This is a genomic window from Streptomyces doebereineriae (genome assembly GCF_031845645.1).
Lineage (GTDB): Bacteria > Actinomycetota > Actinomycetes > Streptomycetales > Streptomycetaceae > Streptomyces > Streptomyces canus.
Genome location: NZ_JAVREZ010000002.1, coordinates 340883 through 455440, shown reverse-complemented (window position 1 = coordinate 455440; position 114558 = coordinate 340883). Strand labels below are relative to the sequence as shown.

98 protein-coding genes, 1 tRNA gene and 3 pseudogenes (1 of these 102 running past the window's edge) are annotated in these 114558 nt (G+C 69.9%); 53 read left to right on the top strand and 49 right to left on the bottom strand.

Going from position 1 to position 114558, the window contains the following annotated elements; genetic code table 11:
• Positions 1-1461, bottom strand: partial view of a carbohydrate-binding protein gene (locus RNB18_RS07620; protein ID WP_311713361.1) — the 5' portion only. 111 nt of this gene lie to the left of the window's left edge; 1461 of the gene's 1572 nt are visible here — the first part of the coding sequence; its start codon is at positions 1459-1461; its stop codon lies beyond the left edge, outside the window.
• 126 nt (positions 1462-1587) lie between these two features.
• On the opposite strand from RNB18_RS07620, the gene RNB18_RS07615 reads away from it, so the two are divergent.
• A complete protein-coding gene (locus RNB18_RS07615) occupies positions 1588-2205 on the top strand; it encodes a phosphoribosylanthranilate isomerase (protein WP_311713360.1) in 618 nt (205 codons plus the stop codon).
• Between the two features lie 337 nt (positions 2206-2542).
• Here RNB18_RS07615 and RNB18_RS07610 read toward each other — a convergent pair whose 3' ends face one another.
• Positions 2543-5419: a golvesin C-terminal-like domain-containing protein gene (locus tag RNB18_RS07610; RefSeq protein WP_311713359.1), complete on the bottom strand. Its 2877-nt coding sequence runs from the start codon at positions 5417-5419 to the stop codon at positions 2543-2545.
• Between the two features lie 319 nt (positions 5420-5738).
• Between RNB18_RS07610 and RNB18_RS07605 the strand changes: the two genes are divergently transcribed.
• Entirely contained in the window at positions 5739-6236 is a 498-nt protein-coding gene (locus tag RNB18_RS07605) for a signal peptide protein (protein WP_311713358.1), read from the top strand.
• Between the two features lie 60 nt (positions 6237-6296).
• Here RNB18_RS07605 and RNB18_RS07600 read toward each other — a convergent pair whose 3' ends face one another.
• Complete coding sequence (locus RNB18_RS07600; RefSeq protein WP_311713357.1) at positions 6297-7898, bottom strand: alpha/beta hydrolase; 1602 nt, start codon at positions 7896-7898, stop codon at positions 6297-6299.
• 257 nt (positions 7899-8155) lie between these two features.
• Between RNB18_RS07600 and RNB18_RS07595 the strand changes: the two genes are divergently transcribed.
• The 4 genes from RNB18_RS07595 (at position 8156) to RNB18_RS07580 (ending at position 13205) form a co-directional block, all read left to right on the top strand.
• Complete coding sequence (locus tag RNB18_RS07595; RefSeq protein ID WP_311713356.1) at positions 8156-10360, top strand: MMPL family transporter; 2205 nt, start codon at positions 8156-8158, stop codon at positions 10358-10360.
• Positions 10361-10454: 94 nt separating this feature from the next.
• Positions 10455-11684, top strand: coding sequence for a sensor histidine kinase (locus RNB18_RS07590; RefSeq protein WP_311713355.1), 1230 nt, complete (start codon positions 10455-10457; stop codon positions 11682-11684).
• A gap of 75 nt (positions 11685-11759) precedes the next feature.
• On the top strand, positions 11760-12554 hold the full coding sequence (locus tag RNB18_RS07585; protein ID WP_311713354.1) for an inositol monophosphatase family protein: 795 nt from the start codon (positions 11760-11762) through the stop codon (positions 12552-12554).
• Positions 12555-12674: 120 nt separating this feature from the next.
• Positions 12675-13205, top strand: a complete 531-nt coding sequence (locus RNB18_RS07580; protein ID WP_311713353.1) for a TerD family protein — start codon at positions 12675-12677, stop codon at positions 13203-13205.
• Between the two features lie 37 nt (positions 13206-13242).
• On the opposite strand, the gene RNB18_RS07575 is transcribed toward RNB18_RS07580, so the two are convergent.
• Positions 13243-13665 carry a hypothetical protein gene (locus RNB18_RS07575; protein ID WP_311713352.1) on the bottom strand — a complete coding sequence of 141 codons (423 nt, stop codon included), beginning with the start codon at positions 13663-13665 and terminating at the stop codon, positions 13243-13245.
• A gap of 196 nt (positions 13666-13861) precedes the next feature.
• Here RNB18_RS07575 and RNB18_RS07570 point away from each other — a divergent pair, with 196 nt between their 5' ends.
• Both RNB18_RS07570 and RNB18_RS07565 read left to right on the top strand, forming a co-directional pair.
• Positions 13862-14083 (top strand): hypothetical protein, encoded by a 222-nt coding sequence (locus RNB18_RS07570; RefSeq protein ID WP_037706913.1) that lies wholly within the window; start codon positions 13862-13864, stop codon positions 14081-14083.
• Between the two features lie 410 nt (positions 14084-14493).
• On the top strand, positions 14494-15729 hold the full coding sequence (locus tag RNB18_RS07565; RefSeq protein ID WP_311713351.1) for an acyltransferase family protein: 1236 nt from the start codon (positions 14494-14496) through the stop codon (positions 15727-15729).
• 117 nt (positions 15730-15846) lie between these two features.
• Here the strand turns inward: RNB18_RS07565 and tnpA are convergent, their stop codons facing one another.
• A complete protein-coding gene (gene tnpA / locus RNB18_RS07560; protein WP_266562112.1) occupies positions 15847-16278 on the bottom strand; it encodes an IS200/IS605 family transposase in 432 nt (143 codons plus the stop codon).
• Positions 16279-16301: 23 nt separating this feature from the next.
• Between tnpA and RNB18_RS07555 the strand changes: the two genes are divergently transcribed.
• Both RNB18_RS07555 and RNB18_RS07550 read left to right on the top strand, forming a co-directional pair.
• On the top strand, positions 16302-17624 hold the full coding sequence (locus tag RNB18_RS07555; RefSeq protein ID WP_311713350.1) for an RNA-guided endonuclease InsQ/TnpB family protein: 1323 nt from the start codon (positions 16302-16304) through the stop codon (positions 17622-17624).
• A 56-nt stretch (positions 17625-17680) separates the two neighbouring features.
• Positions 17681-17905: a hypothetical protein gene (locus RNB18_RS07550; protein WP_311713349.1), complete on the top strand. Its 225-nt coding sequence runs from the start codon at positions 17681-17683 to the stop codon at positions 17903-17905.
• A gap of 91 nt (positions 17906-17996) precedes the next feature.
• On the opposite strand, the pseudogene RNB18_RS07545 reads toward RNB18_RS07550, so the two are convergent.
• Positions 17997-18116: pseudogene (locus RNB18_RS07545) on the bottom strand (Uma2 family endonuclease); the annotation flags it as partial.
• Positions 18117-18269: 153 nt separating this feature from the next.
• On the opposite strand from RNB18_RS07545, the pseudogene RNB18_RS07540 reads away from it, so the two are divergent.
• A pseudogene (locus tag RNB18_RS07540) lies at positions 18270-18647 on the top strand (nuclear transport factor 2 family protein); the annotation flags it as partial.
• 17 nt (positions 18648-18664) lie between these two features.
• Here the strand turns inward: RNB18_RS07540 and RNB18_RS07535 are convergent.
• The 7 genes from RNB18_RS07535 to RNB18_RS07505 form a co-directional block, all read right to left on the bottom strand.
• The gene (locus RNB18_RS07535; protein ID WP_311713347.1) at positions 18665-19750 is read right to left on the bottom strand and encodes an ABC transporter permease; all 1086 of its coding nucleotides are present in this window, start codon (positions 19748-19750) and stop codon (positions 18665-18667) included.
• A gap of 75 nt (positions 19751-19825) precedes the next feature.
• Complete coding sequence (locus RNB18_RS07530; protein WP_311713346.1) at positions 19826-22261, bottom strand: SpoIIE family protein phosphatase; 2436 nt, start codon at positions 22259-22261, stop codon at positions 19826-19828.
• A 270-nt stretch (positions 22262-22531) separates the two neighbouring features.
• Positions 22532-22834 carry an SCO5918 family protein gene (locus RNB18_RS07525; RefSeq protein WP_069759392.1) on the bottom strand — a complete coding sequence of 101 codons (303 nt, stop codon included), beginning with the start codon at positions 22832-22834 and terminating at the stop codon, positions 22532-22534.
• Positions 22835-22958: 124 nt separating this feature from the next.
• Entirely contained in the window at positions 22959-24392 is a 1434-nt protein-coding gene (locus tag RNB18_RS07520; protein WP_311713344.1) for a DEAD/DEAH box helicase, read from the bottom strand.
• A 184-nt stretch (positions 24393-24576) separates the two neighbouring features.
• Complete coding sequence (locus RNB18_RS07515; RefSeq protein ID WP_007383480.1) at positions 24577-24780, bottom strand: cold-shock protein; 204 nt, start codon at positions 24778-24780, stop codon at positions 24577-24579.
• A 249-nt stretch (positions 24781-25029) separates the two neighbouring features.
• Positions 25030-25350, bottom strand: coding sequence for a MerR family transcriptional regulator (locus RNB18_RS07510; RefSeq protein ID WP_311713343.1), 321 nt, complete (start codon positions 25348-25350; stop codon positions 25030-25032).
• A gap of 622 nt (positions 25351-25972) precedes the next feature.
• Entirely contained in the window at positions 25973-26569 is a 597-nt protein-coding gene (locus tag RNB18_RS07505; RefSeq protein ID WP_311713342.1) for an NADPH-dependent FMN reductase, read from the bottom strand.
• A 112-nt stretch (positions 26570-26681) separates the two neighbouring features.
• On the opposite strand from RNB18_RS07505, the gene RNB18_RS07500 reads away from it, so the two are divergent.
• Entirely contained in the window at positions 26682-27518 is an 837-nt protein-coding gene (locus tag RNB18_RS07500; protein WP_311713341.1) for a helix-turn-helix domain-containing protein, read from the top strand.
• A 305-nt stretch (positions 27519-27823) separates the two neighbouring features.
• Positions 27824-29146: a phosphatase PAP2 family protein gene (locus RNB18_RS07495; RefSeq protein WP_311713340.1), complete on the top strand. Its 1323-nt coding sequence runs from the start codon at positions 27824-27826 to the stop codon at positions 29144-29146.
• A gap of 19 nt (positions 29147-29165) precedes the next feature.
• Here RNB18_RS07495 and RNB18_RS07490 read toward each other — a convergent pair whose 3' ends face one another.
• Complete coding sequence (locus RNB18_RS07490) at positions 29166-30482, bottom strand: helix-turn-helix domain-containing protein (protein WP_311713339.1); 1317 nt, start codon at positions 30480-30482, stop codon at positions 29166-29168.
• A gap of 188 nt (positions 30483-30670) precedes the next feature.
• Between RNB18_RS07490 and RNB18_RS07485 the strand changes: the two genes are divergently transcribed.
• Positions 30671-31423, top strand: a complete 753-nt coding sequence (locus RNB18_RS07485; protein WP_311713338.1) for a DUF4232 domain-containing protein — start codon at positions 30671-30673, stop codon at positions 31421-31423.
• Positions 31424-31461: 38 nt separating this feature from the next.
• Here RNB18_RS07485 and RNB18_RS07480 read toward each other — a convergent pair whose 3' ends face one another.
• From RNB18_RS07480 to RNB18_RS07470, 3 genes are all read right to left on the bottom strand, one after another.
• The gene (locus RNB18_RS07480; protein ID WP_311713337.1) at positions 31462-31812 is read right to left on the bottom strand and encodes a MerR family transcriptional regulator; all 351 of its coding nucleotides are present in this window, start codon (positions 31810-31812) and stop codon (positions 31462-31464) included.
• A 486-nt stretch (positions 31813-32298) separates the two neighbouring features.
• Positions 32299-33762: a DEAD/DEAH box helicase gene (locus RNB18_RS07475; RefSeq protein WP_311713336.1), complete on the bottom strand. Its 1464-nt coding sequence runs from the start codon at positions 33760-33762 to the stop codon at positions 32299-32301.
• A 175-nt stretch (positions 33763-33937) separates the two neighbouring features.
• Positions 33938-34141, bottom strand: coding sequence for a cold-shock protein (locus RNB18_RS07470; RefSeq protein WP_030210008.1), 204 nt, complete (start codon positions 34139-34141; stop codon positions 33938-33940).
• Positions 34142-34603: 462 nt separating this feature from the next.
• Between RNB18_RS07470 and RNB18_RS07465 the strand changes: the two genes are divergently transcribed.
• The gene (locus RNB18_RS07465) at positions 34604-35662 is read left to right on the top strand and encodes a right-handed parallel beta-helix repeat-containing protein (RefSeq protein ID WP_311713335.1); all 1059 of its coding nucleotides are present in this window, start codon (positions 34604-34606) and stop codon (positions 35660-35662) included.
• A gap of 42 nt (positions 35663-35704) precedes the next feature.
• Positions 35705-36733, top strand: coding sequence for a methyltransferase (locus RNB18_RS07460; protein WP_311713334.1), 1029 nt, complete (start codon positions 35705-35707; stop codon positions 36731-36733).
• Between the two features lie 57 nt (positions 36734-36790).
• On the opposite strand, the gene RNB18_RS07455 is transcribed toward RNB18_RS07460, so the two are convergent.
• The 10 genes from RNB18_RS07455 to RNB18_RS07410 all read right to left on the bottom strand — a co-directional run bounded on the left by RNB18_RS07455 (position 36791) and on the right by RNB18_RS07410 (position 45261).
• The gene (locus RNB18_RS07455) at positions 36791-37123 is read right to left on the bottom strand and encodes a TcmI family type II polyketide cyclase (RefSeq protein WP_311713679.1); all 333 of its coding nucleotides are present in this window, start codon (positions 37121-37123) and stop codon (positions 36791-36793) included.
• Positions 37124-37143: 20 nt separating this feature from the next.
• Positions 37144-37623: an SRPBCC family protein gene (locus tag RNB18_RS07450; protein ID WP_059208344.1), complete on the bottom strand. Its 480-nt coding sequence runs from the start codon at positions 37621-37623 to the stop codon at positions 37144-37146.
• Position 37624: 1 nt separating this feature from the next.
• A complete protein-coding gene (locus tag RNB18_RS07445) occupies positions 37625-37882 on the bottom strand; it encodes an acyl carrier protein (RefSeq protein WP_266516312.1) in 258 nt (85 codons plus the stop codon).
• A 41-nt stretch (positions 37883-37923) separates the two neighbouring features.
• The gene (locus RNB18_RS07440) at positions 37924-39174 is read right to left on the bottom strand and encodes a ketosynthase chain-length factor (protein WP_311713333.1); all 1251 of its coding nucleotides are present in this window, start codon (positions 39172-39174) and stop codon (positions 37924-37926) included.
• Positions 39171-40439 carry a beta-ketoacyl-[acyl-carrier-protein] synthase family protein gene (locus RNB18_RS07435; protein ID WP_311713332.1) on the bottom strand — a complete coding sequence of 423 codons (1269 nt, stop codon included), beginning with the start codon at positions 40437-40439 and terminating at the stop codon, positions 39171-39173. The genes RNB18_RS07440 and RNB18_RS07435 overlap by 4 nt, the downstream gene beginning before the upstream one ends.
• Entirely contained in the window at positions 40436-40897 is a 462-nt protein-coding gene (locus tag RNB18_RS07430) for a cupin domain-containing protein (protein ID WP_311713331.1), read from the bottom strand. The genes RNB18_RS07435 and RNB18_RS07430 overlap by 4 nt, the downstream gene beginning before the upstream one ends.
• Positions 40898-40965: 68 nt before the next feature.
• The gene (locus RNB18_RS07425) at positions 40966-42123 is read right to left on the bottom strand and encodes a SchA/CurD-like domain-containing protein (protein WP_311713330.1); all 1158 of its coding nucleotides are present in this window, start codon (positions 42121-42123) and stop codon (positions 40966-40968) included.
• A gap of 151 nt (positions 42124-42274) precedes the next feature.
• Positions 42275-42967 (bottom strand): class F sortase, encoded by a 693-nt coding sequence (locus RNB18_RS07420; RefSeq protein WP_311713329.1) that lies wholly within the window; start codon positions 42965-42967, stop codon positions 42275-42277.
• A gap of 119 nt (positions 42968-43086) precedes the next feature.
• Entirely contained in the window at positions 43087-43452 is a 366-nt protein-coding gene (locus RNB18_RS07415) for a hypothetical protein (RefSeq protein ID WP_266562070.1), read from the bottom strand.
• A gap of 147 nt (positions 43453-43599) precedes the next feature.
• The gene (locus RNB18_RS07410) at positions 43600-45261 is read right to left on the bottom strand and encodes an FAD-dependent oxidoreductase (protein WP_311713328.1); all 1662 of its coding nucleotides are present in this window, start codon (positions 45259-45261) and stop codon (positions 43600-43602) included.
• 279 nt (positions 45262-45540) lie between these two features.
• Between RNB18_RS07410 and RNB18_RS07405 the strand changes: the two genes are divergently transcribed.
• The 17 genes from RNB18_RS07405 to RNB18_RS07325 all read left to right on the top strand — a co-directional run bounded on the left by RNB18_RS07405 (position 45541) and on the right by RNB18_RS07325 (position 62949).
• A complete protein-coding gene (locus RNB18_RS07405; RefSeq protein WP_311713327.1) occupies positions 45541-46785 on the top strand; it encodes an alpha/beta hydrolase in 1245 nt (414 codons plus the stop codon).
• Positions 46786-46864: 79 nt separating this feature from the next.
• Complete coding sequence (locus RNB18_RS07400; RefSeq protein ID WP_311713326.1) at positions 46865-48646, top strand: fatty acyl-AMP ligase; 1782 nt, start codon at positions 46865-46867, stop codon at positions 48644-48646.
• Between the two features lie 79 nt (positions 48647-48725).
• Positions 48726-50450 carry an acyl-CoA dehydrogenase family protein gene (locus RNB18_RS07395; protein WP_311713325.1) on the top strand — a complete coding sequence of 575 codons (1725 nt, stop codon included), beginning with the start codon at positions 48726-48728 and terminating at the stop codon, positions 50448-50450.
• Positions 50447-52171 carry an acyl-CoA dehydrogenase gene (locus RNB18_RS07390; protein ID WP_311713324.1) on the top strand — a complete coding sequence of 575 codons (1725 nt, stop codon included), beginning with the start codon at positions 50447-50449 and terminating at the stop codon, positions 52169-52171. Before RNB18_RS07395 ends, RNB18_RS07390 begins: the two co-directional genes overlap by 4 nt.
• A gap of 47 nt (positions 52172-52218) precedes the next feature.
• Positions 52219-52524: an acyl carrier protein gene (locus RNB18_RS07385; protein ID WP_311713323.1), complete on the top strand. Its 306-nt coding sequence runs from the start codon at positions 52219-52221 to the stop codon at positions 52522-52524.
• Positions 52521-53453 carry a 3-oxoacyl-[acyl-carrier-protein] synthase III C-terminal domain-containing protein gene (locus RNB18_RS07380; RefSeq protein ID WP_311713322.1) on the top strand — a complete coding sequence of 311 codons (933 nt, stop codon included), beginning with the start codon at positions 52521-52523 and terminating at the stop codon, positions 53451-53453. Before RNB18_RS07385 ends, RNB18_RS07380 begins: the two co-directional genes overlap by 4 nt.
• A 16-nt stretch (positions 53454-53469) precedes the next feature.
• The gene (locus tag RNB18_RS07375; RefSeq protein WP_311713321.1) at positions 53470-54867 is read left to right on the top strand and encodes a preATP grasp domain-containing protein; all 1398 of its coding nucleotides are present in this window, start codon (positions 53470-53472) and stop codon (positions 54865-54867) included.
• Positions 54864-56159 carry a type III PLP-dependent enzyme gene (locus RNB18_RS07370; RefSeq protein ID WP_311713320.1) on the top strand — a complete coding sequence of 432 codons (1296 nt, stop codon included), beginning with the start codon at positions 54864-54866 and terminating at the stop codon, positions 56157-56159. Before RNB18_RS07375 ends, RNB18_RS07370 begins: the two co-directional genes overlap by 4 nt.
• A gap of 3 nt (positions 56160-56162) precedes the next feature.
• Positions 56163-56471: an acyl carrier protein gene (locus RNB18_RS07365; RefSeq protein WP_311713319.1), complete on the top strand. Its 309-nt coding sequence runs from the start codon at positions 56163-56165 to the stop codon at positions 56469-56471.
• Between the two features lie 6 nt (positions 56472-56477).
• Positions 56478-57374 carry a beta-ketoacyl-[acyl-carrier-protein] synthase family protein gene (locus RNB18_RS07360; RefSeq protein ID WP_311713318.1) on the top strand — a complete coding sequence of 299 codons (897 nt, stop codon included), beginning with the start codon at positions 56478-56480 and terminating at the stop codon, positions 57372-57374.
• The gene (locus RNB18_RS07355; protein WP_311713317.1) at positions 57371-58024 is read left to right on the top strand and encodes a hypothetical protein; all 654 of its coding nucleotides are present in this window, start codon (positions 57371-57373) and stop codon (positions 58022-58024) included. Before RNB18_RS07360 ends, RNB18_RS07355 begins: the two co-directional genes overlap by 4 nt.
• Positions 58021-59181: an acyl-CoA dehydrogenase family protein gene (locus RNB18_RS07350; protein ID WP_311713316.1), complete on the top strand. Its 1161-nt coding sequence runs from the start codon at positions 58021-58023 to the stop codon at positions 59179-59181. Before RNB18_RS07355 ends, RNB18_RS07350 begins: the two co-directional genes overlap by 4 nt.
• Positions 59174-59884, top strand: a complete 711-nt coding sequence (locus RNB18_RS07345) for a 4'-phosphopantetheinyl transferase family protein (RefSeq protein WP_311713314.1) — start codon at positions 59174-59176, stop codon at positions 59882-59884. The genes RNB18_RS07350 and RNB18_RS07345 overlap by 8 nt, the downstream gene beginning before the upstream one ends.
• A 127-nt stretch (positions 59885-60011) precedes the next feature.
• On the top strand, positions 60012-60335 hold the full coding sequence (locus RNB18_RS07340; RefSeq protein ID WP_311713313.1) for a hypothetical protein: 324 nt from the start codon (positions 60012-60014) through the stop codon (positions 60333-60335).
• Positions 60336-60338: 3 nt separating this feature from the next.
• On the top strand, positions 60339-61625 hold the full coding sequence (locus RNB18_RS07335) for a WXG100 family type VII secretion target (RefSeq protein ID WP_311713312.1): 1287 nt from the start codon (positions 60339-60341) through the stop codon (positions 61623-61625).
• Positions 61622-62326: a hypothetical protein gene (locus RNB18_RS07330; RefSeq protein ID WP_311713311.1), complete on the top strand. Its 705-nt coding sequence runs from the start codon at positions 61622-61624 to the stop codon at positions 62324-62326. The genes RNB18_RS07335 and RNB18_RS07330 overlap by 4 nt, the downstream gene beginning before the upstream one ends.
• Positions 62323-62949, top strand: a complete 627-nt coding sequence (locus RNB18_RS07325; RefSeq protein ID WP_311713310.1) for a hypothetical protein — start codon at positions 62323-62325, stop codon at positions 62947-62949. The genes RNB18_RS07330 and RNB18_RS07325 overlap by 4 nt, the downstream gene beginning before the upstream one ends.
• Before the next feature lie 29 nt (positions 62950-62978).
• Here RNB18_RS07325 and RNB18_RS07320 read toward each other — a convergent pair whose 3' ends face one another.
• Positions 62979-65768 carry a PKD domain-containing protein gene (locus RNB18_RS07320; RefSeq protein WP_311713309.1) on the bottom strand — a complete coding sequence of 930 codons (2790 nt, stop codon included), beginning with the start codon at positions 65766-65768 and terminating at the stop codon, positions 62979-62981.
• Positions 65769-66018: 250 nt separating this feature from the next.
• Between RNB18_RS07320 and RNB18_RS07315 the strand changes: the two genes are divergently transcribed.
• Positions 66019-69036 carry a hypothetical protein gene (locus RNB18_RS07315; RefSeq protein WP_311713308.1) on the top strand — a complete coding sequence of 1006 codons (3018 nt, stop codon included), beginning with the start codon at positions 66019-66021 and terminating at the stop codon, positions 69034-69036.
• A 19-nt stretch (positions 69037-69055) separates the two neighbouring features.
• Here RNB18_RS07315 and RNB18_RS07310 read toward each other — a convergent pair whose 3' ends face one another.
• Entirely contained in the window at positions 69056-69340 is a 285-nt protein-coding gene (locus tag RNB18_RS07310) for an SHOCT domain-containing protein (protein WP_266386480.1), read from the bottom strand.
• 37 nt (positions 69341-69377) lie between these two features.
• Entirely contained in the window at positions 69378-69800 is a 423-nt protein-coding gene (locus tag RNB18_RS07305) for a DUF6325 family protein (protein ID WP_311713678.1), read from the bottom strand.
• A gap of 176 nt (positions 69801-69976) precedes the next feature.
• On the opposite strand from RNB18_RS07305, the gene RNB18_RS07300 reads away from it, so the two are divergent.
• Positions 69977-71314, top strand: coding sequence for a hypothetical protein (locus tag RNB18_RS07300; protein WP_311713307.1), 1338 nt, complete (start codon positions 69977-69979; stop codon positions 71312-71314).
• Between the two features lie 11 nt (positions 71315-71325).
• On the opposite strand, the gene RNB18_RS07295 is transcribed toward RNB18_RS07300, so the two are convergent.
• From RNB18_RS07295 to RNB18_RS07285, 3 genes are all read right to left on the bottom strand, one after another.
• Positions 71326-71817 carry a DUF7144 family membrane protein gene (locus tag RNB18_RS07295; protein ID WP_311713306.1) on the bottom strand — a complete coding sequence of 164 codons (492 nt, stop codon included), beginning with the start codon at positions 71815-71817 and terminating at the stop codon, positions 71326-71328.
• A gap of 33 nt (positions 71818-71850) precedes the next feature.
• Entirely contained in the window at positions 71851-72312 is a 462-nt protein-coding gene (locus RNB18_RS07290) for an SHOCT domain-containing protein (RefSeq protein ID WP_311713305.1), read from the bottom strand.
• Between the two features lie 210 nt (positions 72313-72522).
• On the bottom strand, positions 72523-73185 hold the full coding sequence (locus RNB18_RS07285) for an HdeD family acid-resistance protein (RefSeq protein WP_311713304.1): 663 nt from the start codon (positions 73183-73185) through the stop codon (positions 72523-72525).
• 215 nt (positions 73186-73400) lie between these two features.
• Here RNB18_RS07285 and RNB18_RS07280 point away from each other — a divergent pair, with 215 nt between their 5' ends.
• The gene (locus RNB18_RS07280; RefSeq protein WP_311713303.1) at positions 73401-74003 is read left to right on the top strand and encodes a potassium channel family protein; all 603 of its coding nucleotides are present in this window, start codon (positions 73401-73403) and stop codon (positions 74001-74003) included.
• A 17-nt stretch (positions 74004-74020) separates the two neighbouring features.
• Here the strand turns inward: RNB18_RS07280 and RNB18_RS07275 are convergent, their stop codons facing one another.
• The 3 genes from RNB18_RS07275 to RNB18_RS07265 form a co-directional block, all read right to left on the bottom strand.
• Positions 74021-74218, bottom strand: a complete 198-nt coding sequence (locus RNB18_RS07275; protein ID WP_020276994.1) for a hypothetical protein — start codon at positions 74216-74218, stop codon at positions 74021-74023.
• Positions 74219-74360: 142 nt separating this feature from the next.
• Positions 74361-74888 (bottom strand): hypothetical protein, encoded by a 528-nt coding sequence (locus RNB18_RS07270; protein WP_311713302.1) that lies wholly within the window; start codon positions 74886-74888, stop codon positions 74361-74363.
• Between the two features lie 169 nt (positions 74889-75057).
• Positions 75058-77745 carry a LuxR C-terminal-related transcriptional regulator gene (locus RNB18_RS07265; protein ID WP_394817598.1) on the bottom strand — a complete coding sequence of 896 codons (2688 nt, stop codon included), beginning with the start codon at positions 77743-77745 and terminating at the stop codon, positions 75058-75060.
• A 184-nt stretch (positions 77746-77929) separates the two neighbouring features.
• Here RNB18_RS07265 and RNB18_RS07260 point away from each other — a divergent pair, with 184 nt between their 5' ends.
• A complete protein-coding gene (locus tag RNB18_RS07260) occupies positions 77930-78232 on the top strand; it encodes an amphi-Trp domain-containing protein (protein WP_311713301.1) in 303 nt (100 codons plus the stop codon).
• Positions 78233-78244: 12 nt separating this feature from the next.
• Here the strand turns inward: RNB18_RS07260 and RNB18_RS07255 are convergent, their stop codons facing one another.
• Positions 78245-79081 carry a class II glutamine amidotransferase gene (locus RNB18_RS07255; protein ID WP_311713300.1) on the bottom strand — a complete coding sequence of 279 codons (837 nt, stop codon included), beginning with the start codon at positions 79079-79081 and terminating at the stop codon, positions 78245-78247.
• An 82-nt stretch (positions 79082-79163) separates the two neighbouring features.
• Positions 79164-80540: an MFS transporter gene (locus RNB18_RS07250; RefSeq protein ID WP_311713676.1), complete on the bottom strand. Its 1377-nt coding sequence runs from the start codon at positions 80538-80540 to the stop codon at positions 79164-79166.
• Between the two features lie 332 nt (positions 80541-80872).
• On the opposite strand from RNB18_RS07250, the gene RNB18_RS07245 reads away from it, so the two are divergent.
• Positions 80873-83941, top strand: a complete 3069-nt coding sequence (locus tag RNB18_RS07245; RefSeq protein WP_311713299.1) for an FG-GAP-like repeat-containing protein — start codon at positions 80873-80875, stop codon at positions 83939-83941.
• A 52-nt stretch (positions 83942-83993) separates the two neighbouring features.
• On the opposite strand, the pseudogene RNB18_RS07240 reads toward RNB18_RS07245, so the two are convergent.
• Positions 83994-84098: pseudogene (locus RNB18_RS07240) on the bottom strand (PIN domain nuclease); the annotation flags it as partial.
• 245 nt (positions 84099-84343) lie between these two features.
• Here RNB18_RS07240 and RNB18_RS07235 point away from each other — a divergent pair.
• On the top strand, positions 84344-87205 hold the full coding sequence (locus tag RNB18_RS07235; RefSeq protein ID WP_311713298.1) for a PKD domain-containing protein: 2862 nt from the start codon (positions 84344-84346) through the stop codon (positions 87203-87205).
• 504 nt (positions 87206-87709) lie between these two features.
• On the opposite strand, the gene RNB18_RS07230 is transcribed toward RNB18_RS07235, so the two are convergent.
• Positions 87710-88366, bottom strand: coding sequence for a DUF1326 domain-containing protein (locus tag RNB18_RS07230; protein ID WP_311713297.1), 657 nt, complete (start codon positions 88364-88366; stop codon positions 87710-87712).
• A 145-nt stretch (positions 88367-88511) separates the two neighbouring features.
• A complete protein-coding gene (locus tag RNB18_RS07225) occupies positions 88512-89348 on the bottom strand; it encodes a DUF2182 domain-containing protein (RefSeq protein WP_311713296.1) in 837 nt (278 codons plus the stop codon).
• A gap of 458 nt (positions 89349-89806) precedes the next feature.
• On the opposite strand from RNB18_RS07225, the gene RNB18_RS07220 reads away from it, so the two are divergent.
• Together RNB18_RS07220 and RNB18_RS07215 are read left to right on the top strand one after the other, a co-directional pair.
• On the top strand, positions 89807-90028 hold the full coding sequence (locus RNB18_RS07220; RefSeq protein ID WP_311713295.1) for a type II toxin-antitoxin system VapB family antitoxin: 222 nt from the start codon (positions 89807-89809) through the stop codon (positions 90026-90028).
• Positions 90025-90342 (top strand): PIN domain-containing protein, encoded by a 318-nt coding sequence (locus tag RNB18_RS07215; RefSeq protein ID WP_311713294.1) that lies wholly within the window; start codon positions 90025-90027, stop codon positions 90340-90342. Before RNB18_RS07220 ends, RNB18_RS07215 begins: the two co-directional genes overlap by 4 nt.
• Positions 90343-90515: 173 nt before the next feature.
• Here RNB18_RS07215 and RNB18_RS07210 read toward each other — a convergent pair whose 3' ends face one another.
• Positions 90516-93812, bottom strand: a complete 3297-nt coding sequence (locus RNB18_RS07210; protein WP_311713293.1) for an AfsR/SARP family transcriptional regulator — start codon at positions 93810-93812, stop codon at positions 90516-90518.
• A 110-nt stretch (positions 93813-93922) separates the two neighbouring features.
• Between RNB18_RS07210 and RNB18_RS07205 the strand changes: the two genes are divergently transcribed.
• Positions 93923-94246 (top strand): hypothetical protein, encoded by a 324-nt coding sequence (locus tag RNB18_RS07205; RefSeq protein WP_311713292.1) that lies wholly within the window; start codon positions 93923-93925, stop codon positions 94244-94246.
• 510 nt (positions 94247-94756) lie between these two features.
• Here RNB18_RS07205 and RNB18_RS07200 read toward each other — a convergent pair.
• Positions 94757-95110, bottom strand: a complete 354-nt coding sequence (locus tag RNB18_RS07200; RefSeq protein ID WP_311713291.1) for a hypothetical protein — start codon at positions 95108-95110, stop codon at positions 94757-94759.
• A 434-nt stretch (positions 95111-95544) separates the two neighbouring features.
• Here RNB18_RS07200 and RNB18_RS07195 point away from each other — a divergent pair, with 434 nt between their 5' ends.
• Positions 95545-96093: a DUF4365 domain-containing protein gene (locus RNB18_RS07195; protein ID WP_311713290.1), complete on the top strand. Its 549-nt coding sequence runs from the start codon at positions 95545-95547 to the stop codon at positions 96091-96093.
• Positions 96090-97304: a hypothetical protein gene (locus tag RNB18_RS07190; protein ID WP_311713289.1), complete on the top strand. Its 1215-nt coding sequence runs from the start codon at positions 96090-96092 to the stop codon at positions 97302-97304. The genes RNB18_RS07195 and RNB18_RS07190 overlap by 4 nt, the downstream gene beginning before the upstream one ends.
• Positions 97305-98013: 709 nt before the next feature.
• Here the strand turns inward: RNB18_RS07190 and RNB18_RS07185 are convergent.
• The 3 genes from RNB18_RS07185 to RNB18_RS07170 all read right to left on the bottom strand — a co-directional run bounded on the left by RNB18_RS07185 (position 98014) and on the right by RNB18_RS07170 (position 100768).
• Positions 98014-99342, bottom strand: coding sequence for a hypothetical protein (locus RNB18_RS07185; protein ID WP_311713288.1), 1329 nt, complete (start codon positions 99340-99342; stop codon positions 98014-98016).
• 525 nt (positions 99343-99867) lie between these two features.
• Positions 99868-100287 carry a hypothetical protein gene (locus RNB18_RS07180; protein ID WP_311713287.1) on the bottom strand — a complete coding sequence of 140 codons (420 nt, stop codon included), beginning with the start codon at positions 100285-100287 and terminating at the stop codon, positions 99868-99870.
• A gap of 407 nt (positions 100288-100694) precedes the next feature.
• A tRNA-Gly gene (locus tag RNB18_RS07170) sits at positions 100695-100768 on the bottom strand.
• A 499-nt stretch (positions 100769-101267) separates the two neighbouring features.
• Here RNB18_RS07170 and dcd point away from each other — a divergent pair.
• Together dcd and RNB18_RS07160 are read left to right on the top strand one after the other, a co-directional pair.
• Entirely contained in the window at positions 101268-101843 is a 576-nt protein-coding gene (dcd, locus tag RNB18_RS07165; protein ID WP_030600337.1) for a dCTP deaminase, read from the top strand.
• Complete coding sequence (locus RNB18_RS07160; RefSeq protein WP_311713286.1) at positions 101840-102337, top strand: phosphoribosyltransferase; 498 nt, start codon at positions 101840-101842, stop codon at positions 102335-102337. The genes dcd and RNB18_RS07160 overlap by 4 nt, the downstream gene beginning before the upstream one ends.
• A 70-nt stretch (positions 102338-102407) precedes the next feature.
• Here RNB18_RS07160 and RNB18_RS07155 read toward each other — a convergent pair whose 3' ends face one another.
• Both RNB18_RS07155 and RNB18_RS07150 read right to left on the bottom strand, forming a co-directional pair.
• On the bottom strand, positions 102408-103367 hold the full coding sequence (locus RNB18_RS07155; RefSeq protein ID WP_311713285.1) for a Yip1 family protein: 960 nt from the start codon (positions 103365-103367) through the stop codon (positions 102408-102410).
• Between the two features lie 69 nt (positions 103368-103436).
• Positions 103437-104735: an FG-GAP repeat domain-containing protein gene (locus RNB18_RS07150; RefSeq protein ID WP_311713284.1), complete on the bottom strand. Its 1299-nt coding sequence runs from the start codon at positions 104733-104735 to the stop codon at positions 103437-103439.
• Between the two features lie 126 nt (positions 104736-104861).
• Between RNB18_RS07150 and RNB18_RS07145 the strand changes: the two genes are divergently transcribed.
• Positions 104862-105827 (top strand): hypothetical protein, encoded by a 966-nt coding sequence (locus RNB18_RS07145; protein WP_311713283.1) that lies wholly within the window; start codon positions 104862-104864, stop codon positions 105825-105827.
• 13 nt (positions 105828-105840) lie between these two features.
• Positions 105841-106332 carry a nucleotidyltransferase domain-containing protein gene (locus RNB18_RS07140; RefSeq protein WP_311713282.1) on the top strand — a complete coding sequence of 164 codons (492 nt, stop codon included), beginning with the start codon at positions 105841-105843 and terminating at the stop codon, positions 106330-106332.
• An 82-nt stretch (positions 106333-106414) separates the two neighbouring features.
• Here the strand turns inward: RNB18_RS07140 and RNB18_RS07135 are convergent, their stop codons facing one another.
• On the bottom strand, positions 106415-108697 hold the full coding sequence (locus tag RNB18_RS07135) for a (Fe-S)-binding protein (protein ID WP_311713281.1): 2283 nt from the start codon (positions 108695-108697) through the stop codon (positions 106415-106417).
• Between the two features lie 195 nt (positions 108698-108892).
• On the opposite strand from RNB18_RS07135, the gene RNB18_RS07130 reads away from it, so the two are divergent.
• From RNB18_RS07130 to RNB18_RS07110, 5 genes are all read left to right on the top strand, one after another.
• Entirely contained in the window at positions 108893-109924 is a 1032-nt protein-coding gene (locus RNB18_RS07130) for an MraY family glycosyltransferase (protein WP_311713280.1), read from the top strand.
• Positions 109925-110018: 94 nt separating this feature from the next.
• Positions 110019-111866 carry a molecular chaperone DnaK gene (dnaK, locus tag RNB18_RS07125; protein ID WP_057608851.1) on the top strand — a complete coding sequence of 616 codons (1848 nt, stop codon included), beginning with the start codon at positions 110019-110021 and terminating at the stop codon, positions 111864-111866.
• The gene (grpE, locus tag RNB18_RS07120; protein WP_311713278.1) at positions 111863-112510 is read left to right on the top strand and encodes a nucleotide exchange factor GrpE; all 648 of its coding nucleotides are present in this window, start codon (positions 111863-111865) and stop codon (positions 112508-112510) included. The genes dnaK and grpE overlap by 4 nt, the downstream gene beginning before the upstream one ends.
• A gap of 45 nt (positions 112511-112555) precedes the next feature.
• Positions 112556-113737: a molecular chaperone DnaJ gene (gene dnaJ, locus RNB18_RS07115; protein ID WP_311713277.1), complete on the top strand. Its 1182-nt coding sequence runs from the start codon at positions 112556-112558 to the stop codon at positions 113735-113737.
• Positions 113738-113742: 5 nt separating this feature from the next.
• Positions 113743-114189, top strand: a complete 447-nt coding sequence (locus RNB18_RS07110) for a heat shock protein transcriptional repressor HspR (protein ID WP_311713276.1) — start codon at positions 113743-113745, stop codon at positions 114187-114189.
• Positions 114190-114558 lie beyond the last annotated feature (369 nt).

The window sequence follows — 114558 nt, the reverse complement described above, 5'->3', positions numbered from 1 at the left end:
CCAGAACTGGTTGGAGCTGTCGGCGTCACCGGCGTACCGGTCGTTCGCTCCGCTGTTGCACGAGGTGTTGCCGCGGAAGACCGAGGTGCCGGTCTCGAAGTTGAAGTTGCGCTCGGTGTTGGCGATGGAGACGTTGCTCGTGATGGTCATCGAGCCGGGGTTGCTGTTGTAGGTGAACCCGTGGTGGCCGTTGCCGTAGGCGACGCTGTGCTGCACCACGTGGTTGACCGCGATGTCGTCGCCGCCGAGCTTGTAGCCGTTGCGGTCGCCGTTGCCGGCCTGGGAGCCGTCGCTGAGCGTGCCGTTGCCGTAGGACAGGGAGTACTCGATGGTCACCGGGCCGATCGCGCCGGTGTCGGTCTTGGTGTAGAGGTCCCAGCCGTCGTCGATGTTGTTGTGCGAGACGGCGTACCGGAACACGTTCCCGGTGCCGGTGGTGAGCTTCGCGGCGAAGCCGTCGGCGTCCTCGCCGTCGGAGTCGGCGTTGTCGTGGGACTCGGCGCTCAGGATCAGGTTGTTGGCCGGCCACTGGCTCGCCGGGGTGGAGGAGGCCATCCGGCCCAGCTGGAGGCCGGTGTCACGGTTGAAGCGGGTCACCGTGCGCTCGACGACGTTGTTGCTGCCGCCGACGTAGATGCCGTTGTCCCCGGCGCGCTCGACGACGAGGCCGTAGATCTTCCAGTAGTTCGCGTTGAGCTGGATTCCGCGGTTGGTCGAACTCTCGCTCTGTGCCGAGAAGTTGAGCACAGGAGTCTCGCCCGGGTAGGCGGAGAGCGTGGTGCGTGCGGACGAGGTGCCGTTGCTGCCGGCCGGGATGGTCACCGTCGAGGAGTAGGCGTACGTCCCACCGCGCATGTAGATCGTGCCGCCGGCGGAGATACGGCTGATCGCCGAGGTGAGGGTGGTCGGGGAGGTCACCGTGCCGGCCGCGCTGTCGGTGCCGCTCGGTGACACGTACAGGGCGCTGCTCGACGGCGGCGGGGTCGTCGTGCCGGACGTCTCGGCGTCCAGGTAGTCGACGTTGGGCAGGCCGTTCGCGGTGGTCGGGTTCAGCCGGACGGTGTTGCTGCCCGAGTTCACCGGGACGGTGAGCGTCTTGGTGGTCCAGCCGGTCCAGGTGCCGGTGGACTCGAAGGACGCCGACGAGACCGTCGAGCCGTTCACGATGATGTCCGCGGCGCGGGCGGTGGTGGTGCCGTTGGCGAAGCGGACGCTCAGGGTCGCCGTGCCCGATGCGGGTGCGGACACGGTGAACTGGGCGTACGCGCCGGTGGCGTTGGTGCCGTTGCAAAATCCGCTGCCGGAGTAGCCGGCGTACTCGGTCTCGACGGCTCCGGTGCAGGTGGCGGGCGCGGTCTCGGCCTCGTAGCGGGTGGTGGCGGCCTGGGCTGTGGTGCCGGACAGTGCGACGAGCGTGCCGGCGATGAGGCCGACGGATGTGATGACTGGTCTCAGGTGCATCGTTCGTCTCCATGGTGTGCGGCGACGGGGGCACGTATCGTTCGGAAGGTAAGCGCTTGCCATGGTCGCGTCAACGGTTATGTATGTGATCGTTGTTCATGGACACGAATTGGATACGGTGGCGGCATGACGCTCTTCGTGAAGATCTGCGGCCTGAGGACCGAGCAGGACGTCGACACGGCCGTCGAGGCCGGCGCCGACGCCATCGGGTTCGTCTTCTCCGACAGCCCGCGCCGCATCGACCCCGCGACGGCGGCGCGGTTGGCCGCCAGGGTCCCCGAGAGTGTCGTGACGGTGGGTGTGTTCCGCCGCGAACCCCTGGAGTACGTACGGTCCGTGGCCGCGGAGTCGGGCATCGGGGCCGTCCAGCTGCACGGACCCGAGGACCGCGACTACTACGCCGAACTCGCGACCGGCGGCTGGACCCTGATCCGCGCGGCCGCCTTCGGCGACTCCGTGCCGCGCTGCGGAGAACTGGGCGAGGACATGCTGCTGCTCGACGCCCCGGTACCGGGGTCCGGCATGGCCTGGGACTGGTCGCGCAAGCAGGTGGCCGGCGCCGGGGAGAAGTGGCTCCTGGCCGGGGGCCTCACACCGGAGAACGTCCGCGAGGCCGTCGACGTCACCCGCCCCTGGGGCGTCGACGTCTCCAGCGGCGTGGAGGCGAGCCGGGGCGTCAAGGATCCGACCCTGATCACCGCGTTCGTGGAGGCCGCCCGGGCCGGGGCCCACGCCACGGGGTGAGTCCCTGAAGCCGCGGGCCTCGCGTCGGTCGAGCAGTGACGTGGGTTGACCGGTGCCGTCGGCCGGCGCGCGGTCGTTGGCGGGTGTCGGCTGGCTGGCCTGTGTTCGTGGGTCGGTCGTTGACCGGTGTTGTCACTCGGTTTGTTGCCGGGGGTCGGCTGGGGCTGCCTCGGTCCGTTCGTGGGGTGGCCCGTGTCGTCGGCTGGCCCGTGTTCGCAAGTCGGCCGCAGGCCGGTGTCGTTCCTCGGCCCCTGCCCGCGGATCCGCCGTGAACGCCACAGCGCCCGCCACCGGTCAGGTCGACCGATGGCGGGCGCGGAGTCCGCTCCCGTGTGGGTTACTTCTGCGCGGACGGGGACGGGGACGGGGACGGTGTGTCCGTTTCCGCCGGCTTGCCCTTCAGGGGGACGAATGCCAGCGCGTCCCAGGCGATCGAGGCGTCGCCGGTGCCGTCCGCCGTGGCCGAGGTCAGCGAGACGCTCGGGGTGCCCTTGAACTCGTAGGAGCCCAGGGAGACCCAGGTGTTCTTGCCGCCGGTGTCCTGGGAGATCGTCTTCTCCACGACCGAGCCGTCACCGACGTCGATGCGGTACGTCGCCGACGGGGTGTTGGCCTCGTGGTCGGGCAGGTGCACCATGACCTCCGCCCAGCCGCCGATCTTCCGGTCCGGCGTCCAGGTGCCGGTGACGACCGAGTCGGTATAGCTCGGCACCCGGGTGTGGGTGAGCCAGAAGTGCCCGCCGAAGCCCGCGCCCAGCTGATGGAAGTCGATCTTCGAGGGATAGACGGTCGCGCCGTTCTGCTGCGCCGACCCGAAGGTGAACTTCAACGTCCCCCGGCTGGTCCAGTTCTTCTCGCCCGCACAGGGGTTGGCGTCACCGACCCGGAACTTCACCGTGTTCGGCACGTCGTCCACGATCAGCGCGTTCGCCGGGAGCGTGGACGCGCAGGCCGCCGGGTGTGGAGCCGCGACCGCCGGCTCGGGGTCGGTCGCCTGGTACTTCAGCACCTCGGTGCCGCAGGTGGTCGTGCAGTCCGTCCAGCTCACCGGCTGGTGCCACCAGCACTTGAAGTCGTCCCGCTGACAGGGCCCCTCGGGCTGGGTCGACCCCTCGACCTTGCGCGGCTTGCTGACGTCGCAGTCGTTGAGCGTCGGCTTGCAGAACGTGTCGTGCGGCGGCTGGGCGTCGGGCGCGTTGCCGGTGGGCCAGTCGCCGACGGTGAACGCCCGCACGGTCGCCCCGGTCGCCGGATCGGTCTTCTGCTGGGAGTAGGCCGCCCAGCCGAGCACCCGCTCCGGGTACGACCACAGGTTGGGGTTGCGGGCGTCGTCGTAGCCGGACGACAGGAACATCTTCCGGTCGGCCGGGTAGATGCCGTTGGCCGGGTTGTTGAACCAGCCCAGACCCCACGGGGCGCTCGCGTCCGCCGCACTCGGCAGATTGAACCCGCTGTTGTAGGCCCACAGCGCGAGCCACCAGTTCTCCAGGTACTGCGGGTCGCCGCCGTTGACGAGCAGACCCTTGTCGTACAGCTGGTTCCACTTGTCCTGGAGGATCTGGAGCCCCGCGGCGATGTTGGCCGCGTAGTCCACGGTGATCGCCTGCTGCTGCTCGGCGGTGTAGGTGGTGTCCGCCCCGGCCATGCCGCTGGTCACCTGGGAGATGCCGTAACCGCAGTCGGCGGCCGCCCAGTTGACGGTGTGGACGCTGCCCGCGTTGCCGTAGTAGCCGCCCTGGATGAAGTTGCTGCTCTCGCCCGCGGCCGCCCGGGAGCTGGCCTGGAGCAGGTTGGACTCCTGGGAGAGCACCCCGAGCATGATCTGCGCGGGCACCCGGCCGCCGCCCTTGAGCGCGGAGGACGGGAACAGGCCCTGCGGGGTGTACGACGGGAGTTCGCTGCCGTTCCAGCCGCTGCGGCGCCGCACGTCGAGCTTGCCCTGCACGGCGAGGTCCGTCGCCCACTCGGCCTGCGCGGTCGAGGGCTGGAGCGACTGGAGCTTCGGGTCGTTTCGGGTGACGGCGCAGGCGCGGTCGGGGTCGGTGGTGGAGGTCGACGGGTCGTCGTCGCCTGGGGTGATGCTGTTGGTGTGGATCCCGTCCGTCAGGGCCGGGGACTGCTCCTCGCCCTGAGTCCCCTTCGGCGCCGTGGGCTTCACACGGAAGCCGAAGTCGGTGTCGGAGCCGGGCACCACCGCGTTGATGCCGACCGACTGGGCGATGTCCGCGGCGGCCTTCCTGCCGCCGGCCGCCTCGGTGCCGTTGCCGACGGAGGTCAGCGCGAGGTCCCCGGTGGTGGAGACCTCCGCGGAGGCCGGCACGTCCAGCGTCCGCCAGCTCTTCGGCAGGGCCGGCACGGCGTCCTCGGCGTCCTTGCCGGTCACGAAGACCCGGCCGCCGTTGCCGTGCACCGCGAGGGCGCCGAGCGCGCCGGAGCCGAGGAGCTTGTCGGAGCCGGCCGAGGTGACCCGGCGGACCTGCACCTTCTTTCCGGCCGGGACCTGGTAGGCGAGCCCGCTGTGCGCGTCCGGGACCAGCCGGAACGGCGTGCCGTCGGTCCTGGCCAGGGTGCTGGTCGCGCCCTTGGCGTCCACCGAGACCACGGAGTCGCCCTGGGCGGCCGCGATCTTGTTCCCGAAGGGCACGGCGGAGGTGAGCTGACCGGCGACGGTCTGCTGCCGGACCAGCTCTCCCTTCCGGGCGTCGACGGTGAGCAGTTGTGTGCCGGTGCCCTCGGGGCGGGTGAGGACGGCCTGTTCGCCGTCGCCGCAGCCGGGGTTGAAGTAGGCGAGGGAGACCAGCTCGGGCAGCTTGGTCACGGTGCCGTCGGCCAGGTCGACCACGGCCGCGAACGCTCCCTGCTGGAAGCCCTGTTGGTCGTTGACGGCCTGCCGTGGCGCGTAGACCACGACGGCACGGTCGCCGGACCCGGTCACACAGGTCTGCCCGATCCACTGGTCGGTGTCGATGCCCGGCTCGGACAGGGTGGCCGCGGTGTGCCACGTGTAGGCGTCGGCCGCGTCGGCGACCAGGACGTGCAGTCCGGTGCCGTCACCGTCGTAGGTGACGATCCGGTCGCCGGACTTCTGCCAGCCGGACGGCAGTTGGGAGGTGTTGGTGACACGGTCCCCCGGTGTCGGGGTGGCCGGGGCGGAGGGGCTGGTCAGGGCCGCGGACGCGAGAGGGGCGACGAGGGCCAATGCCAGTACGGACATGCCCGAAGCCGCGAGTATTCTCCCGCGCCGGCTTTTCGGCACCCAGCGGTGCCTTCCTCCTGGATATTCACGAGTCGTGCGCAAGGAATTCCGCCTGGATTCATTTGTGAAGGTCAGGTACCGGCAACGACGTTCCCCCAGGCCGGTGACGCGGAAGCTATCAGTCCGCCATGACGCCAACGGGAGTTGGAGGTCGGCTACCGGGCGGTATCCACGGAATATCCACGAGATCCAGGCAACGTATTACTCCTTGTTGAGGTCTCATCTACGGGTAATCCCCGAAACCCCCCACACATCACGAGGAACAGTGAACGTGTCGATGAGCACCAGACGTCTCAAGATCGCATTCGTTTCCGTCGCCGTGGCACTCGCGGGTCTGGCAGCCGCCGGTCCCGCCGCCGCGGCCGCCCCGGCCAGGCCCGCCGCGGCCACCGCGCAGGCCCAGCAGTCCGCCGTACCCGTCGACTTCGTGGACCTGCCCACCACGGCCCTCGTGGCCGACGGCGAGCGGCACGAGGTCACCGTCACCTACCGCAACGACTCCTCGGCGGACCGGACCGTCGCCCCGCAGCTCCTGGTGGAGTCGCCGGACGCGGGTCCCTTCCTCACCCCGTCGGACGTCGTGGTCGAGCAGCGCACCGCGCACGGCTGCTGGCGGCCGGTGGAGACCGCGAGCCAGACCGGCACGCTCTTCACCGACCTGACGACCGCTCAGCACACGCTCCACGCCGGCCAGACCCTCACCCAGGTCTACCGGATCACGGTCGTCAACCCGGACGCCCAGGGCACCGTGCAGCCGAGGGTGGCGCTGTACTGACCCGCTTGCCGTGACGCGAGAGGGCCCGGGCCTCCTCCTGAGACCCGGGCCCTCACGCTGTTATCGCAGCGAGCCGATGTGGTCCACTCGGTCGCTCACGCCGTTGCGGAGTTCCTTGAGCGTCGTACCGGGCGGGGCCACCGTCGGGGTGGACGACGGTGGTTGGGTCTCGTCCGCGCAACTCGCCCCGCGGGCCGGGACCTTCAGGTCCACCAGGTAGCTGGTGATCGCGTCCGACGCGCAGGCGCTGCGGCCGAAAGCGGTGTGTCCCTCGGCCTTGAAGGTGAGCAGGCGGCCGTTGTCGAGCTCACGGGACAGGGCCACCGCGTCCTGGTACGGGGTGTCCGGGTCACCGGTGTTGCCGATGACGAGGATCGGTGCGGAGCCCTTCGCGCGGAAGGAACCGCCGTAGCGGCTGACGTGCTCGCCCTTCCACTGCACGCAGGCCGTGGCGTGCTGGTGGTCGTAGGTCGGCGGGCCGTAGGCCATGGCCGGGCCCAGCAGCGGGGCCAGCTTGGCGTTGGTCGTGACCTGGCTCCTCAGCAGGGCCCGGTCGGTCGGGTACTTCTTGTCGACGCACTCGACGACGACGTTCGGGTTGAGGAAGTCGTAGCTGGCCGGGGACGGTGGCCGCAGCAGGAACGACGTGTTGTCGCGCTGCTGCGCCTTGCGCAGCGCCTCGCCGAAGGAGGGCCAGATGACCTTGCCCTCGTTGATGTTGAACATCAACCGGTAGACGAGGGTGTAGCCGTTGGCCTGGCCCCCGTTGGCGGTGGGCACCGGGTTGGCGTCCAGGTCCGCCTTGAGCTTCTGGAACGCGGCCCGCGGATCGCCGTCACCGAAACCGCAGGTCGCCTGGTCGGCCTTGCACCAGTCCAGGAAGCGGCCCATCGCGCCGTCCAGGGCGAGGTACTGCGGCCGGTCGTAGGCGTAGGGCCGGCTGGTGTAGTGCTCCGGGTCGTACGCCCCGTCGAGCGCGAGCGCGCGGACCCGGTCCGGGAACATCGCGGCGTAGACCGTACCGATGTAGGAGCCGAACGAGCGGCCGTAGTAGGTGAGTCGGTCCTCCCCGAGCGCCTGCCGCAGGAGGTCGATGTCCCGGGCCACGTACTGGGTGCCGACGTACGGCAGCAGATCGCCGGCGTTGTCCTGGCAGGCCTGGTCGAAGTCGGCGGCCTGCTGGACGGCGGGCTTGTAGGCGCCGGGGCCCGGGACGCCCTTGGCGGCGGTGACGGCCTTCGTGTACGTCGTGTCGTCCCAGCACACCACCTGGGAGCTGCGGCCCACCCCGCGCACGTCGTACCCGAAGACGTCGAAGTCGTCGCGCAGTGCGGCCGGCAGGTCGTCGTAGTTGCCGCGCACGAAGTCCACACCGGAGTTGCCGGGGCCGCCGGGCTGCAGGAACAGCGTGCCCTTGCGCTTCGAGGGGTCGGCGGCCTTCTTGCGTATGACGGCCAGGGTGATGGTCCTGCCCTGCGGTTCCCGGTAGTCCAGAGGCACTCGGGCGTCGGCACACTCGAAACCGCCCTGGCAGTCCGACCAGGTCAGGGTCGGTACCGGGGCGGTCTCGTGCTGCTCGGAGGCCCACACCTGCGGCCCGGTGCAGGCCACGGCGAGCGCGCTCGCCGCGGCTCCGGCGAGTCTGAGTCGTCTCAACTTCACTGTTTCTGTTCCCCCTTGGGCTGGTCAGGCCTCAAAGAACTGGTGGTCTCACAGAGAACACACAGAGGAACACGCGTTCCGGTTCCCGCCGGGTCGTGAGGGAACGGAAAAGGCGGTAGTCCCGGAGGTGGACGCGGGGGCCGCCGTGTACTGCGTTCTCAGTAGCGGGGATTGTCGGCAGGCGCACGACGACTCGGCGCCTCTCGTCCGGACAGTCTGGGTGGACCGTCCGGCACCAGATGTGGAGATCCCCCGCCGTGGCTACTTTCCTTTATCGCGTGGGCCGTCTCGCCTTCCGACGACGCTGGTACGTCGCCCTCGTCTGGGCGGCCGTCCTGGCGGCCGTCGGACTGGGAGCCCTGAAGGCGCCCGGCGCCGCCGACGAGGGGTTCTCGATGCCGGGCATCGAGTCCCAGAAGGCGTTCGACCTGATGGAACAGCGCTTCCCGGGGGCCACGGCCGACGGCGCGACCGCGAGGGTCGTCTTCGTCGCGCCGAACGGTCAGAAGGTCACCGCCGCCGACCACAAGAAGGCCGTCGAGGACACCGTCGCCGGGCTGGCCGACGGCTCTCAGGTCGCGAGCGCCGTGAACCCGTTCCAGGCGAAGGCCGTGAGCAAGGACGGTACGACGGCGTACGCGACCGTCACCTACAAGGTCGCCGCCGACGACCTCACCGACGCCAGCAAGGAGCAGCTGGAGCACGCCCTCCAGGAGGCCCGGGACAGCGGGCTGACCGTCGACGCGGGAGGCTCCGCCATGGCCGACGGCGGTGGCGCGGGCGGTACGGCCGAGCTGATCGGTGTCGCGATCGCCGCTGTCGTCCTCCTCGTCACCTTCGGCTCACTGGCCGCGGCCGGACTGCCGCTGCTGACCGCGCTCATCGGCGTCGGCGTCAGCATGGCCACGATCCTCGCCCTCTCCGACGCCCTCGGCCTGTCCACCACCACCGGTACCCTCGCGATGATGCTGGGGCTCGCCGTCGGCATCGACTACGCCCTGTTCGTCGTCTCCCGGTACCGGGAGGAACGCGCCAGGGGCAGGGCACCTCAGGAGGCGACGGCCCTCGCGGTCGGTACGGCCGGTTCCGCGGTCGTCTTCGCGGGTCTCACCGTCGTCATCGCCCTCGCCGGGCTCGCGGTGGTCGGCATCCCGATGCTCACCAAGATGGGCCTCGCCGCGGCGGGCGCGGTCGTCGTCGCCGTACTGATCGCGCTGACCCTGGTCCCGGCGTTCCTCGGCTTCTGGCCGAACGCGGTGCTGCGCCGCAAGGACCGCAGGCAGGGCCGTGCCGGGGAAGAGGCCAAGGACAACGGCGGCACCCGCTGGGCCCGGTTCGTGCTGCGCCGTCCGCTGCCCGTGCTGATCCTCGGCGTGGTCGGCCTCGGCGCCCTCGCCCTGCCGATGACCTCCCTCCAGCTGGGCATGCCCGGCGACGAGGCCAAGCCGACCTCCACCACCGAGCGCCGGGCCTACGACGCGCTCGCCGAGGGCTTCGGGCCGGGCTTCAACGGTCCGCTGACCGTCGTGGTGGACGCGAAGGGTGACGACGACGCGAAGGCGGCCGCGGCGGCGATCTCGAAGGACATCGGTGCGACGAAGGGGGTCGTGTCGGTCTCCCCGGCCCGCTTCAACGAGGCCGGCGACACCGCCGTCTTCTCGGTCGTGCCGTCCACCTCGCCGACAGACGAGAAGACCAAGGACCTCGTCACGACCATCCGCGGCGAGCGCCCCGGCATAGAGTCCGAGACCGGTGCGACCTACGAGGTCACCGGCACCACCGCGCTGAACATCGACATCTCCGAGAAGGTGCAGGCCGCGCTGGTGCCGTATCTGATCGTCGTGGTGGGTCTCGCGATCGTGCTGCTGCTGGTGGTCTTCCGGTCCCTGCTCGTCCCGCTGAAGGCGGCTCTCGGTTTCCTGCTCTCCGTCCTGGCCTCCCTCGGTGCGGTCGTCGTGGTCTTCCAGGAGGGGCACGGCGCCGGACTGCTGGGCGTGGAGACCACCGGCCCGATCATGAGCCTGATGCCGATCTTCCTGGTGGGCATCGTCTTCGGCCTCGCCATGGACTACGAGGTGTTCCTGCTCTCGCGGATGCGTGAGGCGTACGTCCACGGAGAGACGTCCCACCAGGCCGTCACCTCCGGATTCCGGCACAGCGCCCGGGTGGTCGTGGCCGCCGCGCTGATCATGATCGCGGTCTTCGCCGGGTTCATCGGCGAGAGCGACTCCATGATCAAGATGATCGGCTTCGGTCTCGCCTCCGCCGTCCTGCTGGACGCCTTCGTGGTCCGGATGGCCATCGTGCCCGCCGTGCTCGCCCTGCTCGGCGACAAGGCCTGGTGGCTGCCGAAGTGGCTGGACCGGATCCTGCCCCGGGTGGACGTGGAGGGCGAGGCGCTCACCAGGGGCGCCGACAACCCTGAGCCCGCCCCCGCCGACCAGGAGGCCGCACGCGTCTGACGACCACCCCCCACCAGGGGCCGCCCGTGTCGTACGGCACGGGCGGCCCCGTTGCCTCACCATGGGTCCCTGAGCCCACCCACCGGAGAACCCGATGACCACCAGCCCGGAGCGGCGCTACACGGACCGCCTGGAGGAGTTCGCGGACCGCCGTCCCTTCCTCGTCGACCTGGCGCTGATCGCGGTACTCATGGGCTCCGCGACCCTCGGAGCCTCGCTCACCCTGCCCAACGCCGAGACGCCGGGCGACGACAGAACCGCCGTCCTCCTCCTGGGGGTCTCCTGCCTCGCCCTGTTCCTGCACCGCAGCCACCCCCGCGTCACCGTCGTGGTGAACGCGGTCTGCGCCACGATCGTGATCGCGCAGGGCTATCTGCTCACGCCCCTCCTCCTGGCCCCGGTCATGGCGTCCCTGTACTGGCTGGCCACCCGCACCGAACGGGAGACCATCCGCTCCTATGGCATCGCCACCATGGCGGCGCTGACGATCGCGGCGGCCGTGTCCGACTCCATGGACCACCTGTCGCTGCTGCTCCGCACGATCGGCCCGTTCTTCTGGCTGCTGCTGCCGCTGGCGGCCGGCACCATGACCCGGCTGCGGCGGGCCTATCTCGAGGCCACGCAGGCCCGCGCCGAGCACGCCGAACGCACCCGGGAGGAGGAGGCGCGGCTCAGGGTCACCGAGGAACGCATGCGGATCGCCCGGGAGTTGCACGACGTCGTCGCCCATCACCTGGCGCTCGCCAACGCCCAGGCCGGTACCGCCGAGCATCTTGCGCTGGTCAACCCGCCGCAGACCAAGCAGATCCTCCACGACCTCACCGGCACGACCTCGTCCGCGCTGCGTGAGCTGAAGGCCACGCTGGGCCTGCTGCGGCAGACCGGCGACGAGAGCTCCGCACCGCCGGAACCGGCCCCCGGCCTCGCCCGGCTGCCCGAACTGGTCTCCTCGTGCGCCTCCGCGGGCATCACCGTCACCGTCGCCACGGAGGGGGAGCAGCAGCTCCTGTCGCCGGGCGTGGACCTGACGGCCTTCCGGATCGTGCAGGAGGCGCTCACCAACGTCACCAAGCACGCGGCCACCCAGACCGCGCACGTCCGCTTCGTCTACTCCGGCACCCGCCTCCTCATCACGGTCACCGACGAGGGCCCGCCGACCGCGGCCGTCCCCGAGCCCGTGAAGGGCTTCGGCGTCATGGGCATGCGCGAACGCGCCCACTCCATCGGCGGCGAACTCCGGGCGGGGCCGCGGCCAGAGGGCGGCTTCGAGGTGAGTACGGCGTTGCCGTTGCAGCCTTCGGTGAGCGGGGAGGAGACAGCGTGAAAGGGAGGCAGGATCCATCCGGGGTTCACCGGGAGGTCGCCGGCCGCCGGGCCCCGTGCCCGTAGTGTGGAAGACATGGCTGACGTGGATCTCGACCGGGCACTGGAGGTCGCGACGGAACTCGCGGCCCGGGCGTCGGAGACCATCCGGCGCCCGCGTGACCCCGGGGCCGAGGTGCGGGAGAAGGACGGCCCCGCGGACATCGTGACCGCCACCGACGAGGCGGTGGAGACGCACACCCGCGAGGTGCTCGGGCGGGCCTTCCCGGACCACGGGATCGTCGGCGAGGAGTACGGCACGACGGAGGGCTCCGCCGGTGCCCCGCACTGGGTGATCGACCCGGTCGACGGCACCACCAACTACGCCCACGGACTGGGCTGGTGCTCCTTCTCGCTGGGCCTGGCCGCCGCCGACGGCACCCCGCTGCTCGGCGTGGTGGCGGACCCGTGGCGCGGCGAGACGTTCACCGCGGTCCGGGGCAGGGGGGCGTATCTGAACGGGACCCGGGTCCACGCGGCCGCCCACACCACCCTCACCGGCCATGTCTTCCTCACCGAGTGGGCGGCGCACGCCCACTGGCCCGGAATGGACGCCCTGCTCGCCGAACTCGCCGACCGGCACTGCACGGTGCGCGTGATGGGCTCCACGGCCCTCTCCCTCGCGCAGGTCGCGGCGGGCCGGGCGACCGCGGCCGCGATCGGCTCCTTCCACGCGGTCGACGGACTCCCCGCGCTGCTGATCGCCCAGGAGGCGGGAGCGATGGCACTGCCCGAACTGCCTTCCCACAACCAGCCGTTGCTGCTCGTGGCGCCCGGCGCCGCCGAGGAGACGACCGACCTCTGGCGCAGGTCGGGGGCGGCGGCCGGCTGACGGCTTCCTGGATGAGATCTGACCAGGAGATAACCGTCAGTGAGGTATCAAGAGGCTGCTCCGAGCACATACTTCAGCATGCGGGAGGGTCCCGGCGGAACTCTGACGGGGAGCGGCTTGATGCGTGCCGACGGTGTGGGTCTTGGCAAGGTCCAGGTGCGGCTCAAGTGGGACCCGAGCGCCTACGGGGAACCGGCCCGGCATCTCGACATCGTCGCTGCGACCTACGCGGTGGGCGACCTGTACGGGCGGCCGGAGTACGTCGTGCACACCGAGAGCCGCTCGCCGGACGGCACCATCACCATGATCCGGCACAGCGAGACCGGCCTCGGCCTCGGGGTCGTCGAGGTGATGGAGCTGGAGTTCGAGCGCCTGTCGTCGGCCTACGGTCGGGTGGTGGTCGGCGTCGCCATCCACCAGACCGGCGGCCCCCGCACCTTCGGCGACCTCTCCCACGCCGGGGTGCTCGTCGTCGAGGGCTACCGCCAAATGCTGGCCGACGACTTCGCGGGCGTCGCGGACGCCACGGCGGCGACCATCGCGGAGTTCACCAGGGACGCGTCCGGGGCGTGGCGCCTCAAGGAGCTGATCCGGGGGTTCGACAGCAACCCGGCGGGGTTCATGGCGGAGATGGGGAGCGTACGGGGATGAGGGGGGCCGGCCACGGGCCCGCTCCCCTTCGCTGCCGTCAGGCGGACGGGTTGACGACCAGTTTCGCCGAGTTGTTCCTGGTCTTCGGGTCGAAGGCGAAGGACGCACTGCCGTCGTAGGGACGGACGACGACCCGGCCCGTGGCGTCGGGGACGACCTGGTCGACGCGCAGCCGGGGGATCGCCGGGGCGGCGGCGGACGGCGAGGCGCTGGGGCAGGTGCTGGGCACCGAGGTGGCGGTGGTGCCCGGCGGGAGGTAGTAGTCGATCGCGGGGATCGGGCCTCCCGAGGCGACGTGGGCCACCCAGGCCGGGCTGCGGTTGACGATGCGGAAACCGGGTCCGGAGCCGACAGTGACGAAGGTCTCAGCGGAGTATTCCGGGGCGGTCAGGGTGCCGTCGGGGCCGCCGGTGGCGGAGTACTCGATCGCGCCCTGTTCGCCCACGGCGGCGCCGGCCACGGCCCGCACCTTCAGCTGCAGCTGCGGGCTGCAGCGGACCGGGGCACAGAACTCATGACATACCCCACATGGGACAGAAGGTCCCAGGCCCACGGCCTTCTCCGCGACGCGTCCGCGGTCTGTTGCCCGTCCGTGTTCGAATCGGGACCTGGACAGACGGAGCGGGCGGGGCCGCCGTAGGCGCATACTGAGGAGGATGACAAAGCCTGCTGCACCGAAGCGTCATTTGCCCACCAGTCCCTTCAAAGCCCCGGTCGCCCCCGCGCCCAAGCACTTCGCGGTCGGCGACCAGGTCACCCACGACATGTACGGTCTCGGCCGGGTTATCGGCGTCGAGGACGGAATCGCGGTCCTCGTGGATTTCGGCTCGTCGCAGATGCGGATCCTGAGCCCGTACTCCAAGATGACCAAGCTGTAGGAGAAAGGACCCTCTCTCATCGATCTGACCTCGCTGTTCTCCGCTCCGGAAGGGCAGCCCCAGCGCACCCCCGTGGCTCTGCCGCCTCCCACCACGAACCCGTTCCAGGCCCCGGACTTCGGGGAGGACGAGGACGAGGAGTTCCCGCGACCCGAGGCGGCCTAGCTCGTAGTCGTTGCCGTTCGGGGTACGGATCACCGAGTGGACGTCCTTCCGGGTCGGGCCGTCTCCCTGGCTCGCGCCGTACGCGCCGGCCAGGGGGCCCGGATTTTGGTGTTGCCGCTCTATTGTCATGAACACGTCATTCTTCCGCCACACAGCCCACGCCCAGAGAGGCATGCGAGCGTGATTTCCGGTTAGGCGCACCGGGATTACTCGATTCAGCGGGCAGGTGAGAAGAGATCTCTTTCATGGCGAAGGCACCGGACTCGACGGCCGTGGCGGACAAGGAGCAGGAAGGAGCGGATACGGCGGTCGGCGTCCGCAGACCCCCAGCCCCGGTCGCACCCCGTGCGAGCCGGGGTTTTCCGTCCGCGGTGTCCCGCACCGGCCGGGTGGGCGCACTGGACGGACTGCGCACCCTCGCGGTCGCGCTGGTCGTCGTCCACCACGTGGAGCCCGACGTGCTGCCGGGCGGCGCGGTCGCCGTGGACGTCTTCTTCACCATCAGCGGCTTCGTCATCACCCGCCTGTTGCTCGCCGAGTACGTCCGCCGCGGCGGCATCTCCCTCATGTCCTTCTACCGGCGCCGCTGGATGCGACTCGTCCCCGCGCTGCTGGCCCTGTGCGCGGTCTGCGCGCTGCTGGCGTCGACGACCTCCCTGTGGGGCTTCGACGGCTCGCTCCAGGCCGCGGGCCTGTCGGCCGCCTTCCTCACCAATGTCGTACGGGCCATGGAGTCCGGCCCCTACTCCGAGCTCACCAGGCCGCTCGCGCACACCTGGTCGCTGGGCGTGGAGGAGCAGTTCTATCTGCTGTGGCCGCTCGTTCTGCTCTTTGTCCTACGACGGTTTCGGGCCCGTACGGTCCTCCTGTGCACTGCGGCCCTGTGCGCGCTGCCGCTGCTGTGGCGCTGCGTCCTGTGGAACCCGGAAGCGGCCCACCGCATCTACAACGGCACCGACACCCGCGCCGACCAGTTGCTGGCCGGCGCCCTGGTCGCCGTAGCCCTGGCACGCCTACGGTCCGACGACCCCCGTCTGACCCTCCTGCGCACCTGGTCCGGCCGCCTCGCGTGGCCGGCGCTCGCCCTGCTGGGACTGGTCGCCTGGCAGGTACCGGTGACGGAGGACCTCGGTGTCTGGACGGCCGTGTGGTACACGGTCGGCTTCCTCGCGGTGGCGGCCCTGTCCGCCACGCTGGTCATGGCGCTCGAACTACGTCCCGAGGCCCGCATGTCCCGCCTGCTGGCCCTGACTCCACTGGCCTGGGTGGGCCGCAACCTGAGCTACGGCATCTATCTCTGGCACTACCCGGTCGTACGGCTCCTGGCCTCCCTCGGCGTGAATGAGGGACGGCTGGCGGCGACCGTGGTGCTGACGCTGCTGATGGCTCTGCTGTCGTACTACGCCATCGAGAAGCCGTTCCTGCGGAGGGCGCGGGTGGGGAAGATGCCGGCGGCGGCGCCGGCACTGGCGGTGACGTAGGGCACCGTTTCCTACCTCTGATCTTGGGCAGTGCTCGGCCGTTTACGGCGGGGGTGAAGAAGGCCATCTCGGAACTGCTCTGACCCAGAGCGTACGCACGGGCCCGCAGTGTTGTCCTCAGCCCACGGGGCGCTGCTGATTCTCGATGTACTGCTTGACGACGGTCAACGGTGCCCCGCCGCAGGACCCGGCGAAGTACGAGCCGGACCAGAAGTGTCCGCCCCACAGGTAACGGCGGACGTGCGTGCTGTACTCCTGGCGGAGTCTGCGGGAGGACACGCCCTTGAGGGAGTTGACCAGCTTGGAGAGCTGGACTTTCGGCGGGTAGTGCACGAGCAGGTGCACATGGTCCTGCTCGCCGTTGAACTGCTTGAGCTCGGCCTCGAAGTCCGCGCAGACCTCCCGCATGATCTCTTCAGTGCGCGTCAACATCGCATCGGTGAATGCCTTGCGCCGGTACTTGGTGACAAAAACCAAGTGGACATGCAGGTTGTAGACGACGTGACGACCGGTGCGCACATCGGGGTTTGGATTCCAGCGTGGTGACATGAACCAAATGCTACAGTGATCGCGTGAACACGGAACGTGAGCGGGAGAAGCGGCAGTTCGGGCACCGCGCCCGGCTGGCGCTGACGCCTGCACAGATCCGGCCCATGGACGACCAGGCGCACGCGGCGCGGGCGATGTGGAATCAGCTCCACGACCTGTGGACCATGACGCCTAAGTGCCGGCGCTCGCTGTCCCGCATGGACCAGACGTTGCGTCAGGCCCGTAAGGAGATCGACTGGTACGCGGTGCTGCCTGCGCAGGCCGCGCAGGCGGTGCTGAAAACGTACTTCCAGGCGTGGCGGAACTGCTGGGACGGGCGGGCGGACGAGCCGAACTTCAAGGCCCGTTTCCGCACCGCCATGTCTGTGGACATCCCGCAGGGCCGTGACCTGCAGATCAAGCGGGTGCACCGCCGATGGGGCATGGTCAACATCCCCAAGATCGGACGTGTCCGCTTCCGCTGGACCAAGGATCTCCCGGTCGGCAAGCTCGCCAACAAGGAGAACCGGATCACCGGGGCACGTCTGGTCAAAGACGGGCTCGGATGGCATATCGCCTTCCGAATCCAGACTCTGGAGCCGAAGCCTGAGCCGCACACTGGTCCTGAAATCGGCATCGACGCCGGGGTCAACCTCCCCCTTGCTCTGTCCGACGGCAACCATCAGGACCACGAACGACCCGCCCGGCTCCCGGACGGCACCGCCGACCGGGACAAGTGGCTGAACCCGGACGAGAAGGCCAAGCTGCTCCGCCTGGAGCGGCAAGCCGCACACCGCAAGTCCTTCCGCAAGCCCAAAGAGCGCAGCTCCAACCGGCTGCACCGCACCTACGACCAGATCAAGCAGCTCCGCGCAAGAGCCACGCGCCGCGCCGTTGACTGGCAGCACCAGACCACAACGAACCTCGCCCGCTCCTACGGCACGGTCGTGGTCGAACAACTCAACATCACGAACATGGTCAAGTCCGCCAGGGGAACCATCGAGGAACCCGGGAAGAACGTCGCGCAGAAGTCCGGCCTGAACCGCTCCATCAGCCAAGAGGCATGGGGCCGCACCGTGACCATGCTGACGTACAAGACCGCCCGCCACGGCGGCACCCTGCACAAGGTTCCCGCCCCGAACACCTCCCTGCGATGCTCCGCGTGCGGCTTCCTCACGCCCGGCAGCCGGGAAGACCAGGCCACGTTCGTATGCAAGAACCCAGACTGCGGCTGGTCCGGCAACGCCGACTGGAACGCTGCCCGGAACATCTTGCACCTGTACCGGATCGGCCTCGTGGCGATCCCGGCTGCCGGGAGGGCAGTCGTCAGGCGCACCCGTGGCGCCAAGCCCGCCACCGCAAGGTAGGCAGGAATCTCCTTCCTGAGCTTGGCGAAGAAAGGAGAGCACTTCAAACTCGCGGGATGAACAACAACACATGCACCCACTGCGGCACCGTCGGTCTGATGGACGGTTTCATTGAGGACGCCGGCGAGCACTCGCGCGGGTACGCGCGTTGGATCGAGGGCGCGTTGGAGCGGGGGTTCTTCGGGGGCGCCAAGCGGATGGGGCGCCCCCGGCGGCAGATAGTGGCGTTTCGCTGTCCGAAGTGCGGGCACCTCGAACTGTTCGCCACGGACGAGGTGTAGCCGGTCTCCTTGCGGATCCAAACAGTTGGTTCTCGGACCTGGTGCTCCAGGAGGTACGCGACCACTTCCACACCCCGGACGGGTTCAAGGGTCAGACCTGGCCGAGGTCGATCTCCACCGGGAAGGGGGCCGTCACCTTGACGACGCCGGTGAACACGTCTCCGTCCCGGTAGGTCTTCGTCGCGGGGTCGAGAACGTAGGTGTAGACGCTGATCCCGCTCGACACCCTCGTCGTCGAAGTCCGTCTCGTCGGACCCGGTCGAGGTGACCGACACGGTCGTCCGAGTCGAGGCCGGGACGACCGTCAGGCGGGCGCAGCGATACTCGATTGCGGCAGTCCTGGTGAGCCCGGTGAGATACGTCCATGGACAGTGCGAGAGACGATGTGGACCAGGCGATCGCGGGTGAATTGCAGCTCATGGATCCGCGAGTCCGCGCCTCGCGTGAACTCGCCGGACAGCTTCTCGACCCGCAGTTCGTAGAGGTGGGCGGGTCCGGGCGACGCTGGACGTACGAGACCATGCTCGCCGAACTACCCGACCATCCGGGCAGTTCACCGAGCGGTCCCCGCTACGAGCCCTCGGACATGTCGGGCGTGCTGCTGTCCCCGGGGCTGGTCCATCTGACGTTCGAGACCACCCTCGGCGGGCGCAGGACCAGGCACAGTTCGATCTGGCGCAAGGGAGACGGGGCCGCGGGGTGGCGGATGTACTACCACCAGGCGACACGCGTACCCGCCGACGTGGAACAGGGCTCCACTCAGGCAGCCACCGACGCCCCCGAGTCGGCCCCCCGGCCTTCCCGCCACCAGGACGCCCCCCACGCCAACACCGCTCCCCCCACCGCATACGCCCCCAGCACCCACAGCGCCGAACTCGTCGCATGCCCGGAGAAGTACACCGTGTTGCGGACCAGCGTCGTCCCCGCCCCCGGCGGCAGTGCCTGGCCGATCGCGCTCCAGAAGTCGGGGAGCAGGGGCGCCGGGTAGACGCCGCCCGAGCTCGGGTTGCCGAGGACCACGAACAACAGGACGACCAGGCCCGTGCCCAGCAGGCCCAGCAGGGTCTGCAACGCCAGCGCCGTGGCCGCCGAGGCCATGACCGTGAGGGCTCCGATCGCGCTCAGTGCCCAGAAGTGGCCGCCCAGCGCGTCGAACACCGGGCCCACGATCACCGCTCCGGCCACGCCCGACACCACCGCGTACGGGATCAGGACCGCGAGGCGGATCAGGGTGCGGGGGCGGTTCGCCGGGCGGGAGCCGGATGCCATGCCCATGATCGTCGCGGTGAGGTAGCCGCCGATCACCCAGCCCAGGACCAGGTAGAAGGACGTCATGCCGCGGCCGTCGCCGGAGTTGGGGGAGCGGATGTCCGTCACAGTGATCCGGCGTTTCTCCGACGCCTCGATCTTCTGGGCGATCTGGGTCGCCGTCTGGGAGACCGACGGGCCGCCCGCCGACGCGACGAGCAGAGTGTCGTTGGTGCCGGTCGCGTCGAAGAGGAATGCCGCGTCCGTACGGCGGGTCAGGACCCACTCGCGGGCAACAGCCGTACTGGAAGCCGCCGTCGCCTTCACCGGGTCGCCGTCCAGGGCGTTCAGCTGGGCGACGATCTTCGCGGATGCCTGTTGGGGGGCCACCACGGCCACCGGGATCCGCTGGGGGGTGGGGGAGTGGAAGGCGCCCACGTACGAGACGATGAAGGCCAGTTGGACCAGCAGGCCGCCGAGAACCAGGCCGAAGGCCCTGAGCGTCACGGCGTCCTTGAACTCCGCCGCGAAACCAGGGGACTTGGGGGCGGGCATCGTGGAGGGGCCGCCTGGGGAAGGGCTGGAGGGTGCGTTCACGGGCGCATCGTCGCACAGGGGGGTGAACTCACCGTTCCGTTTGCCGTCCCTTGCACATCGGGCAACCCGGGCAACCTAATCGTCCGGTAACCCCAGCTCCGCCCAGATCGTCTTCCCCGTGGCCGTCTGCCGGCTCCCCCACCGCTCCGCCATCTGCGCGACCAGCAGCAGCCCCCGCCCACCTTCGTCGAAGACCCTCGCCCGCCGCAGATGCGGAGCCGTGCTGCTGCCGTCGGACACCTCGCAGATCAGCGCCGAGTCCCGGATCAGCCGTAGGACGACCGGGTCGTCGCCGTAGCGGACGGCGTTGGTGACCAGCTCGCTGACGATCAGTTCCGTCGCGAAGGCCGCATCGCCCAGCCCCCACGCCGTCACCTGCTCGCTCGCCGACTTCCGTGCCCGCGCCACCGCCGCCGGGTCGCGCGGGAGCTGCCAGGTGCGGACCTTCGCGGTGTCCAGGGCCGACGTGCGGGCCAGCATCAGGACGATGTCGTCGGCGGGGCGGGCCGGCAGGACCGTCCGCAGGACCCGGTCGCAGGTCTCCTCCAGGGGGCCCGCCTTGTCGGCGAGCGCTCCGCGCAGCAGGTTCAGGCCGACCTCGATGTCACGGTCGGCCGCCTCGACCAGGCCGTCGGTGTAGAGGGCGAGGAGGCTGCCCTCCGCCAGTTCCACCTCGACGGACTCGAAGGGCAGACCGCCCAGGCCGAGCGGGGGGCCGGTCGGGAGGTTCAGGAAGCGGACCTCGCCGTCGGGGGTGACCACGGCCGGTGGCGGGTGACCGGCGCGGGCCATCGTGCAGCGGCGGGATACCGGGTCGTAGACCGCGTACAGGCAGGTGGCCCCCACCTCGCCCGGCGTCGGGGCCTCCGCCCGCCCGCCGGTCTGCGGCCCTTCCTCCCGGTCGAGCCTGACGACCAGGTCGTCGAGCTGGGTGAGGAGTTCGTCGGGGGCGAGGTCCACATCCGCGAGTGTCCGTACGGCCGTCCGCAGGCGGCCCATCGTGGCCGAGGCGTGGATGCCGTGGCCCACCACGTCGCCCACGACCAGGGCGACCCGGGCGCCGGACAGCGGGATGACGTCGAACCAGTCCCCGCCGACGTCCGCGCCGGAACCCGCAGGGAGATAGCGGTACGCCACCTGCATGGCCGCCAGGTCCGGCGGGCGGTCGGGGAGGAGGCTGCGCTGGAGGGTGAGCGCGGTGCGGCGTTCGTGGGTGTAGCGGCGGGCGTTGTCCACGCTCACCGCCGCCCTCGCGACGATCTCCTCCGCGAGCAGCAGGTCGTCCTCGCTGAAGGACTCCGCCGTACGGTGCCGCAGGAAGTGCACCAGGCCGAGGGTGACCCCGCGGGCGCGCAGCGGCACCATCATCACCGAGTGGATCATGTGCCTGGTCACGGCCTCGGCACGGCCCCGGGAGGAGTCGATCCACCTCTGCATCCCGGGGTCCCCGACCGCCGTCAGGGTGCCGCGGCCGGCGACCAGGGCCCGTATCGGGGGTGTGTCCACCGGGTAGAACGTCGTCGCGCCGGTCGGGACCACCGACTCGGGGCAGCCGTCGAGGACCGATCGCTGGGCCGTACGGCGCAGGGTGACCGGCTGGTTCGGCGGGACCGGTTCCGGCTCCTCGCCGAGCGCCACCGACTCCAGCAGGTCCACGGTGACGAAGTCCGCGAAGCCCGTCACCGCCACCTCGGCCAGCTCGTCTGCGGTCCGGGTCACGTCCAGGGTGCTGCCGATGCGGAGGCTGGCGTCGTTGAGGATGACGAGGCGACGGCGGGCCCAGTACTGCTCCGTGGTGTCGAAGACGGCCGCGGACACGCCCCGCACCGCCCCGCTCTCGTCCTTCAGCGGCGAGAGGAACATCGACCAGGCGTGGTTGCGGACCTCGCCGGGCGACTGTCCGAAGTTCTCGTGGAAGACCGGCTCACCGGTGCGCAGCACCTGCCGCTGGAGGCGGTCGTACTCGTCGAAGGGCGGGTTCGGCTCTATCTCCCACAGGGTGAGTCCGCGCATCTCGGCCACGCTGCGGCCCATCACCTGGGTCATGACCTCGTTGGCCGACACCAGCCGGGCCTCACGGTCGTAGACCGCCACCGGCACGGGCAGCTGCGCGAGCGTGAGGTCCCACAGGGCCTCCGCGTCCGGTTCGACGGGCCCGGCCACCCGCTCCGGGGCGGCGGGGGTCACCAGCCACGGCCGCCCGCCGTCGCCGTCCGCGAGCGGTGTCGCCATCAGCCGCACGACGACACGGCCGCCGTCCCGGTGTCGCAGCGCGACCTCGGTGGCCCAGCGCCGGCCCACGGTCACATGGCGCCGCGCGGACTCGGGCAGGTCGGCCGCGAGCAGTCCGGCCGCAGGACGTCCTACGACCTCCTCGGCCTCGTATCCGAGCAGCTGCCGCGCCCCGGCACTCCACACCGTGACCGTTCCGCCCGCGTCGACGACGACCGCGAGGTCCTCGGGTACGCGTCCGTCCACGGTGCCTCCGGGTGTGCTGCCCCTGCTGTCCATCCCTCCAGCGTCCCGCCGCACAGCCCCCCGCTCAAGCGAGGACAGCAGGCACGCGAGGACAGGAGGCACACGGCGGCTCTGCCGTGCGGAGCCGCAGTCTTGCACGGGGTGGCGGGGCGGGGAAACGGAACGGAGTGATCTCGGCACTCGGAGTGCGCAGGTCCAGGCCTGCCGGAGGGCGAGCCCCGTTGATCGCGCGGGTGTGTGAGGGGCCGGGTCGAACTCCTGCTCCGGCAGGCTCCGCGGCGTCGGCCGTGGTGAACCGGCGGGTCAGCCCAGCGGGGTGTCGGCCCAGGGGAGGGACGCCGACGGGTCGTTGAAGGCCTCCGGGCGGGGCGGCTGGACCTCGTGGCAGGTGAAGCCGAGCCGGGTCAGGGCCCTGCTCACCTCGTTGGCGGTGAAGTCGCGGCGGTCCTGACGGGTGATCACCTGGCCGACCTGCTTGACCGGGTAGACGTGGCGGCCGACGGTCACACACGTGCCGGTGGCGGGTTCGGGCTGGACGCCCTCCATCGACCTCTCGACCTCGCTCATGGTCAGGTCGAAGGGAAAACGTGCGATGACGATGCGCATGGTGCCTCCACGGGGAGCGGTCGGGACGTGACGGTGAGAACGGCCAGGGTGCGGCCCTGTTCGTCTCCTTCTCGACGGGGACGCCGGTGGCCCGGCCACCGGACCCCGTCCGTGGGTCGTACGGCTAGCGGCTGGTGGGGGTGGAGCGGCGGCGGCCACGCGCGGGCCGGCCGCTACGGCTCCGCCCCGCGGCCCCGGAGCGCTTGGGCTGCTCGGCGGCGGCCGGGACCGGGAGGGTGACGGGCACGCCGGAGGGAGTGCGGGCGCCGGTGATGCGGTTCAGCTCGGCCTCGCCGGGGCGGACGCGGGTGGTCTGCGCGGAGACGCCGGCGTCGGACATCAGACGGTCCACCGCACGCCGCTGGTGCGGCAGGACCAGGGTGACGACGGTGCCGGACTCGCCGGCGCGTGCCGTACGGCCGCCGCGGTGCAGGTAGTCCTTGTGGTCGCCGGGCGGGTCGAAGTTGACGACGAGGTCGACGTCGTCGACGTGGATCCCGCGGGCCGCGACGTTGGTGGCCACCAGGACCGTCACCTGGCCGTCCTTGAACTGGCCCAGGGTCCGGGTGCGCTGCGGCTGGGACTTGCCGCCGTGCAGCGCCGAGGCCCGCACACCCACCGACAGCAGGTGCTTGGCCAGCCGCTCCGCCGCGTGCTTGGTGTCCAGGAACATGATCACGCGGCCGTCGCGGGCGGCGATCTCGGTGGCGGTGGCGTGCTTGTCGTCGTCGCGGACGTGCAGGAGATGGTGCTCCATGGTGGTGACGGTGCCCGAGGAGGGGTCGACCGAGTGGACCACCGGGTCGTGCAGATAGCGGCGCACCAGCAGGTCGATGTTGCGGTCGAGCGTGGCCGAGAACAGCATCCGCTGGCCGTCGGGACGGACCTGGTCGAGCAGGTAGGTGACCTGAGGCATGAAGCCCATGTCGGTCATCTGGTCCGCCTCGTCCAGGACGGTCATCGTCACCTGGCTCAGGCTGCAGTCGCCGCGCTCGATGAGGTCCTTGAGCCGGCCGGGGGTCGCCACCAGAACCTCGGCGCCGGCCCGAAGTGCGGACGCCTGACGGCCGATCGACATGCCGCCGACGACGGTCGCCGCGCGCAGGCGCAGCGCCCGCGCGTAAGGCGTGAGCGCGTCGGTGACCTGCTGGGCCAGTTCGCGGGTCGGTACGAGGACCAGGGCGAGCGGATGCCGGGGCTCGGCACGCCGGCCGTCCAGGCGGGCCAGCAGGGGCAGACCGAAGGCGAGCGTCTTGCCCGAGCCGGTGCGGCCACGGCCCAGGACGTCACGGCCGGCCAGGGAGTTCGGCAGGGTCGCCGCCTGGATCGGGAAGGGTGTGGTCACGCCCTCGGCGCGGAGCGCGGCCTGCAGACGCTCGGGCAGGTCGAGATCGGCGAACGCCTCCACCGCGGGCAGCGCCTCGGTGACGGTGGTGGGGAGGGTGAACTCACCGCCGGGTGCGGCGGCCGGGCGCGAGCGCTGGTGGCTCGCTCCACGCGAGGAGCGGAAACGGGACGTGTTGTTCCCGGTGTTCCCGGTGCGACGGGTGCGGTTCATGGGAGGGGAACCTTCCTCGATGCGTGCGGCACGTGTCGAGGAATTCCTCCGGGGCGCGGCGAAACCGCACAAGAATTCGCAAGAAAGAGCCGGGGAGAAACGAAGAATTCAGATTCTTCGGGACAATGGGACAGGGCCCGCACCCCAAGAGTGCGGGCCCCAGCCGTGAAGATACGCGTCAGCGTCAGGCGGGAACGATGTTCTCGGCCTGCGGGCCCTTCTGGCCCTGCGTGACGTCGAAGGTAACCTTCTGGCCTTCCTGAAGCTCGCGGAAGCCGGAGGTGGCGATGTTCGAGTAGTGCGCGAACACGTCGGCGCCGCCGCCGTCCTGCTCGATGAAGCCGAAGCCCTTTTCCGCGTTGAACCACTTCACGGTGCCAGATGCCATATTGAATCTCCCTAGGGGGCAGTGCCGGGACCCGCACTGTACGGACCCCGAGTCGCCGCGATGGACTCCCCTCCGGAAGACCGGAAAGACGCCGGGGAACTTCAGAGAAATTCTCCGGAAACCAAAACTGCAACTTTTATCACGGTAACACACGGTAGGTGGGCGGATCTACGTCGGTCCGAATTCTGGTGGCGATCAGGCTGAAAACTTGACTGCGCCCCGCCCATGATTCTATTGCGGCCGCGACAGTTATTCGTTCGGTCGCCGACGCATCTCCTCGTTCAGACGGAGGGCCTCGGCGAGCCGCTCCTCCAGGGTGATGATGCGGCAGGCCGCCTCGACGGGGGTGCCCTGGTCGACGAGTTCACGGGCCCGGGCGGCGATACGCAACTGGCCCTTGGAGTACCGGCGGTGACCGCCCTCCGAGCGCAGCGGCGTGATCAGCTCCGCCTCGCCGACGGCCCGGAGGAAGGCGGGGGTGATGCCGAGGAGGTCGGCGGCCCGCCCCATCGTGTAGGCGGGGTAGTCGTCGTCATCGAGATGGCCGGCGGGAGAGGTCTCGGCGGGCATGGCACCTTCGTTTCGGGGGCGCGTCCAGGGGTCCCGGCGGGCTCGGCACCGATGCGGTCCCCAGGTGGTCACAACCCTAACGGCGGCGTGCACGCATATGTGACGCCGCCGTGGCAGACTTTTGCGGCCTGCTGAAGATTCCGGGAAGCGGCCCCGACACGTGGGGTGATCCGCAACGCATCTTCCGCGGCGTGCTCGCGGGTGTCTCCCTGTGTCCACCTTGTCCTCCGTGTCCCCGTGCCCGCCGGGAGTCACGCACCGGGAGGGATGCGGTGGTGAACCGAAGCGGGCGGGTCCGGGGCGTGCAGCGACAAGCGGGGGCGTGGGTCCCGACCCGGGTCCGGACCCACGCCCCCGTAACTGGTCGGGCCGGTACGGGGATGACACGCCGCCGAACCGGCCCTGCACGCATCCCGGGACGACCGCCGCCCATCGGCCTCCGGCCGGTAGGCGAACCGGGCCGTCGAGTGGGGCGTATGCCCTACCCGGCCTGCTCGAGCCGGGTAGTGAGCGGTCTCGCGTGCCGAGCGCGGGGGGCCTGCCCGGGCCGCCTACCCTCGGGGCCTGCCGCTGGTCGGCGAGCCGGGGCCGTCGAGCGGGACGTACGCCCCGGTCGGCCTGCTTACGCCGGGTAGGGAGCGGTCTGGCGTGCTGTGTGCAGAGCGGCTGCCCACCAGGACAGTTGCTCCAGCAGGGTTTTGGCGTATCCGGCGGCCTCGGGGTCGAGGGGGCGGCCGTCCTGCCAGGCGGTGAAGTAGTTGGGGAAGGCGAGACCGTCGCGGACGGTGACCGCGTGCAGTTCGGTCAGGACGTTCTCCAGGTGCAGTACGGCGTGCCGCCCGCCCGCCGCGCCGCCGTAGCTGACGAAGGCTACGGGCTTGGCCGTCCACTGGGTGAAGTGCCAGTCGATCGCGGCCTTCAGGGACGCGGGGTAACTGTGGTTGTACTCCGGCGTGACCACGATGAACGCGTCGGCGGCCTCCAGGGCCGACGTCAGCGACTCCATCCCGGCAGGCCGCGGGTAGTCGTCCCCGGCGTACTTCGGCGACACCGCGGGCAGTGACAACGGAACGTCGATCTCGGCCAGATCGACGACCTCCACCTCGAAACCACCGTGCGCCGCGGCCTGTTCGGCCACCCATGAGGCCACGACCGGCCCGAACCGTCCCTCCCGGACGCTTCCGACGATGACCACCAGCTTGTGCTTCTCGTTTTCCATGCCCACCACGATCGGATCCCGCCGAGGCCGCAGCCAGACCGGGTTCAGGCTGGCCCCCGCAGGGCCACCCTGAGCTCTCGGCGGGCGGCGGGGGCGGTCCTATGCTCGGGACATGGGGACACCTCTGGGGGATTTCATCCGTGCCAAGCGGGACAACACCCAGCCGGCGGATCTGGGCCTGCCCGACCGCGGCCGCCGCCGGTCACCGGGGCTGCGGCGACTGGACCTCGCCGCCCGGGCCGGCATCAGCGTCGAATACCTGACGCGGATCGAGCAGGGCCGCGACCGCAACCCCTCGATCGCGGTGGTCAACGCTCTGGCCGACGCGCTCAGCCTCGGCCCCGCCGAGCGCAACCACCTGCGCTATCTCACGAAGATCAGCGGTGGTGAGTGCGTCGCTCACACCCGGCCCGCCCCTCCGTCGCGCCAGGTACGGTCCTCCGTCCTGCGGACGCTGCGCCTCCTGGAGCCGGGCATCGCCCTGGTGACCAACCGGATGGGCGACGTCCTCGCCCACACCAGTGCGTTCGAGGCGGTGACCCGCGGGATCGGACTGCTCGACTCCGACACCCCGAACCTCACCCGGTACGTCTTCACCGACCCCCGCGCCCGGTCGGTCTTCCCCGACTGGGACGACGTCGCGGACGAGCGGGCCTTCGACCTGTGGCTCGGCCCGTCCCTCGACACCTACGAATGGTTCACCGCGGAGCTCGCACCCGTCGCCGGCCCCGAGCTCACCCGGCGCCTGAACCGGCACGTCGTTCCGCAGCGCGGGGATCTCCGGCTCCACCATCCCTCCGGACGCGAGCTCCGGCTGGTCCGCGAGACGCTCGAACTCTCCGCAGACGCACAGCAGTTGGTCGTCCTCCTGCCCGCGGACGAGGCGACTGCCCAGACCGTCGACGCCCTCCGCCGCCCGGCCCACGGCGGACTCAGGGCCATCTCCTGACGCGAACGCCACCCGCCGGAGGCCGGGCACCTGATCCGGCGCCCCGCGTACTGCAGCCGGTCCGTGGATCCCGCGTGAGCAAGACGACCGATCGAACCGCCGCCACCCGGTGTTCGATTGTTGGCGTCATGCCATACCCTGCATCTTCGGTGAGCCGGGCTCCTCAGGGGGGACACAGGAACCCGGACCGCGATCCTTCCCTCTTCCTCAGTCGGGCGGGCGGTTTTCTGACGAGCATCTAGTGAAATTGGCCGAAATTGATACAAATGCCACCGCAGATCGATTCGCGGGCGAGACTCTGGGCCGTGGCGGCTGTCGTGGCCCTCGGCTTCTTCATCGCGCTGGAGCTCGCCGCGCGTCACTACGGTCTGCCGGGACCGCTCACCACACAGGCGCGAGAGCTGATAGGCCCGCCCAAGTCAGGCCCGATGCTGTACGCCGGCCTGGCACTGATGATGGTGGTGCTCACCTGGCGGCAACGGTTCATCGTGACGGGTGCCGCGGTCGGCATCGACCTCGCCTTCGCGGTGGTCCGATGGGTCTTCGACGTGAAGGTGACCCACGGCCACCCCTTCGGCAACGGCGCGCTCTGGGTGCTCCTGGGCTGCGCGGTCTTCGCCGTCACCCGCCGCACCGGCCGGGAACGCGTCCTGCTGCTGAAGGGCGTCGGGCTGGGCCTGCTGCTGGTGGCCGGCCGCAAGACCGGTGACACCTGGCTCCTCATCACCGCGAAGAGCCGGCCGGAGGTGCTGGACCCGTATCTGGCGAACGCCGACCACGCCCTCGGCAACCCGTCGTGGATCATGGGCCGGATCGTCACGGCCACCGGAGCGATCGGCTTCAACTTCCTCGACACCATCTACGGCCAGCTCGCGGTGGCCGCGGTGGTCGTCGCGCTGTACCAACTGCGCAACGTGGCGGCGGAGCGCCGCTTCCCGCGCCACCACCTGGTGCGCACCTTCCTGCTGATCGGCCTGCTCGGACCGGCCATCTACATGATCTTCCCGGTGGTCGGCCCGGTCTTCGCCTACGGCACCGGCACCGACCACTGGGCGTCGATCGCCCTGTGGTCGCCGCAGATACCCAGCGACGGGCACTGGGCGGTGGCGAACCTGTGGCCGCAGACACCGCCGCCGATATCCGCCCCGCACTCCATACCGTTCGACGAGGTCACCCCCCGCAACTGCATGCCCAGCCTGCACACGGCGTGGGCCACCGCGATCTTCATCCATTCCCGCACGGGCCCCCGCCTGCTGCGCTACGGGGGCACCTTCTGGCTGATCGCCACCCTCAGCGCCACGCTGGGCTTCGGCTACCACTACGGCGTGGACCTCGTCGCCGGCGTGGTGTTCACCCTCACCATCGAGGCGGGACTGCGCTCGTTCGACCGCGACTGGGACCGGTCAGGGCTCCGGCTGACCGCCTACGGCGCGACGGTCTTCGTCGCGCTCCTCGTGTCGTATCGCTTCCTGCCGGTGCGCATGGCCGAGTACCCGTGGCTGGCCGGACCGCTTCTCCTGCTGGCGATGGCCTCGGTGATCTACGGCTATGTCCGCACCGTCGCCCGGTGGGAACCGGCGACCGCCCCGGCGCGACAGCCGCAGCAGCCGCAGCCCGAACTGCTCTGAACCGCCGAGTGCGCCCGGATCAGCCGCCCACCCGCTCGATCCACTCGCTGCTGCCCAGCGGATAGTCGTAGCCCGGGCGGCCCACGTCGGCGCTGGTGCGGAACGGCCTGCCGGCGTTGTCGATGTGGACGGTGCCGCTGCGGTCGCCGCTCGACCAGTCCAGGCCGAGGTCCCAGCGGACGTCGTGCGCCTTGGTGCGGGCGGTGACGTAGAAGACCTCCGGGTCGGACTCGCTGACCTTGTAGGGGAAGTCGCGCTGGCCGTTCTTGACGGTGACGGTGGGACTGCCGTTGTCCAGGTCAACGTCGAACGACTTGGTGCCGACACCGCCGCCGCAGCCGACGCCCATCGAGTAGTCGTTCCAGGCGAGCGGCGCGCCCTTGGCGAGGACGCGGATGTGCAGGGAGTTCAGGACGACGGTGTCCTCGCCGGTGCCCTGGACGGTGAGCGCGACCCGCTGCTCGCCGGAGGCGACCGCCCCGTAGGCGGCGGACCAGCGCGGCGCGTTCTCCTCGGTCGCCGGCGGGCCGACCTGCGCGGGGTCGCTGTCGACGAGGAAGTGCTGGCTGCACGGGTCCTCGTAGACGTAGGGGCGGACGGCGACGGCGAGGGGGACGGCGGTGGCGGGCCGGTTCGCGCCCTGTTTGCCGTCGCCCTTCGAGGTGCCGGACCCGGCGTTGCCTGAACCGGCCGTCCCGGTGGGGGAGGCGGAGGCCGACGCGGACGGCTTGTGTCCGCTTCGGCTCGGGGACGGGGTGGCGGAGGGCCTCGCGGGCTCGCCGACGTCCAGGGTGCGGGTGAACGTCGGCGCCGTGGTGTCCCCGGCGCGTACGGTCGTCGGACGCAGGGCATACGCGACGGCACCCAGCGCGGCGACCACCGCGACGGAGGCGATCAGCGCGGTACGGCGACGACGGAGCCACGAGGGACGGCGAGGCGGCACGGCCAAGCCCGCCGTATCGATGACGACCGGCTCACCGTCCTCGCCCCCGGCCTCGCCCTGTCCGGGGTCCGCCGTACCGTCCGAACCGGCTTCCTGAGCAGGCCCCCGCGCCGCGCCCTGATCCGCCTTGCGCCCACGTGCCGCGTCCGCCAGGATCCAGCGCCGGTGCAGCTCCACCAACTCCTGCGGTGTGGCCCGGCAGACCCTCGCGAGGCGCTCCACCGGGGCGTACTCGACGGGCACCGCGGTGCCGTTGCAGTAGCGGTGCAGCGTCGACGTGCTCATGTGCAGACGCTTGGCGAGCGTCCCGTAACTCAGACCCGACCGGTCCTTGAGTTCCCGCAGCAACTGCGCGAACTCCTCGGTCCGTTCGGTCCCCGTTTCCTCCGACACCCGTTCCCCTCAACCCCCAGCGTCCCATTCACGCATTCCAGGGTCGCTGAATCCCCCCTGGTCAGAGCCCATTTCGGCGTTCCAGCGTCCCCAACTGCCCGCTGAACGTGGCGGTCGGGACGGATCACCTCACAAGCTTCGGTCATCCAATCACCACCGCCACCCGAACACCGAAGGGGCACCACACCATGTCCAGCCTCCGCACCTCCCGCACCCGTCTCGTCGCCGCCGCGGCCACCGCCGTCCTCGCCACGCTCTCGCTGAGCGCGTGCAGCGACGGGACGGGCACCCAGGACGAGGGCAGCGGGTCGAGCACGAGCTCTTCGTCCGCGGCCCCTTCTCCGACCACGGCCTCCAACTCCCCGGCCCCCTCGGGCTCCTCGGCCGGCAAGGCCCCGTCGGCGGCCACGGGCTCCTCCGGTGCCGGGTCTGCGGGAGGCGCCGGATCCGCGGGCGGTGCCACGACGACCACCGCGCGCACCTCCGCCCCGAAGGCGCCCGCCGCCTCCGGCAAGCCGGTCACCTGCGAGGGCTCCACCACGAAGACGGTCGCGGCTCCGCTGACCCGTCCCGTGAACCACATGCTGCTCTCGGTGACCAACACCGGCAGCAAGAGCTGCTACCTGTACGGCTACCCGGCCGTCCGCTTCGGTGACGCCCAGGCCGTGCCCCCGGTCATCGAGGACTCGCAGCCGCAGGCGGTCGTCACGCTCAATCCCGGCGAGTCCGGCTATGCCTCAGTGAACCTGTCCGCCACCGACGGCAGCGGCGCGAACGGCTACACCGCGAAGTCCCTGGCCGTCTACTTCCAGGGCCGCTCCGGCAACGGGAGTGTCGGCGCGGGCGCCCACCCGTCACTGCCCGCGAAGGGCGTGTACGTCGACGACTCGCTCAAGGTCACCTACTGGCAGCAGTCGATGGACGACGCCGTGAGCTGGTGACACCGGGACACGTACACCGGTGTCGGGGAGGGAGAGGGTCAGCTCGAACCGGGCCCGGAACTCTCGGCCGCCGTGTTCGCGGCGCGGCGGTACTCGGCGTTGATGCGCTGAGCTTCCTCGAGCTGGTCCTCGAGGATGACGATGCGGCACGCGGCCTCGATCGGGGTTCCCCTGTCGACCAGCTCGCGGGCGCGGGCGGCGATCCGCAGCTGGTAGCGGGAGTACCGGCGGTGTCCGCCCTCCGAGCGCAGCGGAGTGATCAGACGGGCCTCGCCGATGGCTCGGAGGAAGCCCGGGGTGGTGCCGAGCATCTCGGCGGCCCGGCCCATGGTGTACGCCGGGTAGTCGTCGTCTTCCAGGCGGTCGCCCAGGGGAATATCTGCTGCCATGTCACCTCGTTGTACAACGCGTCGAGGGGCCCTGATGCCGTACGGCACCAGGGCCCCGAAGGGAATTCAACACCATCTGTCGGCCCTCATGCTGCGCCGACCTTCGGTTTCCGCTACCCGGCCCGGTGACGGGAGGGGTGCGGGGATCGCGGCTGCGTGACCGGGGACCACCATCCAATCCGGGGTCTTGCGGTACCCGGACCGATAGCTCTCGGCCGGGCGATCCTGATGGCGTCTGCTCCTCCGTTCTTGCTCCGAACCCCGCCAGTTCGTGTCTGGCGGGTCTCGCTTGACCTTGTCTACGAGAAAAACAGTAACCGTGCCGGCGGCCAATGTCTACTCTGGCAAGAGGAGATTTTGGCGTTCGAGTGACGCAGACATCCTGAGGCAGTCGGCATGTGAGCTGGACTGCGTGGCGATACGACAGTGGGGCCCTGCCGACGCGCGTCGGCAGGGCCCCACTGGGAGGTAAAGAGGGATGGCGTCCTAGGCTGCGGAGCCGAAGCCGGTCCGTCGCGGTCCGCCGCGGCGTGCCGCTTCGCCCGCGGGGCGGCCCTGGCCGGCCTGGCCCCGGCGGCCCCGACGACCCCGGGAAGAGGACGCGGAGGACGCGGTGCGGGGGCGTTCCGGCTGCGGCGCGGTGATGACGACCGGGACACCGGAAGGGGCCTGGGCCCCGGTGATGCGGCTCAGCTCCGCTTCGCCCGAACGCACCTGGGCGATCTGGGGCGTGATGCCCGCCGAAGCCATCAGCCGGCTCATATCGCGGCGCTGGTTCGGGGTGACGAGGGTGACGACACTGCCGGACTCGCCGGCGCGGGCCGTACGGCCGCCACGGTGCAGGTAGTCCTTGTGGTCCGTGGGCGGATCCACATTGACGACCAGGTCGAGGTTGTCGACGTGGATGCCGCGCGCCGCGACATTGGTCGCCACCAGCACGTTGACGTGCCCGGACTTGAACTGCGTCAGCGTGCGGGTGCGCTGCGGCTGCGACTTGCCGCCGTGCAGGGCCGCGGCGCGGACGCCGCTGCTGAGCAGGTGCTTGGTCAACCGGTCCACCGCATGCTTGGTGTCGAGGAACATGATCACGCGGCCGTCCCGTGCCGCGATCTCGGTGGTCGTCCGGTGCTTGTCCGCGTCGTGCACATGCAGGACGTGGTGCTCCATCGTGGTGACCGCGCCGGCCGAGGGGTCGACGGAGTGGACGACGGGGTCGTGCAGGTAGCTGCGCACCAGCCGGTCGACGTTGCGGTCCAGGGTGGCCGAGAAGAGCATGCGCTGCCCTCCGGGACGCACCTGGTCGAGCAGCGCGGTGACCTGCGGCATGAAGCCCATGTCGGCCATCTGGTCGGCCTCGTCGAGAACCGTGATGTCCACCGCGTCCAGACGGCAGTCGCCCCGGTCGATGAGGTCCTTGAGGCGTCCGGGCGTCGCGACGACCATCTCGGCCCCGGCGCGCAGCGCGCCGGCCTGCCTGCCGATGGACATTCCGCCGACGACGGTGGCCAGCCGCAGGCTCAAGGAGCGGGCGTAGGGCGTGAGCGCGTCGGTGACCTGCTGGGCGAGCTCGCGGGTGGGGACGAGGACGAGGGCGAGCGGCTGCCGCGGCTCGGCACGGCGTCCCGCCGTACGGGCCAGCGCGGCGAGGCCGAAGGCGAGGGTCTTGCCCGAGCCGGTGCGGCCGCGGCCGAGGACGTCACGGCCGGCCAGGGAGTTCGGCAGGGTCGCCGCCTGGATCGGGAACGGAACGGTCACGCCTTCCTGGGCCAGCGTGGCCAACAGCCGTGCGGGCATGTCGAGATCGGCGAACGCCTCGACAGCGGGCAGAGCGGGTGTGATCGTCCTGGGCGGCGCGAACTCGCCCGACACGCTCTGTCGATTGCCTTGGGGCTTGGAACGGCGCGGACCGGCGGAGCGGCCACGGGTGGGATTAGTACGTGTGCGATTCATGCGAAACCTTCCTTGATACGGCGCGTATCAAGGAATTCCCGCAGCTGATGAGCAGCGCAGAGAATCGCGAGAACGAGCCGAAGGCGATGTGTGATGCGCCCTGAAATGCCGCGAGCTGGGGCCCGCACCGCAAGGTGCGGGCCCCAGCTGCGAAGTATGCGCGGCGGTGCCGGTGTCAGGCGGGAACGATGTTCTCGGCCGTCGGGCCCTTCTGGCCCTGCGCGATGTCGAAGGACACCTTCTGACCTTCCTGCAGCTCGCGGAAGCCCTGGGCGGCGATGTTCGAGTAGTGGGCGAAGACGTCGGGGCCGCCGCCGTCCTGCTCGATGAAGCCGAAGCCCTTTTCCGAGTTGAACCACTTCACGGTGCCAGTAGCCATGTTATTTCTCCTTCGGAGGCGGTTTCGGAAATTCACCCTGTGTGAATCTCCGTGTCGCCGTGCTGATTAACCCGTCGGAAAAAACCTTCTGGCAACCACACCTGCAACTGAGATCGACAGTAGCACGGGGGGCTCGGACCTGTGGGTTCGTCAATTCTGCATCCGATCCCGGTCCTGGGAATACTCGCCGGGCCCCGGGTCTATTTCTCACACCACGGGCACAGATATTGCTCTGCGTGCACGAGCGTTCCTGCCGTGCGTCGGTGTCCACAGCCCCGTGACCTCCGACAACGGGAGATGTCCCGGCGTCACCGGCGTCAGCGGCCGGTGCGCCCGGCACGATGAAAGTCACATCTTGGCGGAGACCTGGAAGCTGTGGCGCACGCCGGGTCACCTCGGTGACACGCCGTCGGATGGCCCATCCAGCATGTTCGCGACCTTTCAGGACATAACGTGCCGAATATGATGAGATTTCATATCTCCCGCCTGGCATGCGCCGCGGCGATCATCGGGGCCGTGTTCGGGGCCGCCCCGCCCGTCGCCGCCGACCAGATGACCCACGTGGTCTTTCCCGGACAGTCGATCCAGCGCGCGGTGGACGCCGCCGAGCCGGGAGACACCGTTCTCCTGGCCCCCGGCACCTATCGCGAGAGCGTCACGGTGAACACCCCCGGGATCACCCTGACCGGCCTGGGCCGCAGCACCGTCATCGAGCCGGACACGAAGCAGGCCGGCAAATGTGCCGAGGCCGGCAACGGCATCTGCGTGATCGGGACGAAGGCCCACGACGTCGAGGGCGTCACCATCGCCTCCCTCACCGTGACCGGCTTCACCGGGAGCGGCGTGTTCGCCATGGGGACCGACGGGCTGACCGTGCGGAACGTGACCGCGGTGAAGAACGGCGTGTGGGGAATCGCCCAGGAGCGTTCGACCCACGGGGTGTTCCGGAAGAACACCGCCCGGGACAACGGTGACGCCGGTCTGTTCCTCGCGAACACGATCAAGGAGGAGGCGGGCGCCGCGGACACCCTGGGGACCGTGGTCGAACACAACCGCCTGGAGGGCAACCGGATCGGCATCACCGTCCGGCGCCTGAGGAACCTCACCGTCGCGGACAACCACCTCACCGGCAACTGCGCGGGCGTCTTCGTCGTGGGCGACGAGAACAAGCCGAGGGCCGGCGCGCTGACCGTGAGCGACAACACCATCGCGAGAAACAACAAGTCCTGCCCGAAGACGGCACGGCTGGACGCGCTGCAGGGCTCGGGCATTGTGCTGACCGGTGCCGAGGACACCCTGGTGACGGGCAACCGCATCACCGGCAACGTCGGTGCCTCCCCGCTGTCGGGCGGCATCGTCCTGTTCAAGAGCTTCGTGGGCACCACCAGCGAGCGGAACCGGATCACCGGCAACGTGCTCGAGGGCAACGCCCCGGCGGACCTCGTCAACACGGACACGAGCAAGAGCAACACCTTCGAAGGCAACACCTGCGGGGCGTCCAGGCCCGCGGGACTGTGCTGACCGGCCGTGGCCACTCATGAACTCGAAGAAGGAAGAGGGCACATGACAACCGCACAGACCGCCCCACCGCCGTCCATGCGGCTCAGGGAGCTCGTGTTCGGGGCGGCATGTGCGGCCGCCGTCCGCGCGGCCGCCCGGCTGGGGGTCGCCGACGCCCTCGACGACAGCCCCCTGGCCGTGGAGGACCTCGCAGCCGCGGTGAAGACCGAGCCGAAGACCCTGCGACGGCTGTTGCGTGCCCTGTCCTGCTACGGCCTCTTCGCCGAGCAGCCGGACGGGACGTTCGCGCACACCGACATGTCCCGGCTGCTGCGCGAGGACGATCCGAACAGCCTGCGCGCCATCGCCCTGTGGTGCACCGAGCCGTGGACCTGGGACGCGTGGCCGATGCTGGACGAGGCGGTGCGCACCGGCCGTAACGTCGTGGAGGACCTGTACGGCAAGGAGTTCTTCCAGTACCTCAACGAGGACGCCCCGGAATCGGCCGACGTCTTCAACCGCGCCATGACGACCTCCAGCGTGCAGTCCGCGCGGGACGTGGCGCAGTTCCTCGACCTGTCGGGGAGCACGTCGGTCGCCGACATCGGGGGTGGCCAGGGGCATGTGGTGGCGAGCCTGCTGGAGAAGTACCCGGCGCTCCACGGCACCCTGCTCGACCTGCCGCGCGTGGTCGACAACGTCGACCCACGGTTGCGCGCGGGAGGGGCGCTCGCGGACCGGACGCGCCTGGTGCCCGGCGACTGCCGCGAGGCCGTCCCGGTCCGGGCCGACGTGTACATCATCAAGAACATCCTGGAGTGGGACGACGACAGCACGACCCGCGTCCTGCGCAACGTCATCGCGGCGGGCGGGCCGGGAGCGCGGGTCGTGGTCATCGAGAACCTCGTCGACGACTCGCCGTCGATGCGGTTCAGCACCGCCATGGACCTGCTGCTGCTCCTGAACGTCGGAGGGGCCAAGCACACCACCGAGAGCCTGACCGGCAGGCTGACGGAGGCGGGCCTGGTCATCGACGACGTCCGCCCGGTCAACCCCTATCTGCACGCGTTCGACTGCACGATCCCCGCCTGACCGACGCTCGCCGGGCACGCGAACAGTGCGTGCCCGGCGAGCGGCGTCCGGGGCGGTTCAGGAGGCGGCGTCCCGCTCCCAGCGGTAGAAGCACCGCGCCATCGCGTCCTTCGGTGAACGCCAGGTCGCCGGGTCGTACGCGGTGACGTACGCCGACAGCCGTTCGCTGATGTCCCGGAACTCGGGGTGTCCGGCCGCCTTCGCGATGGCCGGCCCGGGGTCCCGTTCGGACTCGATGAGGTGCAGGTACACGTCGTCGAACTGGAAGAGACTGCGCCGGGCGACCCCGACGAGGTGCGGCAGTTCTCCCCGGTCCGACTCCTCGAACACCTTGGCGATGTCCAGGGCCGACTCCGGAGCCATCCGGGCGACGATCAGGGACTGATGCATCGTCATGTCCTCCGTCCCGCTCAGTCGGACATCATCGACACGGGCCGGCGCTCTCCGGCGGCCTGCTCGATGCGGTCCCGGATCAGCGCCATCTGGACCTTGGAGTTCCGGTTGATGTTGTCCGTCATCCAGGCGTCGTCGACCGGTGCGTCCGGCCTCATCGCGAAGTCCTGCGTCCACACCATCCGGGTGCCCTCCGGCACCTTCTCGTACTGCCACACGATGTTCATGTAGGCGAACGGCCCGGTCTCGACACGGCGAGCCCGCACGGTGAGCGTGTCGCGGTCCGGCTCCCGCTCCGAGACCCAGCTCCACACCTTGCCGTCCTGGTCGGGGTGCATGGTCAGCCGGAAGGTGGTCCGGTTCCCCTCCCGGGAGATGATCTCGGCGGAGGCGTACTCGCTGAACAGCTGCGGCCAGCTCTCGACGTCGTTGGTCATGTCCCAGACCAGGTCCAACGGGGCCGCGATGACGACGTCGTTCTGCGTGTGTCCGGGCATCTCAGGCTCCCGCCAGAAGCGCGCTGTTGACGAGTTCGAGGAACTGCCGGGGGCTTTTGCTCTTCTCCGCGTCGGGAGGCATCGGTGTGCCGTAACGGTTCTCCAGCTCGCCCACGATGCCGAGCAGACCGAGCGAGTCGAGGCCGAAGGCGTCGAAGCCGGACTCCTGCCGCTGCTGGAGCTCCTCCGGGGCGACGGTGATCCCGGCGGCCTTCTTCATGAGCTCGGCCAGCTCTTCCACGGTGATTCGGTCACTCATGCGGTTCCTCTCCTTGCTTGGTGATGGTGTGCGACGCCTCGCTACGAGGCGTCGGCGGCACCGCGCCGTAGCACCAGCGCCGCGTTCGACCCCATGAGTCCTCGGCTGAGGACCAGCGCCGTGCGCATCTCGGTGGCTCGTGCGCGGGCGGTGACGAGGTCGAGGTCGTGGCAGATGTCGAAGACGTTGGGGGTGGGTGGGATCACTCCGTGCTCCATCGCGAGCACCGCGGCGGCGACGTCCAGCAGGGGCGCCGCGCCGCAGGCCCGGCCGACGGCGGTCTTCGGCGCCGTGACGGGGACGCGGGCGCCGTGCGGGCCCAGCGCGTCCGCGATCGCCAGCGCCTCGGCACGGTCGGCCTCCGGGACACCGAGGGCGTCGGCGAAGACCACGTCGATCTCCTCCGGTGCGCACCCGGCCTCGTCCAGGGCGCCCCGGATCGCCTGGGCCAGTCCCTCCCGGGACTGCTCCCAGCGGGAGGCGCCGGTGAACGTCGCCGCGTGTCCCGCCAAGGTGGCCCGCACCGGCACGCCCCGTTCGCGGGCCGAGGTCTCGGCCTCCACGACGACCATGGCACCGCCCTCGGCGGGCACGAATCCGCAGGCCGCGGTGGTGAACGGGCGGTAGGCGCGGTCCGGTTCGGCGACCGTGCTCAGCTCCTCGTAGCCGAGCTGGCAGACCATCGAGTAGGGGGCCAGCGGCGCCTCGGTCGCGCCGGCCACCATCACGTCGGTGCCGCGCCGCACGGCCCGCGCCGCGTGCGCCAGGGCGTCCAGACCGCCGGCCTCGTCGGAGGCGACCACCCCGCAGGGGCCCTTGAGGCCGCGCCGGATGGAGATCTGGCCGGTGCTCGCGGCGTAGAACCAGGCGATGGACTGGTACGGCCCGACGAAGCGGCTTCCCTTGCCCCACAGTTGCTGCAGCTCGCGCTGCCCGAACTCGCCGCCGCCGGATCCGGCGGCGGTGACCACGCCCACGGAGAACGGCGCGGCGTCCGTGTCGGACCGGCTGAGCCCGGCGTCCTCCAGTGCCTGGTCGGCCGCGGCCATCGCGAAGTGCGTGAACCGGTCGGTCTGGACGAGGTAGCGCTCCTCGATCGCCGCAGGCGGGTCGAAGTCCCGGATCTGGCCGGCCACCCGCAGCGGCAGGTGCTCGCACCCCTCACGGGTGATCCGGTCCAGGACGACGACACCCTCGCTGGTGGCCTTCCAGAAGGCCTGGGTGCTGTTTCCGTTGGGCGCGACCACGCCGATTCCGGTGACGGCCGCGCGCCGGGGATGCGGTGCGTTCATTCGGTCCTCTCCCTCGGCAGGGTCATGATCACCGCGGACTGGAAGCCGCCGAACCCACTGCCCACGGAGAGCACGCTGCGCAGTCTGCGCTCGCGAGCGACACGCGGGACGTAGTCCAGGTCGCACTCGGGGTCCGGGGTCTCGTAGTTCGCGGTGGGCGGGACGACCTGGCGGGCCAGGGCCAGCGCGCAGGCGACGACCTCGATCGCCCCGATCGCGCCGAGGGAATGGCCCACCATGGATTTGATGGAGCTCATGGGCGTGTCATAGGCGTGCGCGCCCAGAGCCCGTTTGACCGCGGCCGTCTCGTGCCGGTCGTTCTGCTGGGTGCCCGACCCGTGCGCGTTGACGTAGTCGATCGCCGTGGCGTCGAGCCGGGCCTGGCCGAGGGCGTCCTCGATGGCCCGGGCCATTTCCAGGCCCTCACGGGTCAGACCGGTCATGTGGTAGGCGTTGCCGAAGGTGGCGTACCCGCCTATCTCGCAGTACACGTGCGCGTCGCGGGCCCGTGCGTGTTCCAGTTCCTCCAGGACGAGCACCGCGCCGCCCTCGCCCATGACGAACCCGTTGCGGCGGGCGTCGAAGGGCCGTGAGGCGTGGGCGGGGTCGTCGTTGCTCGGGGAGGTGGCCTTGATCGCGTCGAAGCAGGCCATGGTGATCGGGGAGATCGGCGAGTCCGAGGCGCCGGCGATGCACACGTCGGCCCTGCCCTCCTCGATCGTGTGGAAGGCGTACCCGACCGCGTCGAGCCCCGAGGTGCAGCCCGTGGAGACGGTCTGCACCGGCCCGCGTGCCTCGAACCGCTCCGCCACCGCCGAGGCGAGGGTGCTGGGCGTGAACGCCCGGTGCAGGTGCGGTTCGGCCTTGCGGTGGTCCACGTCCCAGTGCTGCCCGCGGTCGCTGACCAGGACGTAGTCGTGTTCCAGCCGGGTGGTTCCGCCGACCGCGGTGCCCAGGGAGACCCCGACCCGCCACGGGTTCTCCCCGGCGAGGTCGAGACCGGAGTCCCGTATCGCCTCATCCCCGGCGACCAGGGCGAACTGGAGGTAGCGGTCGCTCCGTGCGATCTGCTCCGCATCCAGCCCGTGGGCCGCCGGGTCGAAGTCGCACTCGGCGGCGATCTGCGAACGCAGCCCGGACGGGTCGAAGAACGTGATGCCGCGGGTCGCCGTGCGACCGCTGGTCAGCAGATCCCAGAACGCCGGGACACCGATGCCGCCCGGGGCGACGATTCCTATGCCGGTGACCGCCACGCGCCTCCTCATGAGCGCATCCGGGTTCGTTCGGCGGGCCCGCCCGCACCCGCGTGGGCCGCCTCCGCCGGGATCGGCCTGCCGTCGGCGTCCTCGGTGTCGACGTGCCCGAGCGGCGGGCTCGGGGCCAACGGGCCGAGGTGGAAGACCATGCGGGCCTCCACCTTGCCGACGTTGCGGAAGCGGTGCCGCATGTGGGACGGGATCAGGAGCCCCTGCTCGGGTTGGAGCGGGTGGGGCTCGCCGTCCAGGTCCACTTCGAGCTGTCCGCAGACGACGTAGATGAACTCCTCGGAGTACGGGTGGTAGTGCTCGGCGATGCGGTCGCCGGGCTGCACGATGGCCACGCCCATGAAACCGCTGGTGGAGCCGACCGTGGTGGGGGTGAGCATGGCGCGCAGATCGCCTCCGCGCCGGGTGTTGGGCTCGACCTCGCTGAGATCCACCACTCCGGGATGACGTTTGATCACGACGTTCCTCCGAACATGTGCTGCTTCGACATGAGGGCGTGGCCGGTCACGGCCCGGTGGCCGGCGAATCAGGCGCCGGGTGCTTGGCGGTCGGTGACGAGGTCCATGCGGGAGACCGCGAGGAGGTCAGCGGGGGTGCTGTCCTTCAGCGCCCGAGCGTCCAGTCCGAGGGCTTCGCCGTCGAGCAGTGCCGTCAGCTCGGCCGCCCGGCCGTGGTCCGTGAGACCGAGCACGGGACCGGGGTCGCTGTCGAGGGCGCCGCGCACGTCGACCAGCCGCATCACGACGTCGTCGCGCTGGAAGATCGTGCTGCGCAGTACCGGTCCCCGCGGGTCGTCCGCCGCCGCCTCGTCCTGCCGGGCGAGCAGCTCCGCCAGCCGCATACCGAGCCCCTCACGGGCCGGGTAGTACAGCGCGTGCCGCACGGCCTCCGGGCTCTCCTGACCGGTGGTCACATGGTGTACGGCGGGCAGCGCCGCGCGGGTGAAGAAGAGCCGGGCGGACTCGGGGTCGTCCAGGTCCCGGTCCTGCTCCAGATAGGGGTTGATGGCCTCCTCGACGGCCCGCACCTCGGGCTGCCGGGCGACGTGGCGCAGCGCGGCGAGCAGGTCGCCCCGCACCTCGATGGCCCGGACCACCCGGTTGCCGTGCATGAAGAGAGAGGTGCGGCACAGCCGGGTGGTGTCGTCGACCCGCGGCTCCGGTGAGGTGTAGCCGGCGAGGATCTTGGCGACGGTGTCCTCACTGCCCGGCTTGACCGTGAAGGTGAGCGCGTGACGGATCAGCCCGTCGCCGATCCTGGGGGACGCCTGGAGCCGGCGCTTGCCGGGCCCGGTCTGCACCGCCGGGCCGCCGGTCTCGCGGACGATGTGGAAGCGCAGCGACCTGGTGTCCCGGACGCAACTGTGCAGCGGCTCCACCATCCGCACGTGCTCCTCGCTGTTCACCCAGGTGAGGAACGGCGGGGCGCTCTCCCACTCACTGGTGATGAGCCACTGGGAGGGGTTCTCGATGGACTGGCACAGCTGGTCGCTGACATGTCCGGGAACGGAGGCGACCTGGCTGCACAGACTCTCGTACGCCTCGAGGAACTGCTGCTGGGCCCCGTCGTAGACGTCGACCAACAGGACGACACGGAGCCTGGAGCCGTCGAACACGGACTGGGAGACCCGCTGCGAGGCCTGTTGCGCAGGCGCTTTCGAAACACGGTCGGACGTGGTGGTCATCCTGGGTACATCTCCTTCGGGGCAGAGGCGGACGAACGTCGGTCGCGGGGGATGACGTCGGCGTTTCTCGATCGTCAGGCCGCCCCCGCAAGCGCGCGACTCGTATGCACCGTGGGGGTGACTGCCGGCCCGGCGGCCGGGCGGGGCGGGCTCAGAGGAGGTGGGCGAAGACCACGAGGTTGTCCGTGTAGTCCCTGGCCGTACGGTCGTAGTCACCCGCGCAGGTGATGAGCCGGACCTGGGCGGTGGCCGTGTCCTCGTAGACCCGCCGACTGGGGAAGTGGCCCTTGTCGAACGTCTCCACGCTGTCGACCCGGAAGGACGCTCTGCGCCCGTCGGCCCGGTCGACGTGGAAGACGTCGCCTTTCGCAAGTTCTCCGAGGTTCACGAAGACGGCCGCCGACGTCGCCGTGTCCACATGGCCGGCGATGATCGCCGTGCCCGTCTCCCCGGGCGAGGCGCCCTTGGCGTGCCAGCCGACGAGGTTGACGTCGTGGGCGGGAGGCGGCTCGAGACGGCCCGTGGAACCGATGGCGAGGTCCGTGAAGGGGGCGTCGACCGAGATCTTCGGAATGAGCAGCCGCACGGGTCTCGATCGCGGCAGATGCCTGCCGGCCGGCTGCCCGGCCGCCTGCCGGGGCGGCGGAGCCGATGTGGAGACGGGTGCGGCCCGCGGCGGCGCGGGGGCGTCGGACGACGACTCGTCGTGACCGCCGAACAGTCCCAGGGCCAGCACCAGGATCACCACGGCGCTCAGCATCATTGTGGTGTGGGATCCCTGCCCGGTCGGGGCGGGCTCCTCGTGGCCGGGGTTGTCTGCGGGGGTTGGGGGAGGGACTGCCATCGGACACCACCTCACCAGGGGACGGCAGCAGTTCGGACGTACGGGGCACGGGGAGGGCCGGCCGGGCCGCCACGCGGCACGCGCGTGGCGGCCACAGCGGCTATCGCGTCCGGCATGGCTCAGGCCATGCTTCCGGCGACCTTCTTACGGCGCGTCGCGTACAGACCGGTTCCGGCGACCGCCAGCACGGCGAGCCCGCCCGCGGTCATCGCCGGGGAGGCCAGCCCGCCGCCCCCGGTGTGCATTCCGCCGCTGGGCTTCTCGTGGCTGCCGCTCCAGCCGCCGCCGTCGTGCTTGCCGCCGGAGTCCTGGCCGTGCTCCTTGTCCTTGTAGGTCTCCGGGTCGTACTTGGGGTCCTTGCTCTCCTTGCTGTAGGAGGAGTCCGACGAGTCCCAGTCGTCCCCGGCCGCGTAAGCACCGGGGGCACCGAGAGCGAGGACGGCCGAGGCCGCCGCGGTGGTCAGGAGGATGCGAGCAGAGCGCATGTGTCGTTCCTTCCGTCGGCGGCCGGGCAGCTGGTGCTTCGTCAGCTGAATTGGGCCCTGCCCCGACGTGATCCACCGTCAGTCAGCCTCGCCCCCGCCACCACTCGGGGCGGTCACCCGGGTGAACGCGCCAGGACCGAGCGGGAGTCAGACCGCCCCCAGCAGCGTGGTCAGGACCTGGCGCAGCGCCGACTCGGCATCCGGGACCGGCCCGGGCGATCGCCAGGCCACGAACCCGTCGGGCCTGACGAGTACGGCGCCTTCGGGCGTCGTGCCGTGGGCGGCCGACCAGTCCGCGTCGCCCTCGGGCGCCAGGTCGGCACCCGGGCCGTCGCCCACCCGGTACGAGGCCAGCGGGACGGATGTCTCTTCGGCGAGGCGGACGGCGGCCTCGTGCCAGCCACTTGGGTCATCGGCAGCACTGAGCAGGACGAACGACGTCTCGTAGAGGTCCAGGGTGGAGATCCGTTCACCCCGGTGCCGTACCGCCATGTGGGGGGCCCTGCTGCCGGGTTCGCCGGACAGGTCGAGACGTTCCGGGACGACCGGAGTCGCGGGGTCGGTGCCGATGACGGCGCCCTGCGGATAGCGGTAGCCGAGGGCCACGTTGAGGATGCCGCGCTGCGGGCCACCGCCGCCGCCCGCGCCGGGCGACGGGGCGAAACCGGGATGGCTGTGCTCGACCGACCGTGCGGCGGCGCGGGCGCTGGTCGCCTCCGCGACCGGGCGGCGCTCGGCGTCGTACGTGTCCAGCAGCGACTCCCCGGCCCAGCCGCCGTGCACCGCGGCGAGCTTCCAGGCGAGGTTGTGCGCGTCCTGGATACCGGTGTTGGAGCCGAACGCCCCGGTGGGGGACATCTCGTGGGCCGAGTCGCCGGCCAGGAAGACGCGTCCCGCGCGGTAGCTCCGGGCGACCCGTTGGGCGGCGTGCCAGGGGGCCCTGCCGGTGATCTGCACGTCGAGGTCGGCGACGCCGACCGCGCGACGGATGTGCTCGACACACCGCTCGTCGGTGAACTCCTCGAGCGTTTCGCCGCGTTCGGGGTGCCAGGGAGCGTGGAAGACCCAGTTCTCCTGGTTGTCCACGGGCAGCAGCGCACCGTCGGCCGCCGGGTCGGTCAGGTAGCAGACGATGAAACGGCGTTCGCCCACGACCTCGGCGAGGCGACGGGAGCGGAAGGTGATGCTGACGTTGCTGAACAGGTCGCCGGGACCGCTCTGGCCGATGCCGAGCTGCTCGCGGACGGGGCTGCGGGGGCCGTCGGCGGCGACGAGGTAGTCCGCGAGGAAGGTGGTGTGCTCGCCGGTCTCCCGGCTCTTGACCACCGCGGTGACGCCGGAGGGCCCGGTCTCGAACGACAGCAGTTCGGTGGCGTACCGCAGGTCGCCGCCGAGCCGCTCGGCGTGTTCGAGCAGTACCGGCTCCAGGTCGTTCTGGCTGCACAGGCACCATGAGCTGGGGCTGAAGCGGGCCAGTCCGCCGCCCGGGTCGATCTCCCGGAAGAGCCACTCGCCCGCGTCGCCGACCAGGGTGGGTGTCTGCAGGATCCCGTGGTTGCCGGCCAGCGTGGCGGCGGCGTCCCGGATCCCCGCTTCCACGCCGGCCGTCCGGAACAGCTCCATCGTGCGGACGTTGTTGCCCCGTCCGCGGGGGTGGATGGAGGTGCCGGCGTGCCGTTCCACCAGCGTGTGCCGTACGCCCAACCGGCCCAGGAACAGCGAGGTCGACAGGCCGACGAGGGAACCGCCGACGATGAGGACCGGGACCCGGTGGGTGGTGTGGCCGGTCTGGACCTGTTTCTGGTTCATCACTCGCCTCCAGCGCGTCGTGTCCGCCGACTCGTCCGGATACGGCGGGGAGCTTCATCCATGCCCCGCGACGCGAACGCGGGCCCAAGCTTCACCCGCTCAACACGCCCGGTTCGCCGACTCGGCAGATCGCCTCCCGGGCGCCCGGCCCGCACAGTCGAACCGCCGCGTGGGCGGTTTCGCCACCCCATTTGCACTAATTGGGGAACGCCGAGGATTCCCCGCCCCTCCCTCTGGGTGAAGGAAACCGCACAGGTAGGGAAGTCGGGGATCAACCGGATGGGTCTGACCAGCGAGACGACCGTGTATGTGATGGCGGCCCTCGCCGCCGTGTGTGTGGGACTGCTGGTCTGGTCGTGGCCACGGTTCGCCCGGCAGGGACTGCGGCAGGTCCTCGGACGACTGCTGGCCATCGGGACGACCCAGGTGGTGATGATCGCGGCGTTCGCCTGCTGGCTGAACTCGTCGTACCAGTTCTTCGGATCGTGGGGCGAACTCTTCGGCCGGGTCGAGACGGCCCCCGTCGGGGTGACACAGGCGGGCGACGACGGCGGTACGGGCACGGTGAACGGCGCCGCCGTGAAGGGGGCGCCGGTGCAGCCCGCCGGCGACGAGCAGCTGAGCCGGGTCAGCGGACTGCCCACCGGCCCCGCCGCGGTGAACGGGCGGGTGGAGTCCGTGAAGGTCATCGGCCGCCGCACGGGAGTGGTCGACCCGGCCTTCGTCTACCTGCCGCCGCAGTACTTCCAGAAGGCGTACCAGCGCCAGCGCTTCCCGGTGATCGTCGCGCTCAGCGGCTACCCGGGCAGCATCTTCAACCTCGCGCAGCATCTGCGGGTGTCGCAGACCGCCGGTGCACTGCAGAAGAGCGGTCTGATGCAGCCGACCGTCATGGTGATGATCCGGCCGACGATCGCCCCGCCGCGCGACACCGAGTGCGTGAACGTACCGGGTGGTCCGCAGACCGAGACCTTCCTGGCAAGGGATCTCCCCGACGCCCTGAAGTCCGCCTACCGGGTGGGCCACGACGCCAGTGCCTGGGGTGTCATGGGCTACTCCTCCGGCGGCAGCTGCGCCCTCCAGCTGACGATGCGCGATCCGCACGTGTACACGACGGCCGCCGCACTGTCGCCCGACTACCGGGTCAAGGACGATCCGACGACCGGCAGTCTCTTCGGCAGCGGACCGGACCGCACCGAGCGGATGAACGGCCACGATCTGATGTGGAGGCTCAAGCACCTGCCCGTCCCCCAGGTCTCCGTGCTGGTGGCCGAGAGCAAGCACGGGGAGCGCGGCTATCCGCAGACGCAGGCCTTCATCAAGGCGGTGAAGGCACCCATGCGTGTCGCGTCGATCCTGCCCGAGCACGGCAGCCACAACTTCCCGACCTGGGTCCAGGAGGTGCCGCCCGCCCTGAAGTGGATGAACCAGCAGCTGACGTTTCCTCAGGACGCCGTGCCCCGCCACCACAAGAAGGGAGCAGCGGTCGCGGAGCCCACGCCCACCGCCACGATGCGCAGGTGACTGCTCCGAGCCTCAACTCACCTACAAGTCTTGCCAATTACTCATCCGGCGGCGCCAGAGTGCCGTTTAGGGTGGGCCAATGGAGCACGAGCACAGAAGCTTCGTCGAACTCATGTGTGCGAGGGCGGTGGAGCACGGTGACCGGACCGCCCTGATCTTCAGCGCGGATCCGCTCCGCGCCGAGGCCGACGAGACCGTGACGTACGGGGAGCTCGACCGGTCCGCCCGCCAGGTCGCCGCGCTGCTGCAGGATCGGTTCTCCATCGGTGACCGTCTGCTCGTCCTGCATCCCTCCGGGCCGGGGTTCGCACGATCCCTCCTGGGCTGCATGTACGCGGGCATGGTCCCGGTGCCCGCCCCGCCGCCCGACGGCCGTCAGCGGCGGCAGGCCGACCGGCTCGCCGGGATCGCCCGGGACGCGGGAGCCGCCGGTGCCCTGGCCGACGGCACGGATCTGGAAGCGCTCGTGTCCTGGACCAAGGAGCAGGACCTCGGGGGCGTGACCGTGCTCGCACCCCACAGCGCCGAAGCCGCGGACGAGCTGCCCGCGGCGAACCGGTGGCGGCCGCCCCCGGCCGACCCGCACGCGCCGGCCTTCCTCCAGTACACCTCAGGGTCCACCGACGACCCCAAGGGCGTCATGGTCGACCACGCCAACCTGCTGGCCAACGCCCGGATCCTCGCGGCGATCGCCGATATGCGCGCCGACCGGCCGGTGGGCGGCTGGCTGCCGCTGTACCACGACTTCGGGCTGATCGGGCTGCTGCTCACGCCGCTGATCCTGGGCGGTCGCAGCGTGCTGATGCCACCGACGGCCTTCCTCAAGCGCCCGCACACGTGGCTGACGCTGATCGACCGGCACGGCATCGACTTCTCTCCCGCTCCGAATTTCGCCTACGACCTCTGCCTCCAGCGGATCACCGACGAGCAGCTGGCCCGGCTGGACCTCTCCCGCTGGCGGTGTGCGGTGAACGGCGCCGAGCCCGTCCAGGCAGCCACCGTCGAGGCGTTCACCCGGCGGTTCGCCGCCGCCGGGCTGAGACCCGAGGCGATGCTCCCCGGTTACGGCATGGCCGAGACGACCCTGGTCGTCTCCGGCGACCGGCCTGCCCGCCGCGCCGTGATCACCGAGGTGGACGCCGCCGCGTTCGAGCGCGGCGAGCTGCTGGCCCCGGCCCCCGGCGCGCCCGTGCACCGCATCGTCAGCAGCGGCCCCGCCGAGCACCTCGACATCCGGATCGTCGACGCCGACGCGGGCCGGACGCTGCCGGACGGCCGGGTCGGTGAGATCTGGGTGCGCGGCCCGAACGTCGCCCGGGGCTACTGGGGGCGGCCCGCGGAGACCCGGCGCGTCTTCGACGCCGTCACACCCGACGGGGAGAGCGGCTTCCTGCGCACCGGGGATCTGGGGATCCTGCACAAGGGCGAGCTGTACGTCACGGGCCGCAGCAAGGAGCTGATCATCGTCCGCGGCCGCAACCTCTACCCGCAGGACCTGGAGGCGGCGACGCGGGAGGCCCACCCGGCTCTGGAACGCGGGGTCGGGGCGGCCTTCTCCGTCCCGGTGCCCGAGGAGGAGGTCGTGGTGGTCCGCGAGTGCCGGGCCGACCGGGTCGCGCCGGACGAGCTGGCCCACGTCGCCGCGCGTGTCCGCGACCGCCTCACCCGGGACGTCGGGGTGCCCGCCCAGAACGTCGTCCTCGTGCCTCCCGGCACGGTGGCGCGGACCACCAGCGGCAAGATCCAGCGGCGGCTGCTGCGCCGGCGGTTCCTCGGCGGCGAACTTCCGATCCTGCACGCGGACTTGTCGCCGGCCGTGCGCGCCCGGCTGGGCGACGCGGCGGGCGGTGACGCCTCGTGACGGTGACCGACCTGCTGATCGCCGGGGGCCGTGTCCGCTTCGAGGGCTTCGACGGCTGCGGCGAGGGCGGTGACGTCTCGTGAAAGTCACCGACCCGCTGATCGACACCGACCGCGTCGACCTCGGCGGCTTCGACCGGGCGCTCGGCGACCCCGCCGACCCCGCGGCGCTCCTCTCCTACGCCCGCAGCGCCGAGCTGGACCGCGGTGAGTCGTTCCCCGCCGACATCTGCCGGGAGCTCGACGGGATGGGGCTGCCGCGCCTGTACGTGCCGGCCGAGTTCGGCGGGGCGCTGACCCGCTACGACGAACTCGTCGCGGCGCTGCGGGCGGTGGCGCGCCGCGACCTGACGGTCGCGATCGGGCACGGCAAAACGTTTCTCGGGGGCGTCTGCGTATGGCTGGCGGGCCGTGCGGAGCAGGCACGCGAGCTCGGCGCCGACATCATCGCCGGGGCACCGGTGTCGTGGGGACTGACCGAGCGCGGCCACGGCAGTGACCTGCTCGCCGGTGAGATGACCGCCACGCCAGAGCCCGGCGAGTCCGGCGGGTTTCGCGTGAACGGCGAGAAATGGCTCATCAACAACGCCACCCGCGGCACGCTGCTCTGCCTCCTCGTGCGCACCCGGCCGGAGGGCGGCCCGCGCGGCTTCAGCCTGCTGCTGGCCGACAAACGGCGCCTCCCGGCGGACCGCTGGCGGCCCCTGCCCAAGGTGCCCACGCACGGCATCCGGGGCGCCGACATCAGCGGGATCGCGCTGGAGGACTGCCCGCTCCCGGCCGACGCGCTGATCGGCGAGCAGGGCGCGGGGCTGGAGATCGTGCTCAAGGCGTTGCAGCTCACCCGGACCGCCTGCACGGCCCTGTCGCTGGGCGCCGCCGACCAGGCGGTGCGGCTGGCCGAGGAGTTCGCCGCGGGGCGCGAGCTCTACGGCCGTCGGCTGATCGACCTGCCGCACGTACGCCGCGTGCTCGGAGAGGCGTACGCCGCGCTCCACGCCGCCGAGATCGTGAGCGTGCTGGCGGCCCGCAGCGTGCACACCCTGCCGCAGGAGATGACCGTCATCTCCGCGGTGGCCAAGTCGTACGTCCCGACCCGCGCCGACGAGCTGATCGCCGCCTGCGGCGAGCTGCTGGGCGCCCGCGCGTTCCTCACCGAGGTCCACGAGCACGGTGCGTTCCAGAAGCTGGAACGCGACCACCGGGTGGTCGGCATCTTCGACGGGAGCACCTTCGTCAACCAGCACGTCCTGATCAACCACTTTCCGGTGCTGGTCCGCGGCCATCGGGAAGGCACCGCCGACGAGGAGGCCGTACGCCGTACCGCCGACCTGTCGGCCCCGCCACCCCCGGCCCGGCTCGACCGGCTGAGCCTGCTGGCGCGCGGCGGGTGCAGCCTCACGCAGAGCCTGCACACCGCGAGCGGTGACCTGCGTGCGCCGACGTCCGCGGGTCGGGCGCCCGCACGGGTGGCCGAGCTCGCCGAGGAGCTCACCGACAGCTGCGACCGGCTCCACCAGGAGCTGGCGCTGAGCCCGCCCGCCTCCCAGTACGCACAGCCGGAGGCCTTCGCGCTGGCCCGCCGCTACGAGGACTGCTTCGCGGGTGCGGCCGCCCTGCGGGTGTGGCTGCACAACCGCACGCCCGGCGGGGACCCGCTGTGGCTGGAGGCCGTCCTCACCTACGTGCTGCGGTCGCTGCGCCCGCCGGGACGGCCGACCGACGGCGAGGTGTTCGACCGGCTCTTCGACGCTCATACGGCAGGCCGCCCCAGCGCTCCTCCGACCTCGGTGGTCACCTCGTGATCGACAGCACCGGGGCGCGCGACGCCCCTGCGGCCGCCGCCGTCGACGACCTGGAACGCCGGTTCGGCGACCCCTGGGATCCGGGCAATCCGACCGGCCACGCCGCGGTGCTGGCGGCCGACGAGGCGGGCGAGATGCTCGTCGCGGGCGAACGGCTGCTGGACGACTACGGGTTGAACGCCGCATTCGTCCCGCCCGAACTGGGCGGCCGGCTGACCCGGCTCGACCACCTCATCGAGGTGCTGCGGGTCGTCTTCCGGCACGACCCCAGCCTGGGCCTCGGATACGGAGCGAGCAGCCTCATCCCCGCGGTCAACGTCTGGACCGCGGGCGACGAACGGCAGCGCCGCCGGATGGCCGACGTGCTGCTGACGGGTGGCCGGGCCGTCTCCGGCTACCACGAGCTGGCACACGGCAACGACTTCACGCGGGCCGAGTTCTCGGCGCTGCCGGGCGACGACGGGCGGTTACGGCTCAACGGGCGCAAGGAAGTGATCGCCAACGCCCGGCGCGCCGAGGCCATGGTGCTCTTCGCGCGCACGTCGCCCGCTCCGGGCAGCCGCAGCCACTCGCAGCTGTTCGTGGAGAAGGCGGACCTGCCCCCGGGCGCGCCCATCCACCTGCCGCGCTTCCACAGCGCGGGGATGCGCGGGGTCCCGCTCGGCGGGCTGGAGTTCCGGGACTGTCCGATCCCGGCGGACGCGGTGCTGGGGGCGCCCGGGCTCGGCGTGGAGACGGCGCTGCGCTCCTTCCAGATCACCCGCACCGCGCTGCCGGCGATGACCGCGGGCATCCTGGAGACCGGCCTGGACGTCACCGCCAGGTTCGCGGAGGAACGCGTCCTGTACGGGCGGTCGCTGGCCGGGATGCCGTACATCCGCTCGATCCTCGCCGACGCCTTCACCGACCTGCTGATCTGCGACTGCCTGGCCACCGTGACCGCGCGCTCGGTGCATCTGCTCCCCGGCGAGACCAGCCTGTACGCCTCGGCCGCCAAGTACTTCGTGGCCACCCTCCTGATGGACGCCATGGACGCGCTGTCGCGGGTGCTGGGCGCTCAGTTCTACCTCCGCGACGGCGGCTACGGGATCTTCCAGAAGCACCTGCGCGACCTGGCGCCTGCGGGCTTCGGCCACACCGCGCGCGTGGCCTGTCTCAGCACGGTGCTGCCGCAGCTGCCCCGGCTGGCCCGCAAGGGGTGGCTGGACGACACCCAGCCGCCCGCCGGGGTGTTCCACCTCGGCGCGGACCTGCCACCGCTGCCCTTCGAGCGGCTGTCGGTCGGCTCGGGCGGGCGTGACAGCCTCAGCGCCTCGCTCTCGGCGGCCCTCGGCCACCCCGAACTGGACGGCGAGCTGCGCCGCTCGGTCCTCGTCATCGCGGCCGAGCAGGCCGACCTACGACGCGAATGCGCCGCGCTGACCCCCGCGGACCTCTCCGTCGCCGCCCGGCCCGAGGCACTGCGGCTGGCGGCGCGGTACGCCGCGGTCCTCGCGGCGACCGCCTGCGTGAACGTCTGGCTCCACAACCGGGATCGGCACGACGCCTTCCTCAGCGATCCGCACTGGGCCGTCGCGGCGCTGGGCCGGATCGCCGAACGGGTGGGCCGCGACCCCGGGCAGCGGTCCCCGCACATCACCGAACGGCTGTCGGCGGAGGCCCTCGCCCGGCACCGCGACCGCCGCGGGTTCGGCCTGTCGAACCGGCGCCTGCCCGGATAGCGCCGCCCATTGATGACGCCGCCGCCATTGAGGACAAGGAGAACGGGATGAACAGCCACGAACCTGCCCCATCAGCCTCCTCGGCCCCGCCGGACACCGAACTGCGGAGCTGGCTGCGCGCGCGGGTCGCCCACTACGCGCAACTCGACGCCGCCGCCATCGACACCACCGCCACGCTGACGACGTACGGCCTCGACTCGGTCTACGCGCTGATCCTCTGCGGCGACATCGAGGACCACCTCGGCGTGGCTCTGGAGCCGACCGTGGCCTGGGACCACCCGACGATCGACGCCCTGGCGCGGCACCTGGAGGAGACGCTCGCCCAGGCGGCCCCGTCGGGGGAGAGCCGATGACCTCGCTGGAGGAGGTGGCGGCCCACCTGCCGTCGGCACGCATACCCATCGGTGAGCTGAGCGACGAACTGGGCCTCAGTGCCGCGGAGATGAAGGTGTACCGGCGCTTCTACGGCCTGGCGGAGGTCTGCCGCGAGCCCGGTGGCACGCTCACCGAGCTGCTGCTGGCCGCCGCGGGCAAGCTCGACGGACTGCGCGGCAGGGAGGAGCGGGTGCGGTACGTGGTCCAGGCGCGGACCATGCCGGTGGTCGTCCCCCATCCGGTCAACCCCGTGCACGAGGTGCGTGACGCGCTCGGGCTCGGGCACGCCACGGCGTTCGCGGTGACCCACCACGCCTGCGCCTCGGGGCTGCTGGCGGTGGACCTGGTCGGCAAACTGCTGGCGAGCGACGGTGATCCGGACGCGCTGGCGTTGGTCCTCACCGGCGAGAAGACCTTCACCCTGGCCGCACAGACGGTCCCGGGTACGGCCGCCAACAGCGAGGGCGCGGCCGCGGTGCTCGTCGGCATCCGCGACGACCGGGACCGGATGCTGAGTTACGCCGCCCGCACCCACGGCCGCTTCTACGAGTGCCTGTCGCTCGACGACGAACTGGCCGGCGAATACCAGCAGATCTACACCGAGGCGCTGGCCGAGGTCATGCTGGCGGCCGTCGCGAAGGCGGGTCTGGCGCTGGACGACGTTTCCGTGGTCTTCCCGCACAACGTCAACCGGCTGTCGTGGGCGCGGCTCGCCAGACATCTCGGGCTCCCGCTGGAGCGCATCTTCCTGGACAACGTGCCGGTCACCGGGCACTGCTTCTGCGCGGACCCCTTCATCAACTACCGGACGGCCCTCGATCTCGGCCGGCTGCGCCCGGGGGACCGCTATCTGCTCGCCACGGTCGGTCTCGGCTCGACCTTCTCGGCCATGGTCTTCGAGCACTGAAAGGGGCACGGGCGAGATGACCGGGCATTTCACCGGCCGCCTGAAGGCGGCCCTGACCGGGAACCCTGACGCGGAGTTGGTGTTCCTCGGCAACTTCGAGGTCGAGGACCAGTGGGCCCGGGGCGAACCCGGGCTGCCGAGGCTGGCGTTCGGCTCCGGCAGCGCCATCGTCAACCGGATGGACGAGTTCGCCCTGCTGCTCGCGGGCAAGGGCGACCACGTCGTGCTGAAGGGCGAACCCGACCCCGACTACCTGAGCCATCTGGAGGAACTCGGCTTCGACCTGCCGGGGTTGCTCGTGGTGGAGCGCCAGGACCCGGGCAGCACCGTCACCCAGGACGCGCTGGAGGACCGGCCGGTGCTGCGCGAGCTGGGCAGGATCGGTGCGCGCGGTGGCGTCGTCTGCGCGCACGGGGTCAGTGAGCTGGAGGAGCGACTGGCCGAACGGGCCGGGATCGCGCTGGCCGCCCCGCCGGCGGCGGTCTGCAAGGCCGTCAACAGCAAGATCTACAGCCGACGGCTGGCCGGCGAGCTGGGCATCCGGCAGGCCCGCGGCTGGAGTTGCACGAGCCTGGCCGAGCTCGACGCGGCAGTCGAGGCCGCCCGCGCGCTGCTCGCCGACGGCCGCCGGGTCGTGTTCAAGGACGCCTTCGGTGTCTCGGGCAAGGGCATCGAGGTGGTCGAGGACGAACGCCGCCTGGACCGGCTGCACCGCATGATCGGAAGCCGGGCGCGGAAGGCCGGGGACGACCGGGCCGGCCTGGTGGTGGAGGAGTGGGTGGCCAAGCGCGCCGACCTCAACTACCAGTTCACCGTCGGCCGGGACGGCCGCGTGCACGTCGACTTCGTCAAGGAGGCACTGACCGAGGGCGGCGTGCACCTGGGCCACCGGATTCCTGCGCGGCTCACCGAGCGGCAGACGGCCGAACTGACGGAGGTCTCCCGGCTGCTGGGCGGGCGGCTGGCCGACGACGGCTACTTCGGGGTCGTCGGCGTCGACGCGATGGTCGATCCCGACGGTGGCCTCTACCCGATCATCGAGATCAACGCGCGCCACAACATGTCCACGTACCAGGCCTCGATCCAGGAGGCCTTCATCGGTTCCGGGAGCACGGCGCTGGTGCGCAGATATCCCCTGCGGCTCGGCGCGCCACTGCCGTTCGGGTCCCTCCACCGCGCCCTGGCGGACCTGCTGTTCGACCCCGCCCGGGGCACCGGTCTGCTGATCAACAACCACGCCACCGTCAACGCGGCCGCGCCACCCGGCGAACGGACCCGGGGTGAGGATTTCGCCGGGCGTCTCCACGGGGTCGTCGTCGCCGACTCGGCGGACCGGGCGGCGGCACTGGACGACGAGGTCGGCCGGAGGCTGGCCGTTCTCGCGGAGAGCACCAGGGGAGAGGAACGAGGATGACCGTCGAGTTCCAGGTGCAGGGCGTGCGGGTGTCCGAGCTGGCCCGGCGGTACGGCACCCCGTTGTTCGTCTACGACGGCACCGCGCTGCGGGACCGGTTCCACGGGCTGCGCGACCGGCTGCACCCGGCCATGGAGATCTTCTACTCGCTCAAGGCCAACCCGAACATCTCGATCTGCGCGCTGCTGCACTCGTTCGGCGCGCGGGCCGAGGTCTCGTCGCTGGTGGAACTGACGACCGCGCTCCGGGCCGGCGTACCACCGCAGCAGGTGATCTTCCTCGGCCCCGGCAAGAGCCGCCAGGAGCTGGCCGCCTGCCTGGACACCGGGATCTACGCCGTCGTATGCGAGTCGATCCCCGAGGTGGCCCTCGTGGACGAGCTGGCCCGGGAGCGGGGCGTGAAGGCGCCGGTCGCGCTGCGCGTCAACCCGCGCTTCGCGGTCAAGCGCTCAGGGCTGGCGATGGGCGGCAGGCCGCGCCAGTTCGGCATCGACGAGGAGGAGCTGTTCGGACAGAACGACCTGGTGAAACGGTTCCCCGACGTCGACCTGATGGGGGTGCAGGTGTACATGGGCACCCGGATTCTCCATGAGGCCGTGATCGTCGAGAACACCACCCGCATCCTCGAGCTGGCCGAGCGGCTGTCCGACGCGCTGAACCTCGAGCTGCGGATGGTCGATGTGGGCGGCGGCCTGGGCGTCTCCTATTTCGACGGCGAGAGCGACCTCGACGCCCAGGTGCTGACCGACGGGCTCAACCCCGTCATCGAGGACTTCACGGCCCGGCACCCCGGCACCAGGCTGATCATGGAGCTGGGCCGCTACCTCACCGCCGAGGCCGGCACCTACGTCATGGGCGTCCGCTACACCAAGACCTCGATGGGGGAGCGCTTCGCTGTCGCCGACGGCGGCACCCATCACCACATGGCGGCCGTGGGCATCGGCTCGTTCGTCAAGCGCAACTTCCCGATGGCCGTGCTCAACCGGCTCGACGAACCCGCGACCGAGGAGTGGAACGTCACCGGGCCGCTCTGCACCCCGGGCGACACGATCGGCAAGAAGGTCCCGCTGCCGCCGGTGCGGCCCGGCGACCTGATCGGCGTGCACCGTTCCGGGGCCTACGGCCCGACCGCCTCGCCGGGGCTGTTCCTCAGCCATGGCTACCCGGCCGAGGTGCTGGTCCACGAGGGGCGGTCCCATCTGGTCCGGGAACGGGACCGTCCCGACGACCTCCTGAAGCGGCAGCGACTCTACGACCCGACCGCGCAAGACAACACGACACACGAGAGGTGAACGATGCAGCACACCACACCGGACGCCGACACAGCCGACCTGTACGGACGGGCCGTCGCCACGATCACCGGCTCGCTCGCCACGTCGATGAAAGTCGACCCCGACACCATCCGTGAGGACAGCCGGTTGTTCGACGAACTCGGCCTGGACTCCACGACCGTGCTGGAGCTGCTGATGACGATAGAGGAGGAGCTCGAGATGGAGTTCGACACCGACATCCTCGAGCAGCACCACTTCAAGACCGTGGGGACGCTGGCCACCTTCGTCCAGGAGCAGGCCGCCGAACAGGCCGACGCGCAGGCCGGGGCCTGACCGCCGATGTACCTCACCACATCTCCCGGCCCGGCCAACGCACCGGCGCCCGCCCGGCGGGCCCCGCTGCGCCTGTCGCGGCCGGTCGTCCGGACCTTCTCCGGTGGCAGGCCCTTCCTGCCCGATCCGGTGGAGCCGAGCCTGGCCCAGATGCAGGCCGACCTCGTGCGCCCGTACCCGGTGGAGTTCCGCCCGGAGCTCCTGGAGCGGGGCGAGCGCAACACCTTCCTCGAGATGACCCAGGAACTGCTCGCGGACCTGCCGCCGCTCCAGGAGCCCCTGGATCTGGTGCTCGTGGCCCACACCGTCCCGGACGCCGATCCGCGCCGCTCCCCGTCCTGTCATCTGGCCGACGTGCTGCCCGGCGACCCGCTGGCCTTCAACCTCTCGGACCAGGGCCCCGCCGCCGGGTTCACGGCCCTGCGTCTGGTCGCGGAGTACGCCGCCGCCGACGCCTTCAGGCGCGCCCTGGTCGTCCTCCTCGACCAGCGGACCTTCCTGTACGACACCACGGGGGCCCGGGACGTGCCCCTTCAGGACTGCGCGGTGGCGCTGCTCTTCGGCCCCGAGGGCCGCGCGGGCGAACCGGTGACGCGGCAACTGGCCGGCGTCGCGCCGGACGAGGTCCGCCCGACACTCGAGGCGGTGCTGAACGAGCCCGACGGCGGCGGCCGGCCCGTCACCCTCATCACCGGCCAGGGCCTCGACGCCGAACGGTTCGGGCCGGGCATCGACGTGCGCCCCGCGCCGCCCGGCCGTCCGTGCACCGGCCCCTGGTCGGCCCTGGCCGACGTGCTCCCCGAGTGCGAGGGAGCCGGGCCCCGCCGCCTGGTCGTCGCCGAATACGACAGCGCGCTGCGGTACCTGTGCATCAGCACCCTGGATGTCGGGGAGGGGACATGACCGGCCGTACGGCCGCTGCCGACGCATGGATCCGGTACCGGCGGACCGCCCGACAGGATGGCCTCGTCCGGGCGTTGACCCTGCTGTGCGAAACGGTCGGCGACGGCCGGCCGCCCCGCGGTCCGGGCGGGCACGTGGTGGTGCCCGCCGGCGTCGCCGGTGCTGACGCCGGGGACGTCGTGACGACCATGACGGTGGAGGACGGCACCGTCGTCGCGTTGCGGCCCGGGGTCGAACCATCCAGTGGGTCCGCGACTCAGTGGGCGGCATGGGCACTGGGCGTGACCTGTCTGCGCTTCGGCCTCTCGGAGCGGTTGCTCGACGCCGTGCTCGCCCATCTCGGCGGCCGTACCGTCGGCGACGCGAAGCTGCTCCACCAGCAGATGGTCAAGGGCGGCGTCGCCGAGGCGGTGATCGAGCAGTTGGAGATCGAGACCATGCTGGCCGGCGCCACGCCGGGCCACCTCGACGACGGGACCCTGGCCGGCCTGAACGCCCAGATCACCGGGACCGATCGGATGCTGCTGCGGCTGCTCGGCGCCGTGAGCTTCCTGGCGGACGGGCCGGGCCAGGTCGCCCGGGTGTCCGAGCTGATCGCCGACGTCCACTTCGGGTCGGCCCGCGCAGGAGAGCACGGGGGAGCGGCATGATCGAGCTGGACGACAGGACGCTGGCGATCCAGCGCCAGGCCCGCGCATGGGCGCAGGAACTCAAGCCCCTCGCTCTGGAACTCGACCAGGACCCGGACGCGATCCACCGCCATCTGGACGTGGCCATCGTGTCGTACCTGACGAGGATGACGGTGCCGCCCGAGTTCAATCCCGACCCGGTGGTCATCGACGGGCGTCCCTTCTACGGCACCGGGACCCTGGAGCGGGTCGTCTTCGCCGAGGAGGTGGCGGTCGGCGACGCCGGCATGCTGCTCGCGGCGCCCGGGCCGGTGATGTCGGGTGTGCTGGTCGACGCCATGGGTGACGAGCAGCAGAAGAAGTGGTTCTACAGCCGGATCATGGAGAAGCCCACCTGGACCTTCTTCGCGCTGACCGAGCCGGACCGCGGCTCGGACGCGGGGGCGATGGACACCACCCTGACCCCGGACGGCGACGACCACTTCGTGCTCAGGGGGGCCAAGCGCTACATCGGCAACGCGGCCCGCGCCGACCTGGGCATCGTCTTCGCCCGTACCCGTCCGGGGCCGCTCGGGGTGACCGCGGTCCTCACCGAGACCTCGGCGGCCGGATTCACCGCCGAGCCTCTGGAGACCATCGGGCTGCGCGGCCTGCGCATCACCGCCGTCACCCTCGATGACGTACGCGTGCCCGCGGGCCAGGTCCTCGGCAGGCATCTGCGGGCCACCCAGCGGGGCATGTGGAGCGCGGTGCAGGGGCTGAACCGCCTGCGTCCCGGCGTCGCCGCGTTCGGTCTGGGCATCGCGCGGGCCGCGTACGAGTACGTCCTGGACAACCGGCGCACCCTGAACACGGCCGAACGCCACCGGCTCGACCGGCTCGGCCTCCGCTTGACGGAGCTCCGGCAGCTCATCTGGCGGTCGGCGATCGCCGTGGACGACAACGAGCCGGCGGCAGGCCATCTGGCGTCGGCGGCGAAGGCACGCGCCTCGCGCCTCGCCGAGGAGGCGACTCTCGAAGCGCTCGGCTGCTTCGGCCCCGGCGCCCGCCTGGACCATCCCCTGCTGGACAAGCTCGCCCGGGACGCCCGTGGTGTGGAGTTCATGGAGGGGACCGGCAACATCCAGAAGCTCAACGTGTTCACCGGCCTGGTCCAGGGACATCTCCGCCGTGACTGACGACATCGACGCCCCCGGGGTGGATGTCTGGACGGTGCCGCTGGACCGGCCGCCGGCCACGGTGGCGACGCTGTCCCGGATTCTGTCGGAGCGTGAGGCCGAGCGCGGCGACCGCTGCCGTTTCGAGAACGACCGCAGGCGTTTCATCGTCGCGCATGGAGCGCTGCGGCTGATTCTGGCCCGCTGTCTCGATGTTCCGCCCGAGGAACTGCGCCTGCGGCGGGGACGTCATGGCAAACCACGGCTCGCGGGCAGTTCCGAACTGCGGTTCAGCCTCTCCCACTCCGGTGAGCTCGCTCTGGTGGCGGTGACCCGGCACCGGGAGGTCGGGGTCGATGTGGACCGGCTGCGGCCGGGCCTGTCGGTCGAGCCGTTCGCCGAGCGTTTCTTCCCCGCGTCCGACGCCCGTTTCGTGGCCGCGGCCGCCGGCCCCACGGAACGGGCCGAACGCTTCCTGCGGTTGTGGACCCGCAAGGAGGCCGTGGTCAAGGCCGCCGGCGCGCGCCTCGTCCAGGGCCTGGGCCTGACGGTGCTCACCGACGCCGAATCCGACGCCGACGTAGTCCGCGATCCGTCCGGGCAGATCCCGGGGGCCTGGGTGGTGTGCGATCTGCCGGTACCGGACGGCTGTCTGGCGGCGCTGGCCGTCGCGGGGCCGGTGGCTCCCAGCATCTCAGGGCCCCACTCCGTGGACGAGTTGTAAGGACCTGAAGAAGCAGATGTGCCTTGTTCGACTCGGTGTCATCGTCCCGGACTTTGCCCGTATTTTAGTCTGATCGCGCGCGCCGGCGGCACGGGACTGGCTCGCAGTCGAAGAAGGGGGTCGCCGCATGGCGGATGAATTTAAGGTCGACCTGAGTCAATTGAACTCTTTTGGCCGGGTGTTGAAGCAGTCCGTTACGGATCTTGAGGAAGCGCGCACCGCGCTCTCCGCTGTCAGTGCCGACCAGATCGGAACTCCACGGCTGGACGAGGCGTGTGAGACCTTCCAGAACAGATGGAAGTACGGAACGGGCCAGTTGAAGGACATGATCAAAGCGGTTGACGAGGGCGTGGAGAAGACCGCGCTGAGCTACAAGCAGTTTGAGGAGAACCTCTCGAAGGCCCTCAAAAAGATGGAGGAGACCAACGCCGCGAATACCGGGGGGAAGTAGCAGGTGGGCAACAATCCGTATCCGAGCCTCGGCTGGAACCCGGTACCCGGAATTCCCGAGCAGGTCACCTCCCTCTACCGCAAGGTCAAGTCCGCGGCCGACACGCTCAACAACTGCCACCGGCAGATCGAGTATCTGCTCGGAGCGAGCTCCAGCTGGCAAGGAGACGCGGCGAGCGCGTTCCGGGACACGCTGGACGGCGACCTCAAGACCGCCATGATGAACGCCGGGAACTCGCTCGGCAAAGCCGCTGCGGCGCTGGGCACATGGGAAGGCGACCTGACCTCCCACCGCGACCTGGCCAAGAAGTACGACGATGCCGCGCGCGAGAACAAGGGTGACGTCGACAAGGCAAGGACCCGCTACGACCAGGCCAAGGGGAACCCGGACCTCAAGCTCGCCGGCAAGGAATACCCCAGCCAGGCGGAGGCGGATGCCGCGACGGAGCGCCTGCGTACCGCCGAGCGCGAACTGAACGAGGCCACCACCCACCTCAACAACGCCAACACCGCCTACAACGACGTCATCGCGAAGGCGAAGGAGCTGGAGGGCACCCACACCGACGCGGCCGAGGCCGTCGCCCGCAGCCTCGACGAGGCCGACGACAAGCTGGCCCCCAAGGAGCCGGGGTGGTTCAGCAAGGCCATCAGTGCCATCGGTGAGGGCCTCAAGGCAGTCGGCGAATTCCTCGTGGAGCACGCCGGAACCATCGGAGCCATCGCGGGACTGCTGGCCCTTCTCCCCACCCCGCTGGCGCCGGTCTTCGCCGGTATCGCGGTCGCGGCGAGCGCGGTCTCCATGGCCAAGAACCTTGCGAGCGAGGACTTCAGAGACTCGCTGATGGGCGAGTACGGCTTCAAGGAAGGCGCGTTCGCCTGGGCCTCCATGGCCGGTGACACCCTCGGCATGGTGCCCGGCGTCGGCGCCCTCGCCAGGGCCGGCAGCGAGGCGGGTCTCGCGGCGGCGGTGGCCCGCGAAGGCGGCGAGGCCCTGTCGGTGGGCTCGAAGCTGGGCGCGTTCGGCCGGGAGATCGTGCCCGCGTTCAACTTCAAGGCCCTCGACGTGGCGACCGACCCCGCGACCGGAGCGCTCCAGTACGGCATCAACGGCGTCAACGTGGCGGCCAACATGGCCTCGTCCCTGGAAAACCTGGGCGTGTTCCCGAAGAACGGTCCCGGACATGACGCGTCCGAGGTCACCAAGGGTGTGGCTGCCTCGACCGGCCTCAAGGGCGGCGTGACCGACATCATGACGGACGTCGCCGAGATGATGAGGGGTGTCCACCTGTGAACGGATTGCTCGACACGGTGGATGCCGAGCCGAAGCCCGAGTTCTGGTACGGGCTGCCCTACGGATACCTCCAGCTGGACCTCCGGCCGTCACCCGAGGGCATCCAGGAGGTGGCCCGGCAACTCGACGCACTTCCCGAAGACGTCCGGGACCGCGCCGACCAGGTGTTCCGGCTGTACGCCATCGTCCTGACGATGCTGCGGAGCCAGGCCGTGATGGGGTGCGCGCTCGGCATGCACCCGGACGAGCGCGGCGAGCCCACGCTGTCCGTCCTCACGGTCTCCACCGTCCGCACGTCGGGAGCGCACCCTGAAGCCGTGCTTCTCCAGATGCTGGGGGACAGCGGGACGGGGACCGGTTCGGACAACGGCATCGTGCCCGTAGAACTGCCGACGGGCACCGGATACGTGCTGGAGACGGAGCGGACCACGCTCGCGCCTACCGCTCCCCCCGAGGGTCAGGAAGACCCCGCGCAGGGGACCGTCTGGCAGGGCACGGTGGCCATCCCGGTTCTTCGCACCTCGTCGATCATCACCGTGCAGCTGGTCACCCCGGCGGTGGAGCTCGCCGACGACTACCGCGGCGTGCTGCTCGGCGTCGCGCGTACGGTGACGTTCGACGACCCGGCGGCGCCGGACCCTGCCGAGGTCCCGTTCTCGGATGCCGGCTCAGGGGCAGACGAAAGGAGCCCGTTCGGATGACAGTGCCAGAACGATGGAAAGACGGTCTGGAGTCGGACACCCCGCCCGCGCCGTACGCGACCGATGGAACGGACTTCCGGGGCGCGGTGCGTTACCACTACGGCGTCGCACTGAAGCGATTCCTCATGTTCTTCCCGGTCTTCCTGCTGCTGTGGGTCCAGATTTTCGTGACCCGGATCGGGTATCTGCTGCCGGTTGCCATCGTCGGAATGCTCGGCGCCCTGTGGACCGGGTTCCTCTTCGCCGGACGCCTGAGTTTGGTCCGGAAGTGCTCACGAGTGTTCGGGACCTATCCGCTCGAATTCCGCACCCCGGTCGAGAAGATCGGCATGGAGTCGACGCACACGCTCTACCTGCGCCTCGGGGATCAGGTCGGCACCCCCTTCACGCTGCGTGCGAAGGACGCGTTGGGGCGCGGTCGGTGGCCTGTCGGCATCACGGACGGCGTCTGGTTCGCCGGCGACGAGCCCTTTGGCGGCGCGATCATCGTGCCGGGCAGCGGTGAGCTGCTCTTTCTCCAGCCCAGGGACTGGGCCGCGACGAACGAGGACCGCGCCAACGCCGGACCCGAGCGAACCGAGAAGGCGGGGCGCGCAGGCATCAAGCGTCCCGCTCGTCGCTAGTAGTTCGCTGAGCGGGACCAGCTCTTGCCTCAGCCGTAGTAGCCCTCCAGGTCGGCGACGACATCGACCGAGCCGTGCGCGTTGTGGATGCGGAGGGAGCCGTCGGCCCCGACCGGGATCACAGCGAGGACCGGGCGGGTCTGGCCCGCGGTGAGGTTGTCGTTCGACACGGTCGGCAGGGTGCCGTCGCCGTAGGCGGTCAGGTAGGTGTTGGCGGTCGGGGCGACGCCCGTGAGGTTGACCAGTACGGCGGTGGCTCCCGCCGGGACCTTGGTGAGCTTCACGGTGAGGGTGCCGTTCGCGCCCAGCGGCTTCGCGGACGCGCCCAGACCCGTGCGGGTGTCGAGGAAACGGGTGGGCGCGGTCGCCACGAACGGCCCGCCGGAAAGGGCGAACCAGTCGTCGGTCGTTTCCGCCTGCTCGTTGGTGTACACCCCCTGGAGGTCGGCGATCAGCTGGACGTGCCCGGCGCTGTTGTAGATCTGGACCTTGCCGGCGTTCACACAGGGGACGGCGAGGTTGGACGCGGTCTGTCCGGGCCGGTAGTTGAGAGTCGACGTGTCCGACGTGGAGCCGCTGCAGCTCACGGTGATGTAGCCGCCGCTGGTGCCCCCGGTCACGGTGACGTCGAGGACGGCGCCGACCGTCGCCCAGCCGCGGGCGTACTTCGGCAGGGTGAGGGTCGTGATGCTGCCCGGACCGACCGCTCCCTTGGCGGCGCCAGTGCCGTTGCGGGTGTCCAGCACCCGGGTCGGGGCCATGGTGGCCAGGCCGGACATGGAGAGGTCGTCGGTACCGGACCTGGTGGTGGTGTAGTAGCCCTCCAGATCCGCGATGAGGTTCACCTTGCCGTGCGCGTTGTACAGGTCGACGTAGCCGTCGCCGCCCACCCGGACGGTGACCAGGTTCGGATTGGCCTGCCCGGCACGGAAGTTGAGGTTCGAGGCGCTCGGGCGGGCGGTGCCGTCCGGGTAGACCGACACATAACTGGACGCCGTGGCGCCCGCGTCGGTGACGTTCAGGGTCACCGCCGTCACCCCGGACGCCGGGACGTAGCCCACGCCGAGGACCTTCAGCCGGACCACACCGCCGGCGCCGACAGGCCGCTTCGGCGCGCCCGTCCCGTTCCGGGTGTCCAGCATCCGTACGGGACCGGCGGCGAGGAAGGCCGCGCCGACCGTGGCCTTGGCGGTCGCGGTGGCGGTCCGCCCGCCGGAGTCCGTGACGGTGTGCGTGACGGTGTACGTGCCGGGCGCCTTGTAGGTGTGCGGCACCGGGTCACCGGCGGTGGGCACGGAGAGCGCCGCCGAGCCGTCGCCGAAAGTGATCCGGTCACTGGTGATCGAGTAGGGGTCGAACTCGGTCTCGTGCCCGCAGGCGGCGGTGTCGGGCTGAACGGGGCTGCTCGCGCAGCCGATCGTCGTGGTGAGGTCCGGCACCGGCTCGACCCGTTCCCAGTTGTCGGCCGCACCGACCCGCGTGCCGTCGGCCCTGTTCACCACCACCGTGGCCTGGACGCCGGTGCTCGACGTGGTCTGCGTGTAGGTGTGGGTGGCCGAGCCGGTGGTGGAGGTGACCGTCGTACCGTCCGCGAAGTCGAAGGTGTACGTGAGCCCGTCGAGCGAGTCCGACCATGGGTTGCTCAGCTGTGCCTGAGCGGTGACCGGGACGCCGACGTACCCGGCGCTCATGTCGAGCGCGCTCACCGTGAACGGGTCCTGGAACTCGGTGGCGCCCCGGTCGACGTGGCCGGTGCCGGTGTCCGGGACCAGGGGGTCGTCGACCCGGGGACGGCCGTCGATGTCCGTGGCGATTTCGCCGGGTGCGCCGGCGTCGCCCGAGTCGACGAGCGCCGAGTGCTCCACGGGCAGGCCGGCCGCGGGGATCGTCAGATCCGTCTGGTCCAGATCGTGGGTGGCCTGGCCGGTGGCCGCCCGGAAGGCCTGCGCGGTGGCGTACGCGGTGCCGGCCCAGTCGTAGTCGGTGCCGGCCGACGACGGGTTGACGGCGTTGTAGTCCGCGGTGACCTGGGGAGCGGAAGCGGCGTCCACGGTGATCTCGGCCGGGGTGGTGGCGCACGTCGTGCCGTAGGGCAGCGCGACGGAGTTCTCCACCGACCCGGAACTGCCGTCGGTCAGGCCGACCGCGTTGCCGCAGGCCGTCCAGAAGGTGTTGCCCGCGAGGTCGATGCCCGTGGTGCCCGCGGCGAAGACGCCGCCGTCCTCGAAGAGGTCGTCGGCGAGCGTGATGTTCCGCGCGCCGGCCGCGCTGCGGAAGTCCGGCCCGGACCCGTCGCTCACCCGGAGGCGGAGGAGCGAGATGTCCGAGGAGGCTCCGTCGACCGCGATCACCGCAGTGGTGGCGTCGAGGAGGGTGCTCTGCACGGAGGCGACGCGGTAGGTGATGTGCTGCGATGCCACGACGGTCACCGCGGACTTCTTGGCCGCGCGGGCGAGGATCCCGGCCGTGTCGACGTACTGGGCACCGGAGTACGTGATCCCGCCCGCGACGGTGACGGACGAGCCGTCGCCGTACGCGGAGCGGAACGAGACGGGGGCGTCCGCGGTGCCCGTGGACCTGATGGTCACGGGCGCGTAGGACGTGCTGTTGCCCGCGATGCGCACGGTGTCGCCGGGCACCGCGGCGTCCGCGGCCGGCTGGATCTGGCAGAAGGGCTCCGCCGCCGAACCAGGACCGGTGTCGTTGCACCCGGCGGCCTCGTCGTCGACGTAGAGCGTCGTGCCGGCGGCGGTGTCCGCGTGGGCGACGCCCGCGCCCAGGCAGCCGACGAGCAGGACCGAGAGGGCGGCGGACGCCACCAGTGGTTGTCTCCGCAGTGGTCGTCCCCGCCCCACGAACAAGCCCATGATCACGTTCCCCTCCGGACCCTCGCTGCAGCTGGCGGGAGCGTAGGTCAGGTCGGGGACGGCAGACGTCGGTGAGGAGCTCAAATCTTCTCCCCACCTCGAAAGTTTGCGCGAAGTTTGGCCGGGGCGGGGACCACGCAGACCAGCGCATCGGCAGGCTTTGACGATCACGCTTGATGATCGACAGGAGATCGGGCCGCCCATGCCTCCCCTCAGACGCCGGTTCCTCGCTGTCCCGGCAGCCGCCCTCACCGCGCTCGCCGTGACGCAGGCCGTCACCGCCGGCCCGGCCGGAGCCGTCACCGCGGCCGACGTGTCGACCACGCTGGCCGCGCGGACGACCTCCGTGCCCGCCGCGGGCGACATCTCCGGTTCCGGCCAGGCGGTCGTCTGGCGGCAGAAGACCTCCGCCGACGCCCTGGCCCACGGCTGGCTCGCCGTCTCCGGAGGCACCCCGCAGGACCTCGGCCGGCTCGCCGACACCGACGAGACGGTGACCGTCCACGCGGTGTCCGTCCAGGACGGCGTGGTGGCCGCCGCCACCTCCACCGACCCGAACGGCGCCCTCGCCGACCATGTCACCCTGCGCGACCTCGACTCCGGTGCCGAGGACGTTCTCCCGGTCGCCTACGACAGTTCGGGCGCCGCGGGCGACGAGCGCTACCGCGCACAGGCCGGCGACGGCATCCTCGTCCAGCAGAGCTACCAGGACGACACCTCCGCCTATCTGGTGCGCCTGCTGCTGCGCACCCCCGGCGGCGAAGACCGGACCCTGCTCTCCGGCGACGAGCAGTACGAAGTCCTCGCCTCGGACGCGCACGGCGCTCTGGTTCTCCGGCGGACCGCGCCCGGCTGGGACCACCGGATCGTGTACGTCGACTTCGCCACCGGTGCGACGGTCACCGTGGCCGAGCCCACCACCGACGAACTGCCGCAGGGCCTGGAGTTCACCCCCGGCCACGTCGGGGTCGTCGACGGGGCGACCCTGACCGAGTGGCAGCGGTCGGCGCCCGGGGACGGGCCGTCCAAGGTCACCCTGCCCTCCGCCGACGCCCGCTGGATCAGCGACGACACCCTCGCCTGGTACCGGTGGAGCGCGGCGGACGGAGCAGACGAGCTGTTCGCGATGGCCAGGGACGGATCCGCACCGGCGACCGACCTCGGCGGGACCGCCACCGATCTCTCGGTCGGCGACGACGGCAGGATGCGCCTGGCGCTCTACCGGGACGACGTGGACGCCGCGATCCAGACCCTCACCGACGGCCGGATCTCCACCGCCGCCGGTGACGCCACCACCATCCCCGCGGGACCCGCCCGGCTGGACGCCCTGGCGCTGTCCGGCGGCGCCCTCTACACGGCCGACGACTCATCCCGACGGCAGGGCGTCCTGCTCCGGTCAAACCTGTCGGCCGGCCCGGCCGGGGCCTCGGCGAGCACGCCGTCCCGGGTGCTGGCCTACACCGGCGGCCTGGTCCACCAGACGCTGGCCGCCGCGGGGGGACGGGTCCTGGTCGAACAGGGCGGCGCACCCGAGCCGAGCCACTTCCAGGTGTACGACGCGGACGGCAAGCTGGTCGGCACACCGCTGAACTACGACGACGCCTCGGTGGTGAACGTCATGGACTTCGACGGCGAACACGCCCTGGTGTCGGACAAGACGACCACGTACCAGGGCACCCTTCTCCTCTACACCTTCGCGGACGGCCACACACAGCGCGTCCCGTCCGGCTCCGCGCTGTACGGCGGCGCCCTGTACTCCTCGGTGCGCAACGGCACCACGTCCACCTGGTCGATCCGCCGTACCGACCTGACGACCGGCACGGTCACCACCGCCGCCACCGTGAACTGCCTTCCCGGCGGCCTCCAGGTGCGCGGCTCCCGGATCCTGCTGACCACCTGCGGGACCGCCGCCTCCACCACCGGCCTGCTGCTTCAGGCAGGCAGCTCGGCCACCACCACGGTGGACTCCCCCGTCCGCACGCCCATCCTCGGCACGGACGTCCTCTACACGTTCACCAAGTCCTCCGACAGCACCGCCGTCACGCTGAACGCCCGGTCACTGACCGGGACTTCGACCGACACGCAGCCCCTGTTCACTCTCCCGGACAAGGCCGACACCGGCGCCGCCGACCGATGGGCGGTCGACCGCGACGCCCCCTGGGCGGCCTGGATGGACGACACCGGCATCACCCACGTGGTCTGGGCGGGCGTCCCCGCCGCCGCCTCGTCCGCCGCCCCGGCCGGCTTCAGCCCCAACGGCGACGGAAAGACCGACACCTGGGCCCCCACCTGGACCTACGACCGTCCGGTGAGCTGGACGCTCACCCTCAAGTCCGGCACCACACAGGTACGTTCGCTGACCGGCACCTCCACCGCGGGCAAGGTCGCCCCGGTGTGGAACGGCACGACCCGGACGGGCAGCGCGGCCGCCGAGGGCGCCTACACCTGGACGCTGACCGCGCGTGACACGGTCACCGGCCGGACGGCGGCGGACATCACCGGCAAGGTGACCCTGCGCCGGACGGTCCCCGCCGCCACCGTCACCTCGCCGACCGTGGCGAGCAGCGCGGCGACCACCGCGTCCGTGCCGGTCCGCTGGTCGGCGCAGACGGCGGGTGTGAAGTCGTACGACATCGGATGGCGCGTCGCCACGCGCAACAGCGCGGGTGTCTGGAAGCTCGGGTCGCTCCAGACCTGGCGCACGGCCACCACGGCCACCTCTGCGGTGTTCGGCAAGGCGGGCAGCCCCGTGAAGCCGGTGGCCGGACTCACCTACCGCTTCTACGTCCGCGCCCACGACGACGCCGGACAGACCGGCGCCTGGAGCAGGGCGGCCACCACCGGCATCCCCGTCGACGACCGTGCGACGGCCCTCCGATACACGGGCACATGGAAGTCGGTGGCGGCGACCTCCGCCTGGTCGGGCACCGAACGCGTCTCCGCCACCAAGGGGGCGTACGTCTCCTTCACGGCGGACGGCACCCAACTGCGCGTCTTGGCGACCCGGAAGTCCGACGGAGGACGCTTCGCGGTCGTGGTGGACGGGAAGACGGTCGGCACGGTGAACACCTACGCCGCCGGGACCGCCTACCGGCAAGTGGTGTTCACCCGCACCCTGGGCACCACGATCAAGACCCACAAGGTGCAGTTGCGGGTCCTCTCCGGCAGCACCTCCGCACGATCCACCGTGACCCTGGACGCGGTGATGGTCACCCGCTGACACATCGATCCGGTACGGGTCAGGAAGCCAGGAGCCTGCGCTTCTGGTCCTCGAACTCCGCTTCCGTGAGAAGGCCCTGTGTCTTGAGGTCGCCCAGCTGCTTCAGCTGTTCGATCTTGCTGGTCATGTCGGGGGGCGGCGGAGCGGACGGCTCGGCAGGAGGCGCCGGCTGCGGTGCCGGCTCCTGGGGCCCCTGCTGGGCCGCCCATCGCCCCTGCTGCCGGCGGGATACGCGGTTCGACACTGCGGTAGCGGTTCCGGCGACGACGGCCGTACGGGCAACCCCTCGGAGGAGTCCGGGCATGGTGATCTCCCTTCTCGTTTCCCCGTGTCCTTGCTCTTCAGCGCGCGGTTTCCGCGGCGTCGAGCGCGGCCAGGACCGCGGGCACCGGGATCCTCCCGGAGGCGACCAGTTCGGCACCGCCGCGTCGCAGGGCGGCGGCGAACGGTGCGGCCCAGAGGTTCTCGTAGATCAGGACTCCGGCCGAGTTGCCGGGTTCCAGGGCGGCGGCTGCCTCCACGAGGTCGTCCTGGCCCAGCAGGCCGGAGGACGCTCCCTCGAAGACCGCCAGGTCGAGTTCGCCGTCGCCGGTGAGATCGCCGATCTCCAGGCCGGTCACGGATCCGTCGAGGTCCTTCCGGATGAACGTCAGGTCGAGGATCCGGATGAGGCCGCGGTCCACCAGATCGACCAGGAGGGGGAAGCCCTCGCCGGTCATGCGGTTGCCGGGGAACTCGACGACCAGATAGTCGATCGGTCCCATCGCACCGGATGTGTCGACTTCATCGAATGTGTCGCTCACGGCGTCACCTTCTGGGCTCGTGGCTGCTCCCCCATGCCATTGCATCACCGCACCGGGGCGGCCGCACGTCGTGCGCGGTTCACCCGTCGGACGCACACGGGTCGCGCGTCCGGCACCGTACGGATCTTCTGGTGTCCATGGCCCACACAGGCGACGAGCCCCTCTCGAACCGGGAACGCAGCGAACTGGATGAACTGCGGCACCGCGTAGGTGCCCTGGAAAGCGGCGCGCGCCCGCAGGCGGCCCGGCATCACTTCTTCCGGTCCACGGGCTCCGTCCTGCTGATCCTCTTCGCGGCCCTGCTGTCGCTGCTGTCCGTCATCGCGGTCTGGGCGAACAGCATCGTGCGGGACACCGACCGCTACGTCGCCACGGTGGGACCGCTGGCCTCCGATCCGGATGTGCAGAAGGCCGTCACCAACCGGGTCACCGACGTGGTGCTGGCGCGGATCGACGTGAACGCGCTGGTCAAACAGCTGCAGGACGCCGTGTCGGAGAAGGGCGTGCCGCCGAAGGCGGCCCAGCTGGTCGGCAACCTGGACGGGCCGATCACGAGCGGTCTGAAGCAGCTGGTCAGCGGCACCGTGGAGCGGGTGGTCAGCAGCAGCGCCTTCGAGAAGGTCTGGGTGGACGCCAACCGCAGGGTGCACTCGTCCGTCGACAAGGCCCTGACGGGCGATGGCGACGGCGCGGTCTCGCTGAAGAACGACCAGGTGGCCATCGACGTGGCACCGATCGTGGCCCAGGTCAAGGAGCGGTTGGTCGGCGCCGGCCTCGGAGTGGCCGCGAAGATCCCGGACGTCCACACGGACTTCGTGGTGGTCCAGTCGAAGGACATCGGCAAGATCAAGACCTATATGAGGGTCCTGGAGATCATGGGCAGCTGGCTGCCCCTCATCGCCCTGCTGGTGGCCGCGGCGGGGGTGTACACCGCGTTCAACCGCCGGCACGCGCTGATCGGGGCCGGGTTGGCGGTGTTCGTGGCCATGCTGGTCCTCGGGATCACTCTCACCGTCTTCCGGGACGTCTACCTCGACCATCTGCCCTCCGGAGCGTCCCCGGCCGCCGCCGGAGCGGTGTACGACGCGCTGATCAAGTTCCTGCGCGCCGGTGTACGGGCGCTCGGTGCCGTCGCCCTCATCGTCGCCATCGGTGCCTTCCTCAGCGGCCCGTCCCGGATCGCCGTCCTCGTCCGCAACGGCTGCCGCAGGAGCATCGGCGCCCTGCGCGACGTGTCGGTCTCCGAAGGGCTTCGGCTCGGGGCGGTCGGGCGGTTCGTGCACCGCTTCAAGCGCTGGATCGGGGTCGCGATCCTGGTGGTCGCCGCGATCGTCCTGTTCACCTGGACCTACCCGACCACGATGGTCGTGGTGTGGACCACGGTCATCGTGCTGGTGGGCTTCGCGATCCGTGAATTCCTGGACACCGGCTCCGCCCCGGCCGCCCCCGGGTCCCGGACCACCGCGGCTCCCTGAGACCGCTGAACTCATGCGGGTCCGTGCGGCGGAGACGACATCCTGTGCGACTGACGGTCATCGGACATCGGACGCTCGTCGGACATGGTGAAGAGGTTGTCGCGCTGGACCACGCACAGGGCCCAGATGATGAAGCCCGAGATCGCGATCATCACGACCGACCACACCGGGTAGTACGGCAGGGAGAGGAAGTTGGCGATGATGACGAGCCCGGCGATGGCCACGCCGAGGACGCGCGCCCACGTCGACGTCCGGAGCAGCCCGATGCTGACGAGCACGGCGACCACGCCCAGCGCGAGATGGATCCAGCCCCAGCCGGTCAGGTCGAACTCGAACGCATAGTTGCGCGTCGTGACGAAGATGTCGTCCTCGGCGATGGCCATGATGCCCCGGAAGATGTCGAGCAGGCCGACGAGGAAGAGCATCACGGCACCGAAGGCGGTCAGGCCGGTTGCCCATTCCTGCTTCGCCGTGTGTGCCTGCTGAGTGTGTGTCTCAGTCATCTTGTGCCTCGATTCGTGGTGTTGTACGTACGCTCAGCGACCGGTCGTGGTGGAGCCGGTGTGCTCCGCCGGGCCGTGGCCGGCCAGGACCAGTTCCTTGGCCCTGCGGAACTCCTCGTCCGTGATGTCGCCGCGGGCGCGGATGTCGGACAGCTTGGCGAGCTCGTCGATGCTGCTGGGCTGGGTCTGGGTGCCGGCGGCCTCCCTGATGCGGGCGTCGAAGGCTTCCTGCTGTGCTCGGGCCTGGGATATCTCCCGGCGGCCCATGTTCTTGCCGCGTGCGATCACGTAGACGAACACGCCCAGGAAGGGCAGCAGGATGGTGAACGCCAGCCAGCCGGCCTTCGCCCAGCCGCTCATGTCGTCGTCACGGAAGATGTCGACGACGACGCGGAAGAGCAGGACGAACCACATGATCCACAGGAAGAACAAGAGCATGCTCCAGAAGACGCTCAGCAGGGGATAGTCGTACGCGAGGTACGTCTGCGTGCTCATGTCTCTCCTCCGTCCCGGGCGCTCGCCCGGCTGCCGTTACGTGCAGTCTCAGCGTGGACACGACCGGAGCCGGGTGGCCTCACCCGACGCGGGTGACCTTGCGGGGGTCCGGCCCGCGTACGGCGGGGGCGTGCTCGGCGGCTGCCCCGTACCCGTCGCGGAGGTGACCGCACGGTCCGGGCGGCGCGCGCCGGAGTGGCGGATGCCGTGTCAGACCGTCCCGGCGGGAGCCTGCGGCCCCGTGGTGGGCGTCTTTCGCAGCGCGGCCCGCCACGCGAAGGCGACCGCCGCCTCGGCCAGGCCGAGCAGGACGAGCCACAGGCCGAGCAGCCGGGTCAGGGCGCGGGCCGACTCCGTCGGCAGGGCGAGCACCACGATTCCCGCGACGATGGCGAGCACCGCGCCGCCCAGGACGACTCCGCGGTGCGGCAGGTCCTTGGCGGCGATGGCCGTGTAGAGGGTGAGGATGCCGGACACGAGCCAGACGACGCCGACGACCAGCGAGAGGGCGGCGATGGTCTGCAGCGGGTTCCGCAGGCTCAGAACCCCGGCCAGGACGTACAGCACGGCCAGGAGCAGCCCCGGGATCCGTTCACCGTGCTCCTCCCGGCCGAAGACGGCCACGAACCGGAACGCCCCGGTCACCAGCAGGTACAGCCCGATGATGACTGCCAGGACATGCAGGGTTTCCTCCGGCCAGACCAGTACCAGGACGCCCGGCACCAGCGTCGCGACCGCCGAGCACAGGATCCAGGTCCATGAGCGGCCCAGCCGCGCCAGCACGTCCGCAGGATCACTCACCGGAAGGGGGGCCGCCCCGGCGGCAGGGGGTTCCGGCCCGGTAGGCGGCGCCGGATCACGCGACATGGTCATGGCTCCTCCTCGTGTGATCGAACGTCGCTGCCGGACCGCCGACGGGGCGGTGTCCGAGGCAACGGTGTGCCGGACCGCTCCAGCGTCACGCCTGTCACCGGGTGCCGGGCTCACCCACCACGGGTGATCCGCAGGCGCGGCCGTGACGGTGAGGTGGGAATCTCCAGGCGCCTGTCCCGTCGGCCTTGCGGCCGGACGCAACGGAGAGACACGAGATGAGCGATCCGAGCACTGTCCGGTCCGGACCGGACCGCACCCGCCGCCGGGCGGCGATCGTCGCCGTCGCCCGCGCCGTGCTCAGCGCCACCGGCCTCGTCACCGCCTACTACCTGCTGCCGCTGGACGAGCGAGGTACGGCCGGCGTGTCGGCGCTCCTCGCGTGCGGCTCGGCGGCGGTGCTGCTGATGTTCTGGTGGGAGGTGCGGGCCATCGTCCGCTCACCCCACCCGCGCCTGCGGGCCGTCGAGGCCCTGGCCGCCACAGTGCCGCTGTTCCTGGTGCTCTTCGCCTGCGGCTACTACCTGATGGACCACTTCACCCCGGGCTCCTTCAGTGAGCCGCTGACGAGGACGGACGCCCTGTACTTCGCGCTGACCACATTCAGCACCGTCGGCTTCGGGGACATCACGGCACGCTCCCAGGCGGGGCGGGTGCTGACGATGGTGCAGATGGCCGGTGGCCTACTGCTCGTGGGCGTCGCCGCACGGGTGCTGGCGGGCGCTGTCCAGGTGGGGCTGAGCCGGCAGCGCGGCAGGCCGTCGGCACAACCGGACTCCCGTACCGACGCCGGCACGCGGGACCCGGAGGCCGGACCATGACTTGCCGTCCGGCCCCCTCACTCCGGCAGCTGCCTCATCTCCAGAACACGCAGTCCCAGTGACTGGCAGCGTGCCAGCAGCCCGTACAGGTGCGCTTCGTCCACGACAGGACCGAACAGAACGGTCTGGCCGGACATCACCACGTGACCCAGCTCCGGAAACGCTTTGGCCAGCGTTTCCGACAGGTGTCCCTCGACGCGGATCTCATAGCGCACGAGCTGTCCTCCCATGGACTGCCTGGGACAGGCGGACGGCGCCCTTCTCTGCGATCGTCCGCCTCCCTGCCCCTTCGGGCCTCACCCGGTACAGGTGACCGTCCTCTTCTCAATGCGTCTCAATTTCTCAATGCGTCAGATCTCAATGCGTCAGAACGATCTTGAAGGAGACGATCAGCAGACCGAGCACCAGGTTGACCGATGCGGTGACGGCCAGAAGCCGCCGCGAAGCACCGGCGCGGCGTGCCGCGGCCACGGACCAGCCCACCTGCCCGGCCACGGCGACGGACAGAGCCAGCCACAGGGCACCTCGCACGTCGAGGCCCAGGAGCGGGCTGACGGCCACCGCGACGGCCGGCGGGACGGCGGCATTGACGATCGGCCACTCGTCACGGCACACGTGCAGTACGACATGGCGGTCCAGAGCCTGTTGCGCCAGCCGCGCCCCGAACAGCTGGGCGTGCACATGCGCGATCCAGAACACCAGGCCGGTGAGCAACAGCAGCAGCACCAGCTCGGTGCGTGGGAAGGAGCCCAGGGAGCCGGCGCCGATCACCACGGAGGCCGCGAGCATCGATCCGTAGACGCCGCCCGTGTAGTCCGCGTGGGCGCGGCGTTCGACACGACGCTCCCCGCGGGCCGTGGCCGGGCCGGTCCTGGTTCTGGACACCGGCGGCTCCCTCCGGACTCAGTGCGCCGATCCGGTCCCGGCGAGCGCGATGCCGCCGGTGGCGCACGCCTCGCCGCTCTTCCCATCGCACCCGAAGCACGTGCCCCGTGCCTCACCCGCCACGGGGGAAGGAGTGCGCCCGGTGGGAGACGCGCTCACCGACGCCCGTTCACAGCAGCCGGAGGTCGCGTGCGCGGCGCACCGCGTCGCCTCGCCGGTTCACCGCCAGCTTCCGGTAGACGCTCTTGAGGTGGGTCTTCACCGTGTTCACCGACACGTAGAGGTCGGCGGCGACCTCCTCCGTCGACATCATCCGGGCCAGCCGCTCCAGGACGTCGCGCTCGCGTCCGCTCAGCTCCACCGCGACGAGCGGCGGGGGCAGCGCCTCCGGCCGGGGTCGCTCACCGTGTCGCGGCGAGCCGGGCGTGAGCCAGCCCGCCGCCAGTTCGTGGAGCGGAGCCGTGGCCAGGAGGGGACGGAGCCACGCTCCCGCATCGAGGAACGGACGCCGCAGCCGCTCCCGTCGAGCGTCGAGGAGCGCGTGGGCCACGAGCCTGCGGGCCGTGGCGGTGTCTCCGGCCCCCTCCGCCGCCTGAGCCCTCACCAGCGCCGCCCGCACGGTCACCGCCGGCCCGGCGCGGCTCCCGGCGCGGATGCCGTCGAGCAGGTCGATGGCCGCCCCGGTACGGCCTGCGGCGAGCTGGATCGCCGCGGCCTCCACGGCACACCCCGGCTGGTCGACGGGCACCCCCTGGAGCACTTCGGCCGCTGCGTCCGGCCGCCCTTCGGCCAAGTGGGCGGCAGCGGTGACGAGGGCTTCACGGCTCGTCGCCCAGGGTGAGGCCACGACGGCGGAGACGTCCGGGGCAGCCGCGTCCACGGCGGCTCGTGCCTTGCCCCTGACCAACAGCAGGCGAGCCGTGGCCAGGGCTCGTCCCGCCGCCGGGACCGGGTCATGTGTTCCTGCCGGGAGCCGGGCCGTCTCGTCGAGGAGGGCCTGTGCCCGGCCCAGCTCATGGCGGTCGACGGCCACGGCGGCGAGGACCAGCTGCCCGATGCCGGAGCCGGACGGCTGGGGAAGGCCGACCCGCTCCATCTCGGCCACCGCCGCCAAGGCCTTGCGCTCCGCTCGACCGAGCCAGCCGTCCAGATAGTCGAGCAGCGCCAGGTGCTCCAGGGCGTCTTCTCGGGGCAGCACGGTGGAGGCTCCGCCGGGAGCGGCGGCCGCCGTGGTCAGGGCAGCGCGCGCGTCCTCGAAACGCCCGGCCCACAGGCGGGCCGAACCCAGATGGGTCAGCAGCAGAGCGGTGAGTTCAGGATGCTTGTCCAGCAGGTGCGCTGGCACCTCCTGGCGCAGGTCATCGGCCGCTACGGCGGCCCTTTCGGCCCGTGGGGGACATCCGGTCAGCCGGGCGGCCAGTGCCTCCAGCAGGGCACAGCTCAACTGGGCGGCTGCCAGGTCGGGCGCGTCGTCGGTCAGATGCTCCTCGGCGAGGCGCAGACGTGCCAGACCATGATCGAGGTCGTGCCGGGACAGGTCACGGGCGGCGCGTACGACGTCCGTCGCGGGGCTTCGGGCCTCGGGGCCCATGTGGGAGAACAACTGGGTCAGGTCGTCCGAGCGCAGGCCGGTGAAGAGCTGCCCGATCGCCAGGTCGTCGACGAGGGCGCCGGCGGCGAAGTCCCAGTCGCCCGCGGCGGCGCCGTGGGCGAGTGTCTCCGGCAGGAATCCGGAACGACGCAGCCACCGTGCGGCCCGCCGGTGGAGTTCCGGCTCCAGGCCGGGCAGACGCACGCGCAGATGGGCCCGGAGTATCTCCCGGAACAGCGGGTGGAGCTGGTACGAGGAGTGCCCGAGGTACTCGACGAACGCGTTGTCGCGGTGCAGCCCGGCGAGAATGGGCTCGGCATCGGTCCGGAGGGTCAGCGCGTTGGCCAGCTCGGGGGAGAACCGCTCCAGGACGCTGACCCGCAGCAGGAGGCCCTGGGTCTCCTCCGGCTGCCCCCTGAGGACCTCGGCCAGCAGGAAGTCCGCGACCGTACTGCGGTCCGCGTCGAACTCCTTCAGATACAGCTCCGGGTCGGCGCTCTCCAGGGCGGCCAGGGCGGACAGGCGCAAACCGGCGGCCCAGCCCCGGGTGCGGTCCACCAGGGCGCTCGCGGCAGGAACCGGAAGGCTCAGACCGTGCAGCTCCAGCAGTGCGACGGCCTCCTCAGGGGTGAACGCGAGCTCGGCGGCACGGATCTCCGTCAGCTCGCCGGCCGCCCGGTAACGGTGCAGCGGCAGCAGCGGTTCGGTGCGGGTGACGAGGACGAGGTGCAGGCCACGCCCGGCGTGGTGCAGGACGAACTCCAGCTGCTTGGTGACCTCCGGATCGGTCATGCGGTCGTACTCGTCGAGCACGAGGACCACGGGCCGGTCGCGCTCGTTCAGCTCGGCGGCGAGCGCTGCCAGCAGCTTGCGGTCCACCCGGGAGGCGTCCGCGGGGGCACCGACCACGTCGGACGCCGACGCACCGCAGGCGCGCAGTGCCTGAAGGACGTACGCCCAGAACACCCCGGGACGCCGGTCCCCCGCTTCGACGGTGAGCCAGGCGACCGGCTGCCGCAGTCCGGCGGCCCAGTCGGCGGCCAGCAGGGTTTTGCCTGCCCCGGCCGGGCCGTTGACCAGTGCCAACGGCGTCCCCAGAGCCTGATCGAGGTGCTGGACGAGCCGCTGCCGCCGCAGGAACGTGGCGGGCCGCGCGGGGAGCGCGAACCGGGTGCGCAGGAACGGGTCTCCCTGGGGATCGGCGTACGGTACGGCCGGAACGATCGGAACGGTCGTTCCTCTGGCGTTCTCGTAGGTCTCGGCCACGGTCGCTCACTACCCCTGTCTGCCGGGGTCACGTCACGGGCGGCGCTTCCTCCACCAGCATCCCAGCCTCTCCGCCACGACGCGCGTCACACCGGGCCACCCCGACATGCGCAGCGAACCCAAGAGGGCGAGATTGGAGGTGGCCCGACCGGCCGAACGTGCCGTATCCGGATCGGAGACACCCATGAAGGACCTCAAGTTCGAACAGAAGCGCTCTCTCTCCCGCCTCGAGGCGGCTGACCAGCTCACGGCACTCGCGGCCGCGCTGAGGGAAGGCGGGGATGCCGAACTGGACTTCGGCAGCGGATCGCTGAGCCTGCGGATCCCCGACGACCTCCGCAGCGAGGTGGAGGTCGAGATCGGTGACGGGGAGATCGAGTTGGAGATCGAGTTCAAGTGGCCGACCGCAGGGCGCAAGAGCGTGCCCGCAAAGCGAGGGCGCAGCGCCACGAGCACCAACAGAAGCAAAGGCGCGAAGAGCCCGTGATCTGCTGACGCGTCACGCTGGTTCCGGTACGAAGCGATGCAACTCGTCTGCTCCGGCATGTACGACGCCGTAGCTGCTCTCCGGCACCTCGTTCCAGGCACCCGGCAGATCACCGAGGGGCTCGGACACGATGAGACGGGTCTCGTCGGACACTCCCCGGAGGAAGGCCAGGTCGGGGTGCAGCTCCCTCAGTGTGTCCACGCGGGTGCTGTAGAACAACGACCGGGAATTGCCCTGGCTCGAGTAGCGGAAGGCCCACAGGCGTTCGCCGTCGGTCACGGCGATGGTCATCTGGACCGGGAACTCCACACCGTGGTCATGGCCGCTGCGCTCCACCGCTCCCACCATCCGGGCCACGGCGCCCGGCGGATCCTCGTCCAGGCCGAAGGTGATCGCCAGGTAGAACATCATCTCCGAGTCCGTCGTTCCCTCGATGTCTGAGTAAAGCGCGGGGTCGACGAGCAGGGACAGGTCGCGGCGCATGAGGTGGAAATCGTTGATGGCACCGTTGTGCATCCACATCCAGCGGCCGTGCCGGAACGGGTGGCAGTTCGTCTGCTGCACCGCCGTACCCGTCGACGCCCGTATGTGGGCGAAGAACAACGGAGAGCGGACATGATCCGCGATCTCCCTCAGGTTGCGGTTGTTCCAGGCGGGGCCGATGTCCTTGAGCAGGGCTGGGGTGTCGATGTTTTCCTCTGAGTACCATCCGACGCCGAAGCCGTCGCCGTTCGTCGTCTCGACTCCCAGTCTGGAGTGGAGGCTCTGATCGATCAGCGAGTGGGTCGGTCTGTAGAGGATGGTGTCGAGCAGCAGGGGTGTTCCCGAGTAAGCGAGCCATCGGCACATGGGCGGTCACCTCCGTCAGTCCCATTTTCGTCTCCCTCGCCGCGCATCGCCATGCGGGCGTCGGGCGTCGGGTGGAGACACCTCACGTGGGTCCGTGCGGCGCAGAAGGAGTGGTGCTCGAAACCGGGCCCCGGGGGAGGAACACCGCGGTGACGAGACCGACGAGCCCGAGGACCGCCAATGTGATCATCGCGGCTCCGTAGGCATGAGTGGTGAGGCCGGCGACGAGGATGGTGCCCGCGACCGCGGTGCCGAATGAGGAACCGAGGTTGGAGACGCTGCGCGACAGCCCCGAGATCTCGCCCTGCCGCTCGTCGGGGAAGCTCGACTGCACCACGTTGACCGATGGGGTCAGACACAGGCCGAGTCCCAGGCCGATCAGCAGCAGCCCGGGCGCGAAGGCCCAGGCACTCGGAGAGCCGCTTGCCAGGGCCAGCAGGACCCCGACTCCGGCGATCGCCACGACGAAGCCCGTCACGATGAGGGTGCGCTGTGCCCACCGCCGCGCCAGACGTTCGGCGGCCAGCGAGGACGCGAGCAGGCCGAGCGTGGCGGCCGTGAAGATCACGCCGGTCTGGATCGCGTCGTATCCGCGGACGACCTGGAGATAGGTCGCGACGACGAACGACGTCCCCATGAGCAGGAGCCACTGGATGTTCTGTGTGACGAGACCGAGATTGGAGGTGCGGTTGCGGAACAGGCTCGGCGAGAGGAGGGGCTGTTCGCCGGCCCGCTCCTTGGCGCGTGCCGACCGGAAGAACCACAGCAGCACGAGCGCACCGAGGACGATCAGGCCGATCATCAGCCAGACGTTGTTGTCGGCTGCCAGGATCCCCGTGACGACGAGGACGAGGCCGACGGCCGAGAGGATCGCTCCGGCGGTGTCGAAGGTGCTCGTGGGATCCGGTGGCAGCGGGTCCTCGATCCGGCGGCTCAGGATGATGATCAACACGATCACCAGGGCCTGGAACACGAAGGCCGCCCGCCAGCTGATGGCGGAGGTGATGAGTCCCCCGATCAACGGCCCGGCGGCGGCGCCGATGCCTCCCAGCGCCATGACCGCCCCGAACGCGCGGGCACGGGAGGTCACTTCAGTGAAGAGGAGCGTCGTGAGGATGTAGACGGGCGGGATGAGCAGCGCCGTGCCGACACCTTCGAGGATCGAGTTGCCGAGGATGAGGACACCCAGGCCCGGGGCGGCCGCGCTCAGCAGGGCGCCGACGCCGTACACGGCGAGACCGGCCAGGAAGCACCGCTTGCGGCCGTAGCGGTCGGTCAGCTTGCCGCCGGGGATCATCAGCGCCGCCATGACGAGGAGAAAGATCGTGATCGCGAGCTGCACTCCCTGCACGCTCGTGTCCAGGTCCTCGCTGATGTCGTTGATCATCACGTTCATGTTCGAACCGGCGAAGCTGCAGATGAACTGGGCCAGGGCGAGGGGAGCCAGCACGCCGCGCATCGCACCCGACGAGCGTTCGGAGGCATCCGCTTCAGCCACCGGCGCTGCTCCTTTCGCAGGCGGGGCAGGCGTTCATGAAAGGCTCCCTCGCGCGACGGGGGCCGGCCCGTGTTCCGCTGTCTCAAGCGTGCGCTGCGGCAGAGCTCATCGCACTCCGAGATCTCTTTCCGCGCTCCTCCTGATGCCCCTGGGCCTGCTGATACTCTCGTGCCCGCTGTGCGTGGGGGGCAGCTCGGGGGCTGGGCATTTTCAACAGCATCGTCGACGTGCGCCTGATCGGCCGCCGCCGTTCCGTCACGCCACTTTTCTGTTGAGAGGCCCAGGAGGCGACGATGGCCCGTCGTACCACCGCCCGCACCACAGCTCGAGGCATCGCCGCGTTGGCGGTCCTCGCCGTCATCGCCGGTCCCGGCCCGCTCGCCGTCGCCGTCGACGCGGACGACGGTGTCGCAAACGCCGCCCTCTCGATGGAGAAGGTCTTCCAGGCGGACCGCTACATACCGCGCGGGGACCGGATCCACACCGCCGGCCCCAGCGGCTATCTGCATGTCCAGGAGGGCCGTTCCGGCTATCTGTGGACGTCGTACGACACCGGCACGACGACCGAGCTGGGCGACCTGGCCCGACTCGAACTCCCCGCGTACCTGGGATCCTCGTCCGACGTCGTGACCGAGGTGGTCTCGCCCACCCAGAAAGTGGTCCTCAGGGATCTGTCCGCCGGTACCACCACGGACATCGCCCTCACCCACGGCACGTACCGGGCCACCTTCGGCACCCATGTGCTGACGCAGGCCCAGGACGCCGACGGCAACCGCGTGCTGTGGCTCTACGGCGACGGCACTCCCGCCGACGGCACCCTCGTCGGCGGATGGCCGACCGGAATCACGGCCAACTTCAGCGTGCTGGGCGGCGACAGCGGTACTGCTGTCATCGGCTACCGGCTGGGAACCGGCGAGCGGCACCTGGCGCTCGTGGACCTCACCACCGCGAAAGTCACCGGCGATGTGGTCGTCCCCGTCACCCCGACGGGTGTCGCGCTGAGCGCCGACCGGCTGGTCTGGTGGTCCGACCTCAAGACGGCCCACGTCCTGGACCGATCGGACCTCTCCGCCGCCGAGACGACCGTGACGCTGCCCGGCACGGAGGGCACCCCGTCGGTGGGCATCGCCGGGCGCTGGCTGGTGGTGGCCCGTTCCGTCCCGTCCAGCCCGAGTGACTGGGTCGACAAGTCCGGCGAGCGCCTGATGGCAGTCCCTCTCACCGGCGGCGACCCGATCACCCTGCTCCGGCACGCGAACAGCTCCCTCATCACGGCACCGGACGGCAGTCTGCTGGCCGTCGGCGGCACCGACGCCGGGCACTGGGCGGTACGCAGGGTCACCGATACAGGGGCCGGCACCCCGACGCTGAGGGAGCTGACCGCCGTACCGTCGGTGGCCGCGAAGATCGACCGGTTGTCGCTGCAGAACGGCACCCTGGCCACCGACGAGGCCGACAGCAGCTTCATGGGCGCCTACTACACCCGGTCGATCGCCGCCGACGGCACACCGGGCGCACCCACCTGGCAGGACTGGGACGGACGTGGCGCGGGCCCGTACGCCACCGGGGACGGCCGCGCGGTGACGTTCAACCCCGACTCCGACCCCACCGTCGGCTCGTCGGTCCAGTCCGTCTTCAAGAACGACGCGGCGGGTTTCTTCCGGGTGCCCTCCACCTCCGGAGCCCTCCTCGACGTCACCGGCCGCTACGCGATCGTCAACGGCTCCTCCCCGGCCAAGCAGTACATCGGCGACCTCGGCGACTACTCCGACCTCCAGCCCATCGTCACCCGCTCCGTCACGGCCGCCTCCGTCTGGGGTACCAAGTTGTGGACGCCGGGCTCCGGCACGGGTGTCGTCACCGCGAAGGACCTGAAGACCGGCAAGGTCACCGACACGATCGCCACCGGCGCCCCGTGCGTGGCCAAGGAGCTTCAGGCGGTGGGCCGTTGGATCTACTGGTCCTGCGGCCCGACCGCGACGGCGGGCGTGTACGACCGTACGGCGAAGAAGAACATCGCCGTCCCGTCCGGCGAGGCCCTGCTCGGCGACGGTTATGTCGTCCGGCACGACACCTCGGCCGGGGCGCTGCTCCTCACCGCCTTCGCCGACGGCACCGCGACCACCCGCAAGATCGGCGACCTCGCGGCGGGCGCATCCAGCCTGCGCGGGGTGACCTGGACCGTGGACAAGTTCGGCGGGCCCGTGGCCTACGTCGACGCGGACCGGCGGATCCACCTGGTGCCCAGCGGGACCGCCACCCAGGCCCTCGGAGTGATCGAGTCCGAGGTGACGAGCAACATCGGCGGCGAGGAGTGGTGGCAGTGGCGTGGGCTGCTCTCCAAGCCCGCCGCCTCCTGGAAGGCCACGCTCACCAGCAAGGCCACCGGCACGGTGGCCCGTACGTTCTCCGGCGGCGAGGTGTCGGGCGCCGTGACCGTGCGGTGGGACGACCGCGACGGCAAGGGCGCGTACGTCCCCAACGGCACGTACACCTTCAGGCTGACGGCCCAGCCCGCCGACGGGTCGGGGCCCGCGCTGACGGTCACCCAGACGGTGCGCGTGTCCCACGGAGCCGTCGTACGCCGCGACTTCATCAACTACGACACCTGGGTGCCCGACGGGATCGGCGACGTGATGACCCTCAGCCCGTCCGGTGTCATCAGCTACCGTCCGGGCAACGGGACGGGAGGCCTCGGCAAGGCCATGTCCGCCTCGGACTGGCCCTCCTCGGTGACCCTGGTCCCGTTCGGCGACCTGAACGGCGACCGCCAGAACGACGTCCTCGTCCGCTTCAGCAGCGGCGAACTCCGGGTGTACCGCACCTGGCGGGGGCAGGTGTTCAACACGAGCACCCCGCGCACCTCGCTCGGCAAGGGCTGGAACCAGTACGACGTGCTGACCTCGCCGGGTGACGTGTCCGGCGACGGCCGTCCGGACCTGATCGCCCGCAACTCCTCCACGGGAGCCGTCTACCTCTACAAGGGGACGAGTTCCGGCAAGCTGTCGTCCCGCGTGAAGCTCTACGACAATTGGAAGACGTACAAGAAGATCGTGGGCGTCGGGGACCTCAACGGCGACGGCGTCGGCGACCTGCTCGCCCAGGACAAGTCCAACAACCTGTACCGCTACACCGGCACGGGCAGGGGCACGTTCAAGGCCCGCGTGAAGCTGTTCTCGGCCTGGGGCGGCTCGTACAACGCAATCGTCGGCATCGGGGACATCAGCGGCGACGCCAAGGCGGACATCATCTCCCGCGACACCTCCGGCAACCTGTGGCGCAACAACGGAAACGGAAAGGGGTCGTTCGGCTCCCGCGCGAAGATCGCCACAGGGTGGCAGGTGTACAAGGGCGTCTTCTGAGGCCCCGACGCAGCACGCACGGGCCCGGCGAGTCGTCGATCCGACGCCGCCGGGCGGCCGAAACGAGATCGACGGCTCCGCCACTGCGGTGCTGTTGGCGCTGGGTGAGGATCTCCTGGACCTGCCAGGCGCGGTCGTAGGCGCGGTCATCGACCGGCCGGCTTCCTCGCCCGAGGAGAGGCCACGAGGTAATGGAAGACCCAAGCGCCTGCCGTACGGTGCTTTTCCTATGATCAAGCTTGTTCCCTCAAGGCCTCATCGGCAGCAGGACATCGGCATTTCGATGGTCCGGCGGCCGGCACCTGCCGTACCGTTCGGCCAACTCCAGCCGACAGGTGACTGGATCTGAACGGCTGTGCGGTCCGACGTCCCACGTCCCTCACGGCCCAGGGGAGCATGTTCATGAGCCGCAGGCGACAGCTGGTGAGGTGCGCCGCCGTCCTCTCCGTATTGATCGGCGGAATCGGTACCGGCCTTGCCCACGCCGCCACCGGCACAGCCTTGTACGTCGACGACGACGCCGCCGGTTGCAGCGACACCGGACCCGGCTCACCGGCGGAGCCCTTCTGCCAGATCCAGCCGGCCGCGGACTCGGCGGGTCCCGGGGACACCGTCCATGTGGCGCGGAACAAGACCCCGTACGCCCCCGTGAACATCGGATCGATCGGCGCCGCGGACGCACCGGTCACCTTCGTCGCAGCTCCCGGCGACAATGCGGCCGCCACCGCCGCCGTCGTTCTGACCAAGACCTCGACACCGGCGATGACCTTCTCCGGCGCCCAGTACGTCGATGTGTCGGGGTTCAACCTCTCGTCGAGCGGGACGAGCACGCTGGTGTTCTCCCAGTCCCAGCACATCTCCTACGACACGGGCGGGGTCACCACGGCCCAGGCGGCCACCGGCGCCGACGGGACGATCGCCGTCGACGGTTCCTCCTCCGACGTCGCACTCACCCGGCTGCACATCGCCCCCGAGTCCGGCGGTCCGGCCTTCGCAAGCGCGGCCGGAGCACAGGACATCACCCTGGCCGACGACGTCACATCGCTCGGCGGAGGCATATCGGCCACCGGCACCACGGGCATCCGTCTGGCCGGCGACACCATCGTGACGGCCTGCGGCAACGGCATCAGCCTGACCGACGGCAGCTCCGGATCCGTGGAGAACACCGTCGTACGTGCCGACACGACAGCATCCTGCTCGGACACCGGCACCCCCGCCGAGATCACGGTGGACGCCGCCTCCGCACCGCAGGTCACCGCGGACTACAACGCCGTCAGCCCCCTGCCGGCCGGAACCGACTATGAGTGGGCTGGCACCGCGTACGGCACCAGCCAGGCGTTCCGGACCGGCACCGGTCAGGGAACCCACGACCTGGACCAGACGGACGTGACACCGGACGGCACGCCGCTGATCGATTCCGCGGACGCCGACGCGCCAGGTGAGCTCGCCACCGACCTTCACGGGGCGCAACGCGTCGACGACCCGCTGGTCGCCGACACCGGTACGGGCGCCGGCGACTACGACCGGGGCGCGACCGAGGTACAGGACCCACTGAGGCTGGGGACAGCGAGCGGCGTGGCCGGGAGCGCCTATGTCGGCGTTCCGGTCACCTTCACCCCCGGCTTCGTCAACCCGTGGTCGGACTCCCTCGACGGCTACCGCTACACCTTCGCCTTCGGGGACGGCACCACGGTCACGTCCGTCACCGGCCCGGCCACCCACACCTACACGCAGCCCACTACTGGCGACACCATCCATGCCACGGTCACGGTGTACCGGCCGGACGGCACCGAGATGGGCACCGAGACCAGCCTCAGCTTCTCCGTCCGTCCGCTGCCACCGCTGACCGGGAGCCTCGACTGCCGGAGCGCCTCCGTCCGGACCGCGCCCAGCCTGCCCGACACCACCGGCTGCGGCCTGACCGCGTCCGGCTTCAGCGGCTACCCGATCACCAGTGACCGGATCACCTTCGGCGACGGCTCGGCAGCGGTCTCCGCGACAGGCTCCAAGAGCTGGGTCCGGCACACGTATGCCGCCGCCGGCACGTACACCGTCACCCAGCAGCTCACGGACTCCGGCGGACGCACCTTCACCGACACCACCCCGACCACCGTCGGCCCGTCCTACGTCGCCACCGACCCGCGCCGCATCCTGGACACGCGCAAGGGCACCGGTGCCGCCGAGCGGCAGGTCGGCCCCGCAGGCGTGGTCCGCCTCAAGGTCCTCGGTGTGGGCGGCGTCCCGTCCTCCGGGGTGACCGCGGTCACCCTCAACGTCACCGACACCCACGCGACCGCGAGCAGCTACGTCACGGTGTATCCGGACGGCACCAGCCGCCCGACCGCGTCCGATCTCGACTTCACCGCCGGGCGGACCAACCCCAACCTGGTCACGGTACGCGTGGGCGCGGGCGGCTACGTCGACCTGTACAACGCGCACGGCCACGTCGACCTCATCGCCGACACCCAGGGCTACTTCACGGCCAGGTCCGACACCAGCGACGACCATGTGAGCCCCATGAGCAACCTCGCACCTGTCACCCCGACGCGGGTCCTGGACACCCGCTACGGCACCGGCGCCCCCAAGGGCAAGGTCGCGCCCGGCAGCACGACCACCGTCACCCTGCCGAAGAACGGTCAGGGCGCGGGCACCGTCGGCGCCGTCCTCAACGTCACCGTGACCGGAGGCAGCGGCAGTGGCGTGGTCACCGTCTACTGCGGCAGCCGCCCCGGCACGTCGAACCTCAACTACCGCGTCGGGCAGACCGTTTCCAACCTGGTCGTGACGAAGGTGTGCACCGGCGGCAAGGTCAAGCTCTACAACAGCGGCGCACACGTCCATCTGATCGCCGACCTCCAGGGGCTCTACACCAACTCCGTCGTCGACGGCACCTCCCCCTGGGGCAGCCCCTTCGTCCCGGCCAACCCCACACGCTTCCTCGACACGCGCAACGGCACGGGTGCCCCCGCCGGGCGGCTCGGCGCGAACAGCACCCTCACCGTGAAGGTCGCCGGAGTCCACGGCGTACCGGCCGACGCGACCGCCGTCCTGGCCAACCTCACCGGCGTCGCCCCGACCACCGCCACCCACCTGACCGCCTACGGCGTCGGCAGTCTGCCGAACGTGTCCAACGTCAACCTGAGCGCCGGCGAGACCAGGCCGGTTCTGGCAGTGATCCCCATCGACGCCGAGGGCTCCATCCACATCCGCAACGCAAACGGATCCCTCAACATCGTCGCCGACCTCGAGGGCTACATCGGCTGACCGGGCTGGGCTCCAGGATCAGGCTCTCGCTCTGCTCCAGGACCCTCGCAGCCAAGTGTCCACTCCCGCAAAGGACTTGTGTCCGCCCACGGCCAGGCGCGGTGCGGGGTGGGCGACCGGGTTCAACGTGCCCCGTCTTCGGCGGGAGAGACGCCCGCGAAACGCAGCAACGGTTCACCGATAAACCGGTTCACCAACCCATGTGCTTGGACCGCATAGCCGCCGGTAAGCGCCAGAGGGTAGACACCACCCACGTCGAGGACATCCGCAAGCAGACGGCGGTGTCGGGACGGAGCTGGCTCGGAGCGGCCCCTGCAGTCTGCGAGGAGGTGCCCGTCATCCGGGTGGGCTCCTGGCTTTCTTCCGGGGTTATCCGAAGATGAGAGGGCCTGGCAGCAGCGGGGTGAATGAAGACCAGCAGAGTGCTCCGGCCCACGGGCAGCAGTATCAGCCGTAGTGGCGGGGGGCTCAGCTCATCTGAGCCGGTCCGCGTGGCCGGGTGGGTCAGTCGGGGCCGCTCCAGTCGAAGGGGAAGTGCTTGCTCGACTTGCCGGAGCGGTCCCAGGAGAAGCCGAACGCATCCGCGCGGTCGACGGTGGCCCGGCCCCATGTGGCGACCTGGCCCGGTCCGACTTCGGCACCCGGGGCGTTGTGGACCTGGACACGCGCGCCGTCCGCGGTGGTCGGGCCGGTGAGCGCCTCGGCGGCCGCTGTGACGCGGCCGGGGACCTCGGCCCGCCAGGTGGCGAGGTCATCGTCTATCTCGACGTGGATGGGTGCGACGTCCATGCCACGCATCTCGGGGTGGAACATCTCCCCGAACCGCGCCGGCCAGCCGCCCGCCTCGCCGCCGAAGACGGCCCCGAGAGCACCGCGTTGCTGTTCGTCGGCGCGTTCGTCGAGGAAGACGGCGGCGTAGGGGTCGCTGTGCTCGCCGGCCCAGACGTTGCCCGTGAAGGAGCCGAGCATCAGGACGTTCAGGCCGTCGAGACGGACGTCGCCGTAGCTGCCCTCCCGGATGTGCCAGACCAAGACGCCTTCGCAGTCGCCGTAGGTCGGGGGCTGGGCGAACGTGCACGGACAGGGGATGGCGCACTTGCACACATCGAACCAGTCGCCGGTCAGATGCCAGTGCGTCGCAGTGGTGGCCTGTTCTGTCATCTCGCTTCCCTCCTGCCGAGCCCCAGGAGGCTCACTCGGAGTGGCGAGACCGTGTGTGCCGAGCCCGGTCCCGGGATCGGGAGACGGTCTCCCTTCCAGCCTGCACCTCCCTTCCCTGATGGGGAACCCGTTCACCGGCAAGGGATCACATGTCGTCCATCGACGGCATCGAGTCCCGCAGCCCGGGAAGCAGCCAGTCCTGGAAGGGTGCGAGCACGGCCAGGACGAGGAGTACGACGCCCATAGCGCGCGCGAGCAGGGGGCCCCGGGACCACAGCTTCTCCAAGAAGATCACCACGGCCAGCCCAGCCATCGCTGCCACGTTCATCACGCCCAGCGGAACGAGGACGACCATCAGCCCGGTGCAGCAGCCGACGCAGTAGGCGCCGTGGTGGAGGCCCACCCGCAGGTCGCGCGCCGGCCCCCGGAAGCCGGAGTAGCGCACCAGGTGGCCCAAGGGGTCGCGGCAGTGCCGCAGGCATACGGTCTTCAGGGGGCCCAGCTGGTAAAGGCCCGCGAGCAGGAAGCCGACCGAGCCGATCCAGCGACCGGTCGCGGGGTGGTCGTCGACGAGGCTGCCGGTGAACGCCAGCGCTGCGTAGGTGAGCAGCCCGAACGCCGTCCACACCAGCAGATATCCGGCGACGAACTCGACGGTACGGGCGGTCCGGGCCCAGCCTGAGGACTGCCGGCCGATGCCCCGGACCCAGGTGATGGCCACCGGTGCCATGGACGGCAGCATCATGGCCGCCATCATCGTCACCCAGAGCAGCAGGAACAGCGGCAGCGCCATCCCCATCGTGCCGGGCTCGACCCCCATGTCCCGGGCCTGGCCGATCGTCAGCACCCAGGCGGGCACCACGATCAGGACCACGAGCAACCAGGCGGCCGCGAGATCCCGCGTGGGCAGCAACCCCCCACCCGTTCCGGTCGGGGCGACCGACCGGTCGGCTACTGGAGCGGAAGTCCGGCTGTGACGCATCGGCGTGTTCTCCTGCGGCTCATTCCAGGAGAGCATTTCCTTGCCCTCGGCGCGACCTGGGGCTGGAAAGCAAGTGAGCCCCAGGTCTTTGGCCTGGGGCTCAGGTAGAGCGGGTGACGAGAATCGAACTCGCACTCTCAGCTTGGGAAGCTACGGCGCTTGGGTCGGTACATGGCTCCTGACCTACACGGATTCGTTCTGCCGCTGCAGGCCTGAGTGCTTGGTGGCACCGCTGTTGACCGCGGTTGTCCGCTCTTACGGGCACGCTGCGGGCACGGGGGTGACCAGCAACCGGGCCGTACAGCGCGCAACGCCTGCGCCGACCGGACCGCATCGTCTGTGGGACTGATCCGGAGGGTCCCGGCGCGACTGCATGCACCGGAGCTGACAGGTGGACCCGTAAATGTTGGTGACGTATTCCTCTATGTACATCACCAACATTGCGTGGGAGGCACGGTATGTCCGTGACCCAGATCGACATCGACGACGACGCCCTGGAGCGCGTCATGGCTCTGGCTCACGTCCGGACCAAGAAGGAGGCGGTCAATCTCGCTCTGAACTTCTACGCCGAGCAGCAGGAACGCGCGGCGCGCATCAAGCGTCACTTCGAGCGTGCGCGTGAGTGGGGTGCCGTCGAGGACGCCGAGCGCCTGCACCGGGCGGAGAAGGACAGCCGGTGATCTACCTGCTCGACACGTCTGGCCTGGTCCGGCTGCTCCGCGATCCAAAACTGCAGTCGGCCTGGTACGACGCGATCGATGCCGGGGCCATCGCGTCCTGCTATGTGCAACGCGCCGAGTTCCGGTACAGCGCCCGGAATCGTCGCGAGTACGACGAGATCGCGGAAATGTTTTCTGACCTCTATCCCGACGCCGCCGTCGCCGCTACAGCGGCTCACCACGGCCTGGTTGTCCTCCACGACGATGCCGACTACGGCACTGTCGCCCGGCACGCATCCGACCTGACCGAGCACAACGTCCACGACATCGTCTGAGGCGTTTCACCGCCCGACAGGTTGTGGGATTGCCCTCGCTGTCAGGCGAAGGTGGCGATCAAAGAGAACTCCCGCGGCGCCCGGAACGCGGTCTTCCGCGTCTATCGCTGTGGGCCGGAGTACATGTCCTGGCTACGTCGGGAACGGGACTGACGGGCTCGGCTGAGGAGACGTCACCGGTCGAGATCCGCGTACTCCGTCTCGGGCACGCCGATGTCCGAGAAGATGGCCCACGCCTGTCGCCTCATCAGTTCGGCGTCGTCGTCGGTCTTCCAGTGGGCGCGGGCGAGTGCCAGGAGGGTGCGGGCCTCGCCGAGTCGGTGGCCGGTCCCGCGGTGTACGGCGAGGGCTTCCTGGCCGAGCTCGACGGCTGTGCCGTGTGCTTCCTCGGCCTCCGCCGTCTCGCACAGGGCTGTCAGGGCCTGGCCCTCCACCACGCGGAACGAATGGGCGCGGGCCAGAGCCAGCGCCTGTTCGGCGTGGGTGCGGGCCTCGTCGTACCGGCCCGCTTCCCTGTAGGTGAGGGAGAGGCATATGAGGCTGTCCGCCTCGGCTCGCCGGAATCGCGCCTCGCGGGCCAGGGCGAGAGCCTGCTCGCCGGCCTGAAGAGCCCGGTCCAGCTGCCCCAGTCGTCGGCGGGCGGCGGCGACCGTGTTGAGGATGCCGGACTGAACCCAGTGCCGTTTCGTGTCCTCGACCAGGGCGAAGGCCCGCTCGGCCTGCTCCAGCCCTTCGCCGTGGCGGCCGAGTTCGATATTGATCTTCGCGATGGCGTCGAGCATCATCGCGCGGCCGTCGCGGTAACCGGCCCGCTTGTCGGAGGCGACCTCCGGGCCGAGGAGGTCGAGTCCGTCGGTGAGACGGCCGAGTTCCCAGTACACCCCGCCCAGGATCTGCAGGGCCGAGCCGGCGTCCCACCAGCTGACCTCTGCCTCGAGTCCGACGGCACGTTCGAGGTGGTCGGCGGCCTCGTGCAGCCGACCCAGATCCCGGCAGGCCATACCGAGGCCGACCATCCCGAATCCTTCGAAGTAGAGGTTCCCGGTCTCACGGAAGATGCGCAGGCCGGCGGTGAAATCGTCGTGCGCACTGTCGAGGCGCGCCATGCTCCAATACGCCATGCCTCTGAGGCCGAGACCCGACGCCTCGCCCGACGCCCAACCGAGCTTCCGGCTGATGTCCAGTGCGCGTGTGGCGTGTTCCATCGCCTGTCGGACATGCCCCCGGTCCCACCGCGCCGCTGAGAGGCTGGAGTGCATCGCTGCCTGGCCGAACAGGTCACTCTCGGTCTCGGCCGCGTCCAGTGCCGTCTGCGCGGTGGTCTGCCAGGTCTTCCGTGGCAGATGGATCCAGAAGTGGCTGAACAGTGCGGAGGTCAGGTGCCAGGCGACGGGGCGGGGGCCGTGGTGGGCGGCATGGTTGATGACGGCGAGCAGATTCGCCCGTTCTGCATCCAGCCACGGTCCGGCGGCGATGGCCGACGGCATGCCCGGGTGTCTGTCGGGGCGGAGGCTGGTGGGCAGCTCCGGAAAGAGCCCGGTCCCCGCGGTGGTTCGGATGGCGTTGAGGTACCAGATCAGGAGTCGTTCGAGGGCGGCTTCACGGTCCGGCGCCGCCTCCTCCACCAGCGCACACTCCTGTGCGTACTCGCGAAGGAGATCGTGGAACCGGTAACGTGCCGCCGTCGCGGGTTCGACCAGGTGGGCCGAGGTCAGTGCACCGATCAGACGCCGGGCCTGCGACAGTGGCGCATCCAGGAGCGCCGCTGCGGCCTCGGTGGTGAACTCCGCTCCCGGGAACAGGCCGAGCAGGCGGAACAGCCGGCGTGCGCCGGGTGCCAGGACCCGGTACGACACCGAAAAGGCCGTACGCAAAGGAGAGTTGGCGTCTCTGTCCGGCTCCAGTGCCTCCAGCTTGTTGCCCTCGTTCATCTCGGCGACGAGGTCGGCCGTCCGCAGGGCCGGATCGCCCGCGAGCCTGGCGGCGGCCACGCGCAGGGCCAGGGGGAGGCTGCCGCAGAGCCGGATCAGTTCGTCGACCGCGTGATTATCGTCGTCGACCCGGTCCGTGCCGAGGGTCCGGCTCAGCAGTGCGCGGGCCTCGTCCGGCTGGAGGAGATCCAGGGGCAGCGCATGGGCGCCGTCGTGGGCGACGAGGTCGCCGAGCCGGTTGCGGCTGGTCACGAGGACGCAGCAGGTAGGGCCGGACGGCAGCAGCGGACGTACCTGCTCGGCCGAGGCCGCGTTGTCCAGCAGGACGAGCATGCGCCGGTCGGCCAGCAGGGTCCGGAACACGCGGCCCTGGGCCTCGTGGTGCGGGGGGATCTCCGACGCCGCGAGCCCCAGGCTGCGCAGCAGCAGTTCAAGGGCCTCGCCGGGTTCGAGGGGCTGTCGGTCGTGGTCGAAGCCGTGCAGGTTGACGTAGAGCTGGCCGTCCGGGAAGCGGCCGCGGACCTGGTGTGCCCAGTGCACGGCCAGTGCGGTCTTGCCAATGCCCGCGGCGCCGCCGATGGCGGAGATGACCACGGTGTTCGCCGTCCCTGGCGTCCGCGCGGGCGCAAGCAGCGAGTGGAGTCGCTCGAGTTCGCCGGTGCGGCCGGCGAAACCCGGAGTGTCGTGCGGGAGTTCGGCGGACACGGCCCTCTCGCGCGGTGTGGAGAGTACCGACGGGGGCGGACGCAGGAGGAAGGCGTCGTCCTGGTGCAGTACCGCTTCGTGCACCCGGCGCAGTTCCTCACCGGGATCGGCGCCGAGCTCGTCACGCAGTCGTACGCGCAGGTCCTCGTAAGTTCTGAGCGCTTCCGCCTGACGTCCGCGGCCGTACAGGGCCCGCATGCGCAAGGCCGTCAGCGACTCGTCGTAGCGGTCAGCCATCGAAGACGCGGACAGCCCGCTCAGGTCGTCGAGGGCATCGCCGAACCGGCCCAGAAGGACCAGGCACTTGAGCCGCTCCAGCCGGAACGTCCGTCGGCGCTCCTCCAACCGCTGCCGCTCCTCCTGCGCGAACGGTCCCGGCAGCCCGGCCAGGGGCTCGCCGCGGAACAGTCCGATGGCTGCGGAGAGTTGGGCCGCGGCGGTGGCCAGGTCGCCAGACGCGACGGTGCGCAGCGCCTCGTCGCCCCGTTCGTCCAGATCCGCCGTATCGAGCCTGACCTCCTCGACGACGAAGCAGTACCAGCCCTTGCCGCTGCGGATCACCGACTCCGCGGGCGGGGTGCCTTCCGGATCGAGCACCCTGCGCAGCGAGTTGACGTGGGTGGGCAGGACCTTGTGACCGCCTGCGGGAGGCTCCTCGCCCCACACCGCGTCGAGCAGCCGCTCATGACTGACCACGGCCCCTTGGCGCAGCAGCAGAGCGGCCAGCACGGCCTGCCGTTTGACGGGCCCCAGCTTCAGCGGCGCCCCGCCCCGCCACGACCGTAACGGTCCGAGCACTTCGAACCGCAGCAGCTGAGGAGATCCGTCGTCCACCCCGAAGCCTCCGCTTCCCTACGTCATCGGAATTTCATCAGAATTGCAGCACCCCCGGCCATGGTGATGGACACGACATCGCACAACCCGCACAACCGAAGGGGATCCGCGTGACCGAAGTGGAGTTGGTGGCCACCGCGTTGGCCACGGGGGCGGCGGCCGGACTCACCGACACCTCACGAGGAGTCGTCCACGACCTCCACGCTGTGCTGAAGGAGGCGGTCCGCCGACGGTTGTCCGGTGGCGGTGACGGCGTACGGGGAGGCTACGGCGTACGGGTGCTTTACGCGTACGAGACGGACCCCGATGTGTGGCGGACCCGGCTGCTCCAGGTGCTGGCCTCCGGGCTGGAGATGGACGAGGAGATCCTCGGGGCGGCCCGCGCAGTGCTCCGCGCGGAAAGGAGGGGGCACATCACCGCGGTCGTCGGTTGATGACGCAGTGGGCGACCTCTCTGGCCATGCTGTTGAGCGCGGGTATCGCCATGGCGGTACCCGCCACTGGTGGAAGCACGCAGGGACCACCGTGAGCTGGGGCGGGAGGCCCGCAGGCACACGTACGACATCCCGTGCGGCGGCGCAGCCCCGACCGCAGTTGCGACTCCACATGGAGCTCTACACGGACAAGGGAGCCGACGGACTCGCGCACCGTCGTCGGGGTCCCCGAGCGTTTCCGGTTCTACGACCTTCGTCACACGGGAAGGCACGCCAGGAAGCCGCTGCCGTGCCAGATGGAGCCACCGTTGATCCAGACGATCAACGTTCTGGCACGAATCTGGCACGAGACGAGTGATCGTCACAGACAGCAGAAAGGCCCGGGTCAATGACCTGGGCCTTTGTCATGGAGCGGGTGACGAGAATCGAACTCGCGCTCTCAGCTTGGGAAGCTGCGGTCATTTGGCGCGGATAGGGCTGCTGAACTGGGCGTTCACCCGACACCAGATCTCATTGCCCTTGGTCGCTTTCACTGTGGTTCCCCGCAGTTCCCCGCTCTATCTGGTGCGCTTGTGGTGCGTCGGTCGTGTCCTGGCCCGCTGCCGTCGACTCGTCGGCTCCGCCGTACAGATTGACGCGGAGACGCTCCTTGGCCGCTTCGAGGCGTGGGCCGTAGTCGGGCATGAAGATCTCGCTCAGCCTCTTGTCCAGCGTTCCGGAGATCGCGTAGATCGGCGACCAGACGGCTCGGTCGTGCACGATCCCTTCAAGGTCGTCGGACTGGAACATGACTTGGTAGAGCCAGTCCGACAGCACGAACGCTTGATCGCGCGTGAGCCTGATGGTGATCCCTTCCTCGTCCACGCCCTCAACCTAGCTGCCGCGACTGGCTGTGTCGTGGGTCGGCGCTGCCATGAGGACCAACACGCTTTCCAACTGTGGTGGTGGGGTCGCGGGGTGCGTTGCGCGGCGTTCACCTGGGTTCATGGGCGTTCGGCCGTAGGAGCGGCTATCGGCTTCGGTCTCGCCTGAACGGCCGTGAACGACGCTGAATGAGACGGAAACTGAGACGGCAACACTCGTCATCGCCGGAGGTCGGCGGGGCCGGCGCTCCAGCCCCTGGGCGCATTCTCGGCGGGATGGGTGACGGGACCGGGCTCTCGCCTTAGCTCGGGAAACTTGGTGATCCAGGGCTGTCTCCCTAACTGGCTTGCGCCGGAGCCGTGTCGGCACCTCCCTCTACCCACCGTGACCACTTGCTTCTAGCATGTGATCTAGGGGACATGTTGGGGGGATGAATGATCGATGCTCAAGCCGCTGTGCCTGAGGTTCCGCTGCGGGGAGACTTGCCCAAGACGCAACGGATGGAGATGTTGCAGGACGGCTACCTCCGGGCAGTCGCTGCGGCAGCTGGCTGCACCATGGCCAAACCCGATCCGGATGACGGAATCGATTGGAAGCTGAGCCACACTTCAGAGTCCCACACAGCGGACTGCCAGATAGATCTGAAAATACAGCTGAAGAGCACCTGGACCTCGTCACCCAACCCTGCAAATGGGTTCGTTTCGGTGAATCTCTCCAATGAGCGTCTGAATCTTCTCGCACGCCCAAACGTGATCGTTCACCGAATATTGGTGGCCATGATTGTGCCTGAAGATATCGCCAAATGGGTTGAAGCCAGTCACGACATATTTCAATTGCGGCATTGCGCATACTGGCGGAGCGTCACAGGGGTTCAGCCGTCCGGCGAAAAATATACGGCGGTGAGAGTTTCTACAAGCCAAATATTTGACGACATCGCATTATGTGCAATCATGGAGCGAATAGGCAAGGGAGGCGCGCCATGAGGGTACCAGATTTCCGCGAGGTTGCTGAGCACCTGACGGATAGGCAGCTTGCCCTTGCTCTCGAGGCGAGTGGGTGGCAGAAATTTGGCGGCCAGGCCAACCTCTATAGCCGTTGGCGGCCGATGGCAGATTCGAACAATCGATCCGATGGCGGCCTCCTTCTACCCCAGGATCGAGAAACGGACGACTACTCTGATCTGCTCAGTCAAGCGGTGGCGCAAGCCTGGAAGCTGGGTGATGAAAGGATTCGTGCGATCCTGACGCGTGCCGCAACTCTGCACGCCCTGGGTGACGAAATGAAGTTTCACAAGGAAGTAGCCTCCCGAAAAGGGACAATTCCATGGAGTGCTGGCGAGGATCTCCATGCAGGCGCGCATAAATCCATGGTCGTTGCGGCAAAAACCCGGAAGTCCAAAGCCGCTTACTATGGAAACTCTAATACTTTTCTGGCGAAGTCATTCCTAGACTCAGTCTTGATGGGGCAGACTGAGGTGGGAAGCTACGTGATCACCGCCTACGCTCCTCCGGACGAGGTGTTCTCCGAGCGTAAAATCAAGCCAGGTGACACGATTCCGCTTATTGGGAGGCATACCGGACGGGAGATTACTCTCGGACTGGTAGGAGCGCTTGAGGCCGCACGTGAGGCTGTTGATCATTTCAAGGAGACCGGGTCCACCTATTCGTTCGTTGAGAATGTCGAGAGAGGATTCTGTTACGAATTGACTCAAGCGGTCCGTAATTTGATTAGAGACTCAGAAGGTGCCGAGGTCGAGGTCGAGCTGAATTCTGCAGAAGACCTGATCTCGGGGCGTCCCGTCGAGCGGCATAAGCTCGAGTTCATTCCTTCAGATTATGTGGCACTGGAGCGGGCCGGGAATATGCTGGCAGCGACAGCCGATCCGCTATTCGTCACTGTCCTGGGAACAGTTACGCTACTTGAACGCCCAAAACCAGGAAACCCTGGAGTTGTACGATTGGACGTTCTGGGCGGAACTGAGGCCCGAAAAATGAGGGTCCGTCTCAAGGTAGACGATTACGACATGGCGGTTGATGCCCATCGTAATAATCTTGCACTAAGGATTTCTGGCCGCCAGGAACTGGAGGGCCACTATTACTGGCTTTATGACCCGCAGATACTTGAACTAGTGGCGATTGCGCCCGAGGCGTCAGATAGCTCGGTCGAGCAAGGTAGCCAAGACTCGCTATTTTGATAGCAAAGGCTTGGAGGGCGGCCTCATCTTTATCCTCGGCTGCTCGTCCGCTGGAGTTCGGGGCTGACTGCCGGCGTCCCGGGCTGTTGGTGTCAGGCATTGGTGTCAGCTGCCAGGGGCAGACTCGACAGCTTCGCCACCCGCCGTCTCAAGCTGCGGCAAGGGCATCACTCCGGAGCCGATCCGGGGCCCGCTTGTACCTCAGCCGACGACAGTCAGCGACGACGGCGGGTACGCCGACCGACCACGCACGCGTGTGCCTCGCTGCACCCCCACCGGCCTCAGCCACGCTTTCGGGGTGCCGACATGAGCAACCCCCTACCGTCGGCCAGTGACGACGGCGCGGGAAACCTCAGCCTAGGAAGCAGGGAAGATGTGGGGCTGGACCCGGCCTGACCTGGGTGAATGTCTAGCTGTGGCAGGCGCCGATGGTTCGACCCCGGCGATTGGCCTGTTCATTCAACCCGGGGGCGCCCGCGCGACGCTGCAATGCGCAAGATTTCGATCATGGCATCCGTAGAGGCCTTCGTTTGAGGGTTCTCGACCTGGGCTTCTCGGCCCTGGAGCGCCACGATTACCGCGTCCGCATCTTCGGGTTTCGTCGGCGGTCTAAACCACCGGACTCGTCGGGTCCTCATCGAGCACCTCCTCACGTATCTCCCCAGTATGCACCCATAACTTCGAACGAGGGGCGTGCCGAGCAATGAGATTACGGATCCCTCGGCCGCGGAAGCGCGAGCGCGATCAGGAACAGCAAAGAGAAAAAGCCAGAGATAAATCCAAAAACGCAAAATGCGGGCGAGAGGGACTCACCAGACCCCGCCGTGATCAAAATCAGGACAGCAGCGAAAGAAAAGGCCACCATAATCCACATAGAGAAGCGAAAGCGCAACAGCAAGCGAGAGGTCAAGAGATGATCACCGGCCCGGGCAGCGATTGTTATGATTGCGGCTGCGGCGGCCAAGAACAGAGTCGTGACCAGAAAAGGAACGTCCGTTTCCGGATATACGGAATCACTCGGATTAAGGATCCGACCACTGAAGAAGGAGCAGACGAACATAAGCGTAGTAATGGCAAGGCTTGACGAAACGGCGGCGATCAGCCATCCGCTACGCGAGGGACGCAAGTCCATAATTATGTTGTAACTGCGTCCATCTTCAGGACATCCATGGGCTACGCAGTGTCCGTAGTGTGCATCCCACACTCTATAAGCAACGGGAGTATTCGGGTCGCCCCAAAGGAATGATGGATCGGGCACCAGAGAAATCCGGCAAATATGCAGTCCCTCCGGAACCAGGACCTCAAAGTGATAATTAGTGCAGTCACTTGCCGTAGCTGAAAAGAGTAGACTCCACGGGGAGATTCCTACCATTTGACCCCAACTGGTAGCCCAGTCGGTTCGGACGTCATAGTCAACCCCGAGGACTCGCTGCTGCCCAACTTTAACGCCCTCCAATACCGAAATTAGGAGATGCCTTTCAGCCAGGTTTTTCACCCAGCGTTCGAACGCCGGATCGCCAAATATTAGATCTTCTTCCTGCTGACTCAAACCCCACTGGCCGGGTCGTACCAACTCACGCCAAACATCATCGGCTTTCTGTCGACATTCCCCGGAGGTTATCCTTCTTAGCTGCCGAGGAAAATCGCTGCCGTTGAGATCCCTTCCGATCTTTCCAGAAGCCATGGCAACGAGAGCATCCCCTAGGAGGGAAGCGCTTGCATCTATGCCTATTCGCCGTAGCGGGCAACCGGCTTCGTCACGCAAGTCGAACTGTATGGACAACTGCTTCTTATCCAGCCACATCAAAGGCAAAAGGAGGAAGGTCGTTCCATTTTCATCAGGTGCCGACTCTGGGGCCTCTGGGGGAATTTTCAGATCTATACTAGTATGGCAATGAGCCATTTCTGCATCGCGAAAGTTGTACGTCTCGACTTTGCGATTAATCCATGACGAGCGAAGAGCCCAAGTCAGGCAGACTGCAGGCCCCGACGAGTATTCATCCGCCGCGGGGGCGACGGCATCGTCGACATGCTCCATGGGGGCCACATTACCCAGGATACGTCCAGCATTTCGCCGAATCTTCTCGATTATTGCGTAAGGCATACCAGCCACATCCACCCCAAAGAGTCCGGTACCTAACTCTCTTTCCACGGTACGAGCAGTCACCTTGATCTGCATCCCAGAGTGGGGGGTGTCGCACGCTTCAGGAACGGGCTACTGGCATCGGAGACTCCAGTGGGCCCCCAGCCGCCGACGGGCCTGACGCAGGCCCCCTGTCGAGGGATCGGTCAGCACCAATCCGGGCCACCGGAGATATCCGCGCTCAGGGAACAGCAACATGGCCAGCATGATTACTGTAAAGCGTGGTGCCGACCGCCCAGAAACCCCTCTCCTGACGTCAGGCGGCTGATTGGTGTGCGCGCGGCTCGGGCGCCGGCCGGGCTGGAGCGGGGCGGAGACAGGAGCGCAGGCCCGGCCGGGGGCCGGGCCGCGTGCGGGGAGCGGAGCGAGCCGCCTTGAACCAGTAGAGAAAGTTGTAACTCAGTCTGAGGCGTGGGGCTGTTAGGTCTCTGTCGGCGGGTGTCCGTCAGGCTTGGCACCGTCCTGGTTCTGGTGGTCAGCGGCGCGGAACTCGTCCAGGAGCTCGAAGAACATCTCCATGGCGGGCCTGGCGGATCGCTCCGCTTCACGTTCGATCTCTACGGCCCAGCCGAGGGGAGAGTGACGGTCCAGGCGCTGCCACAGCCACTCGGCGAAGTGGCCCTGATTGCCCGGGGTCCAGAAGTCGAACGGCTCCGCGATGTCGTGGATCCCTAGAGCAACGCGGTAGCCGGTGAGCATGGAGTCCAGGTGCTGCAAAGAACTGCGATTGACCCACATGCCTGGACGGAGTCGCACTTCCTCCAGGAAGTCGTACACGTCGGTGAGATCTTCGACGTGCCTGGGCTTGCGTCTCGTCCCGCGTACGTCTGAGTCGGTCATGCGGGCACTCTATTGAGAAGCCGTGCCTGTTGAAGGTCCTGTGCGGGGCTTGAACTGGTGCGCGCAGGCTGGGATGTCGAGGCCCTGGCGGTGTGCGAGGGGCAGGAAGAGTGCTGGTCGGATCGTCCAGGTGATGCGGGTGCTGGCCTGGGTGAGGGAGATCGTGCAGGGTTCGGCGCCGCCGAGACTCCGACGAAGAGCGGCAGCGAGACGTTGCCTCCGGCCTCGACGACATGGTCCGTGCCGAGCGTGCGAAGCACCACAAGCAGCAGAGCGACCGCCCCGCGCACCACAAGGAGAAGTCCACCGGAAGCTAGCCGAGTGCTTATGGTGCGGTTGTGGTGCGCGACCCGCCCGCCGGTCTAGACAACAAAGAACCCCCGGGCCTCTGGCCTGGGGGTTTCACATGGAGCGGGTGACGAGAATCGAACTCGCACTCTCAGCTTGGGAAGCTGATGTTCTACCACTAAACTACACCCGCGCGTGACGCCGGATGCACCGGTGTCGGAACGCATCGCCACTTTACCTCATCCCTGGCCCCCGGCGCTGAAGCCGTGGGGCCTGAGTGCGTCTCAGGGGTGGGACAGGGCTGCGGGCAGCGGGAGTTGGGGCGTACGGTGGTGAGGTGGAAGAGGGCCCGGGCGGGACCGGAGTGCCGCCTGGAGGGCCGTCCCGTGCATCCCGTAATGTGGCATTTGTCGTCAGGTGAGCAGTAGCCCGACGCGGCTCTTGGGGAAGGGACTCTTGGACTTGATGGAGCGCACCGTCGTCCGTTGTGCCGATGGGCACGTGTTCAGCACCGCTTCGTTCCCGATGCAGCAGGCCGAGCGACTCGGTCCCGGACGGCTCGTCCGCTGTCCTCGCTGTGCGCGGCTTCGGAGTGTCGTTCCGGTGGCCTTGGAGAAGCACTGAGAGATCGGTACCAGGCGCGCGGTCCGTCCGATGGTGGTCGGCCCGCGCGCCTTGCGTATCCTCGGGGCGTGCTTCTCTCAGACAAGGACATCCGGGCCGAGATCGACGCCGGGCGGGTACGGATCGATCCCTACGACGAATCCATGGTGCAGCCGTCCAGCGTCGACGTGCGCCTCGATCGCTTCTTCCGGGTGTTCGAGAACCACCGCTACCCCCACATCGACCCCTCCGTCGAGCAGGCCGACCTCACGCGGCTCGTGGAGCCGGAGGGCGACGAGCCGTTCATCCTGCACCCGGGTGAGTTCGTCCTCGCCTCGACGTACGAGGTCATCACCCTCCCCGACGACCTGGCCTCCCGCCTGGAGGGCAAGTCCTCCCTCGGCCGGCTCGGACTCGTCACCCACTCCACGGCCGGCTTCATCGACCCCGGCTTCAGCGGACACGTGACCCTCGAACTCTCCAACCTGGCCACGCTCCCCATCAAGCTCTGGCCCGGCATGAAGATCGGCCAGCTGTGCCTGTTCCGGCTCTCCTCGCCGGCCGAGTTCCCCTACGGCAGTGAGCGCTACGGCTCCCGCTACCAGGGCCAGCGTGGCCCCACCGCCTCCCGCTCCTTCCTCAACTTCCACCGGACCCAGGTATGAGCGCCGTACGGGAGAACCTGACCTACGAGGCGTTCGGCACCGCCGTCCGTGAGCTCGCGCAGACCATCGCCGACGACGGCTACGAGCCCGACGTCGTGCTCTCGATCGCCCGCGGCGGAGTCTTCGTCGCCGGCGGCCTCGCGTACGCCCTCGACTGCAAGAACATCCACCTGGTGAACGTCGAGTTCTACACCGGCGTGGGGACCACCCTGGAGATGCCGGTCATGCTGGCCCCCGTCCCCAACACCATCGACTTCTCCGACAAGAAGGTCCTCATCACCGACGACGTCGCCGACACCGGCAAGACACTCAAACTGGTGCGCGACTTCTGCCTCGACGCCGTCGCCGAGGTCCGCTCGGCGGTCATCTACGAGAAGTCCCAGTCCCTGGTGAAGTGCGAGTACGTCTGGAAGCGCACGGACGACTGGATCAACTTTCCGTGGTCCGTCCAGCCCCCCGTGATCCACCGCTCCGGCCAGGTCGTCGACGCCTGAGTGGTCGTAGGACAGACCGAAGGGCTCCCGTGAGAAGCGGGAGCCCTTCGTCGTCGCGAGGAGATGAAACCTAGAACGTGCCCAGCTTCACGATCGACAGCAGTGCGATCAGCTGGATCGCGGAGGCACCCAGGGCCTTCGGCCACGGCAGGTCGTGGGACCTGGAGACCATCAGGGTGAGCAGGGCGCCGGCCGCCACCCAGGTCGCCCAGCCGAGGAGCTGGACGAAGGACGCGTCGCCGCCGAAGAACATCGCCACGATCAGGCGGGGGGCGTCGGTCAGGGACATGATCAGCATGGAGAGGCCGACCGTGGGCTGCCACGCGCCGTCGCCGCCCAGTTGGCGGGCCAGGGCGTGGGTGACGACGCCCAGGACGAAGGCCGACAGGACCATGGCGACGGCCGTGGTCAGGACGATCGGGATCGCGTTCGACAGGGTGGCGTTGATCGCGTCCTCTCGGGCGCCCTCGAAGCCGAACACCGCGAGCAGGCCGTAGAGGAAGGACACGACGAGGGCCGGGCCCCACATCGTGTAGTCCCGCATCTGGAGGAAGGTCTGCTTGGGGGAGAGCAGGATGCCCCTCAGGAGTTCCTTCCAGTGCAGGCGGGGACCCGCCGGGGCGGCCGGGGCCGCGCCCGCGCGGTAGGTGCCGCCCTGGTTGTAGGGGTCCTCGCCGACCGAGAACGCCTGGGTGTGGCCAGGGTTGTTGGCCGCGTACGGGTCATGGCCGCCCTGCGGGTGCGGGGCACCACCGGCGCCGTCGCCGAAGTACTCCGGCTCGTCGTAACCCCCGCCGCCGCCCTGGGTCCACTGGCCCGGGTGGGGCTGCGGCGCGGGGGGATAGCCGTACGGCTGTCCCTGGGGCGCCTGCTGCCCGTACGGAGGTTGTTGCGGTCGCGCGTGAGGAGCGCCGTTGTCCCGGCCGCGTCCGATCCTGAATCCAGCCACGTCTTCGAACGTACCTGGTCCCGGGGAGCGGCGTACGCGGGGCGGCGTTTCGGGGACGCCTTTGCTGCCGAGCTGTGACATCCCTTAAGGGAGTTCTCATCCGTCCCCTACGGGGCTCCCGTACCCCGGCGCGGTGTCACGCCGGTGACGTCAGGGGCTGAGGAACGCGGACGTGGAGAAGGTGACCGCCGGCTCCGCGCTCACGAGCCCCTTCTTCGCGCCGGGGAAGACGGCGACGGTGTCCTTCGTCTCGCTCCGGTACGTCCGTACCGCCAGGTCCGCCCGGCCGTCGCCGTCGAAGTCGGCGACCGCGAGGACGCGGCTGGTGCCGGTGGCGGGGGGTTCGACGGTGGTCGTCGCGCGGGTGGAGAGCCCTGTCGTACGGCCTTGGAAGATGCGCAGGCGCGAGCCGCTGGAGACCAGGTCGCTCAGGCCGTCGCCGTCGAAGTCGGCGGCGTCCAGGACCGAGCCGGGGGAGGTCAGCGAGCCCTTTGCCGCGCTGGGGAGGTCGTAGCGCAGTGACGTTCCTCCCATGGCGCCGACCGCCGCGTCCAGGGCCTTGCCGCGGCCGAAGGAGCCGAGCGCCACGTCGATGCCGGACGGCAGGACGGCTCCGGTGCGGGTCGGGCCCGCCGGACCGCCGAGGACCACGGCGGAGGGGCCGGTGCCCTGTGTCGTACGGACGATCAGGTCGTCGTAGCCGTCGCGGTCGACGTCGGCGGCCGGGCCCGTGGGGACCTCGCCCGGCGACTGGATCGGGGCGCCGGCCTTGCTCGGCCTGCCCTGGCGGGTGAACGGGCCGCGCAGATAGGTGAGGTGGCCGCCGGTGGCGTGCAGGACCAGGTCCTTGGCGCCGTCGCCGTCGAAGTCGCCGCAGACCGGCTGTTCGGGCCAGTCGTTGCCGACGCGGGCGGCGGGCGGCACGGTGAGGTGAACGGCCTTGCCGGACAAGCCGGTCGGGGAGCCGAAGAGGATCTGGAGCGGGACGGGGGGTTGGCCCTGGCCGTCGTAGGGCGGGTCGGTGGAGACGACGAGGTCCGTGAAGCCGTCCTTGTCCAGGTCGCAGGTCGCCTCCGCGTCGAACAGGGCGGGGAGTTGGCCGTCGGTGGCCGCGCCCTGTCCGCTCGGGGTGATCAACTGCCGTGCGCCCGGGACGAGTCCGCGCTCGCTGCCGTAGACGATTCCGATGCCGGGGTCGTCGGCGTGGGCCTGTGCCTTGACCAGGTCGCCCAGGACGAGGTCGCGGTGGCCGTCGCCGTTGAAGTCGTCCGGGATCCTGCTGCCCTTGCCCTTCGGCACCGGGAGCCGGGCCGGGCCGTCGGCGGTCCGTACGGGGGTGCGGTCGGCCGAGCCGGTGTGCTGGGTGGGGCCGCAGGCGGCGAGGAGGACGGTGGCGGCGAGGGCGGCGAGCGCGGTGATCAGGGTGCCGCCGGGGGGCGTCGTACACATCACGTCTCTCCGCACGCGCACCGTTCACCTCGTCAGCATCATTGACAACGACCTCGGCAATGATGCACTTGTTCGACATACGGCGACAGCCCTGGGTGCGCCGTCGACGGGGGAGAGGCGGAAAGCGTGCGGTTCGCGCTGGTCTGGACGGTCCGGTTGGGCGGGCTGGTCGGGTGGGTCGCGGCGGCGGTGGCCTGCTGGTGGCTGCTGGGAGTGGCGTCCACGCCCCGACCGTGGACGGGGCCGCTGGTGTGGGGCGCGGTCGCGGCCGGGTGCGCGGTGCTGCGGGCGGCGGCGCTGTGGGGGCTGCGGCGCGGGTCCGGCCGTGTGGTCCTGGAGAAGTCCCCGTCCGGCGGGGCTCTCGACGAGGCGCTGGGGTTCTCCTTCGACTCGGTGGGCTGGATCCGGGCTCGTGGTGGTGCCGTCTGGCTGCTGGTGACCTTCGCGTGCGGTGCCCTCTTCGTGGGGCTCATGACGGCCACCACGGGGAACGAACGGGTCGCCGAACTGCGGGACGCGGGCGCCGAGGTGAGTGCGGCGAGGGTGGTGGAGCGTCCGCGGGCGGTCCGTGCGGACCTGGGCGAGGACGTCGTACGGGGATACATGTCCCGTCTGGTGGTCGCCGTACCGGAAGGCCCCGCACGGCTCGCCACGCGCGCGTACACCCACGACGAGCCGCGCGTCGGTACCGAGGTCGAGGTGTTGTGGGCCCGGTCGGCGCCGGAACTCGGCGGGTACGTCCATGAGCGCGAGGACCTGCGGACGCTCGCCGCGGGGCGCTGGGAGGCGTTCCCGGACGGGGCGAACGGCCGGGACGCGCTGCTCGTGTTCGTGCTGGCCATGGTCACCGTCGGCGTCTTCGCCCTGGTCTTCACCTTCACTCCGGGCTCCCGGGCCCTTCAGGAGCTGGCCTGGTCCGCGCCGGTCCAGACGGTGTACGCCGTCCTGATCACCGCGGTCTTCGTCGGCTGGCGTCCCTTGCTGCTGGGCGAGGGGGCGAGCGTGGCGGAGGGGCTCCTCGGGGTGGTCGGCTTCGGGCTCCTGGTGCTGACGTACATGCTCATGGCGGGCCGGAGTATCGGAGACAGCTGAGGGTGGGGCAGCGGTGGACGCTGACGAGGTGTTGCATGTCCTGGACCTGTTGCGGCGGGCCGGCACGGAGGTCTGGGTCGCTGGCGGCTGGGGGATCGACGCGCTGGTCGGCAGGCAGACCCGGGACCACCGTGACCTGGACCTGATGCACCGGCAGGAGCAGGAGCCGGCCGTCGTGGCGGCGCTGGCCGCCGCGGGGTTCGTGGAGAGCCTGGACCGGCGGCCGGTCCGGTTCGTGGTCACCGCCCCCGACGGTCGGGAGATCGATCTGCACCCGCTGGTCTTCGCCGAGGACGGCTCCGCCGTGCAGGCGTCCGGGGAGCCGGAGCGGCCCTTCGGCTATCCGGCCTCCTGCTTTGTGACCGGGACCGTCGGCGGGACGTCCGTTCCGTGTCTGTCCGCCGAGCAGCAGGTCTACTTCCACCAGGGGTACGAGCCCTCGGAACGCGACCGGCACGACATGGCTCAGCTCCGGCGGGTCTTCGGGATCGCCACCCACTTCTGAACCGCGGCTTTCCGGCCTCCGACGCGACGGCGCCCCCAGGCCCGGTGGGACCTGGGGGCGCCGAACGGCACAGCTGTGACCGCTACTTCACCGGCTCCGGTTCCGGCTCGTTCGCCGTCTCCGCCGCGTCCTGCGGGTCGATCGGGGTCCGCACGGACTCCAGCAGCAGCTGGGCCACGTCGACGACCTGGATGGACTCCTTGGCCTTGCCGTCGTTCTTCTTGCCGTTCACGGAGTCCGTGAGCATCACCAGGCAGAACGGGCAGGCCGTCGAGACGATGTCCGGGTTCAGCGAAAGGGCTTCGTCGACACGCTCGTTGTTGATGCGCTTGCCGATCCGCTCCTCCATCCACATCCGCGCGCCACCGGCGCCACAGCAGAAGCCGCGCTCCTTGTGGCGGTGCATCTCCTCGTTCCGCAGGCCCGGGACGTTCGCGATGATCTCGCGCGGCGGTGAGTAGATCTTGTTGTGGCGGCCCAGGTAGCAGGGGTCGTGGTAGGTGATGATGCCCTCGACCGGCGTGACCGGGACCAGCTTGCCCTCGTCCACCAGGTGCTGGAGCAGCTGGGTGTGGTGGATGACCTCGTAGTCGCCGCCGAGCTGCGGGTACTCGTTGCCGATCGTGTTGAGGCAGTGCGGGCAGGTCGCGACGATCTTCTTGGCCGACTTGGGCTTGGCGGACTCCGGGACCACCTTGCCGTCGTCGTCGACCTCCTCGCCGAACGCCATGTTCAGTGCCATGACGTTCTCCATGCCGAGCTCCTGGAACAGGGGCTCGTTGCCGAGGCGGCGGGCGGAGTCACCGGTGCACTTCTCGTCGCCGCCCATGATCGCGAACTTGACGCCCGCGATGTGCAGGAGCTCGGCGAAGGCCTTGGTGGTCTTCTTGGCCCTGTCCTCCAGGGCACCGGCGCAGCCGACCCAGTACAGGTACTCGACCTCGGTGAGGTCCTCGATGTCCTGGCCGACGACCGGGACCTCGAACTCGACCTCCTTGAGCCACTCCAGGCGCTGCTTCTTCGCCAGGCCCCAGGGGTTGCCCTTCTTCTCCAGGTTCTTGAGCATCGTGCCCGCCTCGGACGGGAACGCGCTCTCGATCATCACCTGGTAGCGGCGCATGTCGACGATGTGGTCGACGTGCTCGATGTCGACGGGGCACTGCTCGACACAGGCGCCGCAGGTGGTGCAGGACCACAGGACGTCCGGGTCGATGACGCCGTTCTCCTCGGCCGTGCCGATCAGCGGGCGCTCGGCCTCGGCGAGAGCGGACGCGGGCACACCGGCCAGCTGCTCCTCGGACGCCTTCTCCTCGCCCTCCATCGTCTTGCCGCCGCCGGCCAGCAGGTACGGGGCCTTGGCGTGCGCGTGGTCGCGCAAAGACATGATCAGGAGCTTGGGGGAGAGCGGCTTGCCGGTGTTCCACGCGGGACACTGCGACTGGCAGCGACCGCACTCGGTGCAGGTGGAGAAGTCCAGCAGGCCCTTCCAGGAGAACTGCTCGACCTGGGAGACGCCGAAGACGTCGTCGTCACCGGGGTCGGTGAAGTCGATCGGCTTGCCGCCGCTCGTCATCGGCTGGAGGCCGCCAAGGGCCGTCTCGCCGGTCGCGTTGCGCTTGAACCAGATGTTGGGGAAGGCCAGGAAGCGGTGCCAGGCCACACCCATGTTGGTGTTGAGCGAGACGACGATCATCCACACGAAGGACGTGCCGATCTTGATCGTCGCGACGAAGTAGACGAGGTTCTGCAGCGCGGAGACGCTCAGGCCCTTGAAGGCCAGCACCAGCGGGTACGAGGCGAAGTACCCGGCCTCGTAGCCCTCCACGTGGTGCAGCGCGCCCTCGAGGCCGCGCAGCACGTAGATGGCGAGGCCGATGGTGAGGATGACGTACTCGACGAAGTACGCCTGACCGGCCTTGGAGCCCGCGAAGCGGGACTTGCGGCCGGGGCGGGAGGGCAGGCTCAGCAGGCGGATCACGATGAGCGCGGCGATGCCGAGCACGGTCATGACACCGATGAACTCGATGTACATCTCGAACGGCAGGAACTCGCCGATGACCGGCAGCACCCAGTCGGCCTTGAAGAGCTGGCCGAACGCCTGCGCGAGGGTCGGCGGCAGCGTCAGGAAGCCGATCGCCACGAACCAGTGGGCGAAGCCGACGATGCCCCACCGGTTCATCCGGGTGTGGCCGAGGAACTCCTTCACCAGCGTCACACTGCGGGCGTAGGGGTTGTCGTTCCTGCTTCCGGCGGGCACGGGCTGGCCCAGCTTGAAGTACCGGACGAACTGGCCGATGGCGCGCGCGAGCAGGGCCACGCCGACCACGGTCAGTACCAGCGACACGATGATCGCGGCGAGTTGCATTTCGGGGCTCCTCGGGCCTGCGAGGGTTCTACGAGCGAGATTACTAAGCGGTAACTTATGCAGTCCGTCTGAGACTACCCCCATCTTCTGCCGCACTGTAGCCGGGCACAGGGTGATCTGAATCGCTGAGGGTTACCTTAAAACCCGATCGTGTTATTCGTGATGAATTGGTGCATACGCCGCTAATTTGGGCTTGTGCTCTATGGGATCCTCGCCGCCACCTCCGCCCTGCTCCTCGCAGCCGTGCTCGCCGCCGTGCTGCGGGTGCCCGCCCTGCGTCTCGGGATCGTCGACCGGCGATGGCGGCGACCCATGCCGCTGTCCGGCGGTGTGGCGGTGGTCGCCGCCACCTGTCTGGTCGCGGCGGTCGGGGACTGGAAGGGGGTCACGCCCCTGGGGCCCGAGGTCGAGCGGCTGCTCGTCGTCGGGGCCGCCGTCGCCCTCCTCGGGCTCGTCGCCGACGTACGGCGGGTCAAGGCGCGGTTCCTCGTGGGCGGTACGGCGGTGGCGGCGCTGTGTGTCGTGCCGTACGAGGAGACAGGGGTGCCCGCCGGGCTCCTCGCGGCCGGCTGGATCGTGTTCGTCGCCCTCGGGTTCAAGGCGCTGGACCACGCCGAAGGGGTCGCCGGGACCGTCGGGGTCGTCACCGCCTTCGGGGCGGGGGCCTGTGCGGCGGCCGAGGTGATGGACTCGGTGGCCGTCCTGCTGAGCGTGCTGGCCGCCGCGCTGACCGGGTTCCTGATGCACAACTGGCATCCCGCGCGGGTGGGACTCGGCGCGTGCGGGGCCCTGTTCACCGGGTTCGTGCTGGCGTCCGCCGCCGTGACGACCCGCGCGGGGCAGGAACTCGGCTCCGGCGCGGGGGTGTTGTTCGCGCTGAACGCGGTGGTGGCCGCCGACGTCGTACTCGTCGTTCTCGCCCGGGGGCTGTCCGGGCGGCCGCTGCTGCGTGCCGCCCCCGACCATCTCGCCCACCGGCTGCGGCGGCTGGGGCTCACTCCGCAGGGGGCGTCCGTCGTCCTGGGTGTCGCGGCCTTCGGCGGGGTACTCGTCGGGGCCCTCGTGCACCTCGGGTGGATCGCCGCGACGGGGGCCCTGTGGGTCGCCGCGGTCGCCCTGGTGGTCGTGCTCGTCCTGCTTCGCGTCAAGCCGAACGTGAAGTCCAACGCGGCCACGCGCCGCGTATCACCGCAGGTCACGACCCAGTTGCGTGTAAGGAACGGATAAGAGTTGAGCCCGCACGACTCAGGTCTGTTGACCGAGGCGGGGCGGTCGTGCACACTTGAGTCCGTTCCACTCAAGTCAGCTGGAGGAATCAACCATGGCACGTGCGGTCGGCATCGACCTGGGCACGACTAACTCCGTCGTCAGCGTTCTCGAAGGCGGCGAGCCCACCGTCATCACCAACGCCGAGGGTGCCAGGACCACGCCGTCCGTCGTCGCCTTCGCGAAGAACGGCGAAGTGCTGGTCGGCGAGGTGGCCAAGCGCCAGGCGGTCACCAACGTGGACCGGACCATCAGGTCCGTGAAGCGCCACATGGGCACCGACTGGAAGACGGAGCTGGACGGGAAGCCCTTCAACCCGCAGCAGATGTCCGCCTTCATCCTGCAGAAGCTGAAGCGGGACGCCGAGTCCTACCTGGGCGAGAAGGTGACCGACGCGGTCATCACCGTCCCGGCGTACTTCAACGACTCCGAGCGTCAGGCGACCAAGGAGGCCGGCGAGATCGCGGGCCTGAACGTCCTGCGTATCGTCAACGAGCCCACCGCGGCCGCGCTCGCGTACGGCCTCGACAAGGACGACCAGACGATCCTCGTCTTCGACCTCGGTGGCGGCACCTTCGACGTGTCCCTCCTCGAGATCGGCGACGGCGTCGTCGAGGTGAAGGCCACCAACGGTGACAACCACCTCGGTGGTGACGACTGGGACCAGCGCGTCGTCGACTACCTGGTGCAGCAGTTCAAGTCCGGTCACGGCGTGGACCTGGCCAAGGACAAGATGGCGCTGCAGCGTCTGCGTGAGGCGGCCGAGAAGGCCAAGATCGAGCTGTCCAGCTCCACCGAGACCTCGATCAACCTGCCCTACATCACGGCCTCCGCCGAGGGCCCGCTGCACCTGGACGAGAAGCTCACCCGGGCTCAGTTCCAGCAGCTGACCGCGGACCTCCTGGAGCGCTGCAAGACCCCGTTCTTCAACGTCATGAAGGACGCCGGCGTCTCCATCAACGAGATCGACCACGTCGTCCTCGTCGGTGGCTCCACCCGTATGCCCGCCGTCGCCGAGCTCGTCAAGGAGCTGACCGGCGGCAAGGACGCCAACAAGGGCGTCAACCCGGACGAGGTCGTCGCCATCGGCGCCGCCCTGCAGGCCGGTGTCCTCAAGGGTGAGGTCAAGGACGTCCTGCTCCTCGACGTGACCCCGCTGTCCCTCGGCATCGAGACCAAGGGCGGCATCATGACCAAGCTCATCGAGCGGAACACGACGATCCCGACCAAGCGGTCCGAGATCTTCACCACCGCCGAGGACAACCAGCCCTCCGTGCAGATCCAGGTCTACCAGGGCGAGCGCGAGATCGCGGCGTACAACAAGAAGCTCGGGATGTTCGAGCTGACCGGTCTGCCGCCGGCCCCGCGCGGTGTCCCGCAGATCGAGGTCGCCTTCGACATCGACGCCAACGGCATCATGCACGTGACCGCGAAGGACCTGGGCACGGGCAAGGAGCAGAAGATGACCGTCACCGGCGGCTCCTCGCTGCCGAAGGACGAGGTCGACCGGATGCGCCAGGAGGCCGAGCAGTACGCGGAGGAGGACCACCGCCGCCGCGAGGCCGCCGAGAGCCGCAACCAGGGCGAGCAGCTCGTCTACCAGACGGAGAAGTTCCTCAAGGACAACGAGGACAAGGTCCCCGGCGAGGTCAAGACCGAGGTCGAGGCCGCCGTCGAGGAGCTGAAGGCCGCGCTCAAGGGCGAGGACACCGCGGAGATCCGCACCGCCACCGAGAAGGTCGCCGCGGTCTCCCAGAAGGTCGGCCAGGCCATGTACGCCGACGCCCAGGCCGCGCAGGGCGCGGGTGACGCCGACGACGCCGGGGCCTCGCAGGCCAAGGCGGACGACGACGTCGTGGACGCCGAGATCGTGGACGACGAGCGCAAGGACGGTGCCGCGTGACGGAGGAGACCCCGGGCTTCGACGAGAAGCCCGACGTCCCCTCCGGCGCCACCCCCGACGACGCCGAGCCGAAGGCCGCCCCCCAGGAAGGGGCGGCCCCGGCCGGGGACGCAAGTGCCCAGATCGCCGGCCTGACGGCCCAGCTGGACCAGGTGCGCAAGGCGCTCGAAGAGCGCACCGCGGACCTCCAGCGGCTCCAGGCCGAGTTCCAGAACTACCGCCGCCGTGTGGAGCGGGACCGGATCACGGTCAAGGAGATCGCCATCGCGAACCTCCTGACCGAGCTCCTGCCCGTGCTCGACGACATCGGCCGCGCGCGGGAACACGGTGAACTTCTCGGCGGGTTCAAGTCCGTCGCGGAGTCCCTGGAGACCGTCGCGGCGAAGATGGGCCTGCAGCAGTTCGGCAAGGAGGGCGAGCCCTTCGACCCGACGATCCACGAGGCCCTGATGCACAGTTACGCGCCCGACGTCACGGAGACGACGTGCGTGGCGATTCTGCAGCCTGGGTATCGCTTCGGCGAGCGCACCATCCGCCCCGCGCGGGTGGCCGTGGCCGAACCGCAGCCGGGCGCGCAGGCGGTCAAGGCCGAGGACGGCTCCGAGGCCGGCGACGACAAGGACAACGGCCCTGAGGAGGGCTGAGGTCGAAGAGAACGATCGGGACACCGGAAAGGGGGCGCGTCGAGGATGAGCACCAAGGACTTCATCGAGAAGGACTACTACAAGGTCCTCGGCGTCCCCAAGGACGCCACCGAGGCCGAGATCAAGAAGGCGTACCGGAAGCTCGCCCGCGAGTTCCACCCGGACGCCAACAAGGGCAACACCAAGGCCGAGGAGCGCTTCAAGGAGATCTCCGAGGCGAACGACATCCTCGGTGACCCCAAGAAGCGCAAGGAGTACGACGAGGCCCGCGCCCTGTTCGGCAACGGCGGCTTCCGCCCGGGGCCGGGCGGCGCGGGCGGCTCCTTCAACTTCGACCTGGGCGACCTCTTCGGAGGCGGCGCCCAGGGCGGGAACCAGGGAGCCGGCGGCTTCGGCGGCGGAATCGGAGACGTCTTCGGGGGCCTGTTCAACCGGGGCAGCTCCGGAACTACGCGCGTCCAGCCCAGGCGCGGCCAGGACATCGACACCGAGGTCACCCTCAGCTTCACCGAGGCGATCGAGGGCGCGACGGTCCCGCTCAGGATGTCCTCGCAGGCCCCCTGCAAGGCCTGCTCGGGCACCGGCGACGCCAACGGCAACCCGCGCGTGTGCCCGACGTGCGTGGGCACCGGCCAGGTGGCGAGGGGCTCCGGCGGAGGGTTCTCCCTCACGGACCCCTGCCCGGACTGCAAGGGCCGCGGCCTGATCGCGGAGAACCCCTGCGAGATCTGCAAGGGCTCAGGGCGGGCGAAGTCCTCCCGCACCATGCAGGTCCGCATCCCGGCCGGGGTGTCCGACAGCCAGCGGATCCGGCTGCGCGGAAAGGGGGCGCCCGGTGAACGCGGCGGCCCCGCGGGCGACTTGTACGTCACCGTGCACGTCGACACGCACCCCGTCTTCGGCCGCAAGGGCGACAACCTCACGGTGACGGTCCCGGTGACCTTCTCGGAGGCGGCGCTCGGCGGCGAGGTCAGGGTGCCGACACTGGGCGGCCCCGCCGTGACGCTGAAACTGCCCCCGGGCACACCCAACGGCCGCACCATGCGGGCGCGGGGCAAGGGCGCGGTCCGCAAGGACGGCACCCGGGGCGATCTGCTGGTCACCGTCGAGGTGAGTGTCCCGACCGAGCTGTCGGGGAAGGCTCGTGACGCGCTCGAGGCGTATCGCGAGGCGACCGTGGGTGAGGATCCACGGGCGGAGCTGTTCCAGGCCGCGAAGGGAGCTTGATCGAGATGGACGGCCGTCGACGCAACCCGTATGAACTGACCGAGGAGACCCCGGTCTACGTCATCTCGGTGGCGGCCCAGCTGTCCGGCCTGCACCCGCAGACACTGCGCCAGTACGACCGTCTGGGTCTGGTGTCCCCGGACCGCACCCCGGGCCGGGGCCGGCGCTACTCGGCCCGCGACATCGAACTGCTGCGCACCGTCCAGCAGTTGTCGCAGGACGAGGGCATCAACCTCGCCGGCATCAAGCGCATCATCGAACTGGAGAACCAGGTCGCCGCCCTCCAGTCGAGGGTGGCCGAGCTCCAGGCCGCCGTAGAGGGCGCCGCGGCGGCCATGCAGCAGCGCGAGGCGGCGGTGCACGCGTCGTACCGCCGTGACCTGGTGCCGTACCAGGAGGTCCAGCAGACCAGCGCGCTGGTGGTGTGGCGGCCCAAGCGGACCAAGGACTAGGCACAGCCACGGAGGCAGGGGCCCGGAGATCTCTCCGGGCCCCTTCTCATGTGCCGTCTGCGTCCACGGCGTACACCTCGGCGACGCAGGGGCCGTTCCAGGGGGCCGTCCAGGAGAGGGTGCCGGTGGTGGAGAACTGGGTGCCGCTGGATCCGCAGGCGCCCGAGATCTCCCAGGACCAGCCCTTCAGGAGGCGTCCCTCGTCACCCGCGCCGGGGGCCGCCGTGACCTGGATGGGGGAGCGCGCCGGTATCCCGTTCGTGACCAGGGTCAGCTTCGGTGCGGCCGGGCCGGTCGCGGTGGCCGGGGTGAGCCGGTCGACGGTGACCTCGGTGGAGGGCACCGAGTCGGCGCCCTGGGTGTCGACGG

Excerpts from the sequence above, each read along its gene's own strand:
- RNB18_RS07530 (WP_311713346.1), bottom strand. The coding sequence starts at position 22,261 with ATGGACAGCAGGGGCAGCACACCCGGAGGCACCGTGGACGGACGCGTA.
- RNB18_RS07295 (WP_311713306.1), bottom strand. The coding sequence starts at position 71,817 with ATGACTGAGACACACACTCAGCAGGCACACACGGCGAAGCAGGAATGG.
- tnpA (WP_266562112.1), bottom strand. The coding sequence starts at position 16,278 with ATGTCACCACGCTGGAATCCAAACCCCGATGTGCGCACCGGTCGTCAC.
- RNB18_RS07370 (WP_311713320.1), top strand. The coding sequence starts at position 54,864 with ATGACCGTCGAGTTCCAGGTGCAGGGCGTGCGGGTGTCCGAGCTGGCC.
- RNB18_RS07305 (WP_311713678.1), bottom strand. The coding sequence starts at position 69,800 with ATGGGACCGATCGACTATCTGGTCGTCGAGTTCCCCGGCAACCGCATG.
- RNB18_RS07425 (WP_311713330.1), bottom strand. The coding sequence starts at position 42,123 with ATGACCACCACGTCCGACCGTGTTTCGAAAGCGCCTGCGCAACAGGCC.
- RNB18_RS07480 (WP_311713337.1), bottom strand. The coding sequence starts at position 31,812 with ATGGCAGCAGATATTCCCCTGGGCGACCGCCTGGAAGACGACGACTAC.
- RNB18_RS07615 (WP_311713360.1), top strand. The coding sequence starts at position 1,588 with ATGACGCTCTTCGTGAAGATCTGCGGCCTGAGGACCGAGCAGGACGTC.
- dnaJ (WP_311713277.1), top strand. The coding sequence starts at position 112,556 with ATGAGCACCAAGGACTTCATCGAGAAGGACTACTACAAGGTCCTCGGC.
- RNB18_RS07505 (WP_311713342.1), bottom strand. The coding sequence starts at position 26,569 with ATGGAAAACGAGAAGCACAAGCTGGTGGTCATCGTCGGAAGCGTCCGG.
- RNB18_RS07455 (WP_311713679.1), bottom strand. The coding sequence starts at position 37,123 with ATGCATCAGTCCCTGATCGTCGCCCGGATGGCTCCGGAGTCGGCCCTG.
- RNB18_RS07520 (WP_311713344.1), bottom strand. The coding sequence starts at position 24,392 with ATGAACCGCACCCGTCGCACCGGGAACACCGGGAACAACACGTCCCGT.
- RNB18_RS07590 (WP_311713355.1), top strand. The coding sequence starts at position 10,455 with ATGACCACCAGCCCGGAGCGGCGCTACACGGACCGCCTGGAGGAGTTC.
- RNB18_RS07475 (WP_311713336.1), bottom strand. The coding sequence starts at position 33,762 with ATGAATCGCACACGTACTAATCCCACCCGTGGCCGCTCCGCCGGTCCG.
- RNB18_RS07365 (WP_311713319.1), top strand. The coding sequence starts at position 56,163 with ATGCAGCACACCACACCGGACGCCGACACAGCCGACCTGTACGGACGG.
- RNB18_RS07380 (WP_311713322.1), top strand. The coding sequence starts at position 52,521 with ATGACCTCGCTGGAGGAGGTGGCGGCCCACCTGCCGTCGGCACGCATA.
- RNB18_RS07285 (WP_311713304.1), bottom strand. The coding sequence starts at position 73,185 with ATGACCATGTCGCGTGATCCGGCGCCGCCTACCGGGCCGGAACCCCCT.
- RNB18_RS07460 (WP_311713334.1), top strand. The coding sequence starts at position 35,705 with ATGACAACCGCACAGACCGCCCCACCGCCGTCCATGCGGCTCAGGGAG.
- RNB18_RS07565 (WP_311713351.1), top strand. The coding sequence starts at position 14,494 with ATGGCGAAGGCACCGGACTCGACGGCCGTGGCGGACAAGGAGCAGGAA.
- RNB18_RS07585 (WP_311713354.1), top strand. The coding sequence starts at position 11,760 with ATGGCTGACGTGGATCTCGACCGGGCACTGGAGGTCGCGACGGAACTC.
- RNB18_RS07340 (WP_311713313.1), top strand. The coding sequence starts at position 60,012 with ATGGCGGATGAATTTAAGGTCGACCTGAGTCAATTGAACTCTTTTGGC.
- RNB18_RS07385 (WP_311713323.1), top strand. The coding sequence starts at position 52,219 with ATGAACAGCCACGAACCTGCCCCATCAGCCTCCTCGGCCCCGCCGGAC.
- RNB18_RS07355 (WP_311713317.1), top strand. The coding sequence starts at position 57,371 with ATGACCGGCCGTACGGCCGCTGCCGACGCATGGATCCGGTACCGGCGG.
- RNB18_RS07235 (WP_311713298.1), top strand. The coding sequence starts at position 84,344 with ATGAGCCGCAGGCGACAGCTGGTGAGGTGCGCCGCCGTCCTCTCCGTA.
- dnaK (WP_057608851.1), top strand. The coding sequence starts at position 110,019 with ATGGCACGTGCGGTCGGCATCGACCTGGGCACGACTAACTCCGTCGTC.
- RNB18_RS07465 (WP_311713335.1), top strand. The coding sequence starts at position 34,604 with ATGATGAGATTTCATATCTCCCGCCTGGCATGCGCCGCGGCGATCATC.
- RNB18_RS07415 (WP_266562070.1), bottom strand. The coding sequence starts at position 43,452 with ATGCGCTCTGCTCGCATCCTCCTGACCACCGCGGCGGCCTCGGCCGTC.
- RNB18_RS07485 (WP_311713338.1), top strand. The coding sequence starts at position 30,671 with ATGTCCAGCCTCCGCACCTCCCGCACCCGTCTCGTCGCCGCCGCGGCC.
- RNB18_RS07325 (WP_311713310.1), top strand. The coding sequence starts at position 62,323 with ATGACAGTGCCAGAACGATGGAAAGACGGTCTGGAGTCGGACACCCCG.
- RNB18_RS07135 (WP_311713281.1), bottom strand. The coding sequence starts at position 108,697 with ATGCAACTCGCCGCGATCATCGTGTCGCTGGTACTGACCGTGGTCGGC.
- RNB18_RS07350 (WP_311713316.1), top strand. The coding sequence starts at position 58,021 with ATGATCGAGCTGGACGACAGGACGCTGGCGATCCAGCGCCAGGCCCGC.
- RNB18_RS07470 (WP_030210008.1), bottom strand. The coding sequence starts at position 34,141 with ATGGCTACTGGCACCGTGAAGTGGTTCAACTCGGAAAAGGGCTTCGGC.
- RNB18_RS07260 (WP_311713301.1), top strand. The coding sequence starts at position 77,930 with ATGAAGGACCTCAAGTTCGAACAGAAGCGCTCTCTCTCCCGCCTCGAG.
- RNB18_RS07230 (WP_311713297.1), bottom strand. The coding sequence starts at position 88,366 with ATGACAGAACAGGCCACCACTGCGACGCACTGGCATCTGACCGGCGAC.
- RNB18_RS07190 (WP_311713289.1), top strand. The coding sequence starts at position 96,090 with ATGAGGGTACCAGATTTCCGCGAGGTTGCTGAGCACCTGACGGATAGG.
- RNB18_RS07550 (WP_311713349.1), top strand. The coding sequence starts at position 17,681 with ATGAACAACAACACATGCACCCACTGCGGCACCGTCGGTCTGATGGAC.
- RNB18_RS07255 (WP_311713300.1), bottom strand. The coding sequence starts at position 79,081 with ATGTGCCGATGGCTCGCTTACTCGGGAACACCCCTGCTGCTCGACACC.
- RNB18_RS07245 (WP_311713299.1), top strand. The coding sequence starts at position 80,873 with ATGGCCCGTCGTACCACCGCCCGCACCACAGCTCGAGGCATCGCCGCG.
- RNB18_RS07375 (WP_311713321.1), top strand. The coding sequence starts at position 53,470 with ATGACCGGGCATTTCACCGGCCGCCTGAAGGCGGCCCTGACCGGGAAC.
- RNB18_RS07290 (WP_311713305.1), bottom strand. The coding sequence starts at position 72,312 with ATGAGCACGCAGACGTACCTCGCGTACGACTATCCCCTGCTGAGCGTC.
- RNB18_RS07405 (WP_311713327.1), top strand. The coding sequence starts at position 45,541 with ATGGGTCTGACCAGCGAGACGACCGTGTATGTGATGGCGGCCCTCGCC.
- RNB18_RS07605 (WP_311713358.1), top strand. The coding sequence starts at position 5,739 with ATGAGCACCAGACGTCTCAAGATCGCATTCGTTTCCGTCGCCGTGGCA.
- RNB18_RS07250 (WP_311713676.1), bottom strand. The coding sequence starts at position 80,540 with ATGCGCGGCGTGCTGGCTCCCCTCGCCCTGGCCCAGTTCATCTGCAGC.
- RNB18_RS07300 (WP_311713307.1), top strand. The coding sequence starts at position 69,977 with ATGGCCCACACAGGCGACGAGCCCCTCTCGAACCGGGAACGCAGCGAA.
- RNB18_RS07160 (WP_311713286.1), top strand. The coding sequence starts at position 101,840 with ATGAGCGCCGTACGGGAGAACCTGACCTACGAGGCGTTCGGCACCGCC.
- RNB18_RS07220 (WP_311713295.1), top strand. The coding sequence starts at position 89,807 with ATGTCCGTGACCCAGATCGACATCGACGACGACGCCCTGGAGCGCGTC.
- RNB18_RS07310 (WP_266386480.1), bottom strand. The coding sequence starts at position 69,340 with ATGCCCGGACTCCTCCGAGGGGTTGCCCGTACGGCCGTCGTCGCCGGA.
- RNB18_RS07315 (WP_311713308.1), top strand. The coding sequence starts at position 66,019 with ATGCCTCCCCTCAGACGCCGGTTCCTCGCTGTCCCGGCAGCCGCCCTC.
- RNB18_RS07610 (WP_311713359.1), bottom strand. The coding sequence starts at position 5,419 with ATGTCCGTACTGGCATTGGCCCTCGTCGCCCCTCTCGCGTCCGCGGCC.
- RNB18_RS07510 (WP_311713343.1), bottom strand. The coding sequence starts at position 25,350 with ATGCCCGCCGAGACCTCTCCCGCCGGCCATCTCGATGACGACGACTAC.
- RNB18_RS07570 (WP_037706913.1), top strand. The coding sequence starts at position 13,862 with ATGACAAAGCCTGCTGCACCGAAGCGTCATTTGCCCACCAGTCCCTTC.
- RNB18_RS07410 (WP_311713328.1), bottom strand. The coding sequence starts at position 45,261 with ATGAACCAGAAACAGGTCCAGACCGGCCACACCACCCACCGGGTCCCG.
- RNB18_RS07500 (WP_311713341.1), top strand. The coding sequence starts at position 26,682 with ATGGGGACACCTCTGGGGGATTTCATCCGTGCCAAGCGGGACAACACC.
- RNB18_RS07420 (WP_311713329.1), bottom strand. The coding sequence starts at position 42,967 with ATGGCAGTCCCTCCCCCAACCCCCGCAGACAACCCCGGCCACGAGGAG.
- RNB18_RS07195 (WP_311713290.1), top strand. The coding sequence starts at position 95,545 with ATGATCGATGCTCAAGCCGCTGTGCCTGAGGTTCCGCTGCGGGGAGAC.
- RNB18_RS07440 (WP_311713333.1), bottom strand. The coding sequence starts at position 39,174 with ATGAACGCACCGCATCCCCGGCGCGCGGCCGTCACCGGAATCGGCGTG.
- RNB18_RS07435 (WP_311713332.1), bottom strand. The coding sequence starts at position 40,439 with ATGAGGAGGCGCGTGGCGGTCACCGGCATAGGAATCGTCGCCCCGGGC.
- RNB18_RS07515 (WP_007383480.1), bottom strand. The coding sequence starts at position 24,780 with ATGGCATCTGGCACCGTGAAGTGGTTCAACGCGGAAAAGGGCTTCGGC.
- RNB18_RS07400 (WP_311713326.1), top strand. The coding sequence starts at position 46,865 with ATGGAGCACGAGCACAGAAGCTTCGTCGAACTCATGTGTGCGAGGGCG.
- RNB18_RS07280 (WP_311713303.1), top strand. The coding sequence starts at position 73,401 with ATGAGCGATCCGAGCACTGTCCGGTCCGGACCGGACCGCACCCGCCGC.
- RNB18_RS07580 (WP_311713353.1), top strand. The coding sequence starts at position 12,675 with ATGCGTGCCGACGGTGTGGGTCTTGGCAAGGTCCAGGTGCGGCTCAAG.
- RNB18_RS07225 (WP_311713296.1), bottom strand. The coding sequence starts at position 89,348 with ATGCGTCACAGCCGGACTTCCGCTCCAGTAGCCGACCGGTCGGTCGCC.
- RNB18_RS07185 (WP_311713288.1), bottom strand. The coding sequence starts at position 99,342 with ATGGAGCATGTCGACGATGCCGTCGCCCCCGCGGCGGATGAATACTCG.
- RNB18_RS07525 (WP_069759392.1), bottom strand. The coding sequence starts at position 22,834 with ATGCGCATCGTCATCGCACGTTTTCCCTTCGACCTGACCATGAGCGAG.
- RNB18_RS07360 (WP_311713318.1), top strand. The coding sequence starts at position 56,478 with ATGTACCTCACCACATCTCCCGGCCCGGCCAACGCACCGGCGCCCGCC.
- RNB18_RS07150 (WP_311713284.1), bottom strand. The coding sequence starts at position 104,735 with ATGTGTACGACGCCCCCCGGCGGCACCCTGATCACCGCGCTCGCCGCC.
- RNB18_RS07155 (WP_311713285.1), bottom strand. The coding sequence starts at position 103,367 with ATGTCACAGCTCGGCAGCAAAGGCGTCCCCGAAACGCCGCCCCGCGTA.
- RNB18_RS07110 (WP_311713276.1), top strand. The coding sequence starts at position 113,743 with ATGGACGGCCGTCGACGCAACCCGTATGAACTGACCGAGGAGACCCCG.
- RNB18_RS07445 (WP_266516312.1), bottom strand. The coding sequence starts at position 37,882 with ATGAGTGACCGAATCACCGTGGAAGAGCTGGCCGAGCTCATGAAGAAG.
- RNB18_RS07180 (WP_311713287.1), bottom strand. The coding sequence starts at position 100,287 with ATGACCGACTCAGACGTACGCGGGACGAGACGCAAGCCCAGGCACGTC.
- RNB18_RS07450 (WP_059208344.1), bottom strand. The coding sequence starts at position 37,623 with ATGCCCGGACACACGCAGAACGACGTCGTCATCGCGGCCCCGTTGGAC.